93 protein-coding genes, 1 tRNA gene and 1 pseudogene (1 of these 95 cut by a window edge) are annotated in these 115,343 nt (G+C 36.5%); 59 read left to right on the plus strand and 36 right to left on the minus strand.

Going from position 1 to position 115,343, the window contains the following annotated elements; genetic code table 11:
- Window positions 1–129: 129 nt before the first annotated feature.
- Window positions 130–1,410 carry an isocitrate lyase gene (aceA, locus tag AC0INN_RS16005; protein ID WP_273649244.1) on the minus strand — a complete coding sequence of 427 codons (1,281 nt, stop codon included), beginning with the start codon at window positions 1,408–1,410 and terminating at the stop codon, window positions 130–132.
- A 197-nt stretch (window positions 1,411–1,607) separates the two neighbouring features.
- On the minus strand, window positions 1,608–3,182 hold the full coding sequence (gene aceB, locus AC0INN_RS16010) for a malate synthase A (protein WP_306614032.1): 1,575 nt from the start codon (window positions 3,180–3,182) through the stop codon (window positions 1,608–1,610).
- A gap of 126 nt (window positions 3,183–3,308) precedes the next feature.
- Here aceB and AC0INN_RS16015 point away from each other — a divergent pair, with 126 nt between their 5' ends.
- From AC0INN_RS16015 to AC0INN_RS16025, 3 genes are all read left to right on the plus strand, one after another.
- The gene (locus AC0INN_RS16015) at window positions 3,309–4,793 is read left to right on the plus strand and encodes a helix-turn-helix domain-containing protein (RefSeq protein ID WP_172280235.1); all 1,485 of its coding nucleotides are present in this window, start codon (window positions 3,309–3,311) and stop codon (window positions 4,791–4,793) included.
- A 77-nt stretch (window positions 4,794–4,870) separates the two neighbouring features.
- On the plus strand, window positions 4,871–5,521 hold the full coding sequence (locus AC0INN_RS16020) for a ComF family protein (RefSeq protein ID WP_306614035.1): 651 nt from the start codon (window positions 4,871–4,873) through the stop codon (window positions 5,519–5,521).
- A gap of 76 nt (window positions 5,522–5,597) precedes the next feature.
- On the plus strand, window positions 5,598–6,287 hold the full coding sequence (locus AC0INN_RS16025) for an alpha/beta fold hydrolase (protein WP_306614037.1): 690 nt from the start codon (window positions 5,598–5,600) through the stop codon (window positions 6,285–6,287).
- Here AC0INN_RS16025 and upp read toward each other — a convergent pair whose 3' ends face one another.
- Entirely contained in the window at window positions 6,288–6,938 is a 651-nt protein-coding gene (gene upp / locus AC0INN_RS16030) for a uracil phosphoribosyltransferase (protein ID WP_172280240.1), read from the minus strand. It abuts the gene before it with no gap.
- Window positions 6,939–7,081: 143 nt separating this feature from the next.
- On the opposite strand from upp, the gene AC0INN_RS16035 reads away from it, so the two are divergent.
- Both AC0INN_RS16035 and AC0INN_RS16040 read left to right on the plus strand, forming a co-directional pair.
- A complete protein-coding gene (locus AC0INN_RS16035) occupies window positions 7,082–11,002 on the plus strand; it encodes a Pls/PosA family non-ribosomal peptide synthetase (RefSeq protein WP_306614040.1) in 3,921 nt (1,306 codons plus the stop codon).
- Between the two features lie 11 nt (window positions 11,003–11,013).
- Window positions 11,014–11,496, plus strand: a complete 483-nt coding sequence (locus AC0INN_RS16040; RefSeq protein ID WP_273649254.1) for a GNAT family N-acetyltransferase — start codon at window positions 11,014–11,016, stop codon at window positions 11,494–11,496.
- A 116-nt stretch (window positions 11,497–11,612) separates the two neighbouring features.
- Here the strand turns inward: AC0INN_RS16040 and der are convergent, their stop codons facing one another.
- Window positions 11,613–12,923, minus strand: a complete 1,311-nt coding sequence (gene der, locus AC0INN_RS16045) for a ribosome biogenesis GTPase Der (protein WP_172280246.1) — start codon at window positions 12,921–12,923, stop codon at window positions 11,613–11,615.
- 470 nt (window positions 12,924–13,393) lie between these two features.
- Here der and AC0INN_RS16050 point away from each other — a divergent pair, with 470 nt between their 5' ends.
- Window positions 13,394–14,236, plus strand: coding sequence for a hypothetical protein (locus AC0INN_RS16050; RefSeq protein WP_306614042.1), 843 nt, complete (start codon window positions 13,394–13,396; stop codon window positions 14,234–14,236).
- A gap of 88 nt (window positions 14,237–14,324) precedes the next feature.
- Here AC0INN_RS16050 and AC0INN_RS16055 read toward each other — a convergent pair whose 3' ends face one another.
- Both AC0INN_RS16055 and katG read right to left on the minus strand, forming a co-directional pair.
- The gene (locus tag AC0INN_RS16055) at window positions 14,325–15,794 is read right to left on the minus strand and encodes a S41 family peptidase (RefSeq protein WP_306614044.1); all 1,470 of its coding nucleotides are present in this window, start codon (window positions 15,792–15,794) and stop codon (window positions 14,325–14,327) included.
- 487 nt (window positions 15,795–16,281) lie between these two features.
- Window positions 16,282–18,558, minus strand: coding sequence for a catalase/peroxidase HPI (gene katG, locus AC0INN_RS16060; protein ID WP_306614046.1), 2,277 nt, complete (start codon window positions 18,556–18,558; stop codon window positions 16,282–16,284).
- Window positions 18,559–18,844: 286 nt separating this feature from the next.
- On the opposite strand from katG, the gene AC0INN_RS16065 reads away from it, so the two are divergent.
- Window positions 18,845–19,306, plus strand: coding sequence for a heme-binding domain-containing protein (locus AC0INN_RS16065; RefSeq protein ID WP_273649263.1), 462 nt, complete (start codon window positions 18,845–18,847; stop codon window positions 19,304–19,306).
- A 10-nt stretch (window positions 19,307–19,316) separates the two neighbouring features.
- Complete coding sequence (locus AC0INN_RS16070) at window positions 19,317–19,730, plus strand: thiol-disulfide oxidoreductase DCC family protein (RefSeq protein WP_273649265.1); 414 nt, start codon at window positions 19,317–19,319, stop codon at window positions 19,728–19,730.
- Between the two features lie 176 nt (window positions 19,731–19,906).
- Here AC0INN_RS16070 and AC0INN_RS16075 read toward each other — a convergent pair whose 3' ends face one another.
- The gene (locus AC0INN_RS16075) at window positions 19,907–21,340 is read right to left on the minus strand and encodes an alpha-amylase (RefSeq protein WP_273649267.1); all 1,434 of its coding nucleotides are present in this window, start codon (window positions 21,338–21,340) and stop codon (window positions 19,907–19,909) included.
- Between the two features lie 189 nt (window positions 21,341–21,529).
- Between AC0INN_RS16075 and AC0INN_RS16080 the strand changes: the two genes are divergently transcribed.
- The gene (locus tag AC0INN_RS16080; RefSeq protein ID WP_172280255.1) at window positions 21,530–22,189 is read left to right on the plus strand and encodes a DUF4290 domain-containing protein; all 660 of its coding nucleotides are present in this window, start codon (window positions 21,530–21,532) and stop codon (window positions 22,187–22,189) included.
- A complete protein-coding gene (murA, locus tag AC0INN_RS16085) occupies window positions 22,190–23,497 on the plus strand; it encodes a UDP-N-acetylglucosamine 1-carboxyvinyltransferase (RefSeq protein ID WP_306614050.1) in 1,308 nt (435 codons plus the stop codon).
- Between the two features lie 69 nt (window positions 23,498–23,566).
- On the opposite strand, the gene AC0INN_RS16090 is transcribed toward murA, so the two are convergent.
- From AC0INN_RS16090 to AC0INN_RS16115, 6 genes are all read right to left on the minus strand, one after another.
- Window positions 23,567–25,495 carry a DUF2207 domain-containing protein gene (locus AC0INN_RS16090; protein WP_306614052.1) on the minus strand — a complete coding sequence of 643 codons (1,929 nt, stop codon included), beginning with the start codon at window positions 25,493–25,495 and terminating at the stop codon, window positions 23,567–23,569.
- A gap of 3 nt (window positions 25,496–25,498) precedes the next feature.
- On the minus strand, window positions 25,499–26,053 hold the full coding sequence (locus tag AC0INN_RS16095; protein ID WP_172280261.1) for a LemA family protein: 555 nt from the start codon (window positions 26,051–26,053) through the stop codon (window positions 25,499–25,501).
- A 113-nt stretch (window positions 26,054–26,166) separates the two neighbouring features.
- Window positions 26,167–26,478, minus strand: coding sequence for an NIL domain-containing protein (locus AC0INN_RS16100; RefSeq protein ID WP_172280263.1), 312 nt, complete (start codon window positions 26,476–26,478; stop codon window positions 26,167–26,169).
- Between the two features lie 157 nt (window positions 26,479–26,635).
- On the minus strand, window positions 26,636–27,286 hold the full coding sequence (locus tag AC0INN_RS16105; protein ID WP_306614055.1) for a YiiX/YebB-like N1pC/P60 family cysteine hydrolase: 651 nt from the start codon (window positions 27,284–27,286) through the stop codon (window positions 26,636–26,638).
- Window positions 27,264–27,719 carry a DUF1801 domain-containing protein gene (locus tag AC0INN_RS16110; protein ID WP_273649274.1) on the minus strand — a complete coding sequence of 152 codons (456 nt, stop codon included), beginning with the start codon at window positions 27,717–27,719 and terminating at the stop codon, window positions 27,264–27,266. The genes AC0INN_RS16105 and AC0INN_RS16110 overlap by 23 nt, the downstream gene beginning before the upstream one ends.
- 124 nt (window positions 27,720–27,843) lie before the next feature.
- Window positions 27,844–29,631, minus strand: a complete 1,788-nt coding sequence (locus AC0INN_RS16115) for a T9SS type A sorting domain-containing protein (RefSeq protein WP_306614058.1) — start codon at window positions 29,629–29,631, stop codon at window positions 27,844–27,846.
- 292 nt (window positions 29,632–29,923) lie between these two features.
- Here AC0INN_RS16115 and AC0INN_RS16120 point away from each other — a divergent pair, with 292 nt between their 5' ends.
- The 5 genes from AC0INN_RS16120 to lnt all read left to right on the plus strand — a co-directional run bounded on the left by AC0INN_RS16120 (window position 29,924) and on the right by lnt (window position 35,260).
- A complete protein-coding gene (locus tag AC0INN_RS16120; RefSeq protein ID WP_172280270.1) occupies window positions 29,924–31,129 on the plus strand; it encodes a pyridoxal phosphate-dependent aminotransferase in 1,206 nt (401 codons plus the stop codon).
- An 8-nt stretch (window positions 31,130–31,137) separates the two neighbouring features.
- Window positions 31,138–31,635, plus strand: a complete 498-nt coding sequence (locus AC0INN_RS16125) for a hypothetical protein (RefSeq protein ID WP_306614060.1) — start codon at window positions 31,138–31,140, stop codon at window positions 31,633–31,635.
- Entirely contained in the window at window positions 31,625–32,638 is a 1,014-nt protein-coding gene (gene murB / locus AC0INN_RS16130) for a UDP-N-acetylmuramate dehydrogenase (protein WP_306614062.1), read from the plus strand. The genes AC0INN_RS16125 and murB overlap by 11 nt, the downstream gene beginning before the upstream one ends.
- Window positions 32,639–32,695: 57 nt before the next feature.
- The gene (proC, locus tag AC0INN_RS16135) at window positions 32,696–33,499 is read left to right on the plus strand and encodes a pyrroline-5-carboxylate reductase (RefSeq protein WP_306614064.1); all 804 of its coding nucleotides are present in this window, start codon (window positions 32,696–32,698) and stop codon (window positions 33,497–33,499) included.
- Between the two features lie 126 nt (window positions 33,500–33,625).
- Window positions 33,626–35,260, plus strand: coding sequence for an apolipoprotein N-acyltransferase (lnt, locus tag AC0INN_RS16140; RefSeq protein ID WP_306614066.1), 1,635 nt, complete (start codon window positions 33,626–33,628; stop codon window positions 35,258–35,260).
- Between the two features lie 149 nt (window positions 35,261–35,409).
- Here lnt and AC0INN_RS16145 read toward each other — a convergent pair whose 3' ends face one another.
- Window positions 35,410–37,122: a T9SS type A sorting domain-containing protein gene (locus AC0INN_RS16145; protein WP_306614068.1), complete on the minus strand. Its 1,713-nt coding sequence runs from the start codon at window positions 37,120–37,122 to the stop codon at window positions 35,410–35,412.
- A 239-nt stretch (window positions 37,123–37,361) separates the two neighbouring features.
- Between AC0INN_RS16145 and rpmB the strand changes: the two genes are divergently transcribed.
- From rpmB to AC0INN_RS16180, 7 genes are all read left to right on the plus strand, one after another.
- Window positions 37,362–37,601, plus strand: a complete 240-nt coding sequence (gene rpmB / locus AC0INN_RS16150) for a 50S ribosomal protein L28 (protein WP_007841810.1) — start codon at window positions 37,362–37,364, stop codon at window positions 37,599–37,601.
- 7 nt (window positions 37,602–37,608) lie between these two features.
- The gene (gene rpmG / locus AC0INN_RS16155; protein ID WP_034683820.1) at window positions 37,609–37,791 is read left to right on the plus strand and encodes a 50S ribosomal protein L33; all 183 of its coding nucleotides are present in this window, start codon (window positions 37,609–37,611) and stop codon (window positions 37,789–37,791) included.
- A 20-nt stretch (window positions 37,792–37,811) separates the two neighbouring features.
- On the plus strand, window positions 37,812–37,964 hold the full coding sequence (locus AC0INN_RS16160; RefSeq protein ID WP_002976755.1) for a DUF4295 domain-containing protein: 153 nt from the start codon (window positions 37,812–37,814) through the stop codon (window positions 37,962–37,964).
- A gap of 104 nt (window positions 37,965–38,068) precedes the next feature.
- Window positions 38,069–39,013 carry an MBL fold metallo-hydrolase gene (locus tag AC0INN_RS16165; protein WP_306614072.1) on the plus strand — a complete coding sequence of 315 codons (945 nt, stop codon included), beginning with the start codon at window positions 38,069–38,071 and terminating at the stop codon, window positions 39,011–39,013.
- A 111-nt stretch (window positions 39,014–39,124) separates the two neighbouring features.
- Complete coding sequence (locus tag AC0INN_RS16170; protein ID WP_172280283.1) at window positions 39,125–39,598, plus strand: RidA family protein; 474 nt, start codon at window positions 39,125–39,127, stop codon at window positions 39,596–39,598.
- 10 nt (window positions 39,599–39,608) lie between these two features.
- A complete protein-coding gene (ftsY, locus tag AC0INN_RS16175) occupies window positions 39,609–40,562 on the plus strand; it encodes a signal recognition particle-docking protein FtsY (RefSeq protein WP_172280285.1) in 954 nt (317 codons plus the stop codon).
- A 68-nt stretch (window positions 40,563–40,630) separates the two neighbouring features.
- Window positions 40,631–40,885, plus strand: coding sequence for a GlsB/YeaQ/YmgE family stress response membrane protein (locus AC0INN_RS16180; RefSeq protein WP_089027653.1), 255 nt, complete (start codon window positions 40,631–40,633; stop codon window positions 40,883–40,885).
- Window positions 40,886–40,959: 74 nt separating this feature from the next.
- Here AC0INN_RS16180 and sppA read toward each other — a convergent pair whose 3' ends face one another.
- Window positions 40,960–42,714 carry a signal peptide peptidase SppA gene (gene sppA / locus AC0INN_RS16185; protein ID WP_306614075.1) on the minus strand — a complete coding sequence of 585 codons (1,755 nt, stop codon included), beginning with the start codon at window positions 42,712–42,714 and terminating at the stop codon, window positions 40,960–40,962.
- Here sppA and folK point away from each other — a divergent pair.
- From folK to fmt, 5 genes and pseudogenes are all read left to right on the plus strand, one after another.
- Window positions 42,629–43,174, plus strand: a complete 546-nt coding sequence (gene folK / locus AC0INN_RS16190) for a 2-amino-4-hydroxy-6-hydroxymethyldihydropteridine diphosphokinase (protein WP_306614077.1) — start codon at window positions 42,629–42,631, stop codon at window positions 43,172–43,174. The genes sppA and folK overlap by 86 nt on opposite strands.
- Window positions 43,171–44,274: pseudogene (locus AC0INN_RS16195) on the plus strand (OmpA family protein); the annotation flags it as partial. The gene folK and the pseudogene AC0INN_RS16195, both read left to right, overlap by 4 nt.
- Window positions 44,275–44,333: 59 nt before the next feature.
- Entirely contained in the window at window positions 44,334–45,782 is a 1,449-nt protein-coding gene (locus AC0INN_RS16200) for an OmpA family protein (RefSeq protein WP_172280292.1), read from the plus strand.
- Window positions 45,783–45,859: 77 nt separating this feature from the next.
- On the plus strand, window positions 45,860–47,761 hold the full coding sequence (locus tag AC0INN_RS16205; protein WP_306614080.1) for a RecQ family ATP-dependent DNA helicase: 1,902 nt from the start codon (window positions 45,860–45,862) through the stop codon (window positions 47,759–47,761).
- A gap of 136 nt (window positions 47,762–47,897) precedes the next feature.
- Window positions 47,898–48,845, plus strand: coding sequence for a methionyl-tRNA formyltransferase (gene fmt, locus AC0INN_RS16210; RefSeq protein WP_172280296.1), 948 nt, complete (start codon window positions 47,898–47,900; stop codon window positions 48,843–48,845).
- A 41-nt stretch (window positions 48,846–48,886) separates the two neighbouring features.
- Here fmt and ribB read toward each other — a convergent pair whose 3' ends face one another.
- Window positions 48,887–50,008, minus strand: a complete 1,122-nt coding sequence (gene ribB / locus AC0INN_RS16215) for a 3,4-dihydroxy-2-butanone-4-phosphate synthase (RefSeq protein WP_172280297.1) — start codon at window positions 50,006–50,008, stop codon at window positions 48,887–48,889.
- 66 nt (window positions 50,009–50,074) lie between these two features.
- The gene (locus AC0INN_RS16220; RefSeq protein ID WP_172280299.1) at window positions 50,075–51,079 is read right to left on the minus strand and encodes an LLM class flavin-dependent oxidoreductase; all 1,005 of its coding nucleotides are present in this window, start codon (window positions 51,077–51,079) and stop codon (window positions 50,075–50,077) included.
- A gap of 379 nt (window positions 51,080–51,458) precedes the next feature.
- On the opposite strand from AC0INN_RS16220, the gene AC0INN_RS16225 reads away from it, so the two are divergent.
- On the plus strand, window positions 51,459–52,307 hold the full coding sequence (locus AC0INN_RS16225; RefSeq protein WP_306614084.1) for a M12 family metallopeptidase: 849 nt from the start codon (window positions 51,459–51,461) through the stop codon (window positions 52,305–52,307).
- Between the two features lie 32 nt (window positions 52,308–52,339).
- Here the strand turns inward: AC0INN_RS16225 and AC0INN_RS16230 are convergent, their stop codons facing one another.
- A complete protein-coding gene (locus tag AC0INN_RS16230) occupies window positions 52,340–54,466 on the minus strand; it encodes a helix-turn-helix domain-containing protein (RefSeq protein ID WP_306614085.1) in 2,127 nt (708 codons plus the stop codon).
- Window positions 54,467–54,549: 83 nt separating this feature from the next.
- Between AC0INN_RS16230 and AC0INN_RS16235 the strand changes: the two genes are divergently transcribed.
- A complete protein-coding gene (locus tag AC0INN_RS16235; protein WP_273649312.1) occupies window positions 54,550–54,996 on the plus strand; it encodes a hypothetical protein in 447 nt (148 codons plus the stop codon).
- A 96-nt stretch (window positions 54,997–55,092) separates the two neighbouring features.
- Here AC0INN_RS16235 and AC0INN_RS16240 read toward each other — a convergent pair whose 3' ends face one another.
- Window positions 55,093–55,608, minus strand: coding sequence for a gamma carbonic anhydrase family protein (locus AC0INN_RS16240; RefSeq protein ID WP_273649313.1), 516 nt, complete (start codon window positions 55,606–55,608; stop codon window positions 55,093–55,095).
- 152 nt (window positions 55,609–55,760) lie between these two features.
- On the opposite strand from AC0INN_RS16240, the gene AC0INN_RS16245 reads away from it, so the two are divergent.
- The 3 genes from AC0INN_RS16245 to hemH are packed head-to-tail and all read left to right on the plus strand — an operon-like array spanning window position 55,761 to window position 58,218.
- Window positions 55,761–56,639 (plus strand): NifU family protein, encoded by an 879-nt coding sequence (locus tag AC0INN_RS16245; RefSeq protein ID WP_172280310.1) that lies wholly within the window; start codon window positions 55,761–55,763, stop codon window positions 56,637–56,639.
- A 3-nt stretch (window positions 56,640–56,642) separates the two neighbouring features.
- The gene (locus tag AC0INN_RS16250) at window positions 56,643–57,173 is read left to right on the plus strand and encodes an NADPH-dependent FMN reductase (protein WP_273649314.1); all 531 of its coding nucleotides are present in this window, start codon (window positions 56,643–56,645) and stop codon (window positions 57,171–57,173) included.
- Window positions 57,174–57,183: 10 nt separating this feature from the next.
- Window positions 57,184–58,218: a ferrochelatase gene (hemH, locus tag AC0INN_RS16255; protein ID WP_273649316.1), complete on the plus strand. Its 1,035-nt coding sequence runs from the start codon at window positions 57,184–57,186 to the stop codon at window positions 58,216–58,218.
- A 73-nt stretch (window positions 58,219–58,291) separates the two neighbouring features.
- Here the strand turns inward: hemH and AC0INN_RS16260 are convergent, their stop codons facing one another.
- Window positions 58,292–60,271 carry a M4 family metallopeptidase gene (locus AC0INN_RS16260; RefSeq protein WP_273649318.1) on the minus strand — a complete coding sequence of 660 codons (1,980 nt, stop codon included), beginning with the start codon at window positions 60,269–60,271 and terminating at the stop codon, window positions 58,292–58,294.
- A 377-nt stretch (window positions 60,272–60,648) separates the two neighbouring features.
- Window positions 60,649–61,860 carry a type IX secretion system plug protein gene (locus AC0INN_RS16265; protein ID WP_273649320.1) on the minus strand — a complete coding sequence of 404 codons (1,212 nt, stop codon included), beginning with the start codon at window positions 61,858–61,860 and terminating at the stop codon, window positions 60,649–60,651.
- A gap of 72 nt (window positions 61,861–61,932) precedes the next feature.
- On the opposite strand from AC0INN_RS16265, the gene AC0INN_RS16270 reads away from it, so the two are divergent.
- A complete protein-coding gene (locus AC0INN_RS16270) occupies window positions 61,933–62,571 on the plus strand; it encodes an MBL fold metallo-hydrolase (protein ID WP_306614087.1) in 639 nt (212 codons plus the stop codon).
- Window positions 62,572–62,668: 97 nt separating this feature from the next.
- On the opposite strand, the gene AC0INN_RS16275 is transcribed toward AC0INN_RS16270, so the two are convergent.
- Genes AC0INN_RS16275 through AC0INN_RS16285 form a run of 3 tightly spaced genes read right to left on the minus strand, consistent with a single transcriptional unit; the run spans window position 62,669 to window position 67,840 of the window.
- Complete coding sequence (locus AC0INN_RS16275) at window positions 62,669–65,113, minus strand: TonB-dependent receptor (protein WP_306614089.1); 2,445 nt, start codon at window positions 65,111–65,113, stop codon at window positions 62,669–62,671.
- Window positions 65,114–65,130: 17 nt separating this feature from the next.
- Window positions 65,131–66,609 (minus strand): trehalase family glycosidase, encoded by a 1,479-nt coding sequence (locus tag AC0INN_RS16280; protein WP_306614091.1) that lies wholly within the window; start codon window positions 66,607–66,609, stop codon window positions 65,131–65,133.
- A gap of 1 nt (window position 66,610) precedes the next feature.
- Window positions 66,611–67,840 carry an MFS transporter gene (locus AC0INN_RS16285; RefSeq protein ID WP_273649327.1) on the minus strand — a complete coding sequence of 410 codons (1,230 nt, stop codon included), beginning with the start codon at window positions 67,838–67,840 and terminating at the stop codon, window positions 66,611–66,613.
- A 123-nt stretch (window positions 67,841–67,963) separates the two neighbouring features.
- On the opposite strand from AC0INN_RS16285, the gene AC0INN_RS16290 reads away from it, so the two are divergent.
- On the plus strand, window positions 67,964–68,863 hold the full coding sequence (locus AC0INN_RS16290) for an AraC family transcriptional regulator (RefSeq protein ID WP_172280326.1): 900 nt from the start codon (window positions 67,964–67,966) through the stop codon (window positions 68,861–68,863).
- A 131-nt stretch (window positions 68,864–68,994) separates the two neighbouring features.
- Here AC0INN_RS16290 and AC0INN_RS16295 read toward each other — a convergent pair whose 3' ends face one another.
- Window positions 68,995–69,549 carry a thioredoxin family protein gene (locus tag AC0INN_RS16295; RefSeq protein ID WP_172280328.1) on the minus strand — a complete coding sequence of 185 codons (555 nt, stop codon included), beginning with the start codon at window positions 69,547–69,549 and terminating at the stop codon, window positions 68,995–68,997.
- 165 nt (window positions 69,550–69,714) lie between these two features.
- On the opposite strand from AC0INN_RS16295, the gene AC0INN_RS16300 reads away from it, so the two are divergent.
- The 4 genes from AC0INN_RS16300 (at window position 69,715) to AC0INN_RS16315 (ending at window position 76,471) form a co-directional block, all read left to right on the plus strand.
- Window positions 69,715–70,311 carry a TetR/AcrR family transcriptional regulator gene (locus AC0INN_RS16300; RefSeq protein ID WP_306614095.1) on the plus strand — a complete coding sequence of 199 codons (597 nt, stop codon included), beginning with the start codon at window positions 69,715–69,717 and terminating at the stop codon, window positions 70,309–70,311.
- Between the two features lie 352 nt (window positions 70,312–70,663).
- On the plus strand, window positions 70,664–71,824 hold the full coding sequence (locus AC0INN_RS16305) for an efflux RND transporter periplasmic adaptor subunit (RefSeq protein WP_172280332.1): 1,161 nt from the start codon (window positions 70,664–70,666) through the stop codon (window positions 71,822–71,824).
- 42 nt (window positions 71,825–71,866) lie between these two features.
- Complete coding sequence (locus AC0INN_RS16310) at window positions 71,867–75,037, plus strand: efflux RND transporter permease subunit (protein ID WP_273649332.1); 3,171 nt, start codon at window positions 71,867–71,869, stop codon at window positions 75,035–75,037.
- Between the two features lie 21 nt (window positions 75,038–75,058).
- Window positions 75,059–76,471, plus strand: coding sequence for an efflux transporter outer membrane subunit (locus AC0INN_RS16315; RefSeq protein ID WP_273649334.1), 1,413 nt, complete (start codon window positions 75,059–75,061; stop codon window positions 76,469–76,471).
- 186 nt (window positions 76,472–76,657) lie between these two features.
- Here AC0INN_RS16315 and miaA read toward each other — a convergent pair whose 3' ends face one another.
- Window positions 76,658–77,572, minus strand: coding sequence for a tRNA (adenosine(37)-N6)-dimethylallyltransferase MiaA (gene miaA, locus AC0INN_RS16320; RefSeq protein WP_273649336.1), 915 nt, complete (start codon window positions 77,570–77,572; stop codon window positions 76,658–76,660).
- A 92-nt stretch (window positions 77,573–77,664) separates the two neighbouring features.
- Here miaA and AC0INN_RS16325 point away from each other — a divergent pair, with 92 nt between their 5' ends.
- The 3 genes from AC0INN_RS16325 (at window position 77,665) to nadA (ending at window position 80,274) form a co-directional block, all read left to right on the plus strand.
- Window positions 77,665–78,522 carry a YicC family protein gene (locus tag AC0INN_RS16325; protein ID WP_172280340.1) on the plus strand — a complete coding sequence of 286 codons (858 nt, stop codon included), beginning with the start codon at window positions 77,665–77,667 and terminating at the stop codon, window positions 78,520–78,522.
- Window positions 78,523–78,591: 69 nt separating this feature from the next.
- Window positions 78,592–79,155, plus strand: coding sequence for a guanylate kinase (gmk, locus tag AC0INN_RS16330; RefSeq protein WP_273649339.1), 564 nt, complete (start codon window positions 78,592–78,594; stop codon window positions 79,153–79,155).
- Window positions 79,156–79,254: 99 nt separating this feature from the next.
- Window positions 79,255–80,274 (plus strand): quinolinate synthase NadA, encoded by a 1,020-nt coding sequence (gene nadA, locus AC0INN_RS16335; RefSeq protein ID WP_172280344.1) that lies wholly within the window; start codon window positions 79,255–79,257, stop codon window positions 80,272–80,274.
- Window positions 80,275–80,504: 230 nt separating this feature from the next.
- Here the strand turns inward: nadA and AC0INN_RS16340 are convergent, their stop codons facing one another.
- A complete protein-coding gene (locus AC0INN_RS16340) occupies window positions 80,505–80,699 on the minus strand; it encodes a hypothetical protein (RefSeq protein ID WP_273649341.1) in 195 nt (64 codons plus the stop codon).
- Window positions 80,700–80,740: 41 nt separating this feature from the next.
- Entirely contained in the window at window positions 80,741–80,908 is a 168-nt protein-coding gene (locus AC0INN_RS16345) for a bacteriocin-like protein (protein WP_172280353.1), read from the minus strand.
- A gap of 526 nt (window positions 80,909–81,434) precedes the next feature.
- On the opposite strand from AC0INN_RS16345, the gene thrA reads away from it, so the two are divergent.
- The 7 genes from thrA (at window position 81,435) to AC0INN_RS16380 (ending at window position 88,578) form a co-directional block, all read left to right on the plus strand.
- On the plus strand, window positions 81,435–83,879 hold the full coding sequence (gene thrA / locus AC0INN_RS16350; RefSeq protein ID WP_273649344.1) for a bifunctional aspartate kinase/homoserine dehydrogenase I: 2,445 nt from the start codon (window positions 81,435–81,437) through the stop codon (window positions 83,877–83,879).
- Window positions 83,880–83,889: 10 nt separating this feature from the next.
- Window positions 83,890–84,819 (plus strand): homoserine kinase, encoded by a 930-nt coding sequence (locus AC0INN_RS16355; protein WP_172280358.1) that lies wholly within the window; start codon window positions 83,890–83,892, stop codon window positions 84,817–84,819.
- 11 nt (window positions 84,820–84,830) lie between these two features.
- Window positions 84,831–86,135 carry a threonine synthase gene (thrC, locus tag AC0INN_RS16360; protein WP_172280360.1) on the plus strand — a complete coding sequence of 435 codons (1,305 nt, stop codon included), beginning with the start codon at window positions 84,831–84,833 and terminating at the stop codon, window positions 86,133–86,135.
- A gap of 5 nt (window positions 86,136–86,140) precedes the next feature.
- Window positions 86,141–86,509 (plus strand): dihydroneopterin aldolase, encoded by a 369-nt coding sequence (gene folB / locus AC0INN_RS16365; RefSeq protein WP_172280361.1) that lies wholly within the window; start codon window positions 86,141–86,143, stop codon window positions 86,507–86,509.
- A 33-nt stretch (window positions 86,510–86,542) separates the two neighbouring features.
- Window positions 86,543–87,907, plus strand: coding sequence for a DUF4403 family protein (locus AC0INN_RS16370; RefSeq protein ID WP_273649348.1), 1,365 nt, complete (start codon window positions 86,543–86,545; stop codon window positions 87,905–87,907).
- Between the two features lie 34 nt (window positions 87,908–87,941).
- Window positions 87,942–88,457, plus strand: coding sequence for an RDD family protein (locus AC0INN_RS16375; RefSeq protein WP_273649350.1), 516 nt, complete (start codon window positions 87,942–87,944; stop codon window positions 88,455–88,457).
- 50 nt (window positions 88,458–88,507) lie between these two features.
- Window positions 88,508–88,578 (plus strand) — tRNA-Cys (locus AC0INN_RS16380).
- A gap of 1,217 nt (window positions 88,579–89,795) precedes the next feature.
- Here the strand turns inward: AC0INN_RS16380 and AC0INN_RS16385 are convergent.
- Window positions 89,796–93,563, minus strand: a complete 3,768-nt coding sequence (locus tag AC0INN_RS16385; protein WP_273649352.1) for a fibronectin type III domain-containing protein — start codon at window positions 93,561–93,563, stop codon at window positions 89,796–89,798.
- Between the two features lie 1,027 nt (window positions 93,564–94,590).
- Between AC0INN_RS16385 and AC0INN_RS16390 the strand changes: the two genes are divergently transcribed.
- From AC0INN_RS16390 to AC0INN_RS16425, 8 genes are all read left to right on the plus strand, one after another.
- The gene (locus tag AC0INN_RS16390; RefSeq protein WP_172280380.1) at window positions 94,591–95,142 is read left to right on the plus strand and encodes a YMGG-like glycine zipper-containing protein; all 552 of its coding nucleotides are present in this window, start codon (window positions 94,591–94,593) and stop codon (window positions 95,140–95,142) included.
- 53 nt (window positions 95,143–95,195) lie between these two features.
- Window positions 95,196–96,836: an LIC_10190 family membrane protein gene (locus AC0INN_RS16395; protein ID WP_306614104.1), complete on the plus strand. Its 1,641-nt coding sequence runs from the start codon at window positions 95,196–95,198 to the stop codon at window positions 96,834–96,836.
- Window positions 96,837–96,881: 45 nt separating this feature from the next.
- On the plus strand, window positions 96,882–97,952 hold the full coding sequence (gene aroC / locus AC0INN_RS16400) for a chorismate synthase (RefSeq protein ID WP_273649356.1): 1,071 nt from the start codon (window positions 96,882–96,884) through the stop codon (window positions 97,950–97,952).
- Between the two features lie 17 nt (window positions 97,953–97,969).
- The gene (locus AC0INN_RS16405) at window positions 97,970–98,533 is read left to right on the plus strand and encodes a thioredoxin family protein (RefSeq protein ID WP_273649358.1); all 564 of its coding nucleotides are present in this window, start codon (window positions 97,970–97,972) and stop codon (window positions 98,531–98,533) included.
- Between the two features lie 38 nt (window positions 98,534–98,571).
- A complete protein-coding gene (locus AC0INN_RS16410; RefSeq protein WP_172280387.1) occupies window positions 98,572–99,111 on the plus strand; it encodes a TlpA family protein disulfide reductase in 540 nt (179 codons plus the stop codon).
- Window positions 99,112–99,194: 83 nt separating this feature from the next.
- Window positions 99,195–99,542, plus strand: coding sequence for a YkvA family protein (locus tag AC0INN_RS16415; RefSeq protein WP_172280389.1), 348 nt, complete (start codon window positions 99,195–99,197; stop codon window positions 99,540–99,542).
- A 123-nt stretch (window positions 99,543–99,665) separates the two neighbouring features.
- On the plus strand, window positions 99,666–101,033 hold the full coding sequence (pyrF, locus tag AC0INN_RS16420; RefSeq protein WP_273649362.1) for an orotidine-5'-phosphate decarboxylase: 1,368 nt from the start codon (window positions 99,666–99,668) through the stop codon (window positions 101,031–101,033).
- 62 nt (window positions 101,034–101,095) lie between these two features.
- Window positions 101,096–103,915, plus strand: coding sequence for an aminopeptidase (locus AC0INN_RS16425; RefSeq protein ID WP_306614107.1), 2,820 nt, complete (start codon window positions 101,096–101,098; stop codon window positions 103,913–103,915).
- A 74-nt stretch (window positions 103,916–103,989) separates the two neighbouring features.
- Here AC0INN_RS16425 and AC0INN_RS16430 read toward each other — a convergent pair whose 3' ends face one another.
- Together AC0INN_RS16430 and AC0INN_RS16435 are read right to left on the minus strand one after the other, a co-directional pair.
- Window positions 103,990–104,760, minus strand: a complete 771-nt coding sequence (locus tag AC0INN_RS16430) for a carbohydrate binding domain-containing protein (protein WP_273649366.1) — start codon at window positions 104,758–104,760, stop codon at window positions 103,990–103,992.
- A 173-nt stretch (window positions 104,761–104,933) separates the two neighbouring features.
- A complete protein-coding gene (locus AC0INN_RS16435; RefSeq protein WP_306614109.1) occupies window positions 104,934–105,773 on the minus strand; it encodes a T9SS type A sorting domain-containing protein in 840 nt (279 codons plus the stop codon).
- A 179-nt stretch (window positions 105,774–105,952) separates the two neighbouring features.
- Here AC0INN_RS16435 and AC0INN_RS16440 point away from each other — a divergent pair, with 179 nt between their 5' ends.
- Both AC0INN_RS16440 and dusB read left to right on the plus strand, forming a co-directional pair.
- Window positions 105,953–109,150: a hypothetical protein gene (locus AC0INN_RS16440; RefSeq protein ID WP_273649370.1), complete on the plus strand. Its 3,198-nt coding sequence runs from the start codon at window positions 105,953–105,955 to the stop codon at window positions 109,148–109,150.
- A gap of 139 nt (window positions 109,151–109,289) precedes the next feature.
- A complete protein-coding gene (gene dusB / locus AC0INN_RS16445) occupies window positions 109,290–110,285 on the plus strand; it encodes a tRNA dihydrouridine synthase DusB (protein WP_306614112.1) in 996 nt (331 codons plus the stop codon).
- A gap of 54 nt (window positions 110,286–110,339) precedes the next feature.
- Here dusB and deoC read toward each other — a convergent pair whose 3' ends face one another.
- From deoC to AC0INN_RS16470, 5 genes are all read right to left on the minus strand, one after another.
- Window positions 110,340–111,083, minus strand: a complete 744-nt coding sequence (gene deoC, locus AC0INN_RS16450) for a deoxyribose-phosphate aldolase (protein WP_273649374.1) — start codon at window positions 111,081–111,083, stop codon at window positions 110,340–110,342.
- A 6-nt stretch (window positions 111,084–111,089) separates the two neighbouring features.
- The gene (locus tag AC0INN_RS16455; RefSeq protein WP_172280401.1) at window positions 111,090–111,560 is read right to left on the minus strand and encodes an Lrp/AsnC ligand binding domain-containing protein; all 471 of its coding nucleotides are present in this window, start codon (window positions 111,558–111,560) and stop codon (window positions 111,090–111,092) included.
- Between the two features lie 31 nt (window positions 111,561–111,591).
- The gene (locus AC0INN_RS16460) at window positions 111,592–112,530 is read right to left on the minus strand and encodes an endonuclease/exonuclease/phosphatase family protein (protein WP_273649376.1); all 939 of its coding nucleotides are present in this window, start codon (window positions 112,528–112,530) and stop codon (window positions 111,592–111,594) included.
- A gap of 346 nt (window positions 112,531–112,876) precedes the next feature.
- Window positions 112,877–113,548 (minus strand): tRNA (guanosine(37)-N1)-methyltransferase TrmD, encoded by a 672-nt coding sequence (gene trmD, locus AC0INN_RS16465; protein ID WP_273649377.1) that lies wholly within the window; start codon window positions 113,546–113,548, stop codon window positions 112,877–112,879.
- Entirely contained in the window at window positions 113,545–114,807 is a 1,263-nt protein-coding gene (locus AC0INN_RS16470) for an NAD(P)/FAD-dependent oxidoreductase (RefSeq protein ID WP_306614114.1), read from the minus strand. The genes trmD and AC0INN_RS16470 overlap by 4 nt, the downstream gene beginning before the upstream one ends.
- A gap of 65 nt (window positions 114,808–114,872) precedes the next feature.
- Here AC0INN_RS16470 and AC0INN_RS16475 point away from each other — a divergent pair, with 65 nt between their 5' ends.
- Window positions 114,873–115,343, plus strand: partial view of a glycoside hydrolase family 25 protein gene (locus tag AC0INN_RS16475; protein WP_172280408.1) — the 5' portion only. 393 nt of this gene lie beyond the right edge of the window; the window shows 471 of its 864 coding nt (coding positions 1–471); the start codon lies at window positions 114,873–114,875; its stop codon lies beyond the right edge, outside the window.

The raw sequence follows: 115,343 nt of genomic DNA on the forward strand, positions 1-115,343 counted from the left end.
TTTTTTAAACCTTTATTCCCGTCCAAAAGCCTGCAAACCTGAGAATATTTAATTTCTTCATCGCAAAAATCCTTCCCAACATGGAGAAGGATTTCAAACAATATGTATAATGTGGAAAAAACTTACTTCTTAATGAAACTGTGCTATTTCAGTAGAGTCTTTCATGGCGACAGTTGCTGAAGAACCACCTGTTACCACATTCTGAATCTCATCAAAATATCCGGTTCCTACAAAAGACTGGTGTTTCACGGCCCTGAACCCTTTTTGCTGTAAAGCAAACTCACGTTCCTGTAACTCGGAATATCCAGCCATTCCTTTTTCTTTATACGCTAATGCCAGCTCAAACATTGCTGTATTGAGTGCATGGAAACCAGCCAACGTGATAAACTGGAATTTATATCCCATTTTGGCAAGCTCCTCACGGAAAGTAGTCATTTCCTCAACACTTAATTTGGCAGCCCAATTGAATGAAGGTGAACAGTTATACGCTAACATTTTTCCAGGAAATCTGGCATGGATTCCCTCAGCAAATCTTCTTGCCTGTTCCAGATCAGGATTAGACGTTTCCATCCAGATCAGATCAGCATAAGGCGCATATGATAAACCACGGTCGATTCCTTGTTCTACTCCGTTTTTCACTACATAAAATCCTTCTGAAGTCCTCTCTCCGGTCACAAATTTCTTATCTCTGTCATCAATATCTGAAGTCAGAAGGTCTGCGGCATCAGCATCTGTTCTTGCAATAATGACACTCGGAACCCCTGCTACATCGGCAGCTAAACGGGCAGCTACTAATTTATTGATGGCTTCCTGAGTAGGTACCAATACCTTACCTCCCAAATGTCCGCATTTCTTTGCAGAAGACAGCTGGTCTTCAAAATGAACCGCTGCTGCTCCGGCCTCGATCATCTGTTTCATCAGTTCAAACGCATTCAGATTACCTCCAAATCCAGCCTCTGCATCAGCAATAATAGGAACAAGGTATTCTTTATCGCCACCTCCGTTTACAGACTGGATCTGATCCGCCCTTAACAGAGCATTATTGATTTTCTTAACTACAGAAGGAACGGAGTTCGCTGGATACAAAGATTGATCAGGATACATTTCTCCTGATAAATTCGCATCAGCAGCCACCTGCCAGCCCGAAAGGTAAATAGCCTCCAACCCGGCATCTACTTCCTGTACTGCCTGATTTCCTGTTAATGCGCCCAATCCGGCTACAAAATCCTGAGTCGTAAGCTTCTCCCAGAATTTTTTAGACATTTCAGTGGCGATCGTGTAATCGATCGTATAAGATCCTCTGAGCTTTAAAACCTCTTCAGCTGTATAAGGTCTTTGTACTCCCTTCCAACGTGGATTGTTCAGCCAATCCTGCTCTAAAGCCTGAATTTTTTCTTGTTTCGTTTTCATAATATTTTGATTTGTATTTAGTTATAAATTATTTTTATAAAATTCGGAATACGAGTTCTACAGGTTTATCATTGGAATTCCATCAGCTTGACCAAAAAGAACATATCGCTCATAGATTCAATGATTTCAAAAACCAACTCGAAAAACTATATCGGATTCTTACCCACAACTTTTCTTTTCCCCAACGCTCTTATACGTTAAATAAAAGGATACGCTTTCAAAGTGAGGAATTCTTCAAATTTTTCTGAGAAGATCAATTCGTTAAAAAGCTCTTTAGCCAGATTAAATTTCCCGTTTTTAAAGCGCTCTTCACCTACATATTTTTCAATGGTATCCATCTCTTCTCTTTCCCACTGAAGAACCATTTCTCTGGTAAGAATCCGGTCATCAATTAAAACAGCCTCATTCTTCAGCCATTGCCAGATCTGTGTCCGTGAAATTTCTGCGGTAGCTGCATCCTCCATAAGATTATAAATAGCCGCTGCACCTATACCCATCAACCAACTTTCGAGATAAAGAATTCCTACATTAATATTTTTACGAACACCTCTTTCACTAATCTCTCCCTTAGGAATTTCCAGCAGATCACTTTCCTTGATTTGATAATCCACTTTCTTGTCAATTTGGTTTTTTGAAGGCATATATTCGTCAAAAATATCTTTAGCCAAAGAAACCAAAGCAGGATGGGCTACCCAGGTGCCATCATGCCCATTTTTTACTTCACGCTCCTTATCTGCTTTTACTTTTTCAAAGGCAATATGATTCGCCTGATCATCATTTTTTATAGGAATCTGAGCAGCCATTCCTCCGATGGCATGCACATTTCGTTTGTGGCAAATTTCAATCACCCTTTTGGAATAGGCAGTCATAAACGGAGAGGTCATGGTTACCTGATCACGATCCGGTATTATAAATTCAGGAAGGTTTCTGAATTTTTTAATAAATGAGAAAATATAATCCCATCGTCCGCAGTTCAATCCTGCGCTGTGTTCTTTTAGCTCATATAAAATTTCGTCGATCTGAAACGATGCGGTGATCGTCTCTATTAAAACCGTAGCCTTAATCGTACCTCTTGGAATCTGAAGATAATTCTGGGCAAAATCAAAAACTTCATTCCACCATCTGGCTTCTTTATAGTGTTCCAGTTTGGGAAGATAAAAGTAAGGACCACTCCCCTTTTCAAGAAGCCTTTGTGCATTCCTGAAAAAATAAATCCCAAAATCAACCAATGAACCGGAAGCCTCTTCACCGTTGATCTCGATATGCTTTTCATGAAGATGTAATCCTCTTGGACGAACTAGTAATACGGCGGTCTTTTCCTGCAATTGATATGCTTTCCCTTCTCGGGTTGTAAAATCTATACTTCTGTTAATGGCATCTGAAAGATTAATCTGCCCTTCCATGCAGTTTTTCCATGTAGGAGCATTGCTGTCCTCGAAATCTGCCATAAATGTGGATGCTCCAGAATTAAGCGCATTAATGATCATTTTACGATCTACCGGACCCGTAATTTCAACTCTCCGGTCAAGTAAATCTTCAGGCAATGGCGAACATACCCAATCTCCATTTCTTATTTCTTCTGTCTGAGGTAAAAACCTGGGAAGATTTCTGCGATCAAAATCAAGCTGAGTTTCTTTTCTTTCTTCTAAAAGATCAAGCCTTTTAGCATTAAAGTTCTGGTGAAGTTCAATCAGAAACTCTATCAATTCGGGATTGAAAATCTCTTCAAACTGGCTTTGAGCCTTTATTCTTAATTGGGTGGTTGTTTCCATAACTCATTGATTTTGTGATTTGATATTACAAACATAAATAAAAATTTTCACAATTAGCGAACGTTCGCTAATTATTTTTAAAAATTATTATGCGAATAATCGCAATCAAATATCTATATTTGAGTAATGAATGCAGAAAGTGATTTTATTAAAACGGTTTTCGGGCTTAAACTGAAGCAGCTGAGACAAAAGAAAAATTGGTCTCTGCAGGACCTTGCCGTAAAAACAGGGTTATCAAAATCTTACCTCAACGAAATTGAGAACGGAAAAAAATACCCCAAGCATGATAAGATCATCCAGCTTTCCGAATCTCTGAACTGTACATTCGATGATCTGGTTTCTACGAAACTGGACAAAAGCCTGGCTCCGTTTAATGAAATTTTACAATCGGATTTTTTTAAAGAAGTTCCCCTGGACCTTTTCGGAATAAATAAAAATAACCTCATCAGCATCATCAGTGATGCCCCAAAAAAGGTCACCGCCTTTATCAATGCACTGATTGAAATATCTCAAAACTACAATCTGGGAAAAGAGCGTTTTTATTTTGCCGTATTGCGATCCTTCCAGGAACTTTATGATAATTATTTTCCTGATATCGAAGAAAAAGTATTATCCTTTGCTCAGGAGCATTGTTTAGAGTTCAGTAAAAATCTGGATCCGGATATTTTACAAAATATCCTCAATGAAAAATTCAACTACACGATTCAATCCAAAGATTTCGAACCTTTTGGAACATCCGTGCATCTCCGTTCATTATTTATTCCTGAAAAAAAACTTTTACTGCTCAACAGCAAATTAGAAAAAGACCAGAAGACATTTATTCTCGCTAAAGAAATTGGTTTTAATGTTCTTGAATTAAAAAACCGTCCCAACACCTACTCATGGCTGGATTTCGGAAGCTTCGAGGAAATCCTGAACAATTTCTATGCGTCCTATTTCGCCGGCGCACTATTGATTTCGAAAGAGCAGATTATAGAAAATACTTCTGACTTCTTTTTACAAAATAGCTGGAAACCCAAAAGCTTCACCCATCTCATTGAAAGCTTTACGAATTCTCCGGAAACATTTTATTACAGGCTGACTAATGTCCTGTCTTCAGAATTAGGAATAAAAGATTTGTTTTATTTATGCCTGGTTAAAAAGAAAGATTCCGAAAGAATTCAGATTTTAAAAGAACTGCATCTGAATCACCAGCAGGCTCCTCATGCTAATGCTACGAATGAACATTATTGCAGAAGATGGATTGCTGTAAAAAATCTTCAGGATTTAACGGAAAATGAAACATTAACGGACGCTCAGATTTCCCATTATAAAGATCAGGGAATAAGTTATCTCGTTATTTCCACTTCCCAGAAAAACCCTTTTTCAGACGGCAGTAACCGAAGCTACTGTCTGGGAATATTATTAAATCCTCAAACAATAAAGAAAATAAACTTTATCAAATCTCCAAGTTTACCAACGATCAACGTGGGGGTAACCTGTGAATCCTGCAGTATTGCAGATTGTGAAGTAAGACAAGCTCCACCGGTTCGTCTTGAGAAGGAATATTTTAATCAGAGTATGAAAAATTCCATTGAAAAAATCCGAAAGGAAGTAGAATCTCAGGGTTAAAAAGGATTACATTCTTTCATTACTTCTTACCTCTTTCATTTTTCAGCTAATAAACTTATATTAGTAAAAACACAAAAATGATTCTTGACCTTCTTTTCCCCAATCGTTGCATCCACTGCAACCGGATCATCGATGCAGATCTTCTGGTATGCTCCTCCTGTTTTGAACATATTCATTTTACCCATTTCAATTATTTAGAAGATAACCTGTTTAAAGAAAAATGCAAATTATTGTTTCCGGTTGAAAACGCATATGCGCTCATGTATTTTGAGGAGGAAAACTTAAGCCGTAAGATCATCCACGAATTAAAATATAAAAACAGGGAAAAAACCGGCAAAGTGATTGCAAACTGGACAATCGGGAGACTGGATTTTAAAAATAACAAACCTGATTTACTGGTAAGCGTTCCACTTCATCCTAAAAAAGAAAGAGAAAGAGGATATAATCAATTGCATCTGTTTACAGAAATACTATCCAGCCAATATCATATTCCATTTGACCATCACCTGATCAAAAGAAACTACTACTCACAAGCTCAGGCCCTAAAAGATAAAAAACATCGCCTAAAAAATGACAACACTTTTTCAATATCCAAAAAGCTATCCGACAAACATATTTTATTAATTGATGACGTTTTTACCACCGGCAATACGATCGCAACTATAGCATGGGAAATCTTAAATAGCGGCAATAACAAAGTGAGCATTCTGGTAATGGCAATAGATTAACCTCTAACTTCTAACCTCTACACCTTACTTCCAGCTTTCAATTCTTTTTCATAATTTTCCGGATAAACTAATAGATATGAAAAACCTGCTTTTACTGCACGGTGCTTTAGGGCACAGTGATATTTTCAAACCTTATCTAAAGGACTTATCAAAACAATTCAATATACACACCCCTCTTTTTTCAGGGCATGGAAACACTGAAATTCCGCAAGATGGTATCAGCATAGAAAAATACACTCAGGAACTGGCTGAATACTGTAAGCAACAAAAACTCAATGATGTTTATATTTTCGGACACAGCATGGGTGGCTATGTTGGTCTCTGCTATGCTCTGCAGGTACCGGAAAAAGTAAATTCCGTATTGACATTAGGCACAAAATTCGACTGGACAGAGGAGCAGGCTTTAAAGGAAAGTACAATGCTTGACCCTGAGACCATTCTTTTAAAAATTCCAAAATATGCTGAACAACTGGAATTACAACACGGCTCCCAATGGAAAGAGCTGCTTCCCGCAATTGCCGGCATGATGGTTTCTTTAGGTAAAAAACCACCGCTAAATTCAGATAGTTTATCAAAGATTACAACTCCAGTCCAGATCATGGCCGGAGACCATGATAATATGGTAACATTGGAAGAGACCGTTCAAACCTATCGTCGTATTCCTAACGCAAGATTAATGATACTTCCGGACACCAGACATCCAATGGAAAAAGTACGTCCGGTATTATTGATGGATATAATGAAGGATTTCTGGAATCTGTATTAATTACCGCTGTAATTTTTCACCATAGCTAAGGTCACCGGCATCTCCCAATCCGGGAGTAATGTAGCCTTTGGAAGTCAGTTGATCATCAATAGCACCTACCCAAATTTTTGCTTCAGGATAAGCTTTTTCAATTGTTTCTACTCCCTGTTTAGATGCGATGGCCGCTACAATGTGCAATTGAGTAGGTGTTCCGTGTGTGAGTAAGTCTTTGATTGCTTCAATTAATGACGCTCCTGTAGCCAGCATAGGATCTCCCACGATTAAAGGTCTTCCTTCAATACTTGGACAAGTAAGATAATCCTGCTTGATCGAAAAATAATCGTTGGCATCATGTTTTCTATAGGCTGCTACAAAACCGCAATCAGCTTTATCCAAATAATTTAATATTCCCTGAAATAGAGGAACTCCTGCCCTAAGAATAGTAGTAATCACTGGTTGTACTGCAATTTCCCTAACCTTTATCGTATCCAGAGGAGTCTGGATTTCAACTTCTCTTTGCTCAAGTTCTTTACTGATTTCAAAAGCGGCAATCTCTCCGATACGTTCCATATTTCTACGGAATCTCAATCGGTCATGTTGAACATCTACATTACGCAGTTCGTTAATCCACTCATTAACAAGAGAAAAGTTTTCAGATAAAATAGTAACCATGAAATTTTAAATTTTAATTAGAGTTGGCGGGCTTTAATTCCTGCAAAATTACAATTAAAAAACGAAATCCGAGATTGAACGTAAACAGAAATAAAGTATATTTATGAAAGTTTCCCAACACATCTTTACATAAAAAATCTTGAATGATGAAAAGTTTAATTTTAGGAAAAATAGCTCCTGAATTTTTAAAGGAAGAGACTCTTCCCGGGTTATTAGCTCCTATTTTTGAAAAATACAAAAATAAAACAGCATTTATATTTAATGGTAAAAAACTCTCTTATGAAGAACTCAATAACTGGAGTAATGCAATTGCTTTACAGCTTCACAATGAAGGTATAAAGCCGGGCGATAGTGTCGGGGTTTGGTATCCCCGAAGTATGGAGCTTCCAGTTGCTATTTTAGGAATATTAAAGGCCGGAGCCTCTTATGTTCCACTGGACCGGGAGATGCCTGAAGACAGGATAAGAAAAGTTTTTACAGACATTCATGTAAAAGCTTATTTCTCTGATGCAGATGCCGGAATCCATTGTCGGCCTCTAGCCATTGCCCCACAACCGGACACCACTATCCCTCCAATCAGCGATCCGATTAGCTCCGATCAATGGGCATACGTGTTATTTACTTCCGGAAGTACCGGAAATCCTAAAGGAATTCCAATTTCCCACAGGAATATCTGTCATCTTATAAGATCTGAAGAAGATTTCATAGGAATAAAAGATACCGATATTGTATATCAGGGGTTTTCCGTCTCCTTTGACATGTGGTGTGAAGAGGTATGGATCAGTCTTTTTTCCGGTGCAACGATATGGATTGCAGATGCCCTTACTGTAAAAGCTATTGATGAATTAAGTGAGGTATTAATCAGGAATAAAATCACTGTTCTTCATGCAGTACCCAGTATCTTAGCCATCATCGAGGAGGTTCCTTCAGTGAGGATCATCAATACAGGGGGTGAAGCATGCACAAAACAAGTACAGGAAAAATGGGCAAAGCCTTACAGAACCTTCATCAACAGCTATGGTCCCACGGAAACTACAGTATCTTCCAACATGGCTAAGCTGAAGGATGATGACGAGCTTACGATTGGCCATCCTCTACCCAATTATCATATTGCTGTGGTTGATGAAAATCTGAATATCATACCACGAGGAGAAAGGGGTGAAATGATCATTTCTGGTCCCGGAGTCAGTAATGGCTATTTCAACCTCCCGGAACTAACAGATCAAAAATTCCTGAAAAATCCATTTCCTGAACTTCCCGGCGATACCATTTACAAAACTGGAGATGCTGTTATTATACGGGAAAACGGTTTTATAGATTTTCAGGGAAGAATAGATGACCAGATCAAACTCCGTGGCTACAGGATTGAATTGGGAGAAATAGAAGCCCGGTTGAATCAGCTTCCCGGCATTTCTTCAGCAGCTGTTGCCGTGAAAGAAGACGCTAACGGACAGGGGCAACTCGTTGGCTATACTGTAATGAGTGACGATCATGAATTCGATGAAAATACAATACGTAAAGAGTTAGCAAAGTTTCTGGCACCTTATATGGTTCCCGTCTCGATCATCAAAATGAAGGAAATGCCCAGGATGCCGAGTGGAAAAATTGACCGAAAAAAACTGCCGGTTCCTGAAAGCTTCATCAGTCATGAGAAAAGTGAAGACATTGAAATAAATCCTGAAGCTCCTATCGAAGAAAAACTTTTGCAGACCCTTCATTGGATGTTTCCAGGAAAAGAGATCCAATTACATCAGGACTTTTTTACGGATCTGGGAGGACATTCCTTGCTTGCTGCAACATTAGTTTCTCACCTCCGGCAAAAAGCAGGGATTCCTTACGCTTCTTTAAAAGATATTTATGAAAACAGGCCGCTTTCCGCTTATTCAGATTGCCTTAAAAATAAACACACTGAAAAGACATCCGATCAGGAACCGTTTACAAGAGTTTCGTCATTTCAATATTATGCCTGCAATCTTGCCCAGACTATTTCCTTACTGGTTGTTTTTGCATTATTTAGTGTACAGATATTTTTCCCCTATCTTAGTTATTATTATTTCCAGCTTAACGGGTACGGAACCGGATTAGCCCTGTTAAGTGCTATTCTTTTGTATACACTCATACCACCGGTTTATTCTGTTATTATTCTTTTAACAAAGTGGCTTGTTATCGGAAAAATAAAAGAAGGTGATTATCCGTTGTGGGGCTGGTATTACTTCAGATGGTGGCTCTGGAAAACCGTAAAAAGACTGATGCCTTCAGAATTTATTGTTGAAACCCCATTGTATCCGAAATATCTGAAATTATTAGGTGTACAAGTTCATCCGAGCGCACAGCTTAGCCTTTTACCTATTGCAGCTGAAGATCTTGTTACCATTGATCAAAACGTAACCACGAGCTCAGGATGTAGTATTGATAATGCATCTGTAGAAAATGGAGTGCTTAAAATAAGAAAAGTACATATTAAAGCACACGCTTATCTTGGTTCTTCAGCTATCGTATGTGGTAATACTGTCATTGAGGAATTCGGAGAACTTCAGGATCTCAGCTGTTTAAATGAAGGAAATACGATCGGGTACGGTGAAGTCTGGGATGGTAGCCCGGCTGAAAAACTAAGAACAAAAAGTAAGGAAGAGACGCAGATTCCACAGCTGGTTTCTGCCGCAAAAAGAAACAAATATGCTATCATATATGCATGTTCTCTTTTTTTCTTCCCACTTTTAATCGTTTTACCTCTTGCTCCAACATTGTACACCTTGTATTATCTGGACGACCGTTCAGCGGATTACAGTTTCTATTACCTATGGCAGGCTCCTATTCTATCTACAATCTACATATTAATTTTTATCGGGGTTGTCAGTATTATCACAAGGTGCCTGCAATACCGTATGAAGCCGGGAATATATCCTGTTTACAGTTTTATCTATTATCGGAAATGGGTAAAAGATCAGATATTTAATCTTGCATTAACCGTCGTACATCCTCTTTTTGCTTCGATTTATATCAGTAAATTTTACAGGATGATGGGAGCTAAAGTGGGCAGAAATTCAGAAATCTCCACAGCAAGCGATGTTTCCCACAATCTTCTGGAAATTGGAGAGGGATCTTTTATTGCTGACGCGGTCATCCTGGGGGAACATGATGTAAGAAATGAAAAACTGATCCTGGCAAAAACCAAGATCGGCAACAATAGTTTTGTAGGAAACAGCGGATTGATCCCACAGGGATATGAATTAGGAGATAATATGCTTATCGGCGTGCTAAGCAAAGCTCCGAATGAAGAACAACTTAAAAACTCTTCTGAAAAAGACTGGCTTGGATCTCCGCCAATCGGACTTCCCTCAAGACAAAAATCGGAGCGCTTTGACAATAGCCTTACCTACAACCCTCCCTTCGGTCTTAAGTTTGCACGTGCTATTGTGGAGGGAATCCGGATTATTCTGCCTCAAACCGTTATTATTATCTGCAGTGTATTATTTATTGCCTACACCAGCAATTATCTTGAAGGAAGAATCCATCATTTGATCTTATTTTCTCCATTTTATTATCTGGGAATTGTAGCCCTACCTTCCTTTTTCTTTACGGTAATCCTTAAATGGGTTCTCGTTGGAAAGTATAAAAAAACAGAAATGCCCATGTACAGCCTAAAAGTCTGGTTGAGTGAAGGAATAACTACAGTATATGAGGCACTCCCTGTAATCTTCTTTCTTGATTTCCTGCGGGGAACGATGTGGCTTCCTTTCTTTATGAGATTTTTGGGTGTGAAGATCGGTAAAAGGGTGTGGCTCAATACAACAGATATTACAGAGTATGATATGGTAACGATAGATGACGAAGCAATGTTAAATGAAGACTGCGGGCCGCAGACGCATCTTTTTGAAGATCGTATTATGAAAATAGGAAGTGTAAAAATCGGTAAGCAGACAACCATTAATTCAAGAACCATTATTCTTTACGATACCGAAATAGGTAATAACGTAAATGTTGATGCCCTTTCACTGATTATGAAGGGCGAGGTACTTTCTGATAACACATCCTGGCACGGAAGCCCGATACGAGGAAAATAAAACATTATATTATGAACTTTACAATCCGAAAAATAAAAATATCAGACCATCTCCCCATTGTGGATGAGTTGGTAGGAGAGCTTCATGTTTCTGAAAAGGAAATGAATGAGAAAACAGCCGACTGGGGCAAGATCAGAAAACATTATTTGCGCTTTATGACCGACTGTGAGGAAGAGAATAACGGAACATTTCTTATTGCTGACGCAGAGGGAAAAGCTATTGGTTTTTTATTCGGGTATATTGATGAAAAAGATGACAGCAACTTTGAACTAGGAGATGCAGACGACCTGTATGTTTCTGAAGGATATGTAAAGCAGGAATATAGAAAACACGGAGTTTACACTGCCCTAAACAAAGCATTTGAAGAAACCTATAGAGATTTTAATATCCGGAAAATTTACAGATTTACTTTATGCAGTAACCATATTATGCAAAGCTGGCTTGATAAACAAGGCTATAAACCTGTCCGGTTAATGTATGAAAAGTGGCTGTAAAGGATAAAATATATTTGATGAAAGAAAAAAAGTTCTGGTAAGATATTTCTTACCAGAACTTTTTAAATATCGATTATTACTTTGTGACACTTTTTTAATAAGCGCAGCCGAAGTAATTATTTTTGTCTGAAATATACCTCGATAGGAACTCCGGTAAATCCGAATTCTTTTCTCAATTGATTTTCAGTAAATCTCTTATACGGTTCTTTTATATATTGTGGAAGATTACAGAAGAATACAAACTGCGGTGACGGCGTAGGAAGCTGCACACAATATTTGATTTTAATGAATTTTCCTTTATTTGCCGGAGGTGGAGTTTGTTCGAAAATAGGAAGCATCACTTCATTTAATTTCGAAGTTTTAATCTTCTTCTTACGGTCTTCATATACCTGCATCGCCACTTCTACCGCCTTCAGTATTCTCTGTTTCGTTAATGCAGATACAAACAGAATTGGAATATCCTGGAACTGCCCGATCTTATCTTTAATTGCTTTTTCAAAATCACGGATCGTATTGGTTTGCTTATCTTCAATCAGATCCCATTTGTTAACCAGGATCACAATTCCTTTTCTGTTCTTCTGTGCTAAACCAAAGATATTCATATCCTGAGATTCCCATCCCTGAGTAGCATCTACCATAATGATCACTACATCAGAATATTCAATAGAACGAATTGATCTCATTACAGAATAAAACTCAAGATCTTCGGAAACTTTAGCCTTACGACGCATCCCCGCAGTATCTACCAATACAAACTCGTGCCCGAATTTATTATATAGTGTTTGTATACTGTCTCTGGTTGTTCCCGCAATATCTGTTACAATATTTCTCTCTACATCCAATAAAGCATTCGTTAAAGTGGATTTTCCTACATTCGGACGACCAGCGATCGTAATTTTAGGCAATCCTTCAAAAGGGTCCTGATAATCCGTGGTTGGGAAATCTTTAACGATATCATCTAACAGATCTCCTGTTCCTGATCCTGTAGCAGAAGAAAGAGTATAATATTTTTCGATTCCTAACTGATAAAATTCTGTAGCTGCCAATTCTTCTTTTGCAGAATCTACTTTATTTACAACAATATAAACCGGCTTATTGGATCTTCTTAATAATTCATGAATTTCATAATCCGTATCTGTAAGGCCTTCCTCTACATTAAGCATAAAAATAATAGAAGTAGCTTCATCTACTGCCAGCTGTACCTGTTTACGGATTTCTTCTTCAAAAATATCCTCTGTCCCCACATCATAGCCTCCGGTATCAATTACCGTAAATTCTACTCCGTTCCAGTCGGATTTTCCGTAATGACGGTCTCTTGTAACACCTGCAGTAGAGTCTACTATAGCTTCTCTTCTCTCCAGGAAACGGTTAAATAATGTGGATTTTCCTACGTTGGGACGCCCAACGATAGCGACAATGTTTGACATAAAAAATGTTTAATAATCCTTCGATTCTCTCAGGACAAGTTATTAATGAGTTACTCCAACCTTTGGAGCTCAATTTTTTGCAAAGATAGGGCTTTATATCTAGCAATTGAAACTCAAAGTATTAAAAGTATTTAATCCCTTCAATTTTTTATAAAATTTAGCTGATCAAAAATTTTCTATATCACTAATAAATACAAAAATACCATCCATTTAATTTTTTTAGAAAGTTGAAAAAATATTTTAAAAAAAAGCAAATACCAAATATCATAATTTAGCTTTTATATCAGAAAAATTAAAAATTTAATTTTATTATTATTTTGGCATGTTTTTTCCTTCTGTAAGAAAAATTCATTGTTATATTCATACATTATAACTTATTTAAGATAAGCAACTTTAAACTCTCCTTAAATTTTCAGCATATCCAACATAAACAGATCTAACAAACACATTGATAATTTAAAATTTACGTTATGAAAAGAAACATTACCTTAAGTATTTGTTTATTACCAGCATTCTATTTTGCACAGGTAGGGATTAATACACAAGTTCCTGATGCGACCTTACATGTAAAATCTCAAAATACAGCCTCAACCGACAAAACATTTTATGTACAAAACGGGAAAGTATCAGATTCCAATAATTTAGAAGTCTACGGTGATAACAGGACCTACATAGGAAAACCAGATAATCAGACACCTGATGCTGTAAATGATGCATTACTCAATCTGTATGGCGAAAGCTCACGATCTAATCTCAGGCTCATTAACCCTCCTTCCACCGAAAACCAGTCGGATGGAAAAGTTAGACCTGGTGTAAACTATAATAAGTTAGCCCCACTATACATTGATGCAAATGGACATATTGTAAAAGCCTATGATCCTTCTTCTCCTACTGCTTTAAGTTTTGATGGCAACTACACAGTGCCTAATAATTCTGACGGAATAAAAATTATAGACATCACAGCTAAAGGTGTTGTAACATTCAAAGTTTATTCAGGTTTGGTATTAGGTCCGGCTGGTACAGGATCAAATATTCTGGCAACGATAAATTTCGGAGTTAATTCCGGATTTTCAGTATCTAATTTCAGTTCCGCTTCCGGTTCTACATCAACTCGCTATCCGGTAACGAGTTCAACATCTGATAATGGTGATACCAGTATATCTTCTTATACAGCTGATGCAACTTTTAACTTTGGAGCCAATAATACCAGCTTGGTCTTTTTTTATCAAAACGGAGCAATATATGCCAGATTATCTGGAGGGAATATCAATTCTGTAGCGATCAATATTTTTGAATCAAAACGTTTTAGATAAAAATAACAGAAACCTCATTATTAAAATTAATCCGTGGAACAGCTTATTCCACGGATTAATTTTATAAAGTACAAACGTCAACTTTACTTTATGATTTACGAGAAAGTAATTGTAACGAATATTGCAACTCAGGATCTTTTCGTTCTTTTAACACTTTTAAAAAGAAATTATTATCAATCTTATAGTCCGGAATTACACCTGTGCAATTGGGAATATTATCATTTTCATTATTATTGAAAAAGATTTCTGTACGCGGAATAGATATGGTCATTTTAGTATTCGGTAATTTATAAGTAAGAAACCAGGCTGCCGTCGTAAAATTACTACAAGAACCCGTTTCCTTTCCAACGATTTCGCCTCGTTTTTCCTTTTTAAACAGAGAAGCAAAGTAAGTAGCCGCTGAAAATGTACGGTTGTTAATGAGGAGAATAACTTTTCCATCGAAAAACAGTCCATCTCTTGGATAGTTTTTGATATAGGTATCATCCAACCTGTTATTCCCAAAATAATAATCTCCCTTTTCAGATTTATCAAATCGTTGTCTCATAAAATTATTAGAATCCCTGATGTCTTTCTCAGAGTAATATCGGTCAGTTTGGGGATCTATCAGGTAATCACTATAATTGATATCAATGACTTTACTCCCGTATTTATAAGAGTTTGTAAAGATCTTTTCTTTTGACATAAATGAGTACAAAAGTGGAATATTGGTAACAGAACCACCAGAGTTGTTACGGATGTCTACAACAAGATTTTTGTATTTTTTATTTTTAATTTTCTGAAAATATTTCTTCAGCTTCTCGTAAAAAAAACTTTCATCATAAGAGAATGATCTTACAGATAAATAAAATGTATCAGGACTAATTTCATACCCAAAGATTCCATAGATTTCGGAACTCACATCAATTGGTAAAACAGCATGCCGGGATTCGTAATTAAATCGTGTAAATGTAATGCCTTCCAGACTAGCTTTTTTCTGTTCTCCGTTAAGTGTCTGATATTTGATCGTAAAAGTATGATCTTTATTTTCATTAATAAATGAAACATACATGGATATATCCAAGTCTTCTACTTTAATATTTCCATCTGCTTGTTCAGGAATTTGTTTTAAAATATCCGCAACACTTCTGTTGTTAATTTCCAAAAGCTTACTCCCAACCTCAATGTTGTATTTATTATCTGCATTTACATAAACATTTCCGTTGTTAACATAAGTAATTAGTGGAAAAAAATAAGTAGAATTAAGGTAGTCTTCATGATAATTAGAATCTGGAATAAAAGAAATATGTCCGTCACCTAATACCCTTCCAGGATTATTAATATTAAAATTAATATAGCTGGGATCTTTTTCAATTACTTTCCGAAGGGAATCCAGCTTCTTTGCAATAGCTTCTTTGCTATGAAATCTATAAGGATTAGGGTGCTGATTTAAAAGAATAGCAGTAGCAATATCAAAATCTTTAAGATAAGCATCTTTGTTTATTTCAGAAATTGAATATTGACTAAAAAGAGAGGTAAAAAAAGATAGTAATGAGAAAACAAATATCTTTTTGATCATAATATTATAAATTGAATTAAAAAATGAATCATGATTTTCATGACTTTACAAATTGGATTTAACAAAAAGCTTACACCTTTTATATTGATTCTTCTATGGATTTCTCGGATGCCCACGAGCATTACTATAATCATCCAACGGTTGATCTTGCAGATGATCAACATTTCTTTTAATAGTGTTTTTAACTACTAGCGTTAATGTTCCACAGATCACTAAAGGTGTAAACACTAAAAATGGAATAAGTTTAAACATTATTTTGTTTTAAATTAGAATAAATAAAAATTAAGAAACAAATTACATACCATTGATCCCAAACTGATAAATATCATTTGGCTGAAAAGCCTTTATTTATGGCGGTTTAGCATATCCTCATAAGTCGAAAGCTAACTATACTTAATTTATTATAAACGCAAAATATCTGAGCCCCAGTAAAAAAGCCACCCTTATCAGGATGGCTCGTTATTATATATTTAATACAACTATAAAATTAAGCTATATCAAAGCGGTCCAAATTCATCACCTTTGTCCATGCTGCAGCAAAATCTTTTACAAATTTTTCTTGTGCATCAGCACTTGCATATACTTCAGCAATTGCTCTTAATTCTGAATTGGATCCAAATACGAGATCAGCACGGGTAGCTGTCCACTTTGGCTGTCCGCTTTTACGATCAGTTCCCAGGTATAATTCATTGTCACCAGAGGCTGCTTTCCATTGAGTTCCCATATCAAGCAGATTGACAAAGAAATCATTGGTAAGAACTCCAGGACGATCTGTAAACACCCCGTTTTTAGAGCCGTCAAAATTAGCATCTAATGCTCTCATTCCACCGATTAATACTGTAAGTTCGGGAGCAGTAAGGGTCAGCAATTGCGCTTTATCAATTAATAGGGCTTCAGTAGAAACCGTATATTTCCTTTTTAAATAATTACGGAAACCATCTGCTGCCGGCTCCAGATATCCCATCGATTCAATATCCGTCTGTTCCTGAGAAGCATCCATACGGCCAGGCGTGAAGGAAACCGAAATATCGTGCCCTGCAGCTCTTGCTGCTTTTTCTACAGCTGCTGTTCCTCCTAAAACAATAAGATCTGCTAAAGAAACTTTCTTACCGGAAGTTTGTGAAGCATTGAATTCTGCCTGAATATTTTCCAGCACATTCAGAATCTTTTGTAATTGCACAGGATTATTCACTTCCCAATCTTTTTGAGGAGCTAAGCGAATTCTTGCTCCGTTTGCTCCTCCCCGCTTATCACTTCCTCTGAAAGTCGAAGCCGAACCCCATGCAGTTGTGATCAGTTCCTGAGAACTTAACCCCGAATCAAATATTTTCCCTTTCAAAGTTTCAATATCAGAACCATCTATTAAGGCATGATTTACCGCAGGGATAGGATCCTGCCAGATCAGTACTTCATCCGGCACATCCGGTCCAAGATAGCGGGCTCTTGGCCCCATATCTCTGTGCGTAAGTTTGAACCATGCTTTTGCAAACGCTTCAGCCAAAGCATCAGGATTCTCGTAAAAATGTCTTGATATCTTTTCGTAAACCGGATCAAATCTCAGGGAAAGGTCCGTTGTAAGCATGGTCGGTTTATGTTTTTTAGAAGAATCGAATGCATCAGGAATGATCTCAGCTCCATCTTTCGCTACCCATTGATGAGCTCCTGCAGGGCTCTTGGTAAGTTCCCATTCATTTTCAAAAAGATTTTTGAAGAAGTAATTACTCCATTGGGTAGGAGTTTCTGTCCAGGTTACTTCCAGCCCGCTGCTGATCGCATCTGCTCCTTTTCCGGATTTATAACTGCTCGCCCATCCGAGCCCTTGCAATTCAATACCTGCTCCTTCAGGTTCTTTATCTACATGGTCGGCCGGTCCTGCACCATGTGTTTTACCGAAGGTATGTCCTCCTGCAATAAGGGCCACAGTCTCTTCATCATTCATCGCCATACGCCCGAATGTATCACGAATATCTTTAGCTGCAAGGATTGGGTCTGGATTTCCATCCGGACCTTCAGGATTTACATAGATAAGTCCCATTTGTACTGCTGCTAAAGGCTTTTCAAGATTTCTGGAATGTACTTTTCCATCCGCGTCATCATCTGTTGGTAACACAGCATGATTTTCCACCACCCCCTCAGAACCATGTGCATATCGGAGATCACCTCCCAGCCATGTTGTTTCGGAGCCCCAGTACACATCCATATCCGGTTCCCAGACATCTTCACGGCCTCCTGCATATCCAAACGTTTTAAAACCCATGGACTCTAACGCAATATTACCGGTGAGAATCAAAAGATCCGCCCATGATATATTTTTACCATATTTTTGTTTTATAGGCCAAAGTAACCTTCTTGCTTTATCCAGACTTACGTTATCCGGCCAGCTATTCAATGGTGCAAAACGCTGCTGACCTGCTCCGGCTCCTCCTCTTCCGTCTCCCACACGATAAGTTCCGGCACTATGCCATGCCATACGGATAAACAAAGGACCATAGTGTCCGAAGTCTGCAGGCCACCAATCCTGTGAATCCGTCATTAATGCATGAAGATCTCTTTTTACAGCTTCAAGATCCAGGCTTTTAAATGCTTCAGCATAATTAAAATCTTTATCCATTGGATCGGATAAAGAGGAATGCTGACGTAAAATATCAACTCTTAACTGATTAGGCCACCATTGTTGATTTTGAGTTCCGCCACCAGCTACATTTTGTTTCATTGTTCCATTATGAAACGGACATTTACTGATGTCATTTGAATCTTTTTCCATTGTCGTTTAAATTTTAATATTGATTAATACCGTTTATCTGATCTGAACAAGACAAACTTACAACAACCCATTCAATAAATACGATCTATTGATAAAATTTTTACGATAGTTAAAAACTATAATAAAACTTCTACAGCCCTTGTCTTATTTATTGCAATAAGTTAGCTATATTTAATTGAAAATGAAGCAAAATCAAAACACAGGCCTCCTATTTAGAATGATTCTATCCTTCATAATAAGGAAAAAAAGATTACATTTAAACATATAAACACTAAAATTCAAAAGCATGAAAAAAATATTGATCATCCTTCTGGTAGCTTTTATTATCATTCAGTTTTTTCCTATTGACAAGACCAATCCACCGCTGAATCCGGGTATGGATTTTTTAAAAATAAAAAAAACACAACCTGAGGTCGCCAAACTCATCCGTACATCGTGCTACGACTGTCACTCCAACGAAACGAAGTATCCATGGTACTCAAGCATTGCTCCTTCATCGTGGTTTCTCAAAAATCATATTGATGAAGGCAGAAAGAATTTAAATTTCTCTACCTTTGCAATGTATGAACCTGAAAGACAGGCACACAAATTGCAGGAATGTATTGAAATGATTGAGAAAGAGGAAATGCCTCTGGAATCCTATATTGTCGGTCATCAGGACGCAAAATTAACCCCTGAACAGAGAAAGCAGCTTATACAATATTTTAAAAAAGTAAAAGCAGAAACGGAACGGTCGATGGTATTTTAAAAAAAGTGTTATGCAGGAAAATTGGCAGGATAAATATATTGTCTTCTTTGACGGAGATTGTGGAGTTTGTAATTTCTGGGTACAGTGGATCCTGGAACGCGACAAAAAAAACAAATTCCTTTTTGCTTCTTTACAATCGGATTTCGGCCAGAAGTTCTTATCAGAAAGAGGATTGGAGACTACTGTTTTCAATACGATGTATCTTTGGAAACCTAATCAGTATTATCTGGTAAAATCTAGAGCTGTTCTTCAGATTGCTCAACTCCTGGGTGGCGTATACCAACTTATTGCGGCCGGAAAAATCATACCGACTTTCTTAAGTGATAAGGTATATGATTTGATTTCAAGAAACAGAATGAAACTTGCTGCTCAAAAATGCTATCTGCCTGATCAAAATCAGAAAAGAAAGTTTATAGAAGTTTAAATTCCTGAATTAGAAATGGCAAGTATCATGATATGATTTCACAATACCTGCCATTAAGTAATATTACATATTCTGATTTTCGTATCGAAATTCTAAAATTCTAACTTCACTTCGTTATTCAACATAACAAAATCTCTCCGGAATTTATTAACTAAGTTTACGATTCTGTTCTACAATTATTGATTTAATGACCAAACAGAATAACTATTAGGAGGACATTGAATTTTCACTCTCTTATCAGCCTGTGTTGTAGGATACCAGGTTGATGCTCCTGTAAAATCCTTGATCTGCTGATTGCTCCAATTGGTGTCTACCCATCTTTCCTGCCAGCTTGATGAAGTGTTAATATACACCACCAGGCCAGGATTACCATTATACCCGTTACGTCTCGCAATATATTCATCATTATCTGTGTAGAGAATAGAGGTTGTCCCTGTTGCTTTATTGTTATGAATCCAGATGAGATTATTTAATCTTTCTTTATTAAGCCACTCCTCGTAATCCCTGTAAAATATGGTAGGATACCCTTCATGAGTCAGGATATAAGCATATGCTGGCATCTTATTATAAATAATATCAGTATCATGGTTGGCGACAAAAGTAACGGCTTTATATGGATTTCTTTTCCACATCATATCATCATTCAAAACATTGAGATTTCCGTTATCAAATGCTTCATCCATTTTATAATAGGCCGCAAAATCAAATACAGAACTGTTTGCATTATTTGCCCATGATTCCAGTGTATTAACATTGGAATCCCATAATTCTCCTACCGAAAAGCCACCTACCTTTGCATTCCAATTATTAACCACCCACGCACCAAAACCTTTTACATAATCAAATCTCCAACCGTCGAACTTCATTACATTCTTATAGTATTTACCAACGGAATCGTCTCTTCCCCAAAGCCAGTCCTGCACATGGGGATTAGCATGGCATAAATCCGGAAAACCGCCGAAAGAGCCTTCGTCGTTATTTCCGTAGGCATTTTTATAAAAATCATTGTAGTTTCTGGTAAATTTTCCTGAAGCTATTCCTGAAAAATTCGTCCATGTATTGGTTCCAGTATAAGGATTTGCTTCCGACTGCCCTCCACTGTTATGGTTGATCACAATATCCGCATAGACCTGCATATTTTCTGAGTGTGCTTTGGTGATCAATGCTTCCAGCTCAGCTCTCGAACCAAAACGGGTTTCCACACTTCCGTTTTGATTAAAGTTTCCAAAATCGTAATAGTCGGTAGGATCATATCCCATTGAATAAGCTCCGTTCTGCGCTTTGGATGCGGGAGGTAACCAAACTGCCCCGATTCCTGCATTGGACCAACCGGTAAGTTTATCTTTTACTGTATTCCACCAGTTTCCGCCATCCGGAACATCCCAGTAGAAACCCTGCATCAGAACACTTCCTCCCGGACCTGCAACAAATTTACCATTTACTGACTCTTTTCCAGTACTGAACGGCCTTCCATCATGACGAGTGACCTGTACTATTTTGGAATGAACTTCTTGTTCCCCCGAAGTGTTCCCGACTCCTTCATCATTGGTTTCACAGGAATTCATGATTCCCAAAGCCATTAATGAAAATAAGAAAGATGTTTTTTTCATAGTCCGTTTTTTAATTATTAATATAATAACTAAATTACACTTTTATTAAAATAAATTCCATTTAACGTGAATAAATTTACTTAGACTCAAAAATATGCTCTAAAATAGTATCATAAATTTTCATTAAAAAATCATAAACTTTTAAGATTATCGGCACAATTTTTCTTTTAATCCATATATTTGCATATTATGGAATATAACACCCAAAAAACGCAACTTAATATGCCGGAATACGGCAGAATTATACAACAGTTGGTTGAGCGTTGCAAAGAACTCCCTTCTAAAGAGGAGAGAAATGAAATGGCAATGGCAATCATCGATTTTATGGGACAAAGAAACCCACAACTTCGCGACGAAGAAAATTATAAACATAAACTTTGGGATCATCTTTACATTTTAGCCAATCATGATCTTGATGTAGATTCTCCTTATCCTTTTCCGACGAAAGAACAGCTTGAAGAAAAGCCAAAGAGAATGGAATACCCGAAACTTCAGGGTGATTTTAAATTTTACGGAAAAAGTATTCTTCAATTAATTGAAAAGGCTATAGAGCTTGAGGCCGGAGATGAAAAAGAAGCTCTTATTGAAGTGATTGCCAACAACATGAAGAAATCCTATAATGTTTATAATAAAGAGCATGTTACTGATGATGTGATTTTCCGTCATTTGAAAGAGCTTTCGGAAAACAGACTGGACCTTACAGGTATAGAATCCCTGGAGAAAAGTAAAATCTATTACAATACCAACAACCGAGGCAACAACAATAACAATAGTAATCGCAACAGCAATAATAAAAATCAAACCAACAAAAGAAGACATAACAATAACAACCATAAAAACAGAAAGTAAATGAGTGGAACGTTTCAAATAAGAGGAGGAAAAAGACTGCAAGGTGAAATTACTCCACAAGGGGCAAAAAATGAAGCTTTACAAATTTTATGTGCAGTTTTACTAACTGATGAGGAGGTAACCATTAAAAACATTCCTGACATTCACGACGTAAACAGGTTAATTGAAATTCTGGGCGATTTTGGTGTAAAAATCACTAAAAACGGGCCTGGAAATTACACTTTTAAGGCTGATCACGTTAATTTCGACTATGTAAAATCCAGCGAATTCAAAAAGGACGGTGCTAAATTACGCGGTTCTATTATGCTTATGGGCCCTATGCTGGCCAGATATGGTGAAGCTTATATGCCACCTCCGGGTGGAGACAAAATCGGACGACGACGACTGGACACTCATTTCCAGGGGTTAGTAGAATTAGGTGCCGAATTTCACTATGACGAAGAAGAATATTTTTACTCTTTAAAAGCTAAGGAGCTCAACGGGAAATTCATCTTACTGGAGGAGGCTTCAGTAACCGGTACTGCAAACATTGTTATGGCAGCAGTATTGGCGAAAGGAAAAACAAGAATTTACAATGCAGCTTGTGAACCTTATCTTCAGCAACTTTGTAAGATGCTGAACAGAATGGGAGCTAATATTTCCGGAATAGGTTCAAACCTATTAACGATTGAAGGAGTTACCCATCTGCGAGGTACGGAACATACGATGCTTCCCGACATGGTAGAAATAGGTTCATGGATTGGTCTTGCTGCAATGACAAAATCCGAGCTTACTATAAAAAATGTAAACTGGAATCAGCTGGGAGTAATCCCTAATACCTTCAGAAAATTGGGAATCCAGCTTGAACAAAGCAATGATGACATTTATATTCCTGCTCAGGAAAATTATAAAATTCAGAAATTCATTGATGGATCTATCCTTACTATTTCGGATGCTCCATGGCCGGGATTCACTCCTGACCTTCTTTCTATTATCCTGGTAGTTGCTACACAGGCGAAAGGAAGCATTCTGGTTCATCAGAAAATGTTTGAATCAAGATTGTTTTTTGTAGATAAGTTAATTGATATGGGAGCGCAGATTATTCTATGTGATCCACACAGAGCGACCGTAATTGGCCTTAACCAGGAGGCTCCTCTTCGTGGGACAACCATGGTTTCCCCGGATATCAGAGCCGGAAATGCTCTTCTTATTGCAGCTTTATCTGCCGAGGGAAAATCTATTATCCACAATATTGAACAGATTGACAGAGGATACGAAAATATCGACGGAAGACTGAAAGCAATTGGAGCGGATATCGAAAGAATATAAAAAAACATTTGTTTACAATATAAAAGCGTTCAGGACCCCTGAACGCTTTTTCTTTTTATAAGGCCTGGTTTACCAGCCGCCGCCTCCACCGCCACCTCCGCCGCCGCCGGAGAAACCTCCACCGCCAGATCCGCTTCCGGAACTGGAAGGTTGTGTAGATGCAGATTGTATAGATTTGGTAAGGCTCGAGTTCAATGTATTTCCAAAGCTATAATGATTTATAGAATTTCCAATATACCAGCTATGAACATATTCTGTTCCGTTAGCCATATTTTTCAACAAGGTATCAAATTTTTCACCCCAGATTTCATCTACTCCCAAAACCATAGCAAAGGGCAGAAGAGTTTCAAAAACCTGCGGTGTCAATTGTGGTGGATTATGGAATTTCAACTGTTCATTTTCCGCTGCTCCCATATACATTTTGAAACCTTCAATCAGTGATTTTTTCTGTAATTTCTCTTCTGACGGCCTTTTGATCAGATATTGATAGATCATCAGTGAAGTAAATGCCAGGGCAATGAAAATATAACAGATATTGAAATTACTGCTTTCAGTTATTTCATGACCGTTACTGATTAAGCTACCTATTCCAAATAGTATGCAAAATGGAATTGGAATGAGAAATTTCCAGGAAAGGCTTTTAAATAAAAATGCAACTAAAATAAATGCCACAAAAAGTATAACATACACCGCAATTCCGATGACAACCTTTTCCGCTTCCGGATAAATAGTATAACTTATATATAAACCAAGCATATACACTATTGTAATAAGTAAAGTAGGCAATACTAATTTTCCTGTGTTATTTCCTTCATTGAGAAATTTATCATGTTGGAATTTCAGCGTTTCCTTAAAATTCGTAACCACTCTTTCAATTCTGGAATCATATTTCCCATCAAACTTTACAGTATCGATGTTATCTGAAAAAAGCGTATTCATGAGATTAATTTCTTCTTTTGGTAAAGACTCATCTGCTTCTTTCAATTTTTTAAGGGTAAATATTTTTGAACTGAAAAGACCAAGAATTCCGGAATCTTCTCCTTCAATGATCTGAACATATCCTTTTATGGCCAGATTGACAATAGCTGCCGTCAGATATTTATTTTTGAAATTCTCATTTCTCAAATACCCTAAAGAAGCAGGAGAAAGATTTTCGGGAACATTAAACTGCGGATAAACTATTGGTTTTTCAGGATCCACGCCATATTTTCTCCATGTTGAGTAATAATAGAAGATCAATCCGATAAAAACGATAAACCCACCAATTAAAATTCCAAACTTTTCAAAGAAAGTGGGTGGCGGAGGAGGAATCATCACTCCTTTATTAAATCCTACGGCCACAGTAAGCCCTTCATTAGACTTAAGATCTGCCGCGGTCCATTCTATCGAACGATCAGACAAAACCTTTACAGTACAGTTCTGCGAACTGCTGCCATACGCTCCTGTATAACAGGAGTTCTGAAGTATTTTAGCGCCCTCCGGAAGATTAATTTTAGCAGAGACAAAATCAATATCAAAATCCCAATAGGTTCCGTTTACATTCCAGTAAACCTCATCATATTTATCAAAAAAACCGATCTGGTTCTCTGTTTTATACCTGATCTCATATTCATAATCTCCCGGATTCAGTATAATGTCTTTATTTCCAACATATATTTTTAAAAAGCCATCTTCTATAACGTCATGATAATCTTCTTCTACTCCGTTTTTTTTAATGGAGAGGATGGTATACTTAACTTTCTGATTTTTGTTATTCAGATTTCTGGAAAGCGGCAATGCCCGATAGATCCCTCGTTTAATCTGATCTCCCAGACTATGAACTTTGATATCTTCCTTTATCGTAAGACCGGAACTTTTATCGACATCAATATCAGAATGAAAGGAGAGAATTTTTTCGGTATTTTCTACCATGGCCATTTGATCGGGACGCCGGGGCTCTTCCTGACTGAAACCCAATACAAATGCTAACAGAACAAAAAGCAACAGATTTTTTTTCATTGCTTAAAATTTCACAGATGGAACTTCTCTTTCAGCTATATTTTGTAATTCAAAGAAGGCAGATTTTTCAAATTTATACATATTAGCAATGATATTGCTTGGAAAAGATTCTACCAGCGTGTTATTCTCACGAACCGTTCCGTTGTAATACCTTCTTGATTTTTCAATATCATTCTCTATAGAAGTAAGCTCCGATTGCAGCTGCTGAAAATTGGTATTGGCTTTCAGATCAGGATACTGTTCAGCTACGGCAAAAAGATTCATCATGGCTTGGTTCAGATTTTTTTCAGCTGCTTCCTTAGCTTCAACAGAATTAGCTCCTATAGCCTGAGACCTCGCTCTTGTAACACTATCTAAAGTTTCACGCTCGTGGGTTGCATATCCTTTCACCGTTTCTACAAGGTTCGGAATAAGATCATGCCGTTTTTTAAGCATAACATCAATACTGCTCCACCCTTCCTGAACCAGGTTCCTCAGTTTCACCAAACGATTATAAATAGAAACTCCATATAAAAGAAACAAAACAATTACAGCGACAATGATAATTAGTATGGTCATAGATTTTTAATTTATTGTAGTTAAAAGTACTATTTTTTCAGATACTGTTTACCATAAAAAAAAGTGCCCGGTAAACCGGAACACTTTCGTAATTAAAACTATATGAATCTCCCCTAAAAATACTTCCTGCAGGTATACTCCACACTGGTATTTAAAAGTTTATTTTTATTCAGATAATGCTCAAGCTGCCGGCAATCATCTGAATCTGCATTAATGTACAACTGTACTGAACCAAAATTACGTCCCTCTATATATTCCACATTGGCAGATAACACCCTGTGACAAATTCCGAACTGGTTATAAATGACATTCAGAATGTTTTCAAACTTCATTTTGCCATTTAATTCTATTTCCAGTATTAATTCTTTTTTTGGCAGGTTAATTTTATTTTGTAAAACCTGCAGGTTCGGATTTGGTGTTATCATCACTCAACTTTTTTGGTTAGACTACTTTGATTTCACATTTTCTTATTGCGTTAAATCTTTAGCAAAAATATAAAAAAATATTAGTCCACCAAATTAGTAGACTAATATTTTTCAATTTTAACATAAAAAAAGAGAAGCTTTTCACTTCTCCTTATTTTTACAGCTGTTTTATTCTTTCCAATTTATCTGAGGCAGCCAATCCATTAGGATTACAACCGGGTTCTCCTTCAGGTACTTTAAGTTTCTTTTTTTCATAGAATTCTTCCCAGAACAGGTTGGTCTTTCCTGTCTTAGGATCAATAAATGTCATCGGCTCCAGCTTAAAAATATGATACTCTCTAAATGCTCTTTCAATAAAATCCGAACAATAATAGGAATTGTCATCCAGAATATAATTGAAATTATACGGTTTCCCGATCATTGATTCAGCTTTAGCAATAGCAGACGGAATGGTATATTGATAATTATCTTTTAGCCGGTACACTACAACATTTTGCTGATCCTTCACCTGATCCTTTACAAAATTCTTAAGGGACTGTTTTTGAGATCCTCCTTCAGGCGCTGCATGCAATACAAAAAATGCATTACCTTCTTTTTTCAGAATACCGATATGATCAAAAGAAGCATTTTTTTGCTTTTGTGTTACATTATTGATCGCTCCCGACAAACCGGACTCTTTTGCCGTTACAAAAAGTAAGTCCCCATTTTTAAGATCTTCATTTTTAATGCTTTTGCATGCTGATATCAGAAATAAAAGAACAATGCATACAACAGGATAAACCGGGTTATTTTTTAAAATTTGATTCATAACATTCAATCCAATCTTCGACGGTCATTTTTTTACTTAGCTCAGCAATTAGTTCAAAAGGAATATCCTCCATTTTTTTAAAACGGATACAGGATTTCCCCATATCAAGCTTTTTCGTTGAATGCTTCGGAAATTCTTCAACAAACCACTCCAGAAGATCCGGCTTTGCGTAGATTCCCATATGATAGAGAGCAATAAAATTCTTTTGGGAAGCCAGGCTGATAAACGGAAGAGGTGATCCGGGTGTACAATGGTATCCGGCGGGATAAGTTTCCAACGGAACGCCCCACCCTACCATTCCATAACCAGTATTGCTACTAAAGCCTTTGGGTAAATTATTGTTTACAGCATCAAACAGTTTTTTAAAAGCCTCTTTCCTTTCTTCAGGAATCCGGGCGATATACTCTTCTATAGAGGTTGTATGGATTTGCATATTCGTTCAGTTTTATCAGTTTCCAAAATAACAAAATTAAAAGACAACTTCATATCATTATATATCAAATAAAAAAAGGCAGTCATTCTCATAACTGCCTTTCTTTATAATCTACATTAAGGATCTATTGTTTGATAGCCTTTACTGTTGTTTTTGAACCGTCTTTAAATTGAATATTCACAAAATACAATCCTGAATTCAATGTACTTAAATTGATTTCTTTCGTCGGATTTTCAATCGTTTTCACCAACCTTCCTGCCACATCCGTAACCGTAACAGCTTTAACATCTTTGGTATCTGAAATATACAATACATCTTTGAAAGGATTCGGATGAACATTCACCGTTTTTTTGTTTGCGTTTACTTCAGAAGTGCTTAGTTGTGCAGATTCCACCGTAAAGTTGTCAACAAAGAAATTATAATCCGGAGCATCATCTACTGTTCCGTCCGTTCCATAAAAGGCAAAGACTGTATTTGCACTGGTGTTACTTACCAGATCATAAGAATAATTAGTCGATACATTAGTAGCCGGGCTGTTTACATCCCAAGTCTTCAATATATTCCAAGTACTTCCACCATCATTGGAGACCATAAAATGTATTATATCATCAGAACCCATCGGAGAAGAAGCAGTTCCTGAATAGGTTGTTGCTCCGTAATCAAATTTTACTTTGTAACCACCTGCTGAAAGATCAAATGGTACTGTTTTTAGCCATCCTGTGCTATTTGTTGTGTAAAGATTGATTCTTATGGAACCTGTGGTCCCTACATTTAAAAATCCATCCTGCACCCAATATGTTGTAGATCCCGTAGGGCCTGTTGTAGGGGTACCTCCGGAAAGATTATTTGCCCAGCAATTTCCAGGTATAGAATCAAAAGTGTTTGTATACGGAGGTATCATTGCTCCGCATAAAGTTGTAAAAGTACCACCAATTGACCATCCGCTCTGGCTTGTTGCCGTAGTACAATTCGTTCTCACCCAATAATAATAGGTTGTTGATGAAGACAAGCTTCCAATAGTGGTTGATGTTCCGGTAACTCCCGTAATATTCGGAGTTGTAGCACTTGTCGGAGGCGTGTTTGTTGTACTGTAATACACATCATAACTTGCTGCTGTTGTTGTCGGAGGAATTGTCCACGAAACCTGCGCTGAATTTGAAGTAAGTGTTCCTACAGGCTGAAGCGTCGGAGCAGAGCAATCTGTGAAAGCATCCGCTGAAAACGCAAAAATATTCGAAATTCCTGAGCCGGCACTTTTCGCAACGGTTATGCTTTGTATCGGTTTAGTAACATTAGCCGCATCAATGGTAAGTACAGATTGATATAATCTGGGATTTGTCGTACTGGATTCCAATACGTTATTTGTCCTGTTAATCCTTCCGATTCCCTGGATGGCATAATTCGATCCCCCATACCAATCCGAAAGGGCAAGGCCTGAAAATACCTGAGTAGTATTATCTGTAAAGGTTACCGTAGCACTTACAGTAGATGTCCCACTACCACTTGTTGAAAGCATGTACAGTTTAAAAGCCGCCTTGGGAGTTCCAAAAACCAAAGTTCCGGACTGGCCTATGGTCGCAAGCCTTAAAGAGTTATTTCCACTTAGATCTCCCAACTGATAGCTGAGGCCCGGTGTACTTCCCACTACTGAATTGATAATTCCATTTACAGGAATTCCATAATTAATAGGGGTACTTGAGGAAGTAAGCTGGAAGTCCCTTGCCACAAATGCAAAGGAAACCCCATCAACATCCATTGTTGTAGACGTCATGGATGAACCTATCCCATTCGCAATAACATCTGCAGTATATCCTGATTGTACAGGCATTGTTTGAAAGTTTTGAGCCATCACATCTGACCCGAAAAACAGAGCACACGTACTTAATGCTCCAAAAAGTAGATTTATTTTCATAGTATTTAACATTAGCTCAGTAAATTTATAAAAAAATCAACACAAAACAACTTTATTTAAACAATATATAATAATTTAATATTATAATATACATAATCAACAATAATTAAAATAAAAATTAAAAACAATCATCAATATTAAAAATTAAATAAATATTGAAAAGACAATCAGAGGATTACAGATTTTAACCTCAAAGAACAATTTAATGCATGAAATATAATTATATAGTGTTCCTTATAATTTTAATATTGAAAAATTAAGTGTTATTTTTGCCATACAAATTTTTCAAACAATGCCGAATATATCAAACAGAGCACAACATATGCCGCCATCGCCGGTAAGAAAGCTGGTTCCTTTTTCTCTTCAAGCAAAGCAGAAAGGAATTAAAGTATATCACCTTAATATCGGACAACCGGATATTGAAACTCCGGAAACGGCTTTAAATGCTTTAAAAAATATTGATTTAAAAGTATTGGAATATGCTCTTTCTGAAGGAAACCTGGAATACAGAAAAGCACTTACAGACTATTATCATTCTTTGGGGTTTGCGGATCTCACTCCTGATAATTTCATTGTAACCAACGGAGGTTCTGAAGCATTAAATTTTGCTATTTCCACATTATGTGACGATGGAGACGAAGTTATTATCCCTGAGCCTTACTATGCCAATTACAATGGATTTGCAAGCACATTCAATGTCAACGTTGTAGCTGTTCCATCGACTATAGAAACAGGCTTTGCTTTACCTCCAATTGAAGAATTCGAGAAAAAGATCACTGAAAAAACAAGAGCTATCGTTATCTGCAATCCCGGAAACCCAACAGGATACCTTTATACCCGTGAGGAACTTCAGAAGCTGGCAGAAATTGCTTTAAAATATGATATCGTTGTAATTTCCGATGAAGTATACAGGGAATATGTATATGATGGAAAACAGCAGGTATCTATGCTTTCTTTTCCGGAATTAAGTGAAAACTGCATCATTATAGACTCAGAATCAAAGAGATATTCCATGTGTGGTGTAAGAATCGGCTGTATGATTACGCGTTCAAAAAAAATACACGATGCAGCAATGCTATTTGCACAGGCCAGATTAAGTCCTGTTCTTTTAGGACAAATTGCAGCTACAGCTGCACACCACAATGACGGAGCATATATCCGCGCGGTAAGAGAGGAATATACCCACAGAAGAAACGTTTTGGTGGATCTGTTAAATGCTATTCCCGGAGTAATCTGTCCTAAACCGAAAGGAGCCTTCTATTGTGTGGCACAACTTCCTGTAGATGACACTGAGAAATTCGCTCAATGGTTGCTGGAAAAGTTTTCGCTTAATAAAGAAACAATCATGGTAGCACCGGCAGGTGGTTTCTATAGCGATCCTGAACTGGGTAAAAAACAAGTAAGAATTGCTTATGTACTAAAAGAGCAGGATTTAAGAAGAAGTGTTGAAATTCTAAAAGAAGCACTAAAACAATATAAATTAGAGTTCAATCTATAAATAACACAATGTCAGCAGTAAGAAATTTAGTTTTGAGAATATTATTTTCAATGTTTTTATTGCTGACATTTTTTTCATGCTCCCAAAAGGAGAAAAAAGCTCCTGTTCCACAAAATCCTAATGAAATCACTTTCATAAGCGTTTCAAATATTGGTGGCATTCTTGGAGACTACAGGATTATAAAAGTTACTAAAGATTCCATTTCCCTAGAAAAAGGCACCACAGCAAAAAAGACACACCAGTACTGGAGCTCTTCAATGCATGCTAACAAATGGAAGCATCTGGTTTCAAGTCTTGACATACGAACCCTGAACAGCATTAAAAGCTCTCCCAGCGCCCAATCGGTAGATGGAGTTGACGAAACTTTTCAGATCAGGGCACCGAAAAAGGCACATGTCTACGTGAATGCTTATCAGGATACGATTCATTATTCCCAACTGCAAACTCTTAAAAACAGAATAGAAGAGATTCTTCCTAAAGAATACCAACAAGCCTATGCACGATAATTTTTCCCTAAAACCCTACAATACCTTTGGCGTTGAAGCGAAAGCAAAATATTTTACAGAAGTAACAACCATTGATGAGCTGAAAGAAGCAATCCTATTCTCCAGATCTCACTCTTTACCGCTCTTATTTTTGGGCGGCGGAAGTAACGTTTTACTTACAAAAGATTTCGATGGTATTGTCATTCTTCTCAATCTGAAAGGAATAACCGAAAAAAATCAGGACGAAAACAATATCCTGGTAACAGCAAATGCTGGTGAAAACTGGCATGGGTTTGTCATGTACTGTCTGAATAATAATTATGGCGGACTGGAAAATCTATCTTTAATCCCGGGAAATGTAGGTACCTCTCCCATGCAGAATATCGGCGCTTACGGAACTGAAATAAAAGACATCTTCGTTCAATGCTCTGTCCTGAACCTGGAAACCCTTGCAGTTGAAATATTTGATCTGGAACAATGCCGGTTCGGCTACAGGGATTCTATTTTCAAACAAGAAGGAAAAGGAAAGTATGTGATTCTGGACGTAACGTTCAGGCTGACAACGAAAAATCATATCATCAAAACTGAATATGGTGCGATTACAGGAGAACTGGAGAAATTAAACATTAAAAATCCTACCATACAGGATGTTTCCAATGCTGTGATCAATATCAGACAAAGCAAACTTCCAGATCCTAAACTGATCGGAAATGCAGGTAGTTTTTTTAAAAATCCGACAATTCCAAAATCCCAGTTTGAAGACCTTAAACTAAAATTCGAAAATATTCAGGGATACCCTAATGGAGATCAGGTAAAAGTTCCCGCAGGATGGCTGATTGAGCAATGCGGATGGAAAGGTAAGCAAATAGGAAACGTAGCTTCACACCGATTACAATCGCTTGTTATCATTAACGCTACAGGAAATGCTACAGGAAAAGAAATTTATGATTTCTCCACATTAATCATTAACTCTGTAAAGGAAAAGTTTGGAATAGAGCTGGAGAGAGAAGTAAATATCATATAAAATAGAAAAACTAATTACAAAAAATAATATTTTCGTTTAGAATTAAAAAAGCACAATATGAAAATAGCCATTCTGGGAGCAGGAAATATGGGGTTATCATTTTCAAAATCTTTCCTGAAATATGAGTTGATAAAACCTGCAGATCTGCATCTGATTACAAGAAACGAATCTAAATTCGCCAAAATATCGGAAGAATTTCCCCATTCAAAAATTTCTACGTTCGATGAAGTTAGGGAGCTGGATGCTGATCTTATTATTATCGCTGTAAAGCCACAGGACTTTCAGAATGTGGTGGATAAGATTCAATTTACTCTTAAAGAAAATCAGATGATTTTATCCATTATGGCCGGAATTAAAATACAGAAGATTCAGAAATTATTAAACCATCGAATGGTGGTCAGAGCGATGCCTAACTCCCCCACTCTTTTAGGAATGGGCATTACGGGATATACCTCCGCGGAAGGTATTTCTTTCAGCCAGCTTATTATTATTGAAAGGCTTCTCAACAGCACAGGAAGATCGGTTTATTTGGAAGACGAAGAACTATTGGACGGTGTAACCGCTTTATCCGGAAGTGGTCCTGCTTATTTTTATTACATTGTTGATGCAATGATTAAGGCCGGTGTAGAAATGGGAATTGATGAAAACCTCTCTAAACTTTTCGTTAAACAAACCATGTTGGGCGCCTACCATCTGATGAATAACTCCGAAAAAAGCCTTGAAGAATTAATAAAAGATGTTGCCTCGAAAGGAGGTACTACCGAAGCAGCTCTAAAGACTTTTGAAGAAAAAGGATTAAAGGAAGCTATCGGGAAAGGGATTCTAAATGCAGAAAATCGCGCTAAAGAACTAAACGGCTAAATCCACTACATAAGGTACAGTAAAAATAGTGTTCGAGGTATAATAATAAGCCTCTGCAATTTCTTTACCCTCAATTGCAGATTTATTCATTTCAAAAACATTAAATTTGTATGTTAATCTAATGTAATGAAATACGTTCTACTTACGCTCATTTCAGCGATGCTGCTGTCCATATCATGGCCAACTTACGGGATTCCGTTTTTTATTTTCTTTGCTCTTGTTCCTCTCCTTATGATGGAACATGGCGTTTCTAAATTTTCAAGCTTTAACAGAAAAAGCTGGGTAGTTTTCGGACTTTCCTACCTATGTTTTGTGATCTGGAATATTGTGACAACAGGATGGCTGTACGGTTCAAGAAACCCGGATGGCAGTCATTCATTAATGGCCGTTGTATTTCCTGTTCTTGTCAATTCATTTTTATACTCCCTGATGTTCCAATGTTACCATTGGTATAAAAATGCACAGGGAACCTACTGGGGATTTGCATTTCTTATCGCTATCTGGATGGGATTTGAGAAATTTCATATGAGCTGGGAACTTACATGGCCATGGCTTAATCTCGGCAATGCATTTTCTGATTATCCGAAATTAATCCAGTGGTATGATACCCTGGGAGCTACAGGAGGCAGCTTCTGGATCCTGATCGTCAACCTTTTTATTTTTTATACCATAAGGACTTGGGAAGCAGGACGCAAAAGAAAAGATCTTATCAAAAATACATCGATTGCCGTAGCTATAATCGTCATTCCAATGATTATTTCAATAATTAAGTATAATAATTTTGATGAAAAACCGACAGGCCAGGTAAATGTTTTATTACTCCAACCCGATCTTGATCCATATGCAGAAAAATATTCGACGGACAGCCTGACAATAGAAAATGATCTTCTTGGTCTTGCGGAGAGAAACTCCAAAGGTAAGATTGATTATTATATTGCTCCGGAAACAGCACTTCCGGGAAGAGGATCTATTTCGGAAACTGCTTTTGAAAAAAGCGTACTTCTGAATAACATAAAAGGCTTTCTCTCCAAACATCAAGGTTCTGTTTTTGCTACCGGAATTTCTTCGCATCGTTTTTACCTGAATCAGAACAATCTTCCTAAAGAAGCTTATCAGATCAATCAGGGGCTGTGGGTTTCCAGCTACAATTCAGCCATTCAGGTCATTCCCAATCAAAAAGTAGAAGTCTATCACAAAGGCAAATTAGTTCCCGGTGTGGAAATATTCCCCTACATGAATGTTTTAAAGCCTATTTTAGGAGATGCTATGCTCAACCTGGGAGGAACCGTAGCATCATTGGGTACAGACAAAGAAAGGGTAGCCTTTTCAAACCCTTACAATAAAGGAAAACTGGCTCCTATTATTTGTTATGAAAGTATCTACGGAGAGTTTGTTACGGATTATGTGAGAAAAGGGGCTAACTTTTTAGCCATTATGACCAACGACTCCTGGTGGGGTGTTACAGAAGGGCATAAGCAACTTTTGTCTTATGCCAAATTAAGAGCCATTGAAACCCGTAGAGAAATTGCCCGCGCAGCCAATAGTGGAATTTCAGCACACATTGATGCAAGAGGAGAAATTGTTGCCGACACTTTCTACGGAGATAAAACTACTTTATTTGCGAAAGTGAATCTGTATGATCAACAGACTTTTTATACAAGGACCGGGGACCTTTTATCAAGAATCTCGATTTTTGCACTAGGTTTCTTGCTTTTCTATTTTTTAATTAAAAGAGTTCAGAGCAGATTTCAAAAAAAATAAAATTCAATTAACTAAAAGGGAAGCTTTTGAGCTTCCCTGATAGACGTCTCTTCGATTGATTATATCGAAGATCCGACACAAACAAATACAAACAATAAAAAGAAAAACCAGCTGGACACCTGGTTTTTCCCGGTTAATAAAACGTTCAATTATTTAATGATAAGTTTTTTAACAGTCCATTGATCTTTTATTTTTACTTTCAGAAAATAAATCCCTTTCGGAAAACCGGACAGATTTACAGACTGATCCGCATTCTTTTTTACAGTCAACTTTCTTCCGTCTACTGCATACATTTCAAAATCAGTAATTTGCTTTCCTTTAATAAATACTTTTTCCGAAGCAGGATTGGGATATATTAAAAACTCATCATCTTTAATAATATCCTGAGTTCCCAAGGTTCCTTCTGCAGAAGGATCTGAATATACTCCTGAGGCATCTATTGATCTTACGCTCCAGTATAAATTCTGAATGGATGGGTCAAGATCTAAGAACCATGAGGACGTTGTTACTACATATCGTGCCACATCATAAGCTCCGGGAGTCTTTCCAACTTTGATTTCGTACCGCAAAGCATTTACAGGCGTCTTATCATCACCTGCTCCACTCCATGAGAAATTAAACTTGTTACCGTTTCTGGTAAGATTCAGGTTTACAGGAGGCGAAGGTTTTAAATTTGCTTCCGTAGAAACATTTTTGAAGATTTTAGTTAGTGAGGGCATTCCCGGATCTGCCCAATCAAATCCGGACAATACAACATCAAGATGATGATCATTGTTATAGTCAAGTAAATGCACAAAACCAGGGCCTCCTAAAGTATGTAAACCTGTTGTTATATTTTCAGTAAATGTTTGACCGGCAGGACTAAATAAAAACACTTTAACCAAGGCATTATTATTTTCATCATTTCCAGACAGTATAAAATCATAATACCCGTCATTATTCAGATCTCCTGTTGCCAGGGATGGCTCTGAAAATTCCGGAATGTTAAGTTGCTGAAGATTAAAATGGCCGGCACCATCATTCATCAGCACACCTAGATACCCTTCATAATTTTCATCCTGAGCAGCTACCACAATATCCTGATAACCATCTGCATTAAAATCGGCAAATTCAAGCTTTCCGCTTGCTAAAGGTAAAAGCGTCTGAGACAGGGTAAGTACCCCTGAATTATTGAGATAAACCCTGAATAGCGGATTACTATTGATATCATATCCCAAAATTACCATATCCAGCAACTGATCATTATTCAAATCCACCATTTTAAAACTGCTGTTTTGTGTGCCTTCCATCCAACCCGGAATCAAAAGAAATCCATTCCCTGTATTCTGATAATAATCCAATTTATTAACGAAACCTGTCCCGCTAATGTATTGCGCTCCATTAATAGCATAATCCTGCAGCCCGTCATGATTAAAATCGAAAACTTCCATTGAACCATATACCTTACCGGGAAGCTCAGCTTCCTTAACAAATCCCGAACCGGTATTGCGGAACCGGTAATGTTTGTAATTAACGATATCCATATAACTTAAGCCAGTAGAAATAATATCAGCAAGCCCGTCATTATTATAATCAATAACTTTGATATCTCCCAGATGGGTAACATCTACTCCCAGATTAGCATAGGAAGTCATTGTAGTACCGTTATTCTTATATATTTCATTGAATGAAGTATCCGCACTACCATCTCCATCTGTGTCTATTGCTCCATTAACGACTATGTCCTGAAAACCATCTCCATTAATATCCGCCACATCACAGGATGAATAATAAAAATTCTTCATATCCGTTTGTACTTCAGAAAAATTTTGTGCCATTATACCGACCGGTAACATAGATAGTAAAACACAGACCTTCTTCATTTTATTTTTATTTAGATTAATTAAAAACAAAGATATGTGATAAATTTATCTAATGTTATGATTTTTACATGAAATATATCAGTTCCCGCTCTCTGTCAGGAATCAGCTGTTATATAAGGTAATCTTCAATATTATTAATCAAGATGTTATTTGTAAATATTTTCTAAAAGATTTGCCTATCTAAAAAATTCTTCGTTATTTTGCAACCTCAAATATTATACAAATAAGAACATCGAGATATGTCAAGAATTTGCCAAATAACAGGAAAGCGTGCAATGGTTGGTAACAACGTTTCTCACGCTAATAACAAAACGAAGCGTCGTTTTGAAATTAACTTATTGGAGAAGAAGTTTTACCTTCCGGAGCAAGATAAGCACGTAACACTGAAAGTATCAGCTCATGGATTGAGAGTGATTAACAAGATTGGAATCGAAGAAGCTCTTGAAAGAGCTGTAAGAAACGGATTGATTAAAAAGTAATTGAATCATGGCAAAAAAAGGAAACAGAGTTCAAGTAATCCTTGAATGTACAGAGCACAAAGAAAGCGGTATGGCAGGAATGTCTAGATACATTTCTACTAAAAATAAAAAGAACACTACAGAAAGATTAGAGCTTAAAAAGTATAATCCTGTTCTTAAGAAATATACTCTTCATAAAGAAATCAAGTAATTTATAAAATATAATTTACCATGGCAAAAAAAGTAGTAGCAACCCTACAAAGCGGTCAGTCAAAAAAAATGACTAAAGTTGTGAAAATGGTGAAGTCATCTAAATCAGGTGCTTACGTTTTCGAAGAAAAAGTAATGAATGCAGACGAAGTTGATGGTTATTTGAAAAAATAATCCCCTACTTTATTTACAATATAAAAACTACTCATATTTTGAGTAGTTTTTTTGCTTATTACATATTTTAAGTTAAAACAACTTATTTTAGTAAAAAAATATTGATGAAAAATTTCATTTTATGTACATTCCTACTACTTATAGCTAGCTGCAATAGTAGAAAAGCACCAACAGCAGAGAAAAGTAAAACAGGAATACAGCTCATTGTATTAGGAAATGTTCAGGACGCAGGTTCTCCTCAATTAGGATGCAACAAAGAATGCTGTAAAGACCTTTGGAAAAATCCTGATTTAAAACGAAAGATCATATCCATGGGAGTAATGGATCATCAATACCAAAAAAACTATCTTCTTGATGCCAGTCCTGATATTTCTTCTCAGTTACAATTACTGCAACAAGAACATACAACACCAAAAATAATTGATGGGATCTTCATAACGCATGCTCATATAGGACATTATACAGGTTTAATGTATCTGGGAAAAGAAGGTGCATCCACACAAAATATTCCCGTATATGCAATGCCCAAATTAGCAGGATTTTTAAATAACAACGGACCATGGTCGCAATTGGTGACTCAAAAAAATATTGTGGTTAACGAAATGCAAAATGAGCATCCTGTTACCTTAAGCCCTAATCTAAAAATCATCCCTATTCAGGTCCCTCACCGTGATGAGTTTTCAGAAACGGTTGGTTTTTTGATCGAAGGTCCTGAAAAAAAAGCGTTGTTTATTCCTGATATTGACAAATGGGGGAAATGGAAATACAATATTACGGACTTCATAAAAAAGGTGGATTATGCTTTTATTGATGCAACATTTTACAATGCCACAGAGCTTAATAACCGGGATATTTCAACCATTCCTCATCCCCTGGTTGAAGAAAGCATGCAATTGTTTAACAACTTAAGCCCGGAGTATAAAAAAAGGGTATATTTCATCCATTTCAATCACACCAATAAACTATTAAATCCGGAGAGCAACGAAAGTAAGACTGTCATTAAAAACGGATATAATATTGCAAGAATGGGTGATATTGTAACATTATAATTTCATATATATGATGTTTTAAAACCGCTGTAATAAGCTTAGCCAAAAAAGACAGCTTTCAGGAAGTTTTTTTGTTATCTTTGCTCACCAGATAATTTAATACAATTGGATATGAAAAAGATTGTTGTTCTGGTTTTTACGTCAATGTTCCTTTTTTCATTCAGTCAAAACACAATGAATAATATAGAATATAAAAATTCAGAAAATGTTTTCCCGATAAAAGGACTCTCCCAATCTGTAAGCATAGATTGCGGATCCTCAAAAATGATCCTTTTATCAGGACAGGTTCCCCTGGATGCCAAAGGAAATTTAGTCGGGATGGATAACGTAGAAAAGCAAACGGAACAAATCTTTAAAAATATCGAGAGCATTTTAAAAGAATATGGAGGAACCACGAAAGATATTATCAAGCTTGGAATTTTCATTACAGATATTTCCAAGACTCCAGACTTCAGAAAAGTCAGAGATCGGTATATCCATCTTCAGAATCCTCCCGTAAGCAGCCTTGTGGAAGTAAGCAAGCTCTTCAGAGATGATGTGCTTATCGAAGTGGAAGCAACTGCAGTTATTAAAAAAAATAAATAAGAACGGAACTATGAGTTGGTTTAAAAATATTTTCAAAAAAGAAGAAAAGGAAACTTTAGATAAAGGATTGGAAAAATCCAGCCAGGGTTTCTTTGAAAAAATAACAAAAGCCGTAGTCGGTAAAAGCACCGTAGATGATGAAGTATTAGATGACCTCGAAGAAATACTAATTGCTTCGGATGTTGGTGCATCCACAACGATCAAGATCATTCAGAGAATTGAAGAACGTGTTGCCAGAGACAAATATGTGAATGTAGGTGAACTCGATAAAATTCTTCGTGAAGAAATATCAAACTTACTTCTCGAAAATCCGCATGCAGGAACCGGAAATATTGATACATCAAAAAAGCCGTATGTTATTATGGTTGTCGGTGTAAACGGAGTCGGAAAAACAACAACTATCGGAAAACTGGCTCATCAGTTTAAGTCGGAAGGCAAAAAGGTAGTTTTGGGAGCCGGAGACACTTTTAGAGCTGCAGCTGTGGATCAGCTGACCATTTGGAGTGAAAGAGTCGGCGTACCTATTGTAAAGCAGGAAATGGGTTCCGATCCTGCCTCCGTAGCTTTTGATACCGTTCAAAGTGCAGTTGCCCAGGGTGCCGATGTTGTGATCATTGATACGGCAGGAAGGCTCCATAATAAAGTGAACTTAATGAACGAACTTTCAAAGATCAAAAGAGTAATGCAAAAGGTAATTCCTGATGCTCCTCATGAGATTCTTTTAGTTCTTGACGGTTCTACCGGTCAAAACGCATTTGAGCAGGCAAAACAGTTTACAGCAGCCACAGAAGTAAACGCTTTAGCCGTTACAAAATTAGATGGAACAGCCAAAGGAGGAGTGGTTATAGGCATTTCTGATCAGTTTCAGATTCCAGTGAAATACATAGGGGTTGGGGAGAAAATGCAGGATTTGCAATTGTTTAATGGTACGGAATTTGTTGACTCATTCTTCAAGAAGAGATGATTTATATCATATTCTTCCTGAATTTGCAAAACACATTTCATACATATTAACAATTAAAATTTAAAACTATGGGAATTTTAACTTGGATCATTTTTGGTCTTATCGCAGGTGCAATAGCTAAACTTATTATGCCTGGAACACAAGGTGGTGGTTGGCTTATGACCATTATACTAGGAATCGTTGGAGCTTTCGTAGGTGGATTTGTTGGAAGTTTAATCGGCTGGGGAACAGTTGAAAACTTTGACTTCAGAAGCATGTTATTAGCAGTGGGAGGTTCACTTATCGTCCTTTGGATTTTTGGAATGGCCTCAAAGAAAAGCTAAAAAAATATTTTATCAAAAATTAAAAGACCGACTTGAAATTCAAGCCGGTCTTTTTTTTAAAACAATATAATAATTTAGTTGATCTTTATCTGATAAGGCATTTCCATTTTTACCTCAGATCTTAGTTTCTCTTCTGTAATCTGTTGTAAAATTTCATAATTGGCTTTACCTATTTTACTTTTGATAACTCTTGCAGAAATATCATCTTCATTCAGGTCTTTAAATATTTGTTCAAAAGGAGACATCTTCTTAGGATATGAGGCCACATTATAAGACTTCAATCCTGCTTTTTGCGCTGCAAATTTCACGGCATCATTTAATGTTCCCAATTCATCCACCAAACCGATTTGTTTAGCTCTTACACCACTCCATACTCTTCCGCCACCAATGTTATCGATCTGCTCAAATGTCTGTTTTCTGTTTTGGGTTACAAAGTGTACAAATCTTTTATATGTTCCTTCCACACTTTTTGTAATCATACTTACACCATATGGAGTTACACCGTTCAAACCTGAATAATATTGAGAATTGGCATTTGTAGCGACAATATCTGATCGGATTCCATTCTTATTGGCAATATCCTTAAAATAAGGAATTACTCCAAAAACTCCGATAGATCCCGTCAAGGTATTAGGTTCAGAATAAATTTTATCTGCAGCCATTGCAATATAATACCCTCCTGACGCAGCATAATCACCAAAAGAAACAATCAGTGGTTTTTTCTTTTTTAGCTGCTGAAGCTCAAACAAGATCTCATCGGATGCATTAGCACTTCCTCCCGGGGAATTGATCCTGAATACAACTGCTTTTACTTTATCATTTTCCTGAAGATCCTTAATATACTTAATGTATTTTTCAGAGTAAATTTCATTATAACCATCTCCATTGTTTATAGAACCGGAAGCATACAATACCGCTACTTTATCTCCTGATTTTTCATCATCAGAATAAGAGTTGATGTACTTTCCTAATGAAATTTTGTTCAGCTTATCTTTTTCTTTTAAGCTTAGCTTAGATTTAATAAGCTCATCATATTCCGTTTTCTGAATAAGCTGATCTGCCAGTTTATACTTCAGACTTTGTTCAGGAATCATACCATACAAACTATCAACAATGGTCTTAAACTGTAATGAATCAATTTTTCTTGATGCAGCAATTTTCGAAGATGTATTTTTCCACAGATCGTTAAGAAGAGTACTTAATTGCTCTTTATTTTCTGGAGAAATATCATTTCGTAAAAACGGTTCTACTGCAGATTTAAATTTTCCATGACGGATCACTTCAATTCCGATTCCGTATTTATCCGCAAAATCCTTGAAAAAGGTAACTTCTGTAGCCAAACCTTTTAATTCGATCATACCGGAAGGATTCAGAAAATATTTATCCGCTACAGATCCCAGGTAATAAGATGACTGTGAAGCCGCATTTCCATAAGCATACACAAATTTTCCACTCTTCTTAAAATCCTGTATCGCATTCCGTAAATCGTCGATTTGTGTAATTCCCGCATTTAGATCATCCGCCTCAATACTGATTCCTTTAATATTGTCATCTGTTTTAGCTTTTTCAATGGCTTCTAAAGCTTCATATATTAAAATGCTTTTATTCTGATTTCCTATATTAAATACACCCGTTTGTTCTTCAGTAGGGCTATCAATTATGATCGTCTTTAAATTGATCGTTAAAACTGAGTTCTTTTTTACCACTACCGATTTATCACTACTCATAGAACTAAATACCAGCATGACTATAAAAAAGAAGAAAAATACAGCACATAGTATGACAATTGCCACTATATTTGCTAAAACATTTTTAAAAAAACTTTTCATATATCAATCATTTTTTAATATGTCGCAACATAAGGTAGTTTTGTTACTAGGGAGTAACCTTGGGGATGGAAAAAAAAATATAGAACAGGCTATTGAAATGTTAAAAGCCGGTGGAATTGAAATGTTAAATATTAGCATTTTTTTAACATCTGACCCCGTAGAGTTTGTTAGTTCTAATATTTTTTGTAATATTGCAACAATAATACGCACACATCTTTCGCCTATTCAACTGCTTGATTTTGTTAAAAGTATTGAATTTGAAATGGGAAGAACTAGCGATTCAAAATCCTCTGGAGGTTATAAAGACCGCATTATTGATATTGATATTGTTAAGTATGATGAGTTAAAATTTATATCAGAAAGGTTGGAAATCCCTCATACCAAACATCTTTATGAAAGGGAATTTTCCAGAGTATTATTAAATGATGTTATCAAACAAAACATAAAACATATTGTATGAAATTAGGTTTATTATTATTGGCCGCGCTGCCTATTGCTACTTATGCTCAGGACAGTACTACAGTAAATTCGTCGGACAAGTACCCTAATACATTCTCCTCGGGTTCCGCTAATGTTCAGCCTTTTGATAATAAGGCAAGAAGATTTAACGATTGGTCTATATCAATCGGTGGAGGTGCTGCATTTATGCCACATGCCGATCTTACTTCATTTTATGATGGAAAGATCAATTGGGGATACAATGCATATATCAGTTTGGACAAACAGATCTCTCACGTTTTCGGAGTAAGCCTTATCTACCAGAGAGGAGAAACGAATCAAAAAGCTAAATTAGCCGGTGCTGCCGGTGTAGCTGCTGGAGTGGGTGTAGCCAACACAAGATACGATCAGATAGCTTTATTGGGGGATGTAAATTTCTCAAATCTATTAAGAAGAGTTGATAATCATTCTCCATACAGATGGGCTTTCCATGGATATGGGGGAATTGGTGTTATGGGATATAACACTTCCCTGCATGACAACAACGAATTCAGATGGAGTAATGCTCCAAGAAGAGTTCCTTTATTTATCAAACAGGATATAGACATCAACTCTATTTTCTACCAATTCGGGTTTGGAGTGAAATATAACGTTTCAAAACTTATCGATATTGAAGCCAGAACAATGTATATCATCAGTGGTGATGACGAGTTCGACGGTGGAGGTAATGCCGGTCCTGCTGATTATGATCCTGCATCTAAAGTATCTAAGTACAACATGATCAACAAATCAAGATCTGATAATATGTGGACCGTAAACTTAGGGGTATCCTTTAAATTAGGAAAACATATGTCGCATCTGGCATGGCATGATCCTTTACAGGAAGCTTATTACAGAACAGAAGAGCTAGAAAAAGCGACAACTGATCTTGTAGTTTGTGAAAAAGGAGACAACGATAACGACGGAGTTTGTGACGATTGGGACAGAGAACTTAATACTCCTGCTGGTGCAAGAGTAGATGGTGCTGGTGTTGCATTAGACATGGATCTTGATGGCGTTATTGATTTGTATGATAAATGTGTTACAGTTCCGGGACCTGCTGAAAACAACGGTTGTCCGACAGGAAAGTAATCACAACGACTAAAGAAATCATTTAATTAACTAAATAAAAAAAATACACTATGAAATTAAGTTTAGCAATTGTAGCATTAGCATTAGCTGTTCCAACAGCTTCTTTTGCTCAAGACTCAACGGCAGTTTCAAAAGGAGAATATCCTAATACATTTTCTTCGGGTTCTGCCAATGTATCCCCTTTTACACAGAAGTCTAAAAGATTCAACGACTGGGCGATTTCATTTGGTGCCGGGGTACCATTAATGCAATCAGCGGATTTAACATCTATCAAAAATGGTAATGGTAAAAATCTTTTCGGATATTCTGCATATGTAAGTATCGATAAAGCTATTACTCATGCTTTTGGTATTAACTTACAATACGACAGAGGAGAGACCAGACAAGGATTCTTCAACACAAAAAATTCAGCTCCTACTGATTTAGCTGTAAGAGACAGAATTGGTGCAAGAACTCAATACGATGCGATCTCAATCTTGGGGGATGTTAACTTCTCTAATTTATTAAGAAGAGTTGATAATCACTCAACTTACAGATGGGCGCTTCACGGGTATGCAGGTATCGGTACTCTAGCATATAGAGCTTATTTAAAAGATCCATCTGGGCAAAAGCTAATGACAGAAGTTAAGCCTTTTAAATTCAACTCTCTGTTTGGACAAGCCGGAGCAGGTCTTAAATTCAAAGTAAACAGAAGCTTAGACATCGAAGGTAGAGTAATGTACGTAGTTACAGGTGATGATTCTTTCGACGGTGGAGGTGCACCATACAGTGCAATCAACCAAAGAGAAGAAGGAACATCTGATAATTTCTTCAATGCTACTTTAGGGGTTTCTTTAAAATTAGGAAAACACGAGTCTCATTTAATGTGGCATGACCCATTACAGGAAATCTATTATAAATTAGATGTTTTGGCTAACAAAAACCAGGATATCGAAGTTTGTAAAAAAGGAGATGCTGATAATGACGGAGTTTGTGACGATTGGGACAGACAGCTTGATACTCCTGCCGGTGCAAGAGTGGACGGTGCAGGTGTTGCCCTTGACACAGACCTTGATGGTGTAATCGATCTTTACGATAAGTGTGTTACTGTTCCTGGACCTGTTGAAAACAACGGTTGTCCTACAGCAACTACAGGACCTGTAAAAGAAGAAGAAAGAACTCTTGAAGGAATTGAATTCGATTTAAATTCTGACAGAATCTTACCTTCAAATACACCAATCCTTAACAATGCAGTTACTTATATCAATCAATCAACTGGTTCTTATAACGTAATTGGAGCAACAGATACAAGAGGAACTGATGCTTACAACAAAAAATTATCTGAAAGAAGAGCTAATAACGTTAAGAATTACTTAATCAAAAATGGTGTTCAGACAGGTAAGTTAAATGCTATCGGTAAAGGTGAAAAAGACCTTAAATATCCTGAATGTGAACCAGCTACTAAATGCCCTGAATGGAAAAACAGAGCAAACAGAAGAGTTTACTTCGAGGCTAAATAATAAACTATTTATTCATTATACAAAAGTCACGCATTGCGTGACTTTTTTTGTTGTGATACTTTCCTTATTTTTATGCCATGATTTCTTCAAGCGATTTTGACCAGTTAAAATATAAGACCCTTAAATATTTCTGGGGATACGATAGTTTCAGAGATTCTCAGGAAGAAATTATTAATTCTATTATTAACGAAAAAGATACACTGGTTTTACTTCCTACAGGAGCCGGAAAATCACTATGCTATCAGCTTCCGGCTTTGTTCCGGGAAGGTGTATGCCTTGTGATCTCTCCCTTGCTTGCCCTGATGAAGGATCAGGTAAATCAGCTTAAATTCAGAGGAATTGAAGCGGAATATCTGTCTTCGGAACTTGATGACTATGATGCAGAAGTTATTTTTAACCGATGCAAAGACGGATTAACCAAGCTGCTTTACGTCTCACCGGAAAGATTAACGAACAGACAGTTTATCCAGAATATGGAAGAAATACAGCTTTCGTTTATTGCTGTAGATGAAGCACACTGTATTTCGGAATGGGGACAGGATTTCCGTCCAAGCTATCAGAATATAAAGGAATTCAGAAAAAATAATCCCGACATCCCATGCCTTGCTTTAACTGCTACTGCTACCCCTAAAGTTTTAGAAGAAATAAAGATAAAGCTGGGATTGATCAATCCCGTAGTTTTTCAGAAAAGCTTTAAAAGAGAAAATATCCGGATCTTTACTGAAGAAGTGTCCGATAAATACCAGCGGATTTATGATATTTTAAGGTACAATAATGACTCAGGAATTATATATGTCCGTACCCGAAAAGAAGCTGAACTGCTTACGGAATTTCTGCACAGGAATCAGCTGAAGAATGTAGATTACTTTCACGCAGGATTATCCACAAAAGAAAAAAATGCTAAACAACATTTATGGAACACCCGTAATGATTATGTTCTGATCTCAACTAATGCCTTTGGTATGGGAATCGATAAGGATAATGTCCGGTTTGTAATTCATTACTCCCCTTCTCCATCGCTTGAAAATTACTATCAGGAAATAGGGCGGGCAGGAAGAGACGGTCAGGATAGTTTTGCATATTTATTATGGAACCAACAGGAAATTGTAAATTTTGAACAGATATTAAAAAATCAGATTCCTAACAAAGCAGAGTTTCTGAAGATCATCAGTTACCTCTACTCAGTTTTTCAGGTTGCCGAATATGAACTTCCTGAAAAAGTATTTCAATTGAACATGAATGGTATTCAGAATTTTACAAAATTATCTGTTGCCAAGATTAAAAACGTTCTGAACTTTCTTCATAATCAGGAAATCATCTATCACAACGACAATAAAAGTTTATCTTCACTTGAGTTGCTGATACAGGCTGATGAAATAGATCAGCTTCCTAAAAAAGATGCTTACTTTATCGAGCTTATGCTTCGCACTGTATCAGGAATAACAACTCATAAAGTAATGTTCAGTGAACAAAATGTAAGTAACAAAATTGGAATTGCAATTCCTTTAATAAAGGAACGTCTTAAAGAACTCCAGCAAAAAAATTATCTCGAATATGTAGACGGAGCCCTATCCAGTATTAAGTTTTTAAAACCCCGGGATGAAAGAACCATCAATGGCGCCTACTGGAAGCTTTTTGAACATATTCAAAGAAATAAAATCCAAAAATGGGAGGAGATGAAGTTTTATGTAGAAAACAAAGATTATTGCAAAATGAAGCTTATCTTGTCCTATTTTGGAGAGAAAAATTCAAAAACCTGTGGGCAATGTTCTATTTGCGAAAAGAATAAACAAACCATCTTTGGAAAGAATATATCGACTCAGCTGATAACATTATTGGCTAAGAGACCGGCTACTATTGAAGAGCTTTCCATCCAGCTGAGTTATCATTCCAAAGAGAACATCTTAGAAAACCTGATTTTTCTATTGGACTCCGGAAAAGTAAAAATGCTGAATTTCAGGACGTATGCTTTGGCTTAGTTGAAAAATGTATTTATGTATTCATGTATTTATGTATTAATGATAAAAATTAATATTTCTAATGAGTTTTCAATTAGCAACCTCTAACCTCTAACTTCCCGTCATTCAACTTCAACTAAAAACTTATCTTTGCAGTATGAAATCATTAAAAGTTGTTTTTCTAGGTACTCCCGAATTTGCTAAAACTGCTTTAGAAGCTATTCACCAGTCTCATCATGAAGTAGTTGGTGTTGTAACAGTTGCCGATAAAGCGAGCGGACGGGGCCAGAAAATCCATCAGTCTCCTGTAAAAATATATGCTGAAGAACATAACCTTGCTGTTTTCCAGCCGGAAAAATTAAGAAATCCTGAATTCTTACAACAAATCAAAGACCTGAATGCTGATGTATTTGTGGTTGTTGCTTTTAGAATGATGCCCAAAGTTCTTTTTGAAATGCCAAGAATAGGGACATTCAATCTTCACGCTTCCCTCCTTCCCGATTACAGAGGTGCAGCCCCTATTAATTATGCTGTAATTAATGGTGAACAAAAGACAGGGGTAACTACTTTCTTTATCAACGAAAAAATAGACGAAGGAAATATCCTTCTTCAGGAAGAATTACAGTTGCTGCCTGATGAGAACGCGGGAAGTCTTCACGACAGATTAATGCAAATAGGATCAAAGCTTGTTGTACGTACTTTGGATGGCCTTGCTGAAAACTCTATTAAGGAAATACCTCAACCACAGGTTGAGCATCCTAAAAATGCCTTTAAAATTTTTAAAGAAGATACTAAAATCAACTGGAATGCTCCGTCTAAAGTCATCCATCAGTTTATTCTGGGAATGTCTCCGTATCCTGCTGCTTTTACGACCCTGAAGATTGGAGAAGAAGATAAAGGATTAAAGATTTTTGGAGGAAAATTTGAGGTTTCCCATCATAATGAAACTCCCGGAACACTGGAGATATCCAAAAATACTTTTAAAATTTATACCCAGGACGGAATTTATGAGCCATTAGAACTCCAACTGGAAGGTAAAAAAAGAATGAATATCAAAGATTTCCTGAATGGTTTCAGAAATTTTGACGAAATAAAAATGGCTTGATTACTCAAGCCATTTTTTATATTGAAATGTCGTACATATTTCTATAATTTCACCATCTCAGTAACTTCCACATCATATCCTCCTACCTGAGGTTTTACATCAGGATTCTGGGTAAGTACTTTGAATTTATTAATTCCCAGGTTTTTCAGAATCTGTGTTCCGATACCGTAATCCCTGTAATTATAAGCTAATGTCGGATGTTGCTGCTGACCATCCTGATAATCTAGGAACTGCTGTAATTTTTTCAATGTGTTTTCAGAATTGGAAACATTATTAATAAAAATAATAACTCCTTTCCCTTCTTCATTGATCATTTTGGTTACTTTCTCCAATAGCGGAGTTTCCCCATTATTCAGTCTTGTTAAAACATCAAAATAAGAATCAGAAGACTGTACTCTTACCAATACCGGTTCATCTATAGTCCATGCCCCTTTGGTCAGTACAAAATGAATCTGCTCATTAGAGGTTTCCCTGAATGCATAAAAATCGAATTCCCCATAATGGGTTTTCACTTTTCTTTCTTCTATTCTGTCAACTAAATTCCCTTTTTTAAGCTGATAGTGAATAAGATCCTCAATTGATACAATCTTCATATCATGCTTCTGAGCAAATGCGTACAAGTCGGGAAGACGGGACATCGTGCCATCTTCATTCATAATTTCACAGATTACTCCACCTTCTTTTAAACCTGCCAAATGTGTAAGGTCAATAGCCGCTTCAGTATGTCCGGCTCTTTTTAGTACTCCCCCTTTCTTTGCACGAAGCGGAAAGATATGTCCCGGTCTCATAAAGTCAGTAGGTTTGGATTTTTCGTCCATTAAAGCAAGAATGGTTTTAGCTCTGTCACCTGCTGAAATTCCGGTTGACGTACCATTTCCCAAAAGGTCCACGGAAACCGTAAAAGCTGTTTCTTTAGGATCACTGCTTCTGCTCACCATGATGTCAAGACCTAGTTCATCACATCTTTTTTCAGGAAGAGGCATACAGATAAGTCCTCTCCCATGCACTGCCATAAAGTTGATCAGTTCAGGAGTTGTAAGTTCTGCAGCACAAAGAAAATCTCCTTCATTTTCTCTGTTCTCATCATCCACTACTATGATTATTTTACCATTTTTAAGGTCTTCAATAGCCTCAGGAATAGTATTTAATTTAATATCAGACATTTTTACTTTAAATTTTTGCAAAGATACTCATAAAAAAAGGCATCGCCAATTAATATAAATGGTTTGTTATTTTATGATTAAAGAGTCCATAGCTTTTCTGAAAATCCCGTAAGAATCAAGTCTTTTCTGATGATCATAAATATGAGAATTGATGATAAGCTCGTCTACATTGAATTTTTCCTGGAAGTCTTTTAATTTTTTTTCAATTTCAGATTGATCCCCGATAAAACTGTATCTCAATTTCTGTAGCACAGCCGATTTTTCCATAGGCGACCATATATCATCCATATCCGCCACAGGAGGAGCAAATGGCTTTCTATCATTTCTGATAATATTAAGAAATGCCTGAAATAATGTGGTAGAAAGCTGATGAGCCTCTTCTGAAGTTTCTGCGGCAGTTCCATTCACACAGGCCATAATATAAGGCTTGTCAAGCTGTTTGGATGGCTCAAAATGTTCTCTGTAAATACTGAAAGCCATTTCCATCTGTTCAGGGGCAAAATGTCCCGCAAAAGCATATGGAAGGCCCAATTCTGCTGCAAGCCACGCACTGTCAGTACTCGAACCCAGGATATACAATGGAATATCCAGTCCCTCACCAGGAATTGCACGAACTAAAGAGTTGGAATTTTCTTTGGAAAAATATCTTTGCAGTTCCAGAATCTGTCTGGGAAATTGTTCGTTGATAATTGCAGGATTCCTTCCCAGTGCCTGGGCGGTAATGCCATCCGTTCCGGGAGCCCTTCCAAGCCCAAGATCAATCCTGCCTGGGAATAAAGACTCAAGTGTCCCGAATTGTTCGGCGATGACCAGTGAACTGTGATTGGGAAGCATAACCCCTCCCGATCCTACTCTTATTTTTTGGGTTCCATTTGCAATGAAACCAATAAGAACAGAGGTAGCCGAACTGGCTATGCTTGCCATATTATGGTGCTCTGCCAGCCAAAATCTTTTATAATTGATATTTTCAGCATAATTTGCCAGGGACAGACTGTCCTGAAAGGTATCGTGGATGCTTTTTCCCTGCTTTACCGGAGCAAGATCCAAAACAGATATTTCAAAATTTTTCATAGATGATCATTATTTTCTAAAGAAGATCCAAAACCTCCTTTGCCAATTTCGTAATTATAAATTGAGATTTAAAAACATACAAATTTACCACATAAAAACTGCATTAGTTACTTTTTGTAATTGATAAGTCTGATGACCTATTTCAGGCAAAAACTATTAAAAATCCTTATCCGGACTTCTTATGTATTTCTAAAAATGAGATCGAAAAATACTTTTCCAAATCCTCTTTTTAAAAGTCTGTAGTATCAAAAAAATCAACAATCAGTAAAATTTATATTGCATCCATACAAATAAATCATATATAAGAGAAATAAAATATTAAATTTGTATATGATCCTATCATATTGGATCATAGTTTAATACCACAAAAAATATTATTATGAAAAAACGATTTGAAAAAACATTCTTAAGCAGAATGTTAACCAAAAGAAATCTATCAATCAGCCTGATTGTTGCCTTGATTCTTACATCATGCAGTAAAAACAATGAAGAAATGATGACGGAAGCACACACTGATGCTTTCAATTCAGCTAACATTAAACAGGGCAAATTAGGAGGACAGGCTATTACCTACGAGAGAAAGAATGGAATGAATTTTTTCCAGGGAGACATCGTGTTATCCGATAAACAATTAGCGGAAGATAATTCTGCAAATAAAGGTGGAGCAACTTTGTCAAGGTGGCCGAATGGCAAAATTTATTATACCGTAGCCAGCAATATGGGGTCTATTAATGCAAATAAGATTACTTCTGCAGTCAATGAGTATAATACAAAAACCAATACCCAATGGATTCCCCGTACCAATCAATCCAATTATGTAGAATTTATTTTCGGAAGCTCTTCCGGATATGACGGGTGGGCCCATATCGGATACCAGGGAGGTAAACAAAACATCTCATTGGATCAGAATATTTCTACGGCGTCAGTGATCCATGAAATGGGACATACTGTAGGGCTTTATCATGAGCACTGCCGTAAAGACCGGGATCAATATGTAAGCATCCAATGGGATAATATCCAAAGCGGACAAGCTTACAATTTCAATATTTATAATTCAGGAACAGATATCGGGCCTTTCAATATTAATTCAGTGATGATGTACTGGCCAACCTCGTATTCTAAAAATGGATTACCTACCATTAAAAAAGCGGATAATACCAATTTCACCTACAACAGGACAGGCTTTACGACAGGAGACATCAATACGATCAATGCAATGTATCCTTAATTTTCAATATGCTATAGACAGGAAAAGAATTCTTAGGAATTCTTTTCCTTTTTGTAATTATAGTGGTTGATAAGAATTCTTATTTCATTAAATTCAAAATCATTCGGCAAAGCATTCTTCCATTCCGTCAATGTCTCGTGCGGTTTCTGGTAAAATTCTTTTTCAAAAGCTTTAATCTTATCTGAAGTAATGACTCTGGAGATATCCAGTAAACCCTGTTCTGCAAATTTCGCCAGGTGCCCGATAACGGTTTCTTTTACAAGCCCTCTTTCCAGTGAGATTTCACCAATTGTTTTTCCTTGCTCAAATAGTTGAAAGGTAAGCACCTGAGATGGAACTTTGGCAATTTTCAGGCTGACCTCCTGGTTGTTTTTCTCATCCAGAAGTTTAGTATCCAGCAAATGAATATCTTTCAGGCTATTCAGGTATTCTTCAATATCTTCCAGCCAGTCTTTAAATTCTTCGTTATATTGCTTAAGCCCTTTTGCTCCTTTTATTTCAGCATAAAAATCTTTCAAAGGATTAAAAACCTTGTCGCGTATCTCGATAAAAAAGAAATTAACAGCCCCTTTTGCCTTATTTTCAATTTCAGACCATTCCTCTTTCTTATCAAGAAGAAGCTCTATTTTTTGAGTTAATACCCTTTCCAGTTTTCCAAAAATCTTTCCAAGCTGAACGATTTCATGCTTTAGCTGAAGATAGAGCTGGTTGGTTTTTACATGATCAATATTTTTTGTAGTGACAGACAGCTTATTCCATTCTTCAACTTCTTTCAGAAACCATAAACTATCAATTGTACGAAGCACTTTTTTAATACTGTAATCGTATTTTTCTCTATTTAAAATATCTTCTACATGATCATTAGCAAAAGTGTCGCCCTGGAATTGAAGTATCCTCGTATCTTTAAATATGACTTCAGGAGTAATTTTTGATTTTAAAACAATCCCCTCCAACGTCCTGCATCGTGATAATGCAACATACACCTGACCTGCCGTAAAACTTTTCCCGGCATCAATAATTACCTTATCAAAGGTTAATCCCTGGCTTTTGTGAATGGTAACCGCCCATGCCAGTTTTATAGGAAATTGCTCAAAGCTTCCTAAAACCTCCTCTTTAATATTTTTATCAGTATCCAGGAAATATTTCTTCTGTTCCCATACTTCTCTTTTGACGACGATTTCTCTTTCACTTCCTTCTAAAGCTACACGAATCTCATTTTCATCCAGTCCCACAATTTCCCCGAGCTTTCCATTAAAATATTTCTTCTCAGGAGAAATATCATTTCTGATAAACATAATCTGAGCTCCTATCTTCAGCTCCAGAAACTGATCATTCGGAAACTGGTTTTCTTTAAATTCCCCAAAGAGTTTCGCTTCATAAGTGCTGGGATCAACTTTTATTTCTGCAAGTTTTTTCTGATTGATCTCATCTGCCATTTTATTGTGAGAACACAGGTAGACATATGAATCCTGTCCCGTTTCGAAATCGGGGTCATACCTCTCATTAAGATGTTCAAAATCAATATTGGCGATATCGCCATCCCGGATAGCATTCAGGATTTCCAGGAATTCCTGATCGGACTGACGGTAGACTTTTGTCAATTCAATAGTAATCAAAGGAATTTCCTTGATTGCAAGGCTATCGAAAAAGAACGGAGACTGATAATACATCTTCAGAATATGTTCATCTCTTACCACCGGCGGAAGCTGATACAAGTCTCCAATGAACAGCATCTGAACCCCTCCGAATCTTTGATTGTTTCTTCTGACAAATCTTAGAGAAAAGTCCATCATGTCCAGGACATCAGCCCTGAGCATCGAGACCTCATCGATGATGATAATTTCTATTTCCCTTAAAAGCTTGAGTTTATCCTTACGGTACTTAAAATGAGGCATCAGATCAGCAATATTATTTGCTAAACTTCCATCGATTCTTTCTGTGGTAGGTAAAAATGTTCGTAATGGCAGCCCAAACATGGAATGAATGGTAACTCCACCTGCATTAATGGCAGCAATCCCTGTAGGTGCTATCACAATGTGCTTCTTCTTGGTCCTTTTTACAAAATCATTCAGAAAAGTTGTTTTACCTGTTCCTGCTTTTCCAGTGAGGAAAACACTTCTGTTGGTGTGCTCTATTATGTCAAAAAAATGATTGTTCATCGTCTTCAAAATTACGGAAAATGAATTTGAAATCGCTCTTGTGGCATAACTTTTGAGTTCGTTTTTTAAAGATAAAAACTAATATGGGAAAAGTACCCGCTAAGATTTCTGTGATATCACTATGTATAGCAATGGCTTTGGCTTCTTGTGGCACAAAAAATATGACAGATAATTTACCTAAAGATATTTCAGAAAGACCCGCTGATGAAAACAGCAAGAAATATGATGAGGTTCAATTGGAAAAAGCAAAAGCAGTAGTAGAATCAGAAATTGCCAAGGAAAAATGCAGTAATCCTGATGACTGGAAAATAGCACCGATGGGAGCAAAAGCTTGTGGTGGTCCTAAATTTTACATTGCTTATCCTAAGGTTTCAGAAGAGCAGATTTTACCTTTAATAGAAGGCTACAATAAAAAAGAAGCAGAGTTTAATACCAAATACGGGATTACTTCGGATTGTTCTGTAATTGCGGAACCCAAGGGCATAAAATGCAAGAATGGAAAAGCCGAGCTCATATTTGAAGGACAATAAAACAATATTTTTATATACACGAACAGGAGTTTTTACTAAGGATAAAAAAATGCTCTGTCAGATGACAGAGCATTTTTTTATATCATATTTTTAATCTTATCCCTTATACCATGAGGAATACTTCACATAATTATCGGCAATCCTGTTAACCTCTCCTTCAAGCAACTGGGAGGAAATATCTTTTATTTTCCTGGCCGGTACACCACCCCATACTTCTCCGGATTTAATATGCGTTCCCTGAGTAACAACCGATCCTGCACCAATTATTGAATTTTCTTCCACAAGGCAGTCATCCATCACAATTGCTCCCATTCCGATCAGAACGTTATCCTGAACCGTACATCCGTGCACAATGGCGTTATGCCCTATAGAAACGTTATTTCCTATAACCAGTGGATATTTTTCATATGTACAGTGTAGCATGACGTTATCCTGGACATTTACCTTATCCCCCATTTTTATGTAGTTAACATCTCCCCGTATTACTGCATTATACCATACACTGCATTCTTTTCCCATAGTAACATCTCCAATGATAGTTGCCGTTTCTGCCAGAAAAGTATTTTCCCCTATTTGTGGTGCTTTGCCCAAAAGTTCTTTTATAAGTGCCATATTGTTAATTTGATATTTTGAAAATGAGTAACTTCTGAAATCAGGTGAAGCAATCACTATTTTTAAATTACAGTGATAGCAAAAATCTAACTTCTTCCTTCTCCCTCCTAATTTCTAATTGCGTATTTTTGTATCTCAAATTTAACGAAAAAATGCGTAAGATACTTATAGAGCCAACAGAAAACCCAAAAGTGATGAAATTTGTTGCTGATTACAATTTGATTCCCGGGTCTCTTGAATTGGACAGAAGTTCAGATATTTCAGAAATTCCTATTGCTCAGGAACTTTTCAACTACCCTTTTGTAGAGAGAATTTTCATTACGGCTAATTTTGTGGCTGTTGCAAAACAAGATACTGTAGAGTGGGAGCATGTTGCTGAAAGTCTGAAAAATGTAATTGAAGATGAATTGCTTGCTAACCCAAGGGTTTACCTTCAGAAGAAAAAGGAAATGTATCAGATCTATGCAGAGATGACTCCTAATCCTAATGTGATGAAATTTGTTTCCAGCAAATTATTACTGGATGGTTTTGTAGAGGTTAAATCAAGAACTGAAGCTGATGGAGTTCCTTTAGCTCAGGCTATCTTTAAGGAATTTGATTTTGCTAAAGAAGTATTTATCTCTGATAATTTCGTTGCAGTAACAAGAAACGATTCTGTAGAATGGCATCAGGTTATGATGGCTGTACGCGGGCTTATTGCTGAATATCTTCAGAACGGGGGTGAGATTTCAAACCTTGAACCTCAGAAGCACGAGAATCCGGTAGAAAAAATCATCAACAGGGATTATACGGATGATGAACAGAAAATCTCTGATATATTAAATGAATACGTTGCACCGGCAGTGGAAAATGATGGCGGGAAAATTTCATTAATGGAATATGACGAAGCCAACAAAACAGCGAAAATGCTGTTACAGGGTGCATGTTCAGGATGTCCAAGTTCTACTGCTACCCTAAAAAACGGAATCGAAAATATTTTAAAACAATTCGTTCCTGATTTAGTAGAAAGAGTGGAAGCTGTAAATGGATAATTGATGTCTGGAGGAAAGAAAATCGTAGTAATCATTGGTAGTGCCACAAAGAACTCAAGTAATTGGAAACTTATACAGCAAGCCATTAAAACGAGCAGCATTGATTTCGAGATTTACGACGATCTTTCCATTTTTCCTCATTTTGACACGCAACAAACGGATCATAATACACCTGTAGAAATTTTAAAGATCAGAGAAGATATTAAAGGTTCTGCAGGTGTATTATTTTCTACACCGGAATATATTTTCAGTATTCCAAGCAGATTAAAAAACCTTCTGGAATGGTGTGTATCAACTACGATCTTTTCTGAAAAACCTGTGGCTGTTATTACAGCTTCGGCTCAGGGAGAAAAAGCACATGAAGAACTTTTACTGATTTTAAGAACACTCGGTGCTGCAACGGAGAGTGATCATCAACTCCTTATAAAAGGGATCAAAGGTAAATTTGATGAAAATGGTAACATTGAAAATAATACCTTTGCGATGATATCAAAATTGATGATCAGTTTCGAAAACTCTATTTTTCATAATTAAAATAAAAAAATTGGCTAAAAAAGGAATTTTACTTGTAAATCTTGGTTCTCCCAAATCTACAGCTGTAAACGATGTAAAGGAATATCTTGATGAGTTTTTAATGGACGAAAGGGTTATAGATTATCGCTGGATTTTCAGAGCTCTCCTTGTGCGTGGTATTATACTCAATACAAGACCGGCCAAATCTGCTGAAGCTTACAAAACCGTATGGACAGATGAAGGTTCACCATTGATAGTGATCACTGAGAAGATTCAGAAGAAGTTACAGAAGCTGGTTGACGTTCCTGTGGAAATCGGAATGCGATATGCACAGCCGAGTATCGAAGCCGGAATTCAAAAACTGGTTGATCAGGGAGTTTCCGAAATTGTTCTTTTCCCATTGTATCCCCAATATGCTATGAGTACGACGGAAACGGTGATTGAAAAGGCAGAAGAAGTAAGAAAGAAAACTTTCCCGACTGTAAAAATCAATTATATCCAGCCTTTTTACGATAGAGATATTTATATCAACTGCCTAGCAGAAAGTATCAAGGAAAAACTTCCTGAAAATTTCGATGCCTTGCAGTTTTCATATCATGGAGTTCCGGAAAGACATATCTATAAAACAGACCCTTCCCACACGTGTAAGATCGATGATTCCAACTGCATTAACAGTACAATAGAAGCCCATAATGCCCGTTGCTACAGACATCAGTGCTATAAGACCACTGAAACTGTTATTGCAAAAATGGGATTACCCAAAGAAAAAACCATTGTTTCATTTCAGTCCAGACTGGGAAAGGATAAGTGGATAGAACCTTATACCGATGAAACGTTAGAAACAATCCCTAAAAAAGGAGTCAAAAATCTGGCTATTGTTTGCCCGGCATTCGTTTCAGATTGTCTTGAAACCCTGGAAGAAATTTCAGTAGAAGGCAAAGAACAGTTTTTACATGGCGGTGGAGAAAACTTCCATTATATACCGTGTTTAAATGATGAAGATCGATGGATTGAAGTGGTAAAAACGCTATGTGAAGAAAAACTGAATGAGTTCTATTTCGTATAAAATTCAGATCAATACAATAAAAGAAAGGACATAAGAAATTCTTATGTCCTTTCTGTAATTAAATATATTAAGATTATTTTTTGATTAAATTCCCAGCTTTCTGGCCATTAACCACTACAACATATACTCCAGGAAGCATTGTAGATGGAATCTGTAAACCAAGTTTATTAACCCCGTCTGTAAGCTCTACTTTTTCAGAAATTTCTTTCTTACCTGTTAAGCTTACTACCTCAACAACTCCTTTTCCTGCTTTACCTTCAAATATTACTGTAAATTTATCAGTCGCCGGATTTGGACTAATGGTGTATAGCGAAGTATTTGGCTCAGCAACAGCACGTCCTGCAGAGGAAGTACCACCTCCAACTCCTACGGCATTCCAGGCATTGGTTACCTGAGTAACTTCATTACTACCTGTACCATAAAGATCTGCTGCAGCTTGTAATGAAGAAGTTCTTGCATTGGCATAAGTAGATGAAGAAGTAAGATAAGAAGTCAATGTTCTGTAAGCAATAGCTCCCGCTTTATCCAATCCTATTCCTGAAACATTGTATGCAAAACCGTTATCATTAGTTCCTGAACCACCGGTTACTAACAAGTAATACCAAAAGTTAAGAACTCCTGAATTGGTATGTACTCCACAATAGTCGTTATATCCAGGTAAATTAGGATTTCCCTGAGGAGTACAAGAGCTGCTCGCATCTTTCCAATACGTTCCTTTATACGTATCAGGCTGACGGTAAGCATTAGGATTAGACATATCTCTAATGACATAATTGAAATCTTCTCCTAATTTCCAGCTTGCCTGTGAAGGTCTCGCCCATAATTCTATTGAATTTCCAAATACATCTGAGAAACCTTCATTTAACGCACCTGACTCCCTTTGGTAGGCAAGGTTTGCAGTTTTAGAAGTCATTCCATGGGTAATTTCGTGCCCACAAACATCCAGAGCAGTTAGTGGCAATCCGCCAGTGGTATTAGAGGCGCCATCACCATATGTCATTCTGGATCCGTCCCAAAATGCATTTGTATAATTGGTAGAATAGTGAACATAAGATTTTATAGCAAAATTATTGTTGTCAATACTTTTTCTGTTAAATTTTGTGTACAAGTAGTCTAAAGTTGCTTCTGCTCCCCAGTGGGCATCAGTAGCGTACTGGTCTTTATTGGCATTTACATTATTCCAATTGTTATCAGTATCCGTAAAATCTACAGCAGCAGAATAATTAGTTCCTTTCTTTAAATTATACGTTTCTACAGCAGTCCCTGCACCACTCCCTGCATTTCTTCCGGTTTCTCTCAATCTGTAACTTCCATTATACGAATCTGCAACAATACTTCGGTTTCCGCTATACCCTGTAGTAGCAGTTCCCGGAGCGTTCACATCATGAATTATTGCATCAGTTCCCAGGACCTTCCCGTTCTTAGCGTCTACAAAAACATACTGTCTGCTCAATGGCTTTTCCGCATAAATATCAAACTTATAGGCTAATTTCAAATCACGAAGCTTTTCATCAGTAGGATCTGAGTAATAAACCAACTCTGCCTTTGGGGCAAAGCTTGCGTTAGGATCATTGGATTCTTTTTTAATAAAATCCTCTTCCTCCTTATTCTGCCATTTGTACGAATCCGCTCCCACAAATGATAATGCATTTTGCAATGCTATATCCTCGGAAATATTCGTACTTTTTTCAATCTTCTCAGGAACTTTAAGAATCCATTTTCCAGATTCTCCTACAATTTTTCCACCCTTGGTCTGAACAGCTATTGTTCCATATTCTACAGGAATGTTATTAACAGTTTGTTGGAATCTATGGGTTTCAAATCCCAACCTGTCCTTTTCTGTGCCGAGTTTTTTGGCTTCAGCTGGGATATACCTTTGAGAAGCTTCATCAAACAAAACCGGACTTCCCTGAAAAGAAGGCCCATTTTTATCAAATCTTAAAAACTCTGCGTGTAACCCGTTTTTACCGGAAATCAGTTTTGACGGTTTGTCCTGCCCAAATACGAAAGAGCAAGCGGCAATACTTGCCACTAAGATAAATTTTGTTTTCATAAAAATATTTATTAAATGGTCTAGCGAATTTATAGACTTTTTACAATAAAAAAAATAAACCATTGAAAAAAAATCAATTTATATGGTAAATCCATAAATAAAATACAATGTGTTTTTTCAATAAAAAAAAATTAATTAATTATTATTTCAAATCATAACTTCTTTTTTATTAATAAATTAAGTTAAAAATCATGCACAAGTGAAATATTTTTTTGCTATGCTATGCATATTAATTGCTTGGTAAAATATTAGTGAAATTTCTTAAAAATCCTTATCTACAAATGGTTTTTTAAAAAAAAATAGCCATCTCAAATGAGATGGCCAATTTTTTAACCGTAGAGGTATTATATGCTATTTGATTAAATTTTTAATATAAATTATTTTCCGATTGGGGTTCTGAACTCTCCATACCCCATCAGACCATCATAATTTCTTCCAAAAGGAGCATAATATAGAAATGCCTGATATAGATTCTCTGTTTGCCAGAAGTTTCCGTTGATTTCACCAAAATTTAAGGTTCCATTACTCTCTTTTGTTGCGAGAATGTAGTTATAAAAGCCTTGTTTAAGAAAGATCTTCGCCACATATTTCTTAGCCGCAGCATCATATTGCATTTGATTCAGTTTGCTGGGCATAAAATTATTGAAACCTCCCAATACATAAATTTCCTTGTCTACAGGATCTGAGTCCAAAGAGAAATATACCCATGAATAATCCGCTTCCCTTTCTGCATTTCTTTCAAGCCCCAGGTCATTTCTCCTGAAGTAATAAGCTCCGTTTACATCAGGCTGGTATTGGTAATTCAAAGGAAAAGCCCATACGGGATGCAAGTATGTTTGATTCACTCCGTCTTTTACTTCCGTAGCTCGAACCATGTCAGCAGCCATATTCATGTTTTTATTATCAAAATAATAAAACTCATTATTCCCGGGGAACGTGAGGCTCATTTGTTGGAAAAGTAATTTATTCCCAAGAGTGGAGCTCGGCTTCAGATTATTAACAGCCACATTGGGATTGTTATTCTGCATGACATTCAATGTCATTGAATTTACATTTGACGACAGATCATTTCCTTTTGCTAACGCCTGCACCTCTACCCTTTGATTGATGTTCGGGTTTTTATCAGTGATCCTCGATACATTTAAGGCCAGGGAAACATTGTCTTCAACCAAATAAAACCTTCTTTTAAAAAGAGGTTTATCCGCAGAATCTTTGTACACAATCAGTTCAAAATTTCCGGAGATCTTCGGTTGTATTTTATCATTAGGAAACACGAGTTTATAGTGGGTATAAGCCTGAAGCGTATTGAATGAATATTCAAATTTATCCAATAAGCCATTAAGACTTCCATTAGCAATTTCCGTAAAAAAAAGATTATCATCATTCCAGTTGCGGTCATAGTGTTTTATGGTATATCTGTAGATCTCACTGGCATTTGTAAGATCATCAAAACTAAGAACCAATGTCTGATTAAAATTGATCACAGGAGTTTCATCATTGGTTTGGGGATTAAAAAGCTGAATGCTCTGGATGTTCTGTCCGAACACCCATCCCCCTAAAGAAAGTAAAAGTAGTCGCAATGTTTTCATTATGACGAAGATAACGAAAAATCACCACTTTCTTAGGAATATCGTATTTTTGGATAAAAAAACAATCAGAATATGCTGAAGATCCAAGCCTTTGTATTCAACTTTGCAAGCGAAAACACCTACATCCTATATAATGAACATAAAAATGCCTGGTTAATTGATCCGGGAAACATGAATGAGCAGGAAACCAACCTTATCAGTAATTTCATTAAGGATAACGACCTAAAAATTCAAAAAATACTTCTCACCCATGCCCATATTGACCATGTTTTTGGTTTGCAGTGGGCATATGACACGTTTAACCTTCCCGTACATATGCATCAGCAGGATCAGGAAATTCTGGATATGATTCAGATGAGCGGAATGAGGTTTGGAATTAATATTGACCCTGTAAAAGTAGAGGTTCAATATATCAATGATGGCGACGAACTGGACTTTGATGGTGAAAAATTCAAAATCTATCATGTTCCCGGGCATTCTCCCGGAAGCATTGTTTTCCACAACGAAAAACAGAAATTTATGATTTCCGGAGATGTTTTGTTTGAAGGAAGTATTGGAAGAACAGATCTGTACAAAGGAAATTACGAACAGCTGATCAACGGAATTAAAACCAAACTTTTTATATTGGATGATGAGACCCAGGTTTTTTCAGGTCACGGAAATCCAACGACTATTGGTTTTGAAAAACAATATAATCCCTTTTTGAAATAAGATTAGCAATACCTTATTTTTCAAGATTTTAGTCATAACACTCAATAAAAAAACCGTCAGACTGGTCTGACGGTTTTTACATATATAAGAAATAGATCTAGAAATCAAATGTTACAGATGCTCTCACTGCAGCACCCATGATCGGTCTTGCCATTCTTATATCTCCGGTTCCTGTAAGCGGAGATCTTGGATCTCCTTCAGTAATACCTATGGTATTAAAAATATTGGTTCCGTCAACTGCAAAACGGATATTACCTAACTGATAGGAGGTTCCTGCCCCTACCTCACTGAATGAAGGCAAAATATTTTTATCACTGTTCGCCTCATCCTGGAAACGCTTTCCATAATAATTATAGCTCACATATGCTCTCCACTGCTTCGTAATATTAACGGCAGGGGAAATATTAAAATAGAATTTGGGAATCCTTCTTACCTGGTTACCATCGTAATCAAATGTTGATCCATCGGCATTTCTTCCTGTGAAATCCTTGTATTTCGGGTTTTGGAAAGTTCCATTGAATGATAATTCCAAAAGGTTATTGAATAATCTGGCAAATCCTTCAAGCTCTACTCCAATGTTTGTTGTATTTGCAAATTTATTTTCTGAAGTTCCGTCAGAATATACATCTGTAAAAGAAAGGTTTTTCAGAGTTGAATAAAACGGGATAACTCCAATGTCGAATGTACGGGTGTAATACTTATATCCAATTTCCAATTGATTGGTTTGTACCGGTTTGATCTGGCTCAGGTCTGCCATATTGTTATAATATGATTCTTCATTAGGAGATCTGAACCCATTTGAGAAGCGGGCATAAACCGCATTTTCTTTATTGATCTTATAGTTGGAAGCTACTGTAAAAGATACTCTGTTAACATCATAATTCCAGTATTTGTATTTATTTCCCAGTACAGACATATTGTCATCGGCTGTCGTAGTAGCAAAACTATGAGTTCCATCTGTCGTTAATCCAGAATTATTCAGATTTGCTGTTGTTGTATTTACTCCATATCCTTTATAATAATCACGGCTGTAACGAATTCCTCCGTTAAAGCTTAAATTATCTGTAATATTATAATCCAGATTTAAGTAAACATCATTCAAACTTCCCTGGATTTGAGAATCCCTCACAAGAAAAGACATATCTGTAACCCCGTTATAAGTTTTAGAATATCCTACATCAGTAGGGCTCAATGAGGTATCTACCAGATTAAGAAGCTGAGGCCTGTCTGTGGCTGTGGTCAAAATATTGCTCCAGTTCCAGTATTGATGAGACTTCCAGTTTGATTTATAAAATCCGGCCGTTACATTTCCTTTATCAAATTTATAATTGAACTGTAAATCATTGACAAAATTATTCATCTGCTTATCAATCGCCCAGAATCCTAGCTTCTGCACATACTGCGGATTTACAAGAGCCCCGTTGCTTACCAGAGAATATTGATAATTATTTCCCGCAATTCCGTTGCTGTTGGCAAAAGCGCCTGCCTGTTGAGGTGCTCCCGCAGGAAATATACCGGTATAATTCATATTGATATTCGTATATCGTGTCTTGTTCAAAACGGTAAAATTGTTTCCAAGATCATATTTGAATTCAGCGCCTACGACATCTACTTTCGGATGAATTCCGTCTTCCAGATTTCTTCTGAAGAAACCTCCTCCGGGCTGTGGAATATTCAGCTGGCTGATGGATCGGTAACTGTATGTCCCGTAATTAGCATCGAAGCCAGGAAATTCTTTCAGGTCATTTCCATTCTGTACTAAAGGAATCGGTAAGAAAAAGGTATTTCTGTCATCAAGTTTCTTATAATACACTTTTGCGTATCCTTTATCAAATACATATTTTAAGTTCATCCTGATCTGTCCCCCGTCATTGGCCTTAAACCCTGTTTTCCTGATTCCGCTGTCCGTTCTGTAAAACCCTCCGATATTAAAGAACAATTTATCCTGTACCAAAGCGCCACCTACGTTTACATCAGTACGCATTAATCCATAAGTACTTGTTTCTAGTTTAGCACTTCCCCGGAAATCATTGGTTCCTTCTCTTGTAATAAAGTTGATTAGCCCACCGGGAGAATTGTTAGCATAAATTGATCCCGAACCTCCTCTTAATGCTTCCAGTCGGTTTACAGAATTGTCAACCCGGAAGAAGTTGTCGGCATTGGCAAACTGCAAAGCTCCATCTTCAAAAACCGGTAATCCATCTTCCTGTACCTGAACAAATTCGTATGCTCCGGCAGAAGGAATTCCTCTTGCGAAAAGGTTATTTCCCACTTCCCCCCCAGAAGTTTCAACAGCAAAACCCGGAACACGCTGCAGCAATGCCGCTGCACTGATAGGATTTTGTTTTTGGATTTCTTTTGCACTGAACGTAGAAATTGCCGTACTTGATTCTATTTTCTTTTTCGGGTTTGCATTACCCGTGATAACTACCTGATCAATAGATCCTGTTCTGGTGGAATCCTTAACCGTTTCCTGTGCATACGCATTATTAAAATATAGCGTAGCGACTCCTGCGAGTAAAAAGATTGATTTTTTTTTCATGCCCATATAGAATTTAATTATTGTTTTAATTTTAAATAGACTCCGTTTGTCCAACCAAATCCATCCTGATTAGGGTACTCTCCTCCTCCGGCTATCGCTTCATTGTCTAATGCATTATATTTTTCCATAAGTTTACCTGTATTCGCATAAACTCTCTCGACATTAGAGCACCAGTTGTTTTTTATATCATTAGCTAATTGTGTAAATCCATAATTTTTCATCGAAACAAATCCAAGCCATTGGTAAGGTGCCCAGGCATTGGGTAGATCCCATTGTTGGCCGGAACGTTTTGTTGTCGTAACGAGACCGCCTTTGTAAAGGAATTTTTCAGCGATAATTTCGGAAACCGCCTTTGCCTGTTCATCGCTGGCCAGACCTAAAAATAATGGATAAAGAGCAGCAATATGTTCGGACACTGTATTTTTGTGTTTCTTAATATGATAATCTTTATAAGTCCGGGCATCCTGATCCCAGAAATATGTATCAATTACCTGTCTCCTTTTTGCTGCCCTTTCACTGAAATATTTTTCTTTTTCTTTAAAATGTTTAAGACCTGAAGCTTTCACCAAAGTTTTTTCAAGATGCCACAAAAGGCAATTAACATCTACCTGCGAGATGTTCAGGGTTTCTATACTTTGTATGGTTTCCCCGTCTGAAAACCATCTGCTGGAAAAATCCCATCCAGACTCACAGCCACTTCTGATGTTTCTGTAAAACTCTTCTCCCGTAGCATTTTCATGATCTTCAATATCGATCAGGTAACTCTCGGGACGGGGTGTATTTTCAGCATCATAATATCTGTTCAGGATATCACCATTGTCGGTTTTCAACACCCTTTTGCTTTGGGTATCATTGTTTAAACCTTCTTCCCCATCCATCCAGAACTCATATTCTTTTTCAAGGGTATCATAATATTCGATATAAACATTCTCATCCCCTGTACTCTCTGCAAGCAGATCAAGCATCAATGAAAAGTAAGGGGGCTGCGAACGGCTTAAGAAATGGGTCCTGCTCGCATTAGGAACAAATCCTATATTTTGAATTAGATAAGAACAGTTCTCAACGATATTTCTCATCATTTCAACCCTTCCTGAAACCTGCAATCCAAGCATAATGAAATAACTATCCCAATAAAAAAACTCATTGAACCGCCCTCCCGGAACGATATAAGGTTTTGGAAGCTTTAAAAGTGTTCCTCTTTCTTCATAAGCTGTCCTGGTAAGCTCATCCCATAGTTTTTCTATATGCTGATCAATCGGCAAATGATCCTCCCGTTGGATAGATACTGTGGCACCTAAAAAATCAAAGTTGGAAAGTACAAAAGCTTTAAGATCAAAATCTGGTGCAACTCTTTCCTTTTCATATTTCTCGTTGATTTCTGCGACAGGAAATAAAGGCACTGCATCTGTCATCATCTTTTGATCTTCAAAGATCCTTGATCTTTGGACATCATCAAAAAGTGCCTGGATATCCCTGATATAAAGTTGTGTATTCATTCTATTTTTTAGGGTTTATTTTTAATTTATTCATAATAACAGCTGATATGATCAACAGTGAGAGTGGTATCAATGAAAGATAAAAAGCACGCTGCCCGCTGAATTCCTGAAATACAAAACCGGTGATGATCGAACCTATCGTTCCTCCAATTGCGGAAAAAACAACAATAAGCCCGGACATCGCACTATGCAAATATTTAGGTATGGATGCTAAAATAACAGAATTGATACTCGGGTAGATCGGAGCCAACAGACCTCCCATAAGGGGAAACAGATAGACTACAACCGGGGCATTGAACCATGTTGTACCTGTACTGATTTCAATGTTATGGGTTAAGGGTAAAACAAATAGCAAGCTTACGGCAAAACCTATCACACAAAATGACACAACATAAATCCAGCTGAATTTCTTGGAAAAGAAACCCGATAAAAACCTTCCCAATGCAAATGCTCCGGCTAAAACAGCCCCTGCCTGTATACTCATAGAAGTGGGTAATCTGAGAATCTCCTTATAAAAAGTGGGTGTCCAGGTTTGAAAGCTCTGCTCCACTAAGACAAACAGAAAAGCACACACAAGAAAAAACAATACTTTTTTGTAACTGAATAAGCTTATACTATTCTTAATATCTCCTAGTAAATCTGTCGTTTCACTTCTGGCTTCCCTCTCATTTAACCTTGAGAAGAATAAAAACAAAAACGACAGAGCAGACAATGCACCCAGGACCCAATATACATTAAGCCAATGTGTGGATCTTGGATTATGATCATCAATAAATAAACTAAAAAGTACATTTCCCGCTAATACACCGATCATGAAAAAGCCTTCTAGAAAACCCATAAAACTGGAATGTTCTTTATCAGTATTGGTCACAAGCCCGATGGATGTAAAAACTGAAATTTTAATCAATGCAAAGGAAACTCCTACAATGGCAAATAACAATTTGAAAAACCAGAATGCATTTGAAAAAGGCATGATAAAGCACATCCCACTAACCAGAAAAAGAGCAATCAGCATGGAATTTTTAATTCCGATTTTGGGTAAGAATGAAGCAAGAATAAAGGAGCAGATAGCAATAGGCAGATCTTTAAAACCCTCCAAAACACTCGCTGAGGATTTTGAAATCCCGAAATTCTGCTGGACCTGCAGGATCACCGTTCCTACTGAGTTCAGAAGAATGGCAAAAACAAAATAGTTTAAAAACAGAATAGCCTTTATGTTGAAATTTCGCATTAAATTAATTTCTTGTTGGCTAAGATAGAAGCATTTGCCTTAACGTTAATTTAACATAGTAAATATATATTTGAACTATATTAATATAATTATTATTTTTATACCATAAATATCATTAATCTAATGAAAGTTAGCTTTGAAAGAGTTTTACCTAACGAGAAAAGCTCCTTTCGCACATTACATAATAACTCCCCCATTTCTGAATTTAAATGGGAATACCACTACCATCCCGAAATTGAATTGGTGTGCGTAATTTCCGGGAGTGGAACCCGGCACGTAGGCTATCACAAAAGCAATTATTCAAATGGAGATCTGGTACTGATAGGTTCGAATATTCCCCATTCCGGATTTGGTCTGAATTCCATTGATCCGCATGAGGAAATAGTCCTTCAGTTCCGTGAAGAGATATTACAATTCCCTGAACAGGAAATAGAAGCACGCTCTGTTAAAAACTTACTGGAGCTTTCCAAATATGGAATTCATTTCAGCCCGGCTACAAAAAATGCATTACTGCCTAAGCTGAAAAAAATGCTGGAAACTGAAGGCTATAAAAGATATCTGCTTTTGCTTGATATTCTTTTTGATCTTTCTACCCGTAAGGATTATAATCTGCTCAATAAAGAGATTATGCCTTACACAATCATTTCAAAAAATAAGGCCAGGCTTGAAAATATATTCACCTATGTGGAACATCACTACGATAAGGACATCAATATAGAAGACGTCGCAAAGCTTGCCAATCTTACGCTTCCGGCATTTTGCAATTTCTTCAAAAAAGCTACACAAATTACTTTTACAGAGTTTGTCAACCGTTACCGTATTAACAAAGCCTGCCTGCTGATGGTTCAGGATAAAAGCATTTCGGAATGCTGTTACAGCTGTGGTTTCAACAATGTAACTTATTTTAACAGGATGTTCAAAAAATACACCGAGCAAACACCTTCAGAGTTTATCAGGAATTCTTCACATGAGAAGATTGAGAGCGTGGACCCACCTCTAAAAGTAGTTCAGAAATCTTTTTAGATATTTATACTTACACAAATAAAAAAGCCATTCCAAAAAGGAACAGCTTTACTATCTTATTATTATAATAGGTTGAAAAGAAAATATAAAAAATTCAGGTTTGAATTTCAATCTCTATTTCAATTCAATAATTATTTCCATTTAATGTTACATCCCATGCTCGGTCTTTGAATCTCTTCCTGTGGTTCTCCCAACAGAAGGTTTTCAAAAGCAATGATCAGGTCTTCACCTGTAACATCTTTGTGATTTCCAGGTCTTGAGTCATCCATCTGGCCTCTGTAAACAAGATCCAGTTTATCATCAAAGAAATAAAAATCCGGAGTACATGCTGCATCATAAGCCTTAGCAATACTTTGACTTTCATCATATAAATAAGGAAAATCAAATTTTCTTTCAATCTGGAACTCGATCATTTTTTCAGGAGAATCTGCGGGATACTTTTCAATGTCGTTTGCATTTATAGCTATAAACTCAATCCCCTTTTCCTGATAGTCTTCATACAGCTCATTAATCTTATCGATTACATGCAAAACAAACGGACAATGGTTGCACATAAAGATCACCAACGTTCCTTTTTCTCCTTTCAGATCATCCAATGACTGAATTTCATTACTTTTTGACGGGTTAGGAAGTTCAAAAAACGGAGCTCTTGTTCCTAATGCCAACATATTTGAGGGAGTATTCATATCCTTTATTTCTTTGCCTACAAAGATAAAATTTCTTTTATGATTTGGCAATTCAGGTTTTTATAAAGTTCAGTTAAATGTTAAAATAAAAATATTATTCAATATTATTTGGAAGTTACAAGTTAATATTCGTAGTTTTGCTAACGCTGTTAGTAAAAAAATATCATGGGATTATATGAACGCCGTCAAAGAGAAAAGGAGTCTATCCGTGCAAACATTTTGCAGGAGGCATTCACTTTGGCAAAAACAGAGGGCTGGGCTTCACTTTCCATTAGGAAAATAGCTGACGCGATTGAATACAGTGCTCCGGTTGTTTATGATTACTTTGAAAATAAAGAAGCTATTTTATTTGAGATTTCTTTAAATGGGTTTAAACTTTTACACAAAGAATTGGTAAAAGCTCAGAAAAAATATGACAGTCCTGAAGAGCAGCTTACTGCCATTGTAGATACATATTGGAAATTTGCTTTTAAAAATAAAGAATATTACCAGTTAATGTTTGGATTGGGAATGCAATGCAGTGGTAAAGGGCAAATGAAGGAAGAATTTTCTTCTTTCCAGGATATGATCTACGACTGTACATACAATATTATTAAGAAAAACGGATCTAATCCGGATAATGCATGCCATATGTCACATGCTTTGTTTTCTGCGGTACATGGTTTAATATCAATTATGATGATGCGTAATTCTGATATTCCTGCCACAATGAACAAAACTACCCTGGATGAAACAGTGGCAGCTTTTATTAAGTCTTTGTAAATTTTTTTTGAACCAAACCTTAACACTGTTAGGAAAAATAGCACAATTAAATTGGATTTTTAAACAAAATTAGCATTAAGAACTTCAAAGGATTTAACGATAATACAATCATAAATTCAACCCTGAACATTAACACTGTTAGTAAAATTAACGCGATACACCTCACCTTTATATACTTAAAAACAACATTAAAAACTTTATGATTATGGAAATGACGATCTAATTCTAGTATTAATAATTCTGTAATTTTTTTTAAACTTATCATTAACACCGTTAGAAAAAATAACACGAATTATTAAAAAAAACAACATTATTAAATTTTCAAACGCTTAACAAAACAAATTAAATTTTAATGAAAATACCTGGAACAATGAGGATCTTATTACTTATAACAAGTATTATCCTTTTACAGAACTGCAGTAAGGCCGCAGAAAATTCGAATCAGGCCCCTCCTGCACCAGAATTACCGGTTTATACTGTAATTACTTCTCCAGCTACAACATATCAGGAATTCCCGACTGCATTGGAAGGAAAAAACAATGTGGAAATCAGATCACAGGTGGATGGTTACCTGGATAAAATATATGTAGAAGAAGGAGCCTTCGTAAGAGCAGGCCAGCCCCTGTTCAAAATCGATTCAAGAGCTTATGGTGAACAAATGAATATGGCACAGGCCAATTTACAGGCGGCTAATGCTAATATTCAGAAAGCCAAAGTAGAAGTAGACCGCCTTCAGCCGTTAGTAGCTGCGAAAGTGGTATCTGATGTACAGCTTAAAACAGCAAAAGCCAATTATGCAGCCGCTGTTGCAGCCGCATCACAGGCTCAGGCATCGGTAGGAAATGCGAGAATCAATGTAGGATTTACAACAATCACAGCACCGGTAAGTGGTTATATTGGAAGAATTCCTTATAAAAAAGGAAGTTTAATTTCAAGAACAGACCCAAACCCTTTAACTTTATTATCCGACATCAGCGAAATATATGCGTATTTTTCTCTAAGTGAACTTGATTTTATCGCTTTTCAAAAGAAATACCCGGGTGCGTCTCTGGAAGAAAAACTGAAAAATATGCCGATGGTAGAATTGGTAATCGCTGACAACACCATCTATTCTGAAAAAGGAAAAATGAGCATTGTAGACGGTCAGTTCGATAAAAGTACGGGAGCAATCAGTGTACGTGCGGTATTCCCAAACCCTCAGGGGGCGCTAAGAACGGGAAATACAGGAAGAGTGCGTATGCCTCAGCTTCTTACCAATATTGTGGTTATTCCACAGGAATCTACATTTGAGATTCAGGATAAAACATATGTATATGTCGTTGGAAAAGACAAAAAAGTAACGAGCAAACCAATCACTATTTCTGGAAAAACAGAAAGCTATTACTTCATTTCCGACGGAATTTCTGTAGGTGACAAGATTGTATATCAAGGTCTTGGAAGCTTAAAAGATGGTGCTACGATACAACCGAAAGCAGTATCTTCTGACAGCTTGTTCAAATCAAAACCTTTGTAAATACCTGTACCATTACAGAAGACTTAAAAAAATAAACTTCTTATGTTAAAACAATTTATAGAAAGACCAGTGCTCTCTACGGTCATCTCCATAATATTACTATTACTGGGAATACTGTCGGTTTTCAATCTTCCGATTACATTATTTCCGGATATCGCGCCTCCTACCGTTCAGGTAACGGCCTTTTATCCGGGTGCCAATGCGGAAGTGGTAGCACGTTCTGTCGCTGTCCCTATTGAGGAAGCGGTGAACGGGGTTGAAAATATGACCTACATGACTTCCAATTCAAGTAACGACGGATCGATGACTTTGAGCGTTTATTTCAAACAGGGCTCAGATCCTGACAATGCTGCGGTAAACGTTCAGAACAGGGTATCAAAGGCAATGAGCCAGCTTCCTCAGGAAGTGGTTCAGGCCGGAATATCAACTCAGAAAGTACAGAACAGTATGATCATGTTTATGGGATTATCCAGTGATGATCCGAAACAATATGACGAACTGTTTTTACAAAACTACCTTAAGATCAATGTAATTCCGCAGATACAACGTATTCCGGGGGTTGCACAGGCACAGGTATTTGGTACACAGGATTATTCCATGCGTATATGGCTGAAACCGGATCGTCTGGCAGCTAATAATTTATCTCCGCAAGAGGTAATGACAGCTATTAAAGATCACAACCTTGAAGCTGCTCCGGGACGTCTTGGCCAGGGAAGTAAGGAAACTTACGAATATATCCTTAAATATAAAGGAAAACTGAACAAGAATGCGGATTATGAAAACATAGCTATTAAGGCAAATGATGATGGTTCCTTCCTGAGATTAAAAGATGTTGCAAGAGTAGAATTCGGCTCTTATACATATACAGCAACCAACAGGGTGGACGGAAAACCTGTAGCAGGTTTCGCAATTTTGCAGACTGCAGGTTCTAACGCGAATGAGATTCTTACTGAAATTGAAAAGCAGGTAGACGAGCTTAAAACTACACTGCCGAAAGGAGTCAATCCAATTATTATGTATAATTCCAAAGACTTCCTGGATGCTTCTATTGATCAGGTGGTGGAAACATTAGTGATTGCGTTTATCCTTGTATTTATCGTAGTTTATATCTTCCTTCAGGATTTCAGATCTACGTTAATCCCGGCGATTGCGGTTCCGGTAGCTATTATTGGTACCTTCTTCTTCCTGCAGTTATTCGGATTCAGTATTAACATGCTTACTCTGTTTGCCTTAATTCTTGCGATTGGTATTGTGGTGGATGATGCCATTGTGGTGGTAGAAGCAGTCCATTCCAAGATGGAACATACAGGAATGCCTGTGGAAAACGCAACGGTAAACTCGATGAGTGAAATTTCAGGAGCGATCATTTCCATTACTTTAGTAATGTGTGCTGTATTTATTCCTGTTGGTTTCATGCAGGGACCTGCTGGGGTCTTCTACAGACAGTTCGCTTTCACTTTGGTAATTGCGATCCTTATTTCAGCTGTAAATGCATTAACATTAAGTCCTGCTTTATGTGCTCTTTTCTTAAAAGATCCACAGGATGGAGAGCATGGTCATGAGAAAAAAGGATTTGGTGCAAAATTCTTCAATGCATTCAATACCAGCTTCAATAACATGACTCAAAAATATATCTATAGCCTTAAATTTTTAATTAAAAATAAATGGGTAGCTGTAGGTGGATTAGCCGTATTAATTGCAGCAAGTGTTATCTTAATTAAAAAGGCACCGTCAGGATTTATTCCAACAGAAGACCAAGGTTTTGTTTTATATGCGGTAAACACTCCTCCGGGAAGTTCATTGGACAGAACCCAACGTGCAACAAAACAAATTGATAAAATCGTAAACGGAGAAAAAGCAACCAACCACTTATGGGTAGCGGATGGAGTAAACTTTATCAGTAATGCGAATGCTTCTCCTTACTCTGCCGGATTTATCAAATTAAAAGATATTGACAAAAGAGGTGATGTAAAAGATCCGGATCAGATTGCTGCCGGGTTAACGGGAAAAGTGAGCCAGGTAAAAGATGCTAGCGCATTCTTCTTTAACTTCCCTACAATTCAAGGTTTCGGTAACGTAAGTGGATTTGAGTTTATGTTACAGGATAAAACCAACGGATCTTTTGAACAGTTGGGAGCTAATACCCAGGCGTTCATTGGTGAGCTGATGAAACGTAAAGAAATTGCATTTGCCTTCACCACTTATGCTGCAGGAAATCCACAATACACTATAGAAGTGGATGCGGATAAAGCAAACCAGCTGGGTGTATCTGTTACGGATCTGATGCAGACCATGCAGATTTATTTCGGTAGTAGCTTCGTTTCGGATTTCAACAGATTCGGTAAGTACTACAGAGTAATGGCACAGGCTGATATTCCTTATCGTACAGACATCAATTCTTTAGAGGGAATTTATGTTAAAAACAAACAGGGAGAAATGGTTCCTACCAAAACATTAGTAACCTTGAAAAGGACTTTCGGACCGGAAACCGTAACAAGAAATAACTTATTCAATGCGGTAACCATTAACGGAACTCCAAAACCAGGATACAGTACCGGTGACGCGATTAAAGCTGTGGAAGAAGTCGCTAAACAGTCTCTTCCGCGTGGATATGGATATGAATGGACAGGTATTACCCGTGAAGAGATCAAAACCAGCGGACAAACTGCTTTCATCTTCATGTTGAGTATTTTATTTGTTTACTTCCTATTGGCAGCACAGTATGAAAGCTATATTCTTCCTTTTGCGATTATCCTTACCGTTCCGACGGGGATATTCGGAGTGTTTGCCTTCACAGGGTTAGCGGGAATAGATAATAACATTTATGTACAGGTGGGACTGATCATGCTCGTGGGATTACTGGCGAAAAATGCGATTCTTATTGTAGAATTTGCTGTTCAGAGGAGAAAAGCGGGAAAAACATTGATCGAGTCGGCTCTTCAGGCTTCAAGATTACGTTTAAGACCTATCTTAATGACCTCATTTGCCTTTATCATTGGTATGCTTCCATTGGTTTGGACACAGGGAGCTTCCGCAAAGGGTAACCACTCTATCGGTATCAGTACTGTGGGGGGAATGCTAACCGGAGTAATTTTCGGGATCTTCATTATCCCTGTGATGTATGTGATTTTCCAATATCTGCATGAAAAAATGCCAAGCAGAAAAAAACGCAGACTTCAAAAACAAAATCAGGCTTTAGCGCCAGGTCATTAAGGTCCACTTAAAAGAAAAACAATGAAATTAATAAAGAATATTTTTCTAACTTTTATATTGGCTGTAATAGCGGTTTCGTGTGTGACTAAGGTCGCTTACACGGAACCGGACTTACAGCTTCCGGAAGACTTTCGCTTTACGGCAACGGCTGATACAGCCAGTGTAGCGAATTTACAATGGAAAGATTTTTTTAAAGATCCTATTTTACAGGGATTAATAGAAAAAGGAATTGCAAATAACCTTGATCTGCAAATTGCTTTAAAACAAGTTGCATCATCACAGGAAAAATTATTACAGGCTAAATACCTTCAATATCCGGATATAGGTTTTGCTGTCTCAGGACAGATTTCAAGGCCATCAAAAAACAGCATGAACGGGCAAAGTCTTAATCTTTTTATAGGAAAAAATCATGTAGAGGATTATAACGCAGCATTCAACCTTTCATGGGAAGCAGATATCTGGGGTAAAATAAAAAATCAGCAGGAAGTTTCAAGAATGCAGTATCTGCAAACTTATGAAGCGACCAAAGCAATCCAGACCCAGGTTGTTGCAGCTATTGCTCAGGGGTATTATAACCTGCTTATGCTGGATAAGCAGCTGACTATTGCACAATCTAACCTGGAACTAAGCACCAATACATTATCAATCACTGAAAAAATGTGGGAAAGTGGAGACACTACATCTCTTGGAGTTCAGCAGGCTACCGCTCAGAAGCAGTCTACAGAGCTTTTAATTTCTCAATTGCAGCAAAATATTGCAATCCAGGAAAATGCATTGAGCATATTGGTCGGTGAAGCTCCCAATAAAGTCAACAGAGGGATCGAAATGTCTGATACATCTTTGTCTCAGGATCTTTCCACAGGACTTCCGGCAAAAATGGTAAGCCGTCGCCCTGATGTACGCCAGCAGGAATTGGTATTACTGGAGTCCAACGCCATGGTAGGAATTGCACAAGCTAACATGTATCCTTCATTAAAGATTACAGCAAACGGCGGAATCAATTCTTTTAAATTTGACAATTGGTTCCAGATTCCGGCTTCATTATTCGGATCCGTTTTGGGAGGAATTACACAGCCGATCTTTCAAAAAAGACAGTTGAAAACCGATCTTGCGGTTGCAAAAATTCAGAGGGAGAAAAATGTACTGGCATTCCGTCAGTCTGTTTTAAATGCAATGGGAGAAGTTTCCGATGCGTTGGTTTCCAATGAAAATTTAAAAGTTCAGGAACAAAAAGCAACTGAGCAGGTAACTACATTAAAAGATGGTATTAAAAGTGCTCAAATGCTTTATAAAGGAGGTTTAGCTAATTATCTTGAAGTGATTACGGCGCAAGCCAACTCTCTTCAGGCAGAATTAAACCTGGCATCTGTAAAAAGACAAAGATTAAGCAGTATTGTTGATCTGTACAGAGCCTTAGGTGGAGGATGGAAGTAGTCAATTAAATTTAATATTGTTGATAGTGCGGTCTTTAGGGATCGCACTTTTTTTTAATCTTTAGGCGAAAAAAAATTCTGTAGGTATGGTTTTCTAAACAAAATCAAAGAGACGTTTCTTAATCTTAAAACATAGTTAAACTAAATTTACTTTTTAAGTTTAACAAGTACTAAAGACTAAAAAGAATTATTGTAAAGCTTTCCGATTAATATATTCAATCAGGTTATTGAAATCATTTTGTGAATACCCTACCTGCAAATAATGAATATCATCCGCTTTCCGATACCAGGTCAATTGGCGTTTCGCATATCTCCGGCTATTTTTCTTAATTTCTTCAACAGCAAAATCAAGACTCCAGGTTCCTTCAAAATATGTAAATAATTCTGCATAACCAACAGTATTCAAAGCAGTAAGATGTTTAAATTCTTCAAGCCCTTTAGCTTCATCCAGCAAACCTTTCTCCATCATGATATCCACTCTCCTGTTGATTCTTTGATATAATTCTTCCCTGGGAGCTTCAATTCCCACCCTGATTACATTAAAATCACGGGAATCCTGAGAAACAGATATCAGTTCCGAATACTTTCTGCCAGTTTGCCAGATGATATCAATGGCTCTTAAGAGTCTTCTATGATTATGAATATCAACAACTGAATAGTATTCCGGATCAAGTTCTTTTAAAATTTCCTGTAGTTTTTCAATGCCCTCAGTCTCAAAAATATCCTGTAATTTTTGTTGATTTTCTGGATTGGCCTCAGGAAGGTCGTTCAGTCCTTCGATGACCGCTTTTTCATACATCATGCTTCCTCCGACAAGGATCACGGTATTGTATTTCTTAAAAAGTTCGTTTAGTTTTTGTAAGGCGTCTTCTTCATATTGCCCGATAGAGTAATATTCTTTGACCGAAAGATTTCCAATAAAATGATGAGGAGCTTCGGCAAGTTCCTCTGCTGATGGAGAGGCGGTACCTATTTTCATTTCCGCAAAAAACTGGCGTGAGTCACAGGAAATGATTTCCGTATTGAAATGCTTAGCCAGATCAATTGCCAGTCTTGTTTTTCCAATTCCGGTGGGTCCCACTACTGAAATCAAATTTTTCATCAGTTCACTTTCATTTTTTATCGTCAGATGGAATCTTTATAGATTTCACAGTGCTAATTTAAATGTTTATCTTTGTACGACAATAAAAAACTATGATTTTATCAATGACTGGCTTCGGTAGAGCCGAAGATGTTTTTGAAGGAAAAAAAATATGCGTAGATATTAAATCACTGAACAGCAAGAGCTTTGATTTAAATATCAAAATACCGTTGCGCTATAAAGAAAAAGAATTCGAAATCAGAAAAATCCTTAACGACAGAATTATCCGTGGAAAAGTAGATTGCTACATCTCTGTGGAAAATCTTGAAGAAACCAACGATGTAAAGATTAATAAAAATCTTATTGACTCTTACATCAATGAACTTCGTGCTATCGCCTCAGACGGGCCGGATTTCGAATATCTTAAAATGGCAGTAAGACTTCCTGATGCCATCACTTCCAGACCCGACGAACTAACAGAAGGTGAATGGGAAAATTTAGCTGCTATTGTCAACAGTTCAATTGACAGATTTGAAGAATTCAGAAAAGCAGAAGGAAAAACCTTACACCTTGAACTTGAAAAGAATATTCAGAATATCGACAAATATTTATCTGAAGTTGTTCCTTACGAAGAAGTAAGAATCAACAGTGTAAAGGAGCGTTATCAAAAGTCCCTGAAAGAGTTTGAAAATGTAGATGAAACACGTTTCTATCAGGAAATGGCATATTTCACGGAAAAACTTGATATTTCTGAGGAAAAGGTGAGACTTTCCCAACATTTAAAATATTACAAAGAGGTAATGGATAATGAAGATTTCAATGGGAAGAAATTAGGTTTCATTTCTCAGGAGATCGGAAGGGAAATCAATACATTAGGTTCAAAAGCCAACCATGCTGAAATTCAGAAGCTGGTTGTGATGATGAAGGATGATCTGGAGAAGATTAAAGAACAAACGTTAAATGTATTATAAAATAGTTGACAATTGATAGTTAACAGTTGAAAGTAACCTATTAACTATCAACCAGCAACTGACAACTATATGGAAAAAGTGATCATATTTTCAGCACCTTCCGGGAGCGGGAAAACAACATTGGTAAAACATTCATTATCCGTATTTCCGGAGCTTAAATTCTCCATCTCCTGTACAACAAGACAGCCGAGAGGAGGTGAAGTACATGCTGTAGATTATCATTTTCTGACACCTGATGAATTCAGACAGAAAATCAGTGAAGAAGCTTTTGTAGAATATGAAGAAGTATATACAGACAAATATTATGGTACTTTAAAATCTGAAGTAGAAAACATCTGGAAGCAAGGTAAAGTAGTTATTTTTGATGTCGATGTTAAAGGAGGGATTTCCCTAAAAAAATATTTTGGAGAAAAAGCATTATCTATATTTATTGAACCTCCTTCCATTGAAGAATTGGAACGAAGATTGATCTCGAGAGATACAGATGATGCAGAAACCATTAAAACCCGTGTAGAAAAGGCAGAAGAGGAAATGACCTACGCCGGAGAATTTGATAAAATTGTCGTCAATACGGATCTGGATCAAGCAAAAAAAGAAATAGAAAGTTTAATAAAAAGTTTTATCAGCAACTAATCGCTGGAAGATCAAAGTAAGAAATGAGCACTAATGCCCAAAATCACACTTCTGATTTCTAACCTCTAGCTTCTGGTAATTAAAAAAATTGAGGTTGATATGAGTACCGAAACATTAGAAAAAGCTAAATCTGCAATTCCTGTAAGGGGTTTTTTAGATATTAAAGATATAGCGATTCCTCAGGGAGAAGAGCTCGTGAAAGCTATTCTTAAGCTTAAAGAAGAGAAAAATGCGGTTATCTTAGCGCATTATTACCAACCGGGAGAAATTCAGGATATCGCAGATTTCCTGGGAGACTCTTTGCAGCTGGCAAGACAGGCTAAAGAAACCAATGCAGATATGATTGTATTCTGCGGTGTCCATTTTATGGCAGAGGCAGCTAAGATCCTTAACCCTACAAAAAAAGTTGTTCTTCCTGATACAATGGCCGGATGTTCATTGGCTGACGGGTGTAGTGGTGAAGGATTGAGAAAAATGCGCGAACAGCATCCAAATGCTTTGATCGCAACTTATATCAACTGTAATGCAGAAACGAAAGCAGAAAGTGATATTATTGTAACCAGCTCCAATGCGGAAACGGTGATCGAGGCCTTACCTAAAGACCGACCTATCATTTTTGCACCAGATAAAAATCTTGGAAGATATCTTTCTAAAAAAACAGGCCGCGATATGATCCTTTGGGATGGAAGTTGTATAGTTCACGAAGCCTTTTCAATGGAAAGAATTGCTCAGCAATTGGCCGATAATCCGGATGCAAAACTAATTGCACATCCTGAAAGTGAAGAAGCTGTTTTAAAATTAGCCCACTTTATAGGTTCTACTTCTGCGTTATTAAACTATGTAGAAAAAGACGACTGCCAGAAATTCATTATCGCTACAGAAGAAGGTATTCTGCACGAAATGAAAAAACGTGCTCCTCATAAGGAACTGATTCCGGCATTGGTTTTCGATGAAAGCTGCAACTGTTCAGAATGTTTCTATATGAAACGAAACACTATGGAAAAGCTCTATTTGTGTATGAAATATGAACTTCCGGAAATTCTTATCGACGAAGAACTTCGTTTGAAGGCCTTAAAGCCAATTGAAGCCATGCTTGATCTTTCAAAAAGCATCAAATAAATAAAAAGCACTGTTATCACAGTGCTTTTTTTGATTTATTTTTATTCGAAACAATAAGTGTTTACCTCTGGATTAACATTGGGGAAGTTCTATTAATCTCGCTTTACAGCATTCCGGCATTGCATTGAATACAGCACATGATTCCGGATCCGGACCAAACGGACCTCTCTATTCAATCAAAAAGCAAACAAAATAAAAAGGTTACTCATTTAGAATAACCTTTTCTTACGCTACATTGTAATTGGTCCGGCGCATGCAGGACTCAGAAACGCCTCATTCTTACAACACTGTGATAACAATTGATAGGCAGCACAGGAATGGGCAACTCCTGACCCCGGTGGACCGTAAGTATTTCCCGCCGGACAGCCACCAGGGCAAGATCCTCCGTTAATCATTTTTAATTTTACTCGTGATAATTTTTTCATAATGAATATTTTAATCAATTTAAATTCTAAAAGTCAGATCATCACACCATGGGTGGGTAACAGGTTCCTCCAGGGGTGCGCCAGCAACCCCAGCCTCCTTGTCTGAAACACACATATGCTGCTCCGCCACAAGTATCAATCTGAAATTGGGTAAATCCACCATTCACTTTTTTTTGCTCTTCTCTGGAGAGCTTCTTTAACTTTTCCATACACTCAAGTTTTGTTATTTGTATTCGGATTAAATTTTTGATATAAAAGTGAGAATCATAAAATCCAAAACAAAGCAGTATTTAATATCTGTACAGGATCAATAAGTAAGTGTAGAGATTTTTATTGTTTTCGTGATTTCCCAATGACCGTACATATAAAAGCAATCATTCTAACAGTCTAAAGGTGGTCATAAAAAAGAAATGCAAAATCGTATTTAGCTATGTCTATCAAAGGATTACAATACATCTGCTAAAATTTGAGTCAAAAAAAATTACATTAAATTGGATTAAAAATTTTTATTCTCCAAAATAACTTCTACATTTGTTACTTCAAAGATGCAATCAGTACAAAACATATCTGTAACTATTTATCCGGAGTTCTCTACTTCGGTTGCATCATCCATTATTATTTCTACTACAACTACAACCCCATAACGGGGTAGATTTTCACATATTATTTCAGGTACCTCGTACTCTTTTTTTAAAGAGTAACATTTTCAATTTTTCCCAACCTTAAAAATATACAATGAAAGTCTTAAAATTCGGCGGAACTTCTGTTGCCCATGCACAGGCAGTTCTGCAAGTCGAAAAAATTATAAAAAAAGAATCTTCCGCTAAGCAAATTGTCGTTGTAGTTTCAGCATTACATGGAGTAACAGATTTATTGATCAGGGCAGCAGAGCAAGCTTCCGAGGCTAATGAAAGTTACCCTCATCATCTTAAAATCCTTGAAGAAAAACATCTAAACCTTGTAAAAGACCTTCTTCCCATTTCAGCACAAAGTGCATGGCTAAGTTTTGTAAAAAAGCACTTTAATGATATTGAAGATATTTGTAACGGGATATTCACCTTGGGAGAATTTACCCCCAGAATTAAAGATAAGATCGCTTCTTATGGCGAGTTCCTCTCTTCAAATATCATTACGGCTAGGTTTGAATCTGCCGGGCTGGACGCCGTATGGATGAATTCAGCTGATTATATCAGAACAAATACCCATTATACCCGGGCAAAAGTTGATTTTAATGTGAGTAATAATAATCTCAGACATTATTTCGAAACCAATCCAAGGCAGATTTACGTAGCACCAGGCTTTATAGCAAGTGATGAACATGGCAACAGAACAACTCTGGGAAGAGGAGGTTCAGACTACTCCGCTGCAATTATTGCTTCAGCCATTAACGCTGAGGAGCTTCAGATATGGACCGATGTCAGCGGAATGATGACAGCCGATCCCAGGCTTGTATCCCAGGCAAAAGTTATTCCTGAAATAACTTATCAGGAAGCAATGGAATTATCCCATTTCGGAGCAAAAGTACTTTATCCGCCAACCATTCAGCCGGTCATGATAAAGAATATAGATCTTCGTATCAAAAATACTTTTAATGCGGATGCTTCCGGAACTTTAATCTCTCATGATCTGCAGAATACTGATCCGGAACAAATAGCTGTCGGTATTTCCAATATGAATAATATTGCTCTTCTAACTCTTGAAGGAAGCGGAATGGTTGGAATTCCCGGAATCTCTGCCAAGCTTTTCCAGTGTTTAAGCCACGAAAAAATAAACGTTATTCTAATCACCCAAAGTTCTTCTGAGCATTCAATCACCCTTGCAATTGATGAAAAAGAGCTTTTTCACGCGGAAAGCGCAATCAATCTTGCATTTGAAGATGATTTGAAACTTCAGAGAATTGAACCTGTAAAAATTGAAAACAGGCTTTCCATTGTGGCGGTTGTAGGAGAAAATATGAAAAGCAGAAGCGGTGTAAGCGCCAAGATGTTCAGCTGTCTTGGAAATAACGGGATAAACATCAGGGCTATTGCACAGGGTTCTTCGGAAAAAAATATCAGCATCGTAATTGCTGAAAATGACACAAAAAAAGCAGTAAACATTCTGCATGAAGAGTTTTTTGAGTCGGAAATCAAACAGGTACATCTTTACATCTGCGGAACAGGAAATGTAGGCACTAAGCTTATACAGCAGGTGTATGCCCAGAATAAATACCTTAGAGATCATCTATCCCTTAACCTGAGAATCGCCGGTCTTTCCAACAGTCGGAAAATGGTATTTTTGAATGAAGGAATTCCGGAAAATGATTATGTCAACCTGCTTGAAAACGGAGAAAAAGCTTCTGCTCATCAATTTAGCAGGGAGATCGTAACGAGGAATCTTAGAAACTCGGTCTTTGTAGACCTTACAGCCAATGCTGAGATCCCGGAAATTTATGAGAACCTGTTAAAAAAGAGTGTCAACATTGTAGCCTGTAATAAAATAGCAGCCGCATCAGATTTTGAAAATTATAAAAAGCTGAAAAGCCTAGCTAAAAACCACAATTGTAGATTTTTCTTTGAAACCAATGTAGGGGCAGGACTTCCTATTATCGGAACTATAAATGATCTGGTGAGAAGCGGCGACGCTATCACTTCCATTAAGGCCGTGTTAAGCGGTACTTTGAATTTTGTCTTTAATGAGTACGATGGAACCCAATCATTTTCAGAAGTTGTTGCCCGTGCCCAGAAAGAAGGATTTACTGAACCCGACCCGAGACTGGACCTTGCCGGAACTGATGTGGCAAGAAAAATTTTAATACTTGCACGCGAAGCCGGTTTTCCTCTGCAGTTTAATGAAATTGAGAACATTAGTTTTTTACCGGAAGAATGCATGCAGGGTGATGTAGAAAGTTTTTATACCGTGCTTGTAAAATATGAGGATCATTTTAAAAATCTATTTGACCAGGCTAAAAAGGACGGAAAAATTTTAAAATATGTCGCAGAGTTTGACAATGGGAAAGCAAAAGTTGGATTACAGCATATAGCGCCCGACAGTGATTTGTTTCATCTGTATGGAAAAGACAACATTGTTATTTTCAAAACTTTAAGATATTCCGAGCAACCCCTGGTTGTAAAAGGCGCCGGCGCCGGTGCTGAAGTTACAGCAAGTGGTGTTTTTGCAGATATTGTACGTTCCGTTTAAAAAAAAATCTATGAAAAGTATAAAAATTAAAGTCCCGGCAACCGTCGCTAATCTCGTTTGTGGTTTTGATATTCTGGGCATGGCAATCAATGAGCCATATGATGAAATGGAAGTAAGACTATTGGAAACACCAGATATTATTGTCCGCCATACCGATGGCTTCAATCTTCCGGAAGAAGCTTCAAAAAATGTAGCAGGAGTTGTCCTTATGAAAATGCAGGAACATCTTCACCTGAAGAACGGATTTGAAGTCATTATTCATAAACACATCAAGCCCGGCAGCGGCCTCGGTTCCAGTGCTGCCAGTGCTGCAGGTGCCGCTTTTGCGGCAAATATCCTGATAGGAAATATTTTGTCCAGGGAAGAAACAATTCATTTTGCGATGTTTGGAGAAGAGCTCGCTTCCGGAGTACGGCATGCGGACAATATTGCTCCGTGTATTTATGGAGGGATCACCCTTGTGAAATCCTCAGATCCTATTGATATTATTTCCCTGAATACTCCTGGTTTGTTCATTGCCGCTGTGCATCCGCAGGTTGAAGTAAAAACATCTGACGCAAGACAGATCCTTAAAAAAAATATTCAGCTGAAAGATGCCATAACGCAATGGGGAAATATTGCCGGACTCATTGCCGGTATTGAGAAAAATGACCTGTCCCTGATTGGGAGAAGCCTGAATGATGTTATTGTAGAACCGGTTCGAAGCATTTTGATTCCGGAATTTGATACCATTAAAAGAAAAAGCCTGGAAATGGGGGCACTGGGGGGAGGAATTTCAGGATCAGGGCCTTCTGTTTTCATGTTAACGAAAAAGAAAAAAACGGCCGGGGATATTGCCATGATGATGAAATCGGTTTATGATCACATCAACATCAATAGCATGGTGTATGTATCGGATATTAATTCTACCGGGATCATCATAGAAGAACAGAATAACTAAAAAACAGAAAGATGAACTATTACAATTTAAAAGATAAAAAGGAAAAGGTAAGTTTTAAAACCGCTTCAATTAAAGGGCAGGGAAAAGAAAAAGGGCTGTTTTTTCCGGAAAACATTCCGTTGTTCGATACCTATTTTATTCAGAATCTGAACCGGTTTTCAGATGAAGAGATTGCTTTTCAATGCATGAAAGACTTTGTAGATGAGGAAATTCCGGAAAATGAATTGCGACAAATTATTTCGGAAACAATTTCTTTTGACATTCCTTTAAAAAAAATTACGGATAGCATATCCGTACTCGAATTATTCCACGGTCCTACCCTCGCCTTCAAAGATGTAGGAGCAAGGTTTATGAGCCGCTGCTTATCTTACTTCTTAAAAGGAGGACAGAAAAAAGTAACAGTCCTGGTTGCTACATCCGGGGATACCGGAGGGGCTGTTGCCCATGGTTTTTATAATGTGGATGGAATCGATGTGGTTATTTTGTATCCGAAAGAAAGAGTAAGTCCTGTTCAGGAAAAACAATTGACAGCCTTAGGAGGAAACATTACTGCTTTAGAAGTAAATGGAAATTTCGATGACTGCCAGAGCCTTGTAAAACAGGCATTTTCAGATCCGGAAATCAATAATAAATTATTCCTTACTTCAGCCAATTCCATTAATATTGCTAGATGGTTACCTCAACAGATCTATTATCTGCTGGCTTTAAAACAGTGGCAAAAAACTGAAAGAGAAAATCCTGTCATTTGTGTTCCTAGCGGAAATTTCGGAAACATCTGCGCCGGATTGATGACTTACATGAGAGGACTTCCTGCAGACCATTTTATCGCTGCATGTAACGCCAATGATGTAGTGCCCCATTATTTAAAAACACAAATCTTTGAACCTAAAGAAACAGTAGCAACCCTTTCCAATGCAATGGATGTCGGAAATCCCAGTAATTTCATCCGTATTCTTGAAATGTTCCAGCACCAATTTGAAGATCTCAATCATGTTATTTCCGGATATTCCGTAAATGACGAAGAAACTTTAGCAACCATCAGGGAAGTCTGGAAACATCATGCATATCTTCTCGAGCCCCATGGAGCAGTTGCCTATACTTCTTTAGAAAACTATCTGAAGCAAAATCCTGAAAAGAAAGGTTTTATCCTGGAGACAGCTCACCCTGTAAAATTCCCCGATGCTGTGGAAAAAGCCATTGCACAAAAAATTGATATTCCGGAATCATTGGCGGACTTAATGAAAAAGGATAAAAAAACCGTTGAAATTAATTCAGATTTTCAAGAATTAAAACGATTTTTGCTGAACAAAAACTGAATTTTATGAGCAAGATCTTTTTGGAAGATGTGAAAATATATGCGTACCATGGTGTTTTACCTGAAGAAAACATCATCGGTACGTACTACATTTTAAATCTAGAGATCCATACCGATCTCTGGAAAGCTGCAGAATCAGATGATCTGAATGATACCATCAGCTATGCGGATATCAATGATATTATCCTTGAGGAAATGAAAGTTAAATCAAAACTTCTGGAACATGTGGCCGGAAGAATTATTTCAAAAATTAATCAAAACTTTCCTGAGGTTTCTTATATCAAGCTTAAAATCACCAAAACAGCTCCTCCTATGCAGGGAGAAATGAAAGGTGCAAGTATTGAACTGGAAAAAAGTTTTAATCCAAATAATTAAAATCATTAATTTCACTCTCTAAAATTTAAAGAATTGAAATCCATTAAAATTATATTATTACTGCTTTGTATCAATATTTTTGGCCAGGCTAAAGTTGACAACCAACTGGCTGATTATAATTTTCCAAAGATAAAATCCAGCATTACCATGCCGGTTACCATTCCGCTTGCTGAAATTGGTAATATCATCAATTCTTCAGTAAAAGAATTGATTTATCAGGATGATTCCTACACGGATAACAACAATGACCAGTTTAAGGTAAAAGTATGGAAAACCCGGCCTATACGACTTGTAGGGGGAACGAATCAAAACCTTTTAATTGAAGTTCCTCTGAAAATATGGGCAGAGAAAGGGATTGGTACCCTGGGACTTTATACTTACCAGAATACTACATTTGAAACGGTAATGTATTTCAACACCTCCCTTAATTTCAAAAATAACTGGACTATTGTTACCAATACGCAGCCTATGGGATTCAAATGGGTTACCAAACCGGTTCTTAATTATGGAAAAGTACAGATCCCGATTACCGCACTTGTTGAAAAAAGCCTGAAAGAGCAACAACTGAAATTTTGCAAAACAATAGATCAGCAAATGGGTACCCAGCTTAATTTCCAGCAATATGCAGTGATGGCCTGGAATGTTTTCGCGCAGCCTTTTAACATTTCGGAGGAATACAACACATGGCTGAAAGTAACCCCTGTAAATGTAAATATTACTCCATTGAAATTCTATGGAAATCAGATTGATGCCAATATCGGAATTGACATTTACTCCGAAACCTTTACCGGAAGTAAACCGGCATCTTCAGCTCCTATTAAAACGGCAGCTAACTTCAATTTCACCCCTGTACTTGGAGACCAGTTTTCGCTTCAGACAACAGCCAATGTTCCTTTTACCGAAGCGTCTAATATTGCCAGAAAAATGTTCCTAGGAAAAGAATATGATGTTCGCGATTCTAAAGTAAAAATTACCGATATCAGGGTATACGGCATTGAGAACAGAATTATGATCGAAGCTCAGACCGAAGGGTATATAAAAGGAACTGCATTTATTTCGGGCATTCCTGTTTATGATGATGCCAGGAAAAAAATTGTACTGTCCGATACTAAGTTTAAGCTGAAGACAATGAATATCCTCCAAAAAACAGCAAGCCTTCTATTTCAGGGAAAAATCGTAAGAATGATAGAAGAAGAATATGGTATCCCAACACAGGAACTGGTGGATACTTCAAAGAAAAGTATTGAAGAAGCTTTTAATAAAGAATATTATAAAGGGCTAAAGATGAATGGAAGGGTTTTTAATCTGAAGCCAGGCCAGATCCTTCTCGGTACATCAGGAATTACTGCAGTCATTGATACTAACGCTTCTTTAAAACTAATTATCAATGGCATTTAAATAAAAAAACAACACCAAAAACTAAACTATTACCATGAGAAAATACTTACAGATTGTTGACAGACACAGAGCGTCGCAAGGCCTCAGACTTGCGAATTATATTATTGACCTTATTTTCAGTTATATTCTGATCCTTATATTATTAGGTGTATTGGGAATTGCCTATGCATTTATTACAGGAAATACCGTAGAAGAAATAGGTTATAGAATGGAAAATATGAATCCTTTACTGGACCGGCTGATCACCTTATCCGCTTACCTTCTGATGATGTTCTTCACAGAGCTGATCACCCAGGGAAGAAGCTTAGGGAAACTGATCACCGGAACAAAGGTGGTCATGATAGACGGAACCTCTCCCGGTGCAGGTAATTATCTCCTTAGAAATATCATCCGAGGAATCCCTTTCGTAGATCAGTTATCTTTTTTAGCAGATAAAAGTGGATTCCATGATAAATGGAGTGAAACCTGCGTTGTTGTAAAGAAAAATTATGAAGCTGAGTTACAGTTAAAAAGCGATATAAACACGTTGGGAACTAAAGAAAATATCTAAAAAACTTTGATTAAGTCAGAAAAATTTTTATATTTGCACACCTCAAAAATGGTACTTTGGCCGAGCGGCTAGGCAGTGGTCTGCAACACCATCTACAGCGGTTCGAATCCGCTAGGTACCTCAAAGCTTTCCTTTATTTTATTGGAAAGCTTTTTTTATATATCTATGATATTAAATTTCAAATATAATTCACCTTCTTATGATCTCAGTCATAAAAAAAATCAAAAACTACTAGTAAGTTTGTTGTACAATCCTTTAATAATCATCACTTAGTGTCTTTAACTAAAATGGATAATTATTACTTCCTCTTTATGGGGAAGTTTTTATGTGAAACACTTTTTTAGATCTTATAATATTACAGCCCCTGGAGTCTTCCAATTTTTGGAAGGCTCCTTTTTTTGTAGAAAACTAATAATGAACATTTATGATTTAAGTCATAAATAAGCTTGAAGGTTCAGAATATATTTGATTAGAGTTCATCACGATCTCGCAGCCCTATTTTAAACAAATACGTATATTTATTTTTACGTCCTAAACGTCTTTTAAAATTAAAAGACATCTTTGAATAAAAAATCCCCAACCGAAGTTGAGGATAAAAACTAATAACCATGAAAACTCAATTTAAACATGAGTTACATTTTACATTGAAATATCGTGCCAAGAATTTCATTTATTTTATTTTAACTTAATTTTAAGATTTCGCATTAAATAAATATTATTTCTTAACATTAAAAGACCCCTCAAATTGAGGGGGCAAACTTTTACCTTTGTTCAAGGTTACAACATATATGGAACAGTAAAGATACCTGAACCGGAAAATACACATTATGATCAGAATCATAATTACTAATATTACTTAGTTTCAATACATTCCGCTATAGTATTCCTCTTTTGCCAGGAGGTTTTAATTTTAATGGAGAATTTACCTTTAAATATATTTGTAAGCTTGGAGTTATATGATGGTACAGTATCATAAAACAAGACCTCCCGTCATTAATACAAGAGGTCTCAAAAACAATAAAAACTTTTATATCATATCATCATATTACCTGTGTATACAATCATCCAATTCTTAATAAGATCGTTTGACTTTTTGTTTAAGTTTGTCTCATCTTGGCTAAATGCTTATCTAACAAAATTGAAAACTAACGCTCAGAAAAATCAAAAACTCATTTAATAAGAAATAAACAACTGAATACCACACCATTAAAGGTAAGATTTTATTTTTAAATATTTCAACATTTATTGAAATATTTTTCTTTGCTTTGTGACAGTGACTTGAGAAAAAAAATAAGCTCCCATATTTGGGAGCTTATTTTTTACTAATTATTTAATGTATTATTCCTTGATAAATTTCTTTTGGGCTGTACCCTGAGTATCATCAATATCGATAACATATACTCCGTGGATCAGGCTGCTTACATCTATTTTGTTATTTAAGATGATCCCGCTTGTCACAAGCTGACCCGCCGCATTGTATATCTTATAATTAGCTCTTTTGCTAATATTTTTCACATTCAATATTGTATGTACCGGGTTAGGATAAATCAATATTTCCGTTTGGTTGGTTGCATTAGGTACCGGATTTTTAGAGATTCTTACTGTATAATCCTCAACTTCCCCGTTGGCAAATCCTGTACAATTTACAGGGATACCATCTCTCTGCATGGCAACTCTCATTACAACATACTTATAATCTGTCGTACTTATAAACGCATCAGAAGGCACACTGAACGTTCCTGTAATAGGTGTTGTCGTATTAGGTGAAGACACAAGAATTCTCTCATTGATATCAAAGCTTCCGTTCCTGTCAAAATCAATCCATACAGCAATACCTTCATTATATGTATTTCCTGTCCAAGACTTTTCAATGGAAATCTCATTACCTGTAGATCCCTGAATCAGCTGAATAAATTTGGATGTATCAGCTGTAAAGTCTGAATACGTAGTGGCATCTGTACTGCTCTCCATAGTCGGTTTACCGCTTGGTTTTACCGTAACTTTTGAAATATATTCAGATGCTGAGCTTCCGGATTTCATCGGGCAATAGATTACTGTAGGTGTTGTGAAGTAGTAAGGAAGTGTATAAGTTCCCGGTGTACCACTACAAACATTGGCTACTTCCATTTCATATTTTGTTAACTCCAATAATCCTGTGATCACATAATTATTGTTCGTTACTGCAACTGTTGTCCAGCTTGGTATACCCACTTTTCTATATCTTAAGATATAAGTTGCACCAGGGAAAGAATCCCAAACTACAGTAGCGGTAGTAGTTGTAAGATTAGTAATTGTTAATCCTGGAGGAGGTAAATCACATGTTCTTTCAGTTGTGAATACAGCAGGAGAAGACCATCCGTTATAAGTTGTTTCATTATCACACTTATTGGCAATCTGAACCTCGTAAGTTGTATAGACATTCAACCCGCTTAATAAGTACGTATTTGTCGGCGCTAATGGTAAAATAATATCAGCGCTCCATCCTGCATTACCACTTCCTACAATTCTATATCTCATTTTATAAGATGAACTTACCGCAAGTGGCGACCATGTGATCAATGCAGATGTTGTCGTAATGTTACTTGCTGTAACATTCGGAGGTGTCGGGTCACATTTCGTTAAAAATTCATTATGAGAATATGTTCCAGGAATACTGTTACAAACTGCCGCTACTTCTACTTCATATAGTGTAGCCGGTAATAAACCTGCCAGGTTATATGTATTAGTAGTTGCAGGAGCCGCTGCCGCTGCCACACTTACCTGAGTCCATGCACTACTAGAACCTACCGGTCTGTATCTCACAATGTATGAAGCTCCACCGCTATCTTGTGGCCATGTTAATATTGCTGTATTATGTGTAATAGCACTTACAGCTACAGTTGGTGTTGCTGTGCTACAGATTAGTAATTTAATATTATCTACAGCTACAGGAGGCTGATTACCACCACTGCTGTCGTTTCTCCATTCAAATACCAGACGCATTGTTGTTCCTGCAAAGCTGCTGATGTTTAATGTACTGTTAAGATATGACTGCCATGTGGTTTGCTGGTTATAGTTATTTCCTAACTGAATTCTTCCCGCACCTGCAGTAATCTGAGCTCCCGCAACAGGCATAAAAGATGATGGAACTAACCAAACTCTTAGGTAATCATAAGAACTTTCTCCATCTGCTTTCCAGTCAAAAGATAATGTGGCAATCGAAGCTCCGGCCGGTACAAGAATATCACGGTAAGCCTGTACTACACTCGTAGAACTTGTAGAATATTCATTCGTAGTTCCGTTTGTATTGGATATATAAATGGAATTAGCAGGGTTTCCGGTTGCTGAACCATAAGCCCATTTATTGGTTTGAGTTCCGTTGATGAATCCAAAATCATTCGCTCCTGTAAAGTTTTGATTATATGGGATCGTTGCCGGAATCTGCGTAGTACTGAAACTTGGACCCCCAATCCAGAAACTGCTGTCCGTAGGGCTACATACAGACTTCACCCACCAGTAATAAGTGGTATTTGGCGTTAATGTCGTTAAGTTTACAGAAGTCGTAGCACTTGTTCCTGTTGGAGCAGTACCTGCAACAGGCGGAGTATTCGTTGTTGTAAGATAATAAGCATATCCATTGGCAGGTGCCGGCGTCGGACCTGTCCAGCTCAGTACAGCACCTGTTGCAGTTACCCCATTTACAGCCAAAGCTGAAGGTACCACACAAGTAGGAATTGCTAAATTGATATTATCTAAAGCTACAGGAGGCTGAGTACCACCACTGCTATCATTTCTCCATTCGAATACCAAACGCATTGTAGTTCCGGCAAAACTGCTCAGGTCTAAGTTGGTATTAAAATAAGTCTGCCAGGTCGTTTGTTGATTATAATTACCTCCAACCTGGATTCTTCCTCCTCCGGCAGTAATCTGAGTTCCTGCTACAGGCATAAAAGATGCCGGAACCAGCCAGACTCTTAAATAGTCATAAGAACTTTCCCCATCTGCTTTCCAGTCGAAAGACAAAGTCGTTGCAGTAGTTCCTGCCGGGATAATTATATCTCTGTAAGCCTGAACAATACTGGTTGTTCCTGTAGAATAAGTATTATCGGTTCCGTTATTTGATATATAGATGGAATTCGCAGGATTTCCTGTTGCAGAACCATATACCCATTTATTAACCTGGGTTCCATTCGTGAATCCCAGATCATTCCCAGTCGAGAAGTTTTGACTGTATGGAATAGTTGCCGGTATTTGAGTCGTGGTAAAATTATCTCCATTCGCCCAAATACTGCTGTCTGTAGGGCTACATATTGCTTTTACCCACCAATAATAAGTAGTATTAGGAGTTAAAGTTGTTAAGTTCACAGAAGTTGCAGTAGTAGTTCCTGTAGGGGTTGTTCCTGCAACAGGCGGAGTATTTGTAGTCGTAAGGTAATAAGCATATCCGTTCGCAGGTGCAGGCGTAGGTGCTGTCCACGATATCGTTGCAGAATTGGCTGTAATGGCTGAAACCGGCGATACTGTTGGAAGTAAACATGTTGGAATCGACAGATTAATATTATCGATTGCAACAGGTGGCTGGGTTCCTACACTTCCATCATTTCTCCATTCAAACACTAAACGCATAGTACTTCCTGCGAAGCTGCTGATGTTCAAACTTGTATTTAAATACGTTTGCCAGGTTGACTGCTGATTAAACTGTCCCAGCTGAATATTTCCCCCACCAGTGCCAATCTGTGCACCGGCAGTTGGAGTTAATGTAGCCGGAACCAACCAAACTCTTAAATAATCATATGTACTTTCCCCATCTGCTTTCCAATCAAATGCTAAAGTTGCAATTGTAGATCCTGCAGGAATTGTGATATCTCTATAAGCTTGTACAACGCTGGAACTTCCAGTATCATAAGCATTCGCCGTTCCTCCGTTATTTGAAATATAAATGGAATTGGCGGCATTTCCTGTTGCGGAACCATATTCCCATTTATTTGTTTGACTTCCATTAACCAATGTCAGATCATTTGCCGTCGAAAAATCCTGAATATACGGCAGCGTGGCGGGGGCTTGCGCAAGCAAGTTCACGTTGATCAAACAAAGAAGAAGTATTAAAAAAATAGAAAATCTCTTCATAAGTTATCATTATTAATATTAATCCTACAAATCTAAATCGTTTTTTTATAACATTTAGTATATAAATTAATATTTTTTATATGAATGTTATAAATAACAAATATTGAGATAGCGGAAAAAAGTACGGATTAATCACTCTTTACAGAAATGACAACCAACAAAAAAAACGGGAGTTCCCATTTAACTCTACTTTTTTACTAAAAAAATGAATTGTAAAATTCACTGTTGGAAATTATTTTTACTAAAATTAAAAAACAAACGGCCTCCTGAGAGGCCGCAAAAAACACAAATGATGAAAAAAATCTATTTCTAGAGTCGAAATAGAATATCTTAAATATAAAATTTAGCTTTCTATTGCTTTTGATCCGCTCAATTAATGCTGTATCATGTACTCATTAAGCTTATTAAACTTGTAATTATTGAATTTAAACTACAATGTACGATCAAAATTTGTATAAATATAATTTTTAAAAAACCAAAAATACTATTTATTTCTAAAATCCATTAATAAAATACTGTTAAATCCCATTTTAGGAAATGATCACAATACTTTGCCGTACTTAATTTCATCAACAATATTTCAAAAATATACTTATCCTCAAAAGTACTTATTTAATATGAATTTAATCAAAACCCATAATTAAATGAAATGTACATTATAAAAGATTCCTGGTATATCCGAGGGATCTTGATGAATAATATTTTAGAAGATTAAAACTTTTTAATGATTAAAAGCTTTGGATTATGCGGCAATTTTCATGCCTACACATAAAAAATTAACAACCTTCACAATAAATTAACTTTCTTATGATTTTATTATAAACAACCAACCCATAACTAAATGACAATAAAGCACTTACAAATAAAAACTTTTTATTTTCTGAAATTTTTAAAATATATTTTTACTTTTTCTGATTCTTTTCTGATTTTTTAACTTTTGTTAACTAAAATTTGGCTTCATAATTGAAAATACCTAGAAAGCTATCATCTTTTTGATGAGGCAACCTTGGACTAAAAAATTTGAATTATGAAGAATATAGTAATAACAGGTTTATTGTCAGTATTTTTACTGACAGCTTGTAAAAAGGATGATCAGGTGGCGGAAAAGTCACTGGAACAACAGAAAATTGAATTCCAGGCCAAACAACTTGAAATAGAAAAACAAAAGTTGGCGATTGAAAAAGAGAAAATGGCCTATGAATCTCAGAAAAAAGCAGACAGTATTGTGGAATCCAATAAAGCAAAAGCTGTAGCTGCAAGAAATTCTGAACCAAGAGTTATCACAAAAACCCGAACCATATATAGAGACAGAGAATCAGGTTCAAGCAATAGTAATAATGGAAACTACGCAAACAACGGAAGCAATGCTTCACAGGGAACAACTCAGAAAAGAGGAATGAGTAAGGCTGCTAAGGGAACCATTATTGGTACCGTAGGTGGAGCTGCTGCTGGGGCTATTATCAGTAAAAACAACAGAGGTTTAGGAGCTGTAATTGGTGGTGTTGTAGGTGGTGCAACGGGATATGCGATTGGTAGATCCGGAGACAGAAAGGACGGAAGAGTACAACCTCGTAATTAATAATTATACATAAAAAGAATAAAAGATTGCTTATTTTTAAGCAATCTTTTTTTATGATTCTAATGCTGTTTTCCTCTGTAATTATTATCTCCACCCTTCTGGGATGGGGAAAAATTATGGATATGCTTTCAGGAACTTTATTTTCAGGTATTTCAGGAAAAGCTTTTTCGGGAATATTTATCATAAGTGTTATATGGACCTTAATCGCATTTTTCATTCCGCTCAATATCAACGTAGAAATAACCACGATTGCAATAGGTTTGTTCTTTTTTTTTAAAAATAAACTCTATCTGGAATATTATGGGTTTTCAAAAAAAGACATGATTCTGCTGACTGCCATCGTGTCGATCATTCTTTTTTGTGGTTCTTATTATCCTTATATTCTGGATCACTTCGGCTATTATGTACCCTCTATAAAATGGCTCACGGAATACGGCCTTGTTAAAGGAATCTCTAATCTAGACCTTACATTAGGGCAAATGTCGGTATGGCATATATTCCAGGCAGGGTTTTCTAACTTTTCTGATCCTTTTCTACGGATCAACGTCATTATATTAATCATTTATGCATTTTATATCATTGAAAAAAAATCCTGGATTCAACTTGGTTTTCTTCCGGTTATGCTTCTCTTCTCTCAGTCCCCAAGCCCGGATCTGCCGGTTATTATTTTTTCGCTGATTATTTTAAATGAAATTTTATCAGAAAATAAAAAATCAACTCTCCTTTTCGCACTCTCTGTTTTTATTTTCACAATAAAGCCAACCATGATCTGGCTTCCCGTTCTTAGTTTGCTTTATTTAGTCTTTATTATCAAATCGTCTGTAAAGAATATTTTTTTGGGAATTGTAATACTTATTTTGTTTTTCGTAAAAAATATCTGGACATTTGGATATCCTGTTTTTCCTATTGCTTTTGTTGACCTGGGAATATCCTGGAAAACCAACCCTGAAATACTTAAAAGATCATCTCAGTTTGCCATTCAGAAAACCTATGACATGCAATACACTTTTGAAGAAATTAAAAAGTTTTCTTCAATAGATTATATTAAAAACTGGCTCTTTTTAAAAGGCATTAAAGCAAAGATCAATATTTTATTTATAGTGACTCTTCTTCTTTTGATATTGTATTCTGTTCGAAAGAAAAACAGAGTTATTAATCTTATCACCATTTCAATAATTATCAAGACAATCCTTGTTCTTTTATTCTCTGCACAGTACCGGTTCTTCATTGATGTTTTCTTTATTGTAGCCTTTATTTTATTATCTCATTATATTAACAGAAGTAAATCAATAGCCATATTTTTAATAGCGGGCGCTTGTGTTATATTCTTTTTCTTATTTCCATCATTGATTGCAACGCATATTCCAAGCTACAAAATGGCCCGTTTCATGGGTAAGTTTGAAAAAAAACAGATTTACCAACCCTCTGTATATCAATATACCCCGTTCAGGTCTTTCAGAATCGGAAATCTTATCTTTAATGTTCCTGAAAACTATCCTTATAGTTTTGGCACTCCACTTCCTTCTATGACCATTAGTTATATTATTGATAATGCTAACGCAAACATCTTTCCGCAACCCATCAATAAAAATAATATCCGGGAAGGCTTTGTATGGAAAACGATGAATATGAAGGAGAAAAAAGAAGCAATGCGGGTTATCAATATTATCATTAACCACAATAAACAGAACTAAACACAAAGGCATTATTATATTAATAAAAAGCCGTAAATTTGTGCTATGTTCAATACTTTAGGTAATCTTCTCAGTCTTACAACATTTGGAGAAAGTCACGGTGTGGCTTATGGTGGAATAATCAATAACTTTCCGGCAGGTTTAACAGTTGATCTCGATCAGGTTCAATATGAACTGGATCGTCGCAAGCCTGGCCAGTCTGCTATCGTTACTCAGCGAAAGGAAAGTGATACGGTAAAATTTCTTTCCGGAATATTTGAAGGAAAAACCACAGGTACTCCCATTGGTTTTATCATCGAAAATGAAAATCAGAAATCAAAAGATTATGATCATATTGCTAATGCATACCGTCCAAGTCATGCAGATTTTACATATGATCAGAAGTTTGGGATCAGGGATTACCGCGGAGGTGGAAAATCATCTGCCCGGGAAACAATCAACTGGGTTGTAGCCGGAGCGCTTGCAAAACAGCTCTTATCAGATATCGATATCAATGCTTATGTTTCTTCCGTAGGTGACATCTTCTGTGAGAAGCCTTATCAGGATTTGGATTTTTCCAAAACAGAAAGCAATGATGTACGTTGTCCTGATACTGAGACAGCTGAAAAAATGATTGCCCGAATTAAAGAAATTAAAAAAGAAGGAAATACCATCGGGGGAACCATCACCTGTGTTATAAAAAACGTTCCTGTAGGAATTGGAGAACCTATTTTTTCCAAATTGCAGGCTGAACTTGCAAAGGCAATGCTGAATATCAATGCCTGTAAAGGCTTTGAATATGGAAGTGGTTTTTGTGGGGCTAAGATGACCGGTAAAGAACATAATGATGCCTTTAATCCCGATTTTACTACAAAATCTAATCTTTCTGGGGGAATACAAGGTGGTATTTCCAATGGTATGGATATTTATTTCAGAGTAGCTTTCAAACCTGTAGCCACCATATTAAGACCACAGGACAGCATAGACAAAGATGGAAATCCTGTTGTTGTTGAAGGAAAAGGAAGACATGATCCATGTGTCGTTCCAAGAGCGGTTCCCGTAGTTGAAAGTTTAGCCGCATTTGTATTAGCCGACTTATTTTTGATCAACAAAACAAGAAATCTAAATAACTTTTAAACACAATAATATAAACCATGAAAGATTATTGGGATAAAGCAATCAATTTTGAAGAATATGTTCATATTGGAAGACAAAGACTTGAAACTCCTGACAACCAACATGACATCGATTATAAACAATATTATGAACTGGGGCTTCAAAGGATGGACAGAACCCTAAAAAAATATATCCTTGACGAAAACCAGGTTAACGAATTAAAATCTAAGAATTTTAACGGGAAAATTCTGATTATTTCAGAAGTATGGTGTGGTGACGCCAGCTCTACGGTACCGGCACTTGTTAAATTTTTTGAGGGTCATAATGAGGTAAGAATTTTCCTGAGAGACAGTGATAAAAGTTTAATTAATCAGTTTCTAACGAATGGAACAGAGTCTATTCCTAAAGTTATCATCCTGAATGATGATTTTACGGTAAAGAACTCATGGGGACCCCGACCTCAGTACGGCAAAGAATTGTTAATGAAATATAAGGCAGATCCGGAGGCTTATCCTAAAGATCAGTTTTATAATGATCTGCAAATTTACTACGCTAAAAACAGAGGTAAGGATGCTGTTCAGGAAATACTGGAATTATTGTAATAAATGTATGCGTCAGAAATGACAATAAAAAATAGCAGATGAAAAAAAATATACCATATCTTGTACTTATCATTATTATAGGAATTATTGCTTTTATTCCAGGAGTAAGAAATTTTGTAAAGGACCAGTTCTTTCCTGTTGCTACTATAGAAAATGCAGTAACTGTAAGTAAGGAAGATTATGATATCGATTTACAGGGGATTAACGTTCCAAGTACAAATCTGAAAAACTTTACAGATAAGCCTATCTTTCTAAATTTCTGGGGAACCTGGTGCCCGCCATGCAGAAAAGAATGGCCAACCATTCAAAAGCTGTACGACACCAGAAAAGGGAATGTAGACTTTGTACTGATTGCTATGAAAGATGAAGAATATGCAGTAAGGAAATTTCTCCAGGAAAATAATTATACGGTCCCTGTTTATATTGCCCAAAGTCCGATTTCAGAAAAGCTGTTACCAAAAGCATTCCCGACAACATTTTTGCTGGATAAATCGGGAAGGATCCTGATCAAAGAAGACGCGTACAGAGATTGGAATACAGAGTCTGTACATCAGTTTATTGACAATATTATTAAATAAATCTTTTAACGAATTTTTATAATTATTTGGTATAGAATTTGCGAATTTTGTAAAGTCAAGAATTTATTTAAACCAAACACAAAATGAAATATTCTAAATTAAACCTGGCTAAAGAAGCCATCAACCATAAGGGCTTTGTCAAAAAAATACCTGACATTTTCAGAATGGTTAAATATTGGAGAAAAGGAATTTATCCTATGAAATCCATTGATATTATTTTACCGATGTTAGGGATTTTATATATCATTTCTCCAATCGACTTAATTCCAGAAGTAGCTGTTCCTGTTTTGGGAGTCCTAGATGATCTGGCTGTTTTATACTTAGTGATCCCTAAACTAATCAAAGAAGTGGACAAGTTTTTACTTTGGGAAGCTGAACAAAAACTAAATACAGGTAATACCAAGATAATCGATGCTCAAATTATAAAATAATTGACGCAAATATATTATTTGAAGCCATTCCAAAAATTTGGGATGGCTTTTTATTTATAATTTAGGGATAAATTTTTGAGCCTTATTACAAATCCTTAAATTTGCAACATCTAATAAAAAATAATGGAAAGTAAAAAAGAGTTCTTTTTAGAGTGCTACAAGCTAGGTATCATTAAATTTGGGAGGTTCACTTTAAAAAGCGGTATTGAAAGTCCGTTCTACGTAGATCTGAGACCTTTGGCTTCTGATCCTAAAATTTTGAAAAATCTTGCAAATTATTTATTGGAAATGCTTCCTCTGGATAATTTTGACCTTATTTGTGGAGTTCCTTATGCCGCTCTTCCTATGGCTACAGCCATGTCTCTGGAAAGTTACATTCCACTTATCATTAAAAGAAAGGAGGCTAAAGATTACGGGACCAAGAAAATGATCGAAGGAATTTATCAGAAAGGACAAAACTGTTTATTGGTAGAAGATGTGATCACTTCCGGAAAATCTTTATTAGAAACCATTGCTGAAGTAGAACAGGAAGATCTAAAAGTAGCAGATATCGTTGTAGTTCTTGACAGGGAACAGGGAGGAAAGCAGCTTTTGGAAAGTAAAGGATTCAGAGTTCATACCCTATTTAATATTTCAGAAGTATGTACTATTCTTCAGGAAACAGGAGAATTATCAGATGAAGAAGTAAAAAGGATCCAGGATTTCCTTTTAGGAAACCACATCCAATTTGAAGAAAAAATCAGAGCTTCTTATGAGCAGAAATTAAAATCCGCTCAACATTCTGTTTCTAAAAAATTATTAGAACTAGCCATCAGTAAAGAATCGAACCTTATCGCTTCAGCAGATGTTACCACAACCAAAGAGTTACTGGAATTTGCTGAAAAAGTAGGACCTCATATTATTGCTCTCAAAACACATATCGACATCATCTCAGATTTCGAATTTGAAAAAACAATTACTCCGTTAAAAGAATTAGCCGAAAAGCATAAATTCTTACTCATGGAAGATAGAAAATTTGCCGATATTGGAAACACACAGGAATTACAATTCACGAGTGGAGTTTTTAAAATTACCGACTGGGCAGATTTTGTAACGTCACAGGTTATCGGTGGTTTTGAATCTCTTGACTGCTTTAAGAATGTAGGTGTTGTCGCAATTATAGGAATGTCTTCAAAAGGAACGTTAACAACAAATAGCTACCGTGAAGAAGCTCTTAAAGTATCTCTGTCCCATCCTAATGTAATCGGAGGAGTTTCTCAAAACCCAATTCCTGAAGAATTATTGTTATTCACTCCGGGAGTAAACCTTTCAGATTCGGGAGATGGAAAAGGACAGCAGTACAATACTCCTGAACATGTTTTTAAAAGCCTGAATACTGATTTTATAATCGTAGGAAGAGGAATTTATAAATCTGAAAATCCTGAAGCTGCCGCATTAACTTATAAAAACGAAGGCTGGAAAGCTTATATAAGTTCTTTAAAAAAAGGTTAATTCGAGAATAAAAATTTATAAGTCTATACAAAATGAGTTATATTTGATGCTTTATCACCACATTGAGAAAGATCAGTATTTGTCTTATTTTGTTTTTGGGAATTGTGCAGGTTTCTGCGCAAAAAGACAGCATTTCTATTGAAGCGAAATTATCTTCAGATAAAAAAACGCTGGATATAAATCAGGAAATTGTTTATTACAATAATTCTGAAAAAGATTTAAGTACCGTTAAACTTTTAAACTGGGTTTCTGCTTATCAAAAAAGAGGAACTTCACTTGTTTACAGAAAACTGGAAGACCGTAATACTGATCTTCATTTCGCAAAGCCTGAACAACTGGGGAAACTTTTACAATTTAGCATAAAAGGACCCGATGATGAGGCTATTCCTGTAAATAATTTAAGTGCGGAAAATCTTTTTATTCCTTTAAATGCACCTCTTCAACCGGGAAAAAGCATAAGACTAAAACTGCAGTATCAGATACAGCTTCCGGATAAAAAATTTACTGGATACGGTACAGCTGATCGAAATATAGCTTTAAAATATTTCTTTATTGTTCCGGATCATTTTGATCCGGACAATATTTTAGGAAGATATTACCATGATATCGAAGAGTCCGTAAGTTTCAATACCTACTGGACCGTCCAATTTGACCTTCCTACCCAATCTTTTATTGAAAGTAATCTTCACCAGGATCAATCCAATTTATTCAAAGGTTATCTGGATTCAGATCCCGAGTTTATCATTTCCCAGGACGAATACCCTTTCATTAATGTAAATACAGGAGATATAAGCACAGAAGTACGGTTTGGATATCCTCTAACACCCCAGGAAAAGGAAAATTTAGAATTCTATCTTCCGCTGCATTTAAAATTTATAAAGGAACAGATCGGTTATCTTCCATCAAGACTTTTTATTTCTGAAAAGTTCAGAGCGAATGAAGATTTTTTTGGTAATAATGATATTAGTTTCTGGAAATTCCGGTTTCAATTATTTACAGATGCAGAAAAGGCAGATCTCGATTATCTGGGAATTATCACCAAAAAAGTCCTTGACGAAAGTATTATTACAGATAAACAGGATAATCACTGGTTTAAGAATGGATTGAAATCCTATATAGAAATTCAATACATCAAAAAATTCTATGGCGAAACAAAGCTGCTGGGAAAGCTACCTGAATCAAAAATATTTGGAATCAGACCATTAAAATTATTTCATGCCTCTAATTTGAAATTAATTGATCGCTACGGCCTTACCTACCAATATATTATGTCTCAGAATCTGGATCAGAAAATCGGAGAAAAGTTTACTGTACTGAGCAATTTCAATGTAATGGCTATAAGTAGCTTTGAAACAGGAAGCTTATTCAACTATTCTGCTGATAAAATGGGATATGAAAACTTCAATACCCTGTTGCAGAACTACATAGCTAAAAATACAGACAAGCAAATTGATCCTAAAGATTTCCTCAGAGAACTTGCAGAAAAAGATAACAGGACCGCTTACTTAACCGACTTTTTAAAACAAAAAAACAGAGTTAACTTTAAGCTTCAGAAATTGAAGAAACAAGACGATTCACTGCATATTAAAATCAATAAAAATACCTCTGCTCCTATTCCTGTTAAATTAGAAACAAAAACGAGAGAGGATGAAAAAAAAGAATACTGGGTAGAGACCGACGGTGAGGAAATGACAAAAACGGTTTCCATTCCCGCATTAGATATATACAAGATCACTTTAAATAATGATTATATCTTTCCGGAGTCGAATTACAGAGACAACTTCCTTTACTCCAAAGGCTTATTCTCAAATGCAAAAAAAATAAAACTTAAACTTATAAAGGATATTCCTAATCCTGAGTTTAATGAAATCTACATCAGTCCAAGAATACGTTTCAATAATACTTATGATAAATTTCTTTTAGGATTTAATTTCAAAAACCAATCTTTTTTTGATCAGAAATTCCTTTATTCTATTACGCCTACGTACAGTACAGGAACCGGAAAATTAACGGGTTCAGGTGCCGTTTCATATTCTTTTCTTCCTGCAGAAAGTATTATCCGCAGTTTAACCTTCGGAGTATCCGGAGCATATTACCATTATGATTATAATCTTGCTTACAGGAAAGGCTCTGTTTTTTCCAATATCAGTTTTAGAAAGAATCCGAGAAGTACGGTAAGCAGAGGAATAAGCATGTCATATAATTATTTCGAGAGAGACCTGAGCCCTCTTATGATAGCTAATAATGACTATGACAAGTATAATCTGTGGAGTATCGGATATGGATATACGGATAACCAGATGATCCATGAAAAAAGTCTCAGCATCAGCACCCAGGGAATGGAAGACTTTAATAAAATAACTGCCGAAGGCTTTTACAGATGGGAATTTGCACCTAAACAAAAGCTCAGCCTAAGATTATTTGCAGGATATTTCGTGAGAAATGACACGAGAAATAATACTTTTAATTATGGGATTTCCAGGGTTTCCAATTACTCTTTTTCATATAATCTTTTAGGGGAAAGTGCCAACAGTGGTTTTCTTTCACAGCAGTTTATTCTTGCTGACGGAGGATTTAAATCTTTTATTCCCGGAAGTGTAAATCAATGGATTACTTCTTTAAATGTTGATACCAGCGTATGGAAGATATTCCATTTGTATGCTGATGCAGGAATTTATAAGAACAGGAACAACCCTACCCAATTTATCTGGGATAGCGGAATTAAATTAAAAATAGTTCCTGATTTTCTAGAAATTTATTTCCCAATCCAATCCTCGCTGGGATTTGAACCCGCATTTAAAGATTACGGAAGGCGAATCAGATATACTTTAGTTCTCAATCTCGGATCCATTATCAATGCCGCAAGAAGAGGATGGTATTAAATAAAAAATCTAAAATTTTATAAAAACAAAACGGCCGCTTTAAAAGCGGCCGTGTTTATATCTGAAAAGTAGAATTAATCTTTTAAAATTTTCTGCGAAACAGGCTCATTGTTCACAATTCCCGTTACGATATAATTTCCTTTTTGTAATTCTGAAACATGTAAAACCTCATTTTCTTTTACAGAAGCTGTTTTTACAACCTGTCCGTACATATTATAAATTTTCACATCACGAGACTGAGCTCCAAACGTTATACCATCATTCTGAATAAAAGTATTTTTAACAAGCCTGTGTTTAGATACAGAAACCTCGCCGGTTGCCAATGTTCCGGTTGTCAATGAAAAGTCATCAAAGCTAACGGTTGAATTGCTGTATGCACGAAGATGTAGCTGTAATCTATTAACATTGGCCGGTGCCGTAAATGTGATTACTTTTTGTTGCCAGGCTGCACTTTTAGGTAAATATTGATTGTTATTTCTCAATGGGTCATTAGCAGCGTCCGTTACAAGATTAACCGGATTATCACCAGCATCTAAAAAATTACTCCAGATTCTTCCTCCATTACCTGAGCCGCTTATTTTATACCAAAAGCTAAGTGTATATTGCGTTCCGGCTGTAATATTAACATTTTGAAAAAAACCAGTCGTAGCTGTTGGTACATAATTAGCTCCAAAAGAGCCGGTGTGTGCATCTGCTGTAATATTAGGTGCTGTATATACCGTATTCCAGCCAGCAGCCCAAGGTGCTAAAGTTCCTGTTTCAAAACCAGGATTTTGTACGAGATTTTGTGCATTCGCAAAAATCAATGATGTAGCAATGCTTAAAATTGTAAAGATTTTTCTCATAATTTTTCTTTTTTATGTTTGTTTTTTTAATCTCTACAACAAAATTACACCTAAATTAAAGCGACTAAATTAAGGATGGATTAAGTTTCTATTAAGAATATTAAATCAATATGCTATTATTATAAAAAAACCACCGCTTTTTAAACGGTGGTTTTTCCATTCAAAAATCAAAATTAATCTTTCAGAATTTTCTGTGATACCGGTTGATTATTGACGATACCTGTAACAATATAATTTCCTTTTTGTAGCTCAGAAATATCCAAAGTCTGATTTTTACTGACCTTAGCTGTTTTTATAACCTGTCCATACATATTAAATATCTTGATATCCTTCACTTTTGTTCCGAAAACAATACCTTCATTTTTGATGAATGTATTTTTTATAAAACTAAATTTCTCACTACCGGCATCAAGAACAGATAAAGTAGTGGATGCTGTTCCGGATATGGTTACATTATCCACCCTGGCGGCTCCGCTTGTACTGTAATTTGATGAGGGACCCACCGCCGTGTAAGTACTGCTGTTCGCAGGATCAAACACGGATACAATCCTTACCGCAAATTGTGTGTTATTATTGGCTCCAGCCGGAATAGAATTATTCATGCTGACCCAATTAGAGGATGATGTAGGTCCGATTTCAATTACATTCCCTACATCAAACCATTCCGTACCATTGGTTGTGTATTGCATTTGAAAATATTTTGAGCTCGTATTGGAGCCCGCAATATTAAGAGATACGGAGATTGCCGAATATCCTGAAGTATCTACTTCAAATTTGAAACCCGCGGTACCCGATGAAGACCCTTGTCCAGGAAACCCATTCACACTCCATGCTCTGCCCGGAGACCCTGAGGCAAATGTTGGATTATTACTTACTCCGAAAACACTTGCTGTTCCCGAACCTGTGGTGGCAGCATTTGTATTTCCATCAAAATTCCATTGAGTAATAACAGATTGTGCGGACATAACTGTTGTGGTTGCCAAAGCAACAAATAGAGAATAAATCTTTTTCATCTTTGTATTTTTTATAATTTTCTATTTTAAAAATAAGAGTATTCTCTGACGAAAAACAATAAATATGGCGATTTTTTGTTAATAAAGCTAAACTGGCTACCTTTAACATTTTTTAAGTATTTTTACCAATTATTTTGGAAAATTTGCGGAATTTTATTCTTGTATTCTTGTTTCTTTTCATGGGCACATTGGTAACAAATGCTCAGATTTTCTCATGGAAGAACCCCAATATTCCCGAAGACACCATAAAAAAGGATAGTATTTTAGCAGCAAGGCTTGAACAGGATATTTTTTCAAAGGACACACTGGATTTCGTAAGAACAAGAAACAGAATAATTGTAGATGAGGCCGTACTTGCCAAAAATGACAAAAAAAGGTTCTTAGGCGAGCTCAACTCAAAAGGTTCCATCATCCGGGGAATTACCTTCGGAAACAATCAGGGACAATCTGTACAAAGTTCAATGGACCTTCAGATATCGGGAAGACTTTCTAAAGACGTTACCATCCTTGCGAGTATTTCTGATCATAACCTTCCCATCCAGGCCGATGGTTATACTCAAACACTCGAAGAGTTTGATAAAATCTACATGCAGCTGAACATTAAGGATAAATCCATCCTTAGAGCGGGACATCTGGACTTGGTGGAAGCTAAGAATTATTTTGCAAAATACCAGCGACGTAGCATGGGACTTGAGTTCCAGACGGAATTTGGGAATGAAAACAAAACATTTGTAGATGTTTCAATGGGTGTGGCCCGAAGTGAGTTTCACAGGGTACGTTTTCAAGGGGTTGAAGGTAACCAGGGCCCTTATCGTTTAACGGGAAAAAATGGAGAGCAGTTCATTACTCTGATTTCAGGATCTGAACAGGTATTTATTGACGGAATATTAATGAAGCGTGGTGAAAACCAGGACTACATCATAAATTACAACACCGGTGAAGTTACTTTCACCAGTTTCCGACCAATTTTCCAACAGAACTTTATTACTATTTCTTACAATTACACCAACAGAAACTATTCCAGATATCTTTTCACAGGAAAAGTGGAACACCGTAGAGAGAAAATGAAGGTAGGCTTAAGCTGGTTCATGGAAAACGATAATAAAAATGCACCGCTTGCTCTGAATTTATCTAAAGAGGATGAGCAAATTCTGGCCAATGCCGGAAATGATCCTAACCTGATGTATGCCCCGTCAGGAGTCATTACAGAATATGATGTTAATAAGATCCTGTATCGATTGGTTCAGAATTCAGGAGTCAGCCATTATGAATTTTCCACTAATTCTGCCGAAACACTTTACCAGGTATCATTTACTTATTTTGGCCCTAATCTGGGAGATTATAAATTATCCCAGACCACAAATAACGGTCGTGTTTTTGAATATACAGGACCAAATTCAGGAGATTACAGAGCAGTAAGAAAACTGCCTTCACCCCAGAAATCGCAGGTGTTTTCTGTCAATTCAGAGTTTTTGCTTAAAGAGGGTAAAATTGGCGCTGATATATCTTTAAGTAACTACGATGTCAATCTATTTTCTTCGAAGGATTCCGATCAGAATATAGGCTATGCAGGCCGGATTTACGGGAATAAAACTTTCACCAAAAATAACTGGAAAGGAACACCAAGTTTTGAATATCAATATATAGATAAGCAATTTCACATTCTTGATAGAATTAATGATGTGGAATTTTCCAGAGATTTCAACTTAGCTCAGGAATTCAGCCAGAAAACGCAGAACCGATTCATATTCAGCTTCCTTAACAAGTGGAATAACAAATCAACTTTAAATTATCGCCTTAACTATCTGGATGAACAAAACTCATACAAAGGTTTTAAAAATGATCTTGATTTTGGCTGGATTAAAGGAAAGTTTTTCACAAAGGGAAATCTGTCTTACTTAAGTACCAATGCTATTCTCCAGGACACGAAGTTCATACGAGGGGGAGCTTCTACAGAATATACCGGAAAAAAAGGAAGCTGGGCCTTTGGTGGAAGTATGGAACATAACGAAAAAAAATACAATGATTCTCAGCTGATGGATGTCACCAGTTTCAGCTGGAAAGAGCTTTTTCTTCAAAAGAAGATTGGTGACAGTACAAGAACAAAATTGCTTGCGAAAGTATATATGAGGGATAATGATTCAGTTCGTGACAACAGGCTGCAGAATATGAATAATATCCTGGGAGTCATGGCGGAAAGTCAACTGATCAAAAATGAAAAAACAACCTTGAATGTGTTAGTGCATTACAGGAAGTTTTTCTATCAGATTCAGGATATGCAAACAAGTCGAAACAATGATTTTGTTGTTGGGAACATTCTTTATAATCAGCAGCTTTTCAGAAATGGTATGCGTTTACAGGCATTCTATGAACTCGGAAACGGACAGGAAGCACAAAGAGAGTTCCAATATATCAAAGTAACCGATGGACAGGGAGTTTACAAATGGACGGATTACAATGGGGATGGCATCCAGCAGCTCGATGAATTTGAGATTGCCGAATATTCCGATCTGGCCAAGTACATCCGGGTATACACCAATTCTGTCCGGTATATCCCATCCAACAAGAATAAATTACAGCTGGCGTTGTTTGTTAACCCGGCCATTGTCCTTAATTCTGAAAATGCATTTTTAAAACGGTGGAATTTTAATATTTCCTTGAATTCTCAAAACTCTTTTTATAAAAAAGATAAGGTCCTGGTCATCAACCCGTTCGAAAAAAACAGCGACCAGATTCTAAAAAATCAAAATATCCTGGCTTCCGTACAGTTTAACCCTACGGAAAAATCGGGTTGGAATGGAAATTACCGGTTCATTTCGAATGATAATCTCATCAATGCCAATTTCAGTAATGAAGAACGGGAGCAGACCTCCCACTTCCTGAATTTAGGATATTGGTTCAATAAAGAATTCAGGGTCGACTGGGAAAATTCCGTTCATGATATTAAAAATTCTTCACAATTATTTGCGACCAGGGATTACAGGCTGAATAACTTTGAAACCAAGCCAAAAGCCACCTATAAATTTACAGACGCCATACAGGCAGAGCTTTCCTCCGCTTTCCGCCAGAAACAGAGAATAGACGGAGAGGAGTTACTAAAAGCTTTTGATGTTACAGGAACCATACAATGGGAGCGAAAAAAAACCTCTATCAGAGGAAATTTCTCATTCATCAACAACAACTTTACCGGAAACAACTTCAGTATTGTAGGAAATCAGATGCTGGACGGCCTTAAGCCTGGAAAAAATCAGGTTTGGAGCGTCTTTATTCAGCAGGCAATCAACTCATTCTTACAGCTGAACCTGAATTATGAAGGACGTAATTCCGGAGATCGTACCATACATATTGGTAGCATGCAGGTAAAAGCAAGCTTTTAAAAATTTAAGTCTCAGGCTTAATTCTTTTTGTTCATAGCTTAAGACGCTTATTGTATCCAATTGGGTTCTCAAACTCATCATTCACACCAATAGATAATATCAGTCTTTATGAAAGTTTAGAATTTCGTAAATTTGCACCATGATAAAAATAGGCAACATAGAACTGCCGGAATTTCCGCTTTTACTGGCTCCTATGGAGGACGTGAGTGATCCACCATTCAGACGTTTGTGCAAAATGCATGGAGCTGATATGATGTACTCGGAGTTTATTTCCTCCGAGGGCTTAATTCGTGATGCAATAAAGAGCCGTAAAAAACTTGATATTTTCGATTATGAGAGACCAGTCGGAATACAGATTTTTGGAGGTGATGAGGAGGCTATGGCCATGTCTGCAAGAATTGTGGAAACAGTAAATCCTGATTTGGTAGATATCAATTTTGGATGCCCTGTTAAAAAAGTAGTTTGCAAAGGAGCGGGAGCAGGAGTACTAAAAGATATAGACCTGATGGTTCGTCTTACAAAAGCTGTTGTAAGCTCTACCCACCTGCCTGTAACTGTTAAGACCCGTTTAGGATGGGACAGTACTTCTATTAATATTGATGAAGTAGCAGAACGTTTACAGGAAACAGGTATTAAAGCTTTAACCATACACGCAAGAACAAGAGCCCAGATGTATAAAGGGGAAGCTGATTGGGAACATATTTCAAGAATAAAACAAAATCCTAATATTGAAATTCCTATTTTCGGAAACGGTGATATTGACTCTCCGGAAAAAGCATTGGAATACAAACAAAAATACGCTTGTGACGGTGTAATGATTGGCCGTGCCGCTATAGGATATCCATGGATTTTTAATGAAATCAAACATTTCTTTAAAACCGGAGAACATCTTCCTGAACCCACTATTTCGGATAGGTTACTGGCGGTTCGCCAGCATGCGGAATGGAGTGCGGAATGGAAAGGTGAAAGATTAGGCTTGATAGAAATGAGACAGCATTACAGCAACTATTTCCGTGGTGTTCCTCATTTCAAAGAATTCAGAAAAAAATTCCTTGAAGTATTCACTCTTGCTGAGATGGATGCTCTGATCAAAGAAACCCAACATTTCTACGAAGAATATCAGGAAAAAGTATAAAATAAAAAACCATCAGATGCTGATGGTTTTTTTATTGTTACAATTGAATTATTTTTAGTAAGCTTCAGACGCTGATTGATTTTTGATTAAAGATAGAGCTGAAGAAGTTCCTATTCTCTTTACTCCCATCCCGATCATTTTCTCCGCATCTTCAGGAGTTCTTACTCCACCAGCTGCTTTTACCGGAAGTCTGCCGGCATTATCAAGCATTATTCTGATACCTTCGAAAGTAGCCCCATTTGGCTTTCCATCTGTAGTTTCATAAAAACCGGTAGAAGATTTTACAAAAATGGAAGATAAGTCCTGGTCAGAAAAATTTTCTGCTGCCCATTCTGAGATATGTTTAGTAAGGTCTGCAATTTGTTCATTGGTTAAAGCGGCAATTTCAATAATCCATTTTGCTACTTTATGATGTTGTACACATAATGCAGTACATTGTATAAATTCTTTTTTTACTAAATCTACATCTCCATTGAGATAAGCATTATAATTAATCACAAAATCCAGTTCGTCCGCTCCGTCATTAATTGCCTTTGTTGCTTCTGCCATCTTTTCTTCCACAGAATACGTTCCTTCGTGGAAACCAATCACAGTACCAACAACAACATTTGAATTCTTTTCCAGAATATATTTTTTGATCGCGGATACATAATCCGGACGGATCATCACTGCAAAAATACCATTATCAATAGCTTCCTGCGTAAGATCTATATCTTTCTGTAAAGTTTCATTTTCTGATATCCCCGACTGTGCAGGAGTTTTCAGGTATGTTGAATCCAAATATTGGGCAATATTCATAACTTATTATACTTTCAGTTGTCTGCTTATTCCCTGTTCCAGAGATATAAATGTTTCGGTTCTTGTTACTCCTTTTAACTTTTGAAGTTTACTAAGGATCTGCATCAAGTGGTCGTTGTCTTTACAAAGAACTTTAAGGAAAATAGTGTAATTTCCTGTGGTGTAATGAGCTTCTACTACTTCATTAACTTCTTTTAAAGATTTTACTACATCTGGGTAGTGGCTAGGCTGATCCAAAAAGATTCCGATATAAGAAATAACTTTATATCCTATTTTTTTTGGATTTAAAAATGAAATAGAATTCTCAATAACTCCCGCGTGCTCAAGCTTTTTGATTCTTTGGTGCACTGCAGTTGTCGAAATCCCTACATGTTTTGAGATATGGGCTAAAGAAGTTTTAGCATTATCCATCAGCATGTAGATAATTTCTTTGTCGATTGAGTCTAAATGATAGCTAGCATTTGTTGAATTTTTCATCTTGTAATTTTTTTTATTATTTATGTTTTTTTTATTCTTTAAATTTTACAAAAACCGGAAAATGATCACTATATCCACCTAAATATCGCGTACCTGCATATGTTCTGAAAGGTCGACCTGAAAATTGTTTATTCCGGCTGCTTATCTTTTCAGATTTAAATATTTCGGCACTTTGAAATGACAATCCTATATTGTTCTGATCATTGAAAAATGACTTCGACAATATAATCTGATCAAACAATAAGCCAGATTTATAATGAAAAGTAGAAAAATTTCCTGTTGAAAACAATTCATTAAACGGATTTTCTAATATTTTATTATGATTATCATCATAAAGGATATTAGTTAAATTTTCATCATCCGGATTTTCATTAAAATCGCCGCACAAAACAACATGCTCATTGCTGCTATTCACAATATTTAAAATTCTGTTACGAATTTCTGCTAATATAAAGTCTCTCTTAGGCTTATTAACATCTTTTTCTCTCTTTGAGGGAAGGTGAGCGATAAAGACATTAATAATCTCTCCTTTATATTTTAATTTTGAATAGAGTACATCTCTAGTTGTATCGTAATATTCTGTGTTTTTATTTTTAATTTCAAAAAAGAATGTAATAGCCTCCGAGTCTATTACTTCTATTTTGCTTTTATCATATAGCATGGCTACATCTACCTTTCTTTCATCCATGGAGTTATAATGCACAATTCCAAATTCAGAATGAAAAGGATCCATCTTCACAAGATCTTCCAGTACTTTCCTTCCGGAAACCTCGGACAGACCAATTAAAAATGGTAAGACCCCATTTTCTTCTTTGATCAATTGAAATACATTTGCTATCTTGAAAAGCTTATTATTATATTTACGTTCATCCCAATTCCTCAAACCCGATTTCGTCGGATCTAATTTATGAATTGGTTTTATGTCCGGTAAAAATAAATTTTCTACATTATAAAAAGTAAAAAGCTCCATCGACACATATTTCTATTCAATCAATAGTTTTAATTTTGAAATTACGAATTTTTTCCGGGTTAAATTACGAAATATTCGTTTTGATTTTGTCTTAAAAAGAAATTTTTTTCAAACAGTTTAATCAAATCAATATAATATATTAAAACTTTTAACAAATTCGTTTTAAAATCGCACAAAACAAAATCAAAACAGCAAATAATACTTAATATTAATTAAAAACAACTATAAAAACATAATAGTTGTTATTTTATTATTCTGCTTTCTATAGCAATTATTATTCCATTTTTATATGAAATTGCAAAAAAAGAAAAAAAACAGGACGAAATTTAAAAATATGATCAATAAATTATAGCAAGTCAGGACGTTTCTCTTTTGTTATTCTTACGGCCTCTTCATGTCTCCATTCTTCTATTTGCTTAAAATTCCCGCTTAACAAAACCTTAGGAACCTCCAATCCTTTATAATTTTCCGGTCTTGTATAAATCGGAGGTGAAAGAAGATCATCCTGAAAACTATCCGTTAAAGCACTCTGTTCATCGTTAAGCACTCCCGGAATCAGCCGGATGATAGAGTCAGCCAAGACACACGCCGCAAGTTCTCCCCCGGTTAGAACATAATCTCCGATTGAAATCTCTTTGGTAACATGCAGATCTCTTACTCTTTGATCGATTCCTTTATAATGTCCGCAAATAAAAATCAGGTTATTTTTTATAGAAAGGGAGTTTGCAATTTTCTGATTAAGAGTAACCCCATCAGGGGTAAGATAGATTACCTCATCATAACTTCTCTCTGACTTAAGTTGGGAGATGCATTTATCCAATGGCTCAACCATCATTACCATACCGGCTCCTCCTCCATAAGGCTCATCATCGATTTGCCTGTGCTTGTTTATTGCCCATTCTCTCAGATGGTGAAAATGTACTTCTACTAACCCTTTTTCCATTGCTCTTCTCAAAATAGAAGTCTGAAATGGACTTTCCATCAACTCAGGAAGTACGCTTATAATATCAATTCTCATTGTAATGTTCCATTTTTCTTAGTAGGTGAGATAATGAGCCTCAGGGACGAATCTTTATTAAAATAGCTCCACATCCAATTAAAAAATACCGCCAGCTTATTTCTTACACTTAAAATAAGCATTAAGTGTAAAAACATCCAGAAATACCATGCCAGGAACCCCTGAAATTTAATAAATGGCAAATCTACTACTGCCCGATGTTTTCCAATGGTTGCCAAAGAACCCTTATCTTTATACTCGTATTCTTTCCACTCACTTTCATTGCTTTTCAAAAGATTTTTACCCAGATTTTTTGCCTGATTTATCGCTACATTCGCAACCTGAGGGTGACCATGCGGATATTTAGGCGTTTCCATATAAGCAATATCTCCGATCGCAAAAATGTTATCGTATCCTTTAACTCTGTTATATCGATCTACTATATATCTGTTTCTGATTAATTTTTCTTCAGGAAATCCTTCTACTACATTTCCTGTAACACCTGCAGCCCAGATCACATTGTTCGAAGGGATTTCTTTTCCACTTTTCATCATTACCTTATCTCCGTTATATTCGGTAACAACTTCTCCACTTAGAAAAGTTACCCCCAGGTCCTTAAGGTATTTTTCAGATTTATTCTGAGCTTCGTCACTCATTACGGCAAGTGGTTTTTCCGTCGAACTGACCAGAATAATTTTAAGCTGGTCAAAATTCATGTAAGGATAATCCCTCGGCAGGATTTCTTTTTTCATTTCGGCAAAGGCTCCAGCCAGTTCTACACCGGTGGGACCACTACCTACAATAACGATGTTCCAGTTTCCATCGTCACTTCTGCTTTTCTCAAGAATTAGTTTCTCAAAAGTCATTAAGACATGATTTCTGATACTAATCGCTTCCTGAGTATTTTTCATTCCAAAAGCTTTACCCTCCAGATCTTTATTCCCAAAGAAATTAGTCTTACAGCCGGTTGCGATAATTAATTTATCATAACGAAACTCTGCTTCATCGGTAATCACTTTATTCTGAGAAGGATCGATCTCTTTAACATCTGTCAAACGAAATTGAATATTTCTGGATCTCTGGAAAATTTTCCTGAACGGAAAGGAAATATTGGAAGGTTCAATCCTTCCACACGCTACCTGATAAAAAAGCGGCTGAAACATATGATGGTTTACCCTGTCGAGAACAATTACTTTTTTATTTTTATTGTTCAGTGTTTTCGCAAGTTGTAGCCCCGCAAAACCTCCTCCGATGATGATGATCTTTTCGCGTGTTTCCATAGTATACAAATTTACAGATTTTATTTAGCATTTTACTTGTTAAAAAGTTAGTTTTGCAAAACTTTATGACAAAAAAAAAGTACACCAAAAAAGCGGCCAAAAACATTCATAATAAAAGACGGAAAAACTATTTATTTCGTCGAAAGATTTTATTGGCTATTCTTATCGTAGCACTTATTGGCACAGGTTTTTACCTTAAACAATCCATCAGTTACTATTATGCTTTGTACTTTAATAAGTTTACCCATAAAAAGCTTCATAATAATGAAAAGGAAACTCTGAGAATTCAAAAAATCCTCACTGATAATCTCGATAAAACATACGGATTCGATATTTCCCATTATCAAAATAAAGAAGATATCAAATGGGATAGTTTAAGCATTGGAAACAAAACCATTCCGTTGGAATTTGTGGTTATGAGGGCTACCATGGGAAATAAAAATGCTGATAAACATTTTGATGAATTCTGGTCCCAGGCCAAAAAGCATGAGCTTATAAGAGGCGCATATCACTTTTACAGAGCAGATGAAGACCCT

It is taken from the genome of Chryseobacterium subflavum (assembly GCF_055762745.1).

Excerpts from the sequence above, each read along its gene's own strand:
- AC0INN_RS16435 (WP_306614109.1), bottom strand. The coding sequence starts at position 105,773 with ATGAAAAAGATTTATTCTCTATTTGTTGCTTTGGCAACCACAACAGTT.
- AC0INN_RS16440 (WP_273649370.1), top strand. The coding sequence starts at position 105,953 with ATGGGCACATTGGTAACAAATGCTCAGATTTTCTCATGGAAGAACCCC.
- deoC (WP_273649374.1), bottom strand. The coding sequence starts at position 111,083 with ATGAATATTGCCCAATATTTGGATTCAACATACCTGAAAACTCCTGCA.
- AC0INN_RS16125 (WP_306614060.1), top strand. The coding sequence starts at position 31,138 with ATGTCAGCAGTAAGAAATTTAGTTTTGAGAATATTATTTTCAATGTTT.
- AC0INN_RS16300 (WP_306614095.1), top strand. The coding sequence starts at position 69,715 with ATGGGATTATATGAACGCCGTCAAAGAGAAAAGGAGTCTATCCGTGCA.
- AC0INN_RS16070 (WP_273649265.1), top strand. The coding sequence starts at position 19,317 with ATGCAGGAAAATTGGCAGGATAAATATATTGTCTTCTTTGACGGAGAT.
- AC0INN_RS16065 (WP_273649263.1), top strand. The coding sequence starts at position 18,845 with ATGAAAAAAATATTGATCATCCTTCTGGTAGCTTTTATTATCATTCAG.
- thrA (WP_273649344.1), top strand. The coding sequence starts at position 81,435 with ATGAAAGTCTTAAAATTCGGCGGAACTTCTGTTGCCCATGCACAGGCA.
- trmD (WP_273649377.1), bottom strand. The coding sequence starts at position 113,548 with ATGAGAATTGATATTATAAGCGTACTTCCTGAGTTGATGGAAAGTCCA.
- AC0INN_RS16305 (WP_172280332.1), top strand. The coding sequence starts at position 70,664 with ATGAAAATACCTGGAACAATGAGGATCTTATTACTTATAACAAGTATT.
- pyrF (WP_273649362.1), top strand. The coding sequence starts at position 99,666 with ATGGAAAGTAAAAAAGAGTTCTTTTTAGAGTGCTACAAGCTAGGTATC.
- folB (WP_172280361.1), top strand. The coding sequence starts at position 86,141 with ATGAGCAAGATCTTTTTGGAAGATGTGAAAATATATGCGTACCATGGT.
- ribB (WP_172280297.1), bottom strand. The coding sequence starts at position 50,008 with ATGTCTGATATTAAATTAAATACTATTCCTGAGGCTATTGAAGACCTT.
- AC0INN_RS16250 (WP_273649314.1), top strand. The coding sequence starts at position 56,643 with ATGTCTGGAGGAAAGAAAATCGTAGTAATCATTGGTAGTGCCACAAAG.
- AC0INN_RS16220 (WP_172280299.1), bottom strand. The coding sequence starts at position 51,079 with ATGAAAAATTTTGAAATATCTGTTTTGGATCTTGCTCCGGTAAAGCAG.
- AC0INN_RS16395 (WP_306614104.1), top strand. The coding sequence starts at position 95,196 with ATGATTCTAATGCTGTTTTCCTCTGTAATTATTATCTCCACCCTTCTG.
- AC0INN_RS16050 (WP_306614042.1), top strand. The coding sequence starts at position 13,394 with ATGAAAAGAAACATTACCTTAAGTATTTGTTTATTACCAGCATTCTAT.
- AC0INN_RS16355 (WP_172280358.1), top strand. The coding sequence starts at position 83,890 with ATGAAAAGTATAAAAATTAAAGTCCCGGCAACCGTCGCTAATCTCGTT.
- sppA (WP_306614075.1), bottom strand. The coding sequence starts at position 42,714 with ATGAAAAGTTTTTTTAAAAATGTTTTAGCAAATATAGTGGCAATTGTC.
- AC0INN_RS16235 (WP_273649312.1), top strand. The coding sequence starts at position 54,550 with ATGGGAAAAGTACCCGCTAAGATTTCTGTGATATCACTATGTATAGCA.
- upp (WP_172280240.1), bottom strand. The coding sequence starts at position 6,938 with ATGGTTACTATTTTATCTGAAAACTTTTCTCTTGTTAATGAGTGGATT.
- AC0INN_RS16165 (WP_306614072.1), top strand. The coding sequence starts at position 38,069 with ATGAAAAATTTCATTTTATGTACATTCCTACTACTTATAGCTAGCTGC.
- AC0INN_RS16180 (WP_089027653.1), top strand. The coding sequence starts at position 40,631 with ATGGGAATTTTAACTTGGATCATTTTTGGTCTTATCGCAGGTGCAATA.
- AC0INN_RS16240 (WP_273649313.1), bottom strand. The coding sequence starts at position 55,608 with ATGGCACTTATAAAAGAACTTTTGGGCAAAGCACCACAAATAGGGGAA.
- rpmG (WP_034683820.1), top strand. The coding sequence starts at position 37,609 with ATGGCAAAAAAAGGAAACAGAGTTCAAGTAATCCTTGAATGTACAGAG.
- AC0INN_RS16405 (WP_273649358.1), top strand. The coding sequence starts at position 97,970 with ATGAAAGATTATTGGGATAAAGCAATCAATTTTGAAGAATATGTTCAT.
- AC0INN_RS16415 (WP_172280389.1), top strand. The coding sequence starts at position 99,195 with ATGAAATATTCTAAATTAAACCTGGCTAAAGAAGCCATCAACCATAAG.
- AC0INN_RS16315 (WP_273649334.1), top strand. The coding sequence starts at position 75,059 with ATGAAATTAATAAAGAATATTTTTCTAACTTTTATATTGGCTGTAATA.
- AC0INN_RS16390 (WP_172280380.1), top strand. The coding sequence starts at position 94,591 with ATGAAGAATATAGTAATAACAGGTTTATTGTCAGTATTTTTACTGACA.
- AC0INN_RS16325 (WP_172280340.1), top strand. The coding sequence starts at position 77,665 with ATGATTTTATCAATGACTGGCTTCGGTAGAGCCGAAGATGTTTTTGAA.
- AC0INN_RS16430 (WP_273649366.1), bottom strand. The coding sequence starts at position 104,760 with ATGAGAAAAATCTTTACAATTTTAAGCATTGCTACATCATTGATTTTT.
- AC0INN_RS16015 (WP_172280235.1), top strand. The coding sequence starts at position 3,309 with ATGAATGCAGAAAGTGATTTTATTAAAACGGTTTTCGGGCTTAAACTG.
- AC0INN_RS16270 (WP_306614087.1), top strand. The coding sequence starts at position 61,933 with ATGCTGAAGATCCAAGCCTTTGTATTCAACTTTGCAAGCGAAAACACC.
- AC0INN_RS16470 (WP_306614114.1), bottom strand. The coding sequence starts at position 114,807 with ATGGAAACACGCGAAAAGATCATCATCATCGGAGGAGGTTTTGCGGGG.
- nadA (WP_172280344.1), top strand. The coding sequence starts at position 79,255 with ATGAGTACCGAAACATTAGAAAAAGCTAAATCTGCAATTCCTGTAAGG.
- AC0INN_RS16205 (WP_306614080.1), top strand. The coding sequence starts at position 45,860 with ATGATTTCTTCAAGCGATTTTGACCAGTTAAAATATAAGACCCTTAAA.
- AC0INN_RS16120 (WP_172280270.1), top strand. The coding sequence starts at position 29,924 with ATGCCGAATATATCAAACAGAGCACAACATATGCCGCCATCGCCGGTA.
- aroC (WP_273649356.1), top strand. The coding sequence starts at position 96,882 with ATGTTCAATACTTTAGGTAATCTTCTCAGTCTTACAACATTTGGAGAA.
- gmk (WP_273649339.1), top strand. The coding sequence starts at position 78,592 with ATGGAAAAAGTGATCATATTTTCAGCACCTTCCGGGAGCGGGAAAACA.
- AC0INN_RS16295 (WP_172280328.1), bottom strand. The coding sequence starts at position 69,549 with ATGAATACTCCCTCAAATATGTTGGCATTAGGAACAAGAGCTCCGTTT.
- AC0INN_RS16385 (WP_273649352.1), bottom strand. The coding sequence starts at position 93,563 with ATGAAGAGATTTTCTATTTTTTTAATACTTCTTCTTTGTTTGATCAAC.
- AC0INN_RS16310 (WP_273649332.1), top strand. The coding sequence starts at position 71,867 with ATGTTAAAACAATTTATAGAAAGACCAGTGCTCTCTACGGTCATCTCC.
- murB (WP_306614062.1), top strand. The coding sequence starts at position 31,625 with ATGCACGATAATTTTTCCCTAAAACCCTACAATACCTTTGGCGTTGAA.
- AC0INN_RS16275 (WP_306614089.1), bottom strand. The coding sequence starts at position 65,113 with ATGAAAAAAAAATCAATCTTTTTACTCGCAGGAGTCGCTACGCTATAT.
- AC0INN_RS16095 (WP_172280261.1), bottom strand. The coding sequence starts at position 26,053 with ATGACCATACTAATTATCATTGTCGCTGTAATTGTTTTGTTTCTTTTA.
- AC0INN_RS16025 (WP_306614037.1), top strand. The coding sequence starts at position 5,598 with ATGAAAAACCTGCTTTTACTGCACGGTGCTTTAGGGCACAGTGATATT.
- AC0INN_RS16100 (WP_172280263.1), bottom strand. The coding sequence starts at position 26,478 with ATGATAACACCAAATCCGAACCTGCAGGTTTTACAAAATAAAATTAAC.
- proC (WP_306614064.1), top strand. The coding sequence starts at position 32,696 with ATGAAAATAGCCATTCTGGGAGCAGGAAATATGGGGTTATCATTTTCA.
- folK (WP_306614077.1), top strand. The coding sequence starts at position 42,629 with ATGACTATAAAAAAGAAGAAAAATACAGCACATAGTATGACAATTGCC.
- AC0INN_RS16225 (WP_306614084.1), top strand. The coding sequence starts at position 51,459 with ATGAAAAAACGATTTGAAAAAACATTCTTAAGCAGAATGTTAACCAAA.
- AC0INN_RS16160 (WP_002976755.1), top strand. The coding sequence starts at position 37,812 with ATGGCAAAAAAAGTAGTAGCAACCCTACAAAGCGGTCAGTCAAAAAAA.
- fmt (WP_172280296.1), top strand. The coding sequence starts at position 47,898 with ATGAAATCATTAAAAGTTGTTTTTCTAGGTACTCCCGAATTTGCTAAA.
- AC0INN_RS16170 (WP_172280283.1), top strand. The coding sequence starts at position 39,125 with ATGAAAAAGATTGTTGTTCTGGTTTTTACGTCAATGTTCCTTTTTTCA.
- AC0INN_RS16245 (WP_172280310.1), top strand. The coding sequence starts at position 55,761 with ATGCGTAAGATACTTATAGAGCCAACAGAAAACCCAAAAGTGATGAAA.
- thrC (WP_172280360.1), top strand. The coding sequence starts at position 84,831 with ATGAACTATTACAATTTAAAAGATAAAAAGGAAAAGGTAAGTTTTAAA.
- AC0INN_RS16080 (WP_172280255.1), top strand. The coding sequence starts at position 21,530 with ATGGAATATAACACCCAAAAAACGCAACTTAATATGCCGGAATACGGC.
- dusB (WP_306614112.1), top strand. The coding sequence starts at position 109,290 with ATGATAAAAATAGGCAACATAGAACTGCCGGAATTTCCGCTTTTACTG.
- lnt (WP_306614066.1), top strand. The coding sequence starts at position 33,626 with ATGAAATACGTTCTACTTACGCTCATTTCAGCGATGCTGCTGTCCATA.
- murA (WP_306614050.1), top strand. The coding sequence starts at position 22,190 with ATGAGTGGAACGTTTCAAATAAGAGGAGGAAAAAGACTGCAAGGTGAA.
- AC0INN_RS16260 (WP_273649318.1), bottom strand. The coding sequence starts at position 60,271 with ATGAAAACAAAATTTATCTTAGTGGCAAGTATTGCCGCTTGCTCTTTC.
- der (WP_172280246.1), bottom strand. The coding sequence starts at position 12,923 with ATGTCAAACATTGTCGCTATCGTTGGGCGTCCCAACGTAGGAAAATCC.
- AC0INN_RS16345 (WP_172280353.1), bottom strand. The coding sequence starts at position 80,908 with ATGGAAAAGTTAAAGAAGCTCTCCAGAGAAGAGCAAAAAAAAGTGAAT.
- miaA (WP_273649336.1), bottom strand. The coding sequence starts at position 77,572 with ATGAAAAATTTGATTTCAGTAGTGGGACCCACCGGAATTGGAAAAACA.
- AC0INN_RS16105 (WP_306614055.1), bottom strand. The coding sequence starts at position 27,286 with ATGAATCAAATTTTAAAAAATAACCCGGTTTATCCTGTTGTATGCATT.
- AC0INN_RS16110 (WP_273649274.1), bottom strand. The coding sequence starts at position 27,719 with ATGCAAATCCATACAACCTCTATAGAAGAGTATATCGCCCGGATTCCT.
- aceB (WP_306614032.1), bottom strand. The coding sequence starts at position 3,182 with ATGGAAACAACCACCCAATTAAGAATAAAGGCTCAAAGCCAGTTTGAA.
- AC0INN_RS16075 (WP_273649267.1), bottom strand. The coding sequence starts at position 21,340 with ATGAAAAAAACATCTTTCTTATTTTCATTAATGGCTTTGGGAATCATG.
- AC0INN_RS16200 (WP_172280292.1), top strand. The coding sequence starts at position 44,334 with ATGAAATTAAGTTTAGCAATTGTAGCATTAGCATTAGCTGTTCCAACA.
- AC0INN_RS16460 (WP_273649376.1), bottom strand. The coding sequence starts at position 112,530 with ATGGAGCTTTTTACTTTTTATAATGTAGAAAATTTATTTTTACCGGAC.
- AC0INN_RS16455 (WP_172280401.1), bottom strand. The coding sequence starts at position 111,560 with ATGAAAAATTCAACAAATGCTAGCTATCATTTAGACTCAATCGACAAA.
- AC0INN_RS16055 (WP_306614044.1), bottom strand. The coding sequence starts at position 15,794 with ATGATCAAAAAGATATTTGTTTTCTCATTACTATCTTTTTTTACCTCT.
- AC0INN_RS16340 (WP_273649341.1), bottom strand. The coding sequence starts at position 80,699 with ATGAAAAAATTATCACGAGTAAAATTAAAAATGATTAACGGAGGATCT.
- AC0INN_RS16020 (WP_306614035.1), top strand. The coding sequence starts at position 4,871 with ATGATTCTTGACCTTCTTTTCCCCAATCGTTGCATCCACTGCAACCGG.
- AC0INN_RS16230 (WP_306614085.1), bottom strand. The coding sequence starts at position 54,466 with ATGAACAATCATTTTTTTGACATAATAGAGCACACCAACAGAAGTGTT.
- aceA (WP_273649244.1), bottom strand. The coding sequence starts at position 1,410 with ATGAAAACGAAACAAGAAAAAATTCAGGCTTTAGAGCAGGATTGGCTG.
- ftsY (WP_172280285.1), top strand. The coding sequence starts at position 39,609 with ATGAGTTGGTTTAAAAATATTTTCAAAAAAGAAGAAAAGGAAACTTTA.
- AC0INN_RS16290 (WP_172280326.1), top strand. The coding sequence starts at position 67,964 with ATGAAAGTTAGCTTTGAAAGAGTTTTACCTAACGAGAAAAGCTCCTTT.
- AC0INN_RS16145 (WP_306614068.1), bottom strand. The coding sequence starts at position 37,122 with ATGAAGAAGGTCTGTGTTTTACTATCTATGTTACCGGTCGGTATAATG.
- AC0INN_RS16040 (WP_273649254.1), top strand. The coding sequence starts at position 11,014 with ATGAACTTTACAATCCGAAAAATAAAAATATCAGACCATCTCCCCATT.
- AC0INN_RS16035 (WP_306614040.1), top strand. The coding sequence starts at position 7,082 with ATGATGAAAAGTTTAATTTTAGGAAAAATAGCTCCTGAATTTTTAAAG.
- katG (WP_306614046.1), bottom strand. The coding sequence starts at position 18,558 with ATGGAAAAAGATTCAAATGACATCAGTAAATGTCCGTTTCATAATGGA.
- AC0INN_RS16410 (WP_172280387.1), top strand. The coding sequence starts at position 98,572 with ATGAAAAAAAATATACCATATCTTGTACTTATCATTATTATAGGAATT.
- AC0INN_RS16265 (WP_273649320.1), bottom strand. The coding sequence starts at position 61,860 with ATGAAAACATTGCGACTACTTTTACTTTCTTTAGGGGGATGGGTGTTC.
- rpmB (WP_007841810.1), top strand. The coding sequence starts at position 37,362 with ATGTCAAGAATTTGCCAAATAACAGGAAAGCGTGCAATGGTTGGTAAC.
- AC0INN_RS16375 (WP_273649350.1), top strand. The coding sequence starts at position 87,942 with ATGAGAAAATACTTACAGATTGTTGACAGACACAGAGCGTCGCAAGGC.
- AC0INN_RS16280 (WP_306614091.1), bottom strand. The coding sequence starts at position 66,609 with ATGAATACACAACTTTATATCAGGGATATCCAGGCACTTTTTGATGAT.
- AC0INN_RS16285 (WP_273649327.1), bottom strand. The coding sequence starts at position 67,840 with ATGCGAAATTTCAACATAAAGGCTATTCTGTTTTTAAACTATTTTGTT.
- AC0INN_RS16090 (WP_306614052.1), bottom strand. The coding sequence starts at position 25,495 with ATGAAAAAAAATCTGTTGCTTTTTGTTCTGTTAGCATTTGTATTGGGT.
- AC0INN_RS16115 (WP_306614058.1), bottom strand. The coding sequence starts at position 29,631 with ATGAAAATAAATCTACTTTTTGGAGCATTAAGTACGTGTGCTCTGTTT.